The 110,912-nt window shown below is 68.6% G+C and carries 105 protein-coding genes, 1 tRNA gene and 2 pseudogenes (2 of these 108 cut by a window edge); 49 read left to right on the forward strand and 59 right to left on the reverse strand.

Annotated features, from left to right (window positions below):
* Positions 1-754, reverse strand: the 5' portion of a protein-coding gene (locus tag AC1Q87_RS15850; RefSeq protein WP_492609879.1) for a TonB-dependent receptor. It extends 1,562 nt beyond the left edge of the window; only the first 754 of its 2,316 coding nucleotides appear in the window; the start codon lies at positions 752-754; the stop codon falls past the left edge of the window.
* Between the two features lie 252 nt (positions 755-1,006).
* On the opposite strand from AC1Q87_RS15850, the gene AC1Q87_RS15855 reads away from it, so the two are divergent.
* Complete coding sequence (locus AC1Q87_RS15855; RefSeq protein WP_492609880.1) at positions 1,007-1,822, forward strand: hypothetical protein; 816 nt, start codon at positions 1,007-1,009, stop codon at positions 1,820-1,822.
* A gap of 6 nt (positions 1,823-1,828) precedes the next feature.
* Here the strand turns inward: AC1Q87_RS15855 and AC1Q87_RS15860 are convergent, their stop codons facing one another.
* Positions 1,829-3,010 (reverse strand): hypothetical protein, encoded by a 1,182-nt coding sequence (locus AC1Q87_RS15860; protein WP_492609881.1) that lies wholly within the window; start codon positions 3,008-3,010, stop codon positions 1,829-1,831.
* Positions 3,011-3,173: 163 nt separating this feature from the next.
* Between AC1Q87_RS15860 and AC1Q87_RS15865 the strand changes: the two genes are divergently transcribed.
* Positions 3,174-3,650, forward strand: a complete 477-nt coding sequence (locus tag AC1Q87_RS15865; protein ID WP_492609882.1) for a VOC family protein — start codon at positions 3,174-3,176, stop codon at positions 3,648-3,650.
* Here the strand turns inward: AC1Q87_RS15865 and AC1Q87_RS15870 are convergent.
* Entirely contained in the window at positions 3,647-4,480 is an 834-nt protein-coding gene (locus tag AC1Q87_RS15870; protein ID WP_492609883.1) for an acid phosphatase, read from the reverse strand. The genes AC1Q87_RS15865 and AC1Q87_RS15870 overlap by 4 nt on opposite strands.
* 83 nt (positions 4,481-4,563) lie before the next feature.
* On the opposite strand from AC1Q87_RS15870, the gene AC1Q87_RS15875 reads away from it, so the two are divergent.
* Positions 4,564-4,875, forward strand: coding sequence for an acylphosphatase (locus AC1Q87_RS15875; protein WP_492609884.1), 312 nt, complete (start codon positions 4,564-4,566; stop codon positions 4,873-4,875).
* A 90-nt stretch (positions 4,876-4,965) separates the two neighbouring features.
* Positions 4,966-5,559, forward strand: a complete 594-nt coding sequence (locus AC1Q87_RS15880) for a murein L,D-transpeptidase catalytic domain family protein (RefSeq protein ID WP_492609885.1) — start codon at positions 4,966-4,968, stop codon at positions 5,557-5,559.
* A 3-nt stretch (positions 5,560-5,562) separates the two neighbouring features.
* On the opposite strand, the gene AC1Q87_RS15885 is transcribed toward AC1Q87_RS15880, so the two are convergent.
* From AC1Q87_RS15885 to AC1Q87_RS15905, 5 genes are all read right to left on the reverse strand, one after another.
* Positions 5,563-6,387 carry an enoyl-CoA hydratase/isomerase family protein gene (locus AC1Q87_RS15885; protein WP_492609886.1) on the reverse strand — a complete coding sequence of 275 codons (825 nt, stop codon included), beginning with the start codon at positions 6,385-6,387 and terminating at the stop codon, positions 5,563-5,565.
* A 68-nt stretch (positions 6,388-6,455) separates the two neighbouring features.
* Entirely contained in the window at positions 6,456-6,644 is a 189-nt protein-coding gene (locus AC1Q87_RS15890; protein ID WP_492609887.1) for a hypothetical protein, read from the reverse strand.
* Between the two features lie 193 nt (positions 6,645-6,837).
* Entirely contained in the window at positions 6,838-7,281 is a 444-nt protein-coding gene (locus AC1Q87_RS15895) for a GNAT family N-acetyltransferase (protein ID WP_492609888.1), read from the reverse strand.
* 55 nt (positions 7,282-7,336) lie between these two features.
* Positions 7,337-8,626 (reverse strand): hypothetical protein, encoded by a 1,290-nt coding sequence (locus tag AC1Q87_RS15900; RefSeq protein ID WP_492609889.1) that lies wholly within the window; start codon positions 8,624-8,626, stop codon positions 7,337-7,339.
* 11 nt (positions 8,627-8,637) lie between these two features.
* Positions 8,638-10,185, reverse strand: coding sequence for a S8 family serine peptidase (locus AC1Q87_RS15905; protein ID WP_492609890.1), 1,548 nt, complete (start codon positions 10,183-10,185; stop codon positions 8,638-8,640).
* A 214-nt stretch (positions 10,186-10,399) separates the two neighbouring features.
* Between AC1Q87_RS15905 and AC1Q87_RS15910 the strand changes: the two genes are divergently transcribed.
* Positions 10,400-11,389, forward strand: coding sequence for a class 1 fructose-bisphosphatase (locus tag AC1Q87_RS15910; RefSeq protein WP_492609891.1), 990 nt, complete (start codon positions 10,400-10,402; stop codon positions 11,387-11,389).
* A gap of 9 nt (positions 11,390-11,398) precedes the next feature.
* On the opposite strand, the gene AC1Q87_RS15915 is transcribed toward AC1Q87_RS15910, so the two are convergent.
* On the reverse strand, positions 11,399-12,544 hold the full coding sequence (locus AC1Q87_RS15915) for a pyridoxal phosphate-dependent aminotransferase (RefSeq protein WP_492609892.1): 1,146 nt from the start codon (positions 12,542-12,544) through the stop codon (positions 11,399-11,401).
* 127 nt (positions 12,545-12,671) lie between these two features.
* Here AC1Q87_RS15915 and AC1Q87_RS15920 point away from each other — a divergent pair, with 127 nt between their 5' ends.
* The 3 genes from AC1Q87_RS15920 to AC1Q87_RS15930 all read left to right on the forward strand — a co-directional run bounded on the left by AC1Q87_RS15920 (position 12,672) and on the right by AC1Q87_RS15930 (position 16,574).
* Positions 12,672-14,381 (forward strand): amidohydrolase, encoded by a 1,710-nt coding sequence (locus AC1Q87_RS15920; RefSeq protein ID WP_492609893.1) that lies wholly within the window; start codon positions 12,672-12,674, stop codon positions 14,379-14,381.
* 2 nt (positions 14,382-14,383) lie between these two features.
* A complete protein-coding gene (locus AC1Q87_RS15925) occupies positions 14,384-14,932 on the forward strand; it encodes a sugar O-acetyltransferase (protein WP_492609894.1) in 549 nt (182 codons plus the stop codon).
* Between the two features lie 121 nt (positions 14,933-15,053).
* Positions 15,054-16,574, forward strand: coding sequence for a hypothetical protein (locus tag AC1Q87_RS15930; protein WP_492609895.1), 1,521 nt, complete (start codon positions 15,054-15,056; stop codon positions 16,572-16,574).
* Positions 16,575-16,645: 71 nt separating this feature from the next.
* On the opposite strand, the gene AC1Q87_RS15935 is transcribed toward AC1Q87_RS15930, so the two are convergent.
* Positions 16,646-17,152, reverse strand: a complete 507-nt coding sequence (locus AC1Q87_RS15935; protein ID WP_492609896.1) for a response regulator — start codon at positions 17,150-17,152, stop codon at positions 16,646-16,648.
* A gap of 142 nt (positions 17,153-17,294) precedes the next feature.
* Here AC1Q87_RS15935 and AC1Q87_RS15940 point away from each other — a divergent pair, with 142 nt between their 5' ends.
* Positions 17,295-18,563 (forward strand): MFS transporter, encoded by a 1,269-nt coding sequence (locus AC1Q87_RS15940; protein WP_492609897.1) that lies wholly within the window; start codon positions 17,295-17,297, stop codon positions 18,561-18,563.
* A 4-nt stretch (positions 18,564-18,567) separates the two neighbouring features.
* Here the strand turns inward: AC1Q87_RS15940 and AC1Q87_RS15945 are convergent, their stop codons facing one another.
* Positions 18,568-19,593, reverse strand: a complete 1,026-nt coding sequence (locus AC1Q87_RS15945) for a DUF2804 domain-containing protein (protein ID WP_492609898.1) — start codon at positions 19,591-19,593, stop codon at positions 18,568-18,570.
* Between the two features lie 140 nt (positions 19,594-19,733).
* On the opposite strand from AC1Q87_RS15945, the gene AC1Q87_RS15950 reads away from it, so the two are divergent.
* From AC1Q87_RS15950 to AC1Q87_RS15960, 3 genes are all read left to right on the forward strand, one after another.
* Positions 19,734-20,123, forward strand: coding sequence for an SRPBCC family protein (locus AC1Q87_RS15950; RefSeq protein ID WP_492609899.1), 390 nt, complete (start codon positions 19,734-19,736; stop codon positions 20,121-20,123).
* Positions 20,124-20,190: 67 nt separating this feature from the next.
* Complete coding sequence (locus AC1Q87_RS15955; protein WP_492609900.1) at positions 20,191-20,661, forward strand: hypothetical protein; 471 nt, start codon at positions 20,191-20,193, stop codon at positions 20,659-20,661.
* Positions 20,662-20,702: 41 nt separating this feature from the next.
* A complete protein-coding gene (locus tag AC1Q87_RS15960) occupies positions 20,703-21,116 on the forward strand; it encodes a hypothetical protein (RefSeq protein ID WP_492609901.1) in 414 nt (137 codons plus the stop codon).
* Here AC1Q87_RS15960 and purQ read toward each other — a convergent pair.
* From purQ to purC, 5 genes are read right to left on the reverse strand one after another with little or no spacing between them, the layout of a single operon-like run.
* A complete protein-coding gene (purQ, locus tag AC1Q87_RS15965) occupies positions 21,113-21,775 on the reverse strand; it encodes a phosphoribosylformylglycinamidine synthase subunit PurQ (protein WP_492609902.1) in 663 nt (220 codons plus the stop codon). The two genes, AC1Q87_RS15960 and purQ, sit on opposite strands and share 4 nt — an antisense overlap.
* Before the next feature lie 10 nt (positions 21,776-21,785).
* Positions 21,786-22,271, reverse strand: coding sequence for a DUF3291 domain-containing protein (locus AC1Q87_RS15970; RefSeq protein WP_492609903.1), 486 nt, complete (start codon positions 22,269-22,271; stop codon positions 21,786-21,788).
* Positions 22,272-22,284: 13 nt separating this feature from the next.
* The gene (locus AC1Q87_RS15975) at positions 22,285-22,665 is read right to left on the reverse strand and encodes a hypothetical protein (RefSeq protein WP_492609904.1); all 381 of its coding nucleotides are present in this window, start codon (positions 22,663-22,665) and stop codon (positions 22,285-22,287) included.
* A complete protein-coding gene (gene purS / locus AC1Q87_RS15980) occupies positions 22,662-22,904 on the reverse strand; it encodes a phosphoribosylformylglycinamidine synthase subunit PurS (protein ID WP_183773609.1) in 243 nt (80 codons plus the stop codon). The genes AC1Q87_RS15975 and purS overlap by 4 nt, the downstream gene beginning before the upstream one ends.
* Positions 22,904-23,662, reverse strand: coding sequence for a phosphoribosylaminoimidazolesuccinocarboxamide synthase (gene purC / locus AC1Q87_RS15985; RefSeq protein WP_183773857.1), 759 nt, complete (start codon positions 23,660-23,662; stop codon positions 22,904-22,906). The genes purS and purC overlap by 1 nt, the downstream gene beginning before the upstream one ends.
* Positions 23,663-23,907: 245 nt before the next feature.
* Here purC and AC1Q87_RS15990 point away from each other — a divergent pair, with 245 nt between their 5' ends.
* Positions 23,908-24,231 carry a DUF1476 domain-containing protein gene (locus AC1Q87_RS15990; protein WP_492609905.1) on the forward strand — a complete coding sequence of 108 codons (324 nt, stop codon included), beginning with the start codon at positions 23,908-23,910 and terminating at the stop codon, positions 24,229-24,231.
* 373 nt (positions 24,232-24,604) lie between these two features.
* Here the strand turns inward: AC1Q87_RS15990 and AC1Q87_RS15995 are convergent, their stop codons facing one another.
* The gene (locus AC1Q87_RS15995) at positions 24,605-26,053 is read right to left on the reverse strand and encodes a coniferyl aldehyde dehydrogenase (protein WP_492609906.1); all 1,449 of its coding nucleotides are present in this window, start codon (positions 26,051-26,053) and stop codon (positions 24,605-24,607) included.
* A 76-nt stretch (positions 26,054-26,129) separates the two neighbouring features.
* Positions 26,130-27,671, reverse strand: a complete 1,542-nt coding sequence (locus tag AC1Q87_RS16000) for an arylsulfatase (protein ID WP_492609907.1) — start codon at positions 27,669-27,671, stop codon at positions 26,130-26,132.
* Positions 27,672-27,894: 223 nt separating this feature from the next.
* Here AC1Q87_RS16000 and AC1Q87_RS16005 point away from each other — a divergent pair, with 223 nt between their 5' ends.
* A complete protein-coding gene (locus AC1Q87_RS16005; RefSeq protein ID WP_492609908.1) occupies positions 27,895-28,905 on the forward strand; it encodes a calcium-binding protein in 1,011 nt (336 codons plus the stop codon).
* A gap of 100 nt (positions 28,906-29,005) precedes the next feature.
* Positions 29,006-30,244, forward strand: coding sequence for an acetyl-CoA C-acetyltransferase (locus tag AC1Q87_RS16010; protein ID WP_492609909.1), 1,239 nt, complete (start codon positions 29,006-29,008; stop codon positions 30,242-30,244).
* A gap of 32 nt (positions 30,245-30,276) precedes the next feature.
* On the opposite strand, the gene AC1Q87_RS16015 is transcribed toward AC1Q87_RS16010, so the two are convergent.
* The 6 genes from AC1Q87_RS16015 to AC1Q87_RS16040 all read right to left on the reverse strand — a co-directional run bounded on the left by AC1Q87_RS16015 (position 30,277) and on the right by AC1Q87_RS16040 (position 38,213).
* A complete protein-coding gene (locus AC1Q87_RS16015; RefSeq protein WP_492609910.1) occupies positions 30,277-32,187 on the reverse strand; it encodes a BCCT family transporter in 1,911 nt (636 codons plus the stop codon).
* A 57-nt stretch (positions 32,188-32,244) separates the two neighbouring features.
* Positions 32,245-33,387, reverse strand: a complete 1,143-nt coding sequence (locus tag AC1Q87_RS16020; RefSeq protein WP_492609911.1) for an MFS transporter — start codon at positions 33,385-33,387, stop codon at positions 32,245-32,247.
* Positions 33,384-34,646 (reverse strand): HdeD family acid-resistance protein, encoded by a 1,263-nt coding sequence (locus AC1Q87_RS16025; RefSeq protein WP_492609912.1) that lies wholly within the window; start codon positions 34,644-34,646, stop codon positions 33,384-33,386. The genes AC1Q87_RS16020 and AC1Q87_RS16025 overlap by 4 nt, the downstream gene beginning before the upstream one ends.
* Before the next feature lie 68 nt (positions 34,647-34,714).
* Positions 34,715-35,941 (reverse strand): aminotransferase-like domain-containing protein, encoded by a 1,227-nt coding sequence (locus AC1Q87_RS16030; protein ID WP_492609913.1) that lies wholly within the window; start codon positions 35,939-35,941, stop codon positions 34,715-34,717.
* A 194-nt stretch (positions 35,942-36,135) separates the two neighbouring features.
* On the reverse strand, positions 36,136-37,458 hold the full coding sequence (gene purB, locus AC1Q87_RS16035; protein ID WP_436060570.1) for an adenylosuccinate lyase: 1,323 nt from the start codon (positions 37,456-37,458) through the stop codon (positions 36,136-36,138).
* Between the two features lie 62 nt (positions 37,459-37,520).
* A complete protein-coding gene (locus AC1Q87_RS16040) occupies positions 37,521-38,213 on the reverse strand; it encodes a MarC family protein (RefSeq protein ID WP_492609914.1) in 693 nt (230 codons plus the stop codon).
* 79 nt (positions 38,214-38,292) lie between these two features.
* On the opposite strand from AC1Q87_RS16040, the gene AC1Q87_RS16045 reads away from it, so the two are divergent.
* On the forward strand, positions 38,293-39,726 hold the full coding sequence (locus AC1Q87_RS16045) for a sulfatase-like hydrolase/transferase (RefSeq protein ID WP_492609915.1): 1,434 nt from the start codon (positions 38,293-38,295) through the stop codon (positions 39,724-39,726).
* On the opposite strand, the gene AC1Q87_RS16050 is transcribed toward AC1Q87_RS16045, so the two are convergent.
* Positions 39,693-40,292 (reverse strand): GNAT family N-acetyltransferase, encoded by a 600-nt coding sequence (locus AC1Q87_RS16050; RefSeq protein ID WP_492609916.1) that lies wholly within the window; start codon positions 40,290-40,292, stop codon positions 39,693-39,695. The two genes, AC1Q87_RS16045 and AC1Q87_RS16050, sit on opposite strands and share 34 nt — an antisense overlap.
* Entirely contained in the window at positions 40,292-41,779 is a 1,488-nt protein-coding gene (locus AC1Q87_RS16055; protein ID WP_492609917.1) for a spinster family MFS transporter, read from the reverse strand. Before AC1Q87_RS16055 ends, AC1Q87_RS16050 begins: the two co-directional genes overlap by 1 nt.
* 263 nt (positions 41,780-42,042) lie before the next feature.
* Between AC1Q87_RS16055 and AC1Q87_RS16060 the strand changes: the two genes are divergently transcribed.
* Positions 42,043-43,524 (forward strand): methyl-accepting chemotaxis protein, encoded by a 1,482-nt coding sequence (locus tag AC1Q87_RS16060; protein ID WP_492609918.1) that lies wholly within the window; start codon positions 42,043-42,045, stop codon positions 43,522-43,524.
* 95 nt (positions 43,525-43,619) lie between these two features.
* Here the strand turns inward: AC1Q87_RS16060 and AC1Q87_RS16065 are convergent, their stop codons facing one another.
* From AC1Q87_RS16065 to AC1Q87_RS16090, 6 genes are all read right to left on the reverse strand, one after another.
* Entirely contained in the window at positions 43,620-43,991 is a 372-nt protein-coding gene (locus AC1Q87_RS16065; RefSeq protein WP_492609919.1) for a DUF1801 domain-containing protein, read from the reverse strand.
* A 14-nt stretch (positions 43,992-44,005) separates the two neighbouring features.
* Positions 44,006-44,428, reverse strand: a complete 423-nt coding sequence (locus tag AC1Q87_RS16070; RefSeq protein ID WP_492609920.1) for a DoxX family protein — start codon at positions 44,426-44,428, stop codon at positions 44,006-44,008.
* 23 nt (positions 44,429-44,451) lie between these two features.
* Complete coding sequence (locus tag AC1Q87_RS16075; RefSeq protein WP_492609921.1) at positions 44,452-44,979, reverse strand: SRPBCC family protein; 528 nt, start codon at positions 44,977-44,979, stop codon at positions 44,452-44,454.
* Between the two features lie 11 nt (positions 44,980-44,990).
* Positions 44,991-45,440: a VOC family protein gene (locus AC1Q87_RS16080; RefSeq protein ID WP_492609922.1), complete on the reverse strand. Its 450-nt coding sequence runs from the start codon at positions 45,438-45,440 to the stop codon at positions 44,991-44,993.
* 96 nt (positions 45,441-45,536) lie between these two features.
* The gene (locus AC1Q87_RS16085) at positions 45,537-46,787 is read right to left on the reverse strand and encodes an RNA polymerase sigma factor (RefSeq protein WP_492609923.1); all 1,251 of its coding nucleotides are present in this window, start codon (positions 46,785-46,787) and stop codon (positions 45,537-45,539) included.
* Complete coding sequence (locus AC1Q87_RS16090; RefSeq protein WP_492609924.1) at positions 46,784-47,149, reverse strand: YciI family protein; 366 nt, start codon at positions 47,147-47,149, stop codon at positions 46,784-46,786. The genes AC1Q87_RS16085 and AC1Q87_RS16090 overlap by 4 nt, the downstream gene beginning before the upstream one ends.
* A 785-nt stretch (positions 47,150-47,934) precedes the next feature.
* Here AC1Q87_RS16090 and AC1Q87_RS16095 point away from each other — a divergent pair.
* Positions 47,935-48,039: pseudogene (locus AC1Q87_RS16095) on the forward strand (PEPxxWA-CTERM sorting domain-containing protein); the annotation flags it as partial.
* Between the two features lie 66 nt (positions 48,040-48,105).
* Here the strand turns inward: AC1Q87_RS16095 and AC1Q87_RS16100 are convergent.
* Both AC1Q87_RS16100 and AC1Q87_RS16105 read right to left on the reverse strand, forming a co-directional pair.
* Positions 48,106-48,855, reverse strand: coding sequence for a LytR/AlgR family response regulator transcription factor (locus AC1Q87_RS16100; RefSeq protein WP_492609925.1), 750 nt, complete (start codon positions 48,853-48,855; stop codon positions 48,106-48,108).
* Complete coding sequence (locus tag AC1Q87_RS16105) at positions 48,855-49,970, reverse strand: sensor histidine kinase (protein WP_492609926.1); 1,116 nt, start codon at positions 49,968-49,970, stop codon at positions 48,855-48,857. Before AC1Q87_RS16105 ends, AC1Q87_RS16100 begins: the two co-directional genes overlap by 1 nt.
* 207 nt (positions 49,971-50,177) lie before the next feature.
* Between AC1Q87_RS16105 and AC1Q87_RS16110 the strand changes: the two genes are divergently transcribed.
* The gene (locus AC1Q87_RS16110; protein ID WP_492609927.1) at positions 50,178-51,926 is read left to right on the forward strand and encodes an adenylate/guanylate cyclase domain-containing protein; all 1,749 of its coding nucleotides are present in this window, start codon (positions 50,178-50,180) and stop codon (positions 51,924-51,926) included.
* A 3-nt stretch (positions 51,927-51,929) separates the two neighbouring features.
* Here AC1Q87_RS16110 and AC1Q87_RS16115 read toward each other — a convergent pair whose 3' ends face one another.
* The 4 genes from AC1Q87_RS16115 to AC1Q87_RS16130 all read right to left on the reverse strand — a co-directional run bounded on the left by AC1Q87_RS16115 (position 51,930) and on the right by AC1Q87_RS16130 (position 53,965).
* Complete coding sequence (locus AC1Q87_RS16115; RefSeq protein WP_492609928.1) at positions 51,930-52,316, reverse strand: hypothetical protein; 387 nt, start codon at positions 52,314-52,316, stop codon at positions 51,930-51,932.
* 96 nt (positions 52,317-52,412) lie between these two features.
* Entirely contained in the window at positions 52,413-53,105 is a 693-nt protein-coding gene (locus AC1Q87_RS16120; protein ID WP_492609929.1) for a Crp/Fnr family transcriptional regulator, read from the reverse strand.
* Positions 53,106-53,168: 63 nt separating this feature from the next.
* Positions 53,169-53,489, reverse strand: a complete 321-nt coding sequence (locus AC1Q87_RS16125; RefSeq protein WP_492609930.1) for a UrcA family protein — start codon at positions 53,487-53,489, stop codon at positions 53,169-53,171.
* A 110-nt stretch (positions 53,490-53,599) separates the two neighbouring features.
* Positions 53,600-53,965, reverse strand: a complete 366-nt coding sequence (locus AC1Q87_RS16130) for a DUF4180 domain-containing protein (RefSeq protein ID WP_492609931.1) — start codon at positions 53,963-53,965, stop codon at positions 53,600-53,602.
* Positions 53,966-54,118: 153 nt separating this feature from the next.
* On the opposite strand from AC1Q87_RS16130, the gene AC1Q87_RS16135 reads away from it, so the two are divergent.
* The 4 genes from AC1Q87_RS16135 (at position 54,119) to AC1Q87_RS16150 (ending at position 58,100) form a co-directional block, all read left to right on the forward strand.
* On the forward strand, positions 54,119-54,325 hold the full coding sequence (locus tag AC1Q87_RS16135) for a hypothetical protein (protein WP_492609932.1): 207 nt from the start codon (positions 54,119-54,121) through the stop codon (positions 54,323-54,325).
* Between the two features lie 62 nt (positions 54,326-54,387).
* Positions 54,388-55,293, forward strand: a complete 906-nt coding sequence (locus AC1Q87_RS16140; protein WP_492609933.1) for a LysR substrate-binding domain-containing protein — start codon at positions 54,388-54,390, stop codon at positions 55,291-55,293.
* A gap of 157 nt (positions 55,294-55,450) precedes the next feature.
* Positions 55,451-56,422: a hypothetical protein gene (locus AC1Q87_RS16145; protein ID WP_492609934.1), complete on the forward strand. Its 972-nt coding sequence runs from the start codon at positions 55,451-55,453 to the stop codon at positions 56,420-56,422.
* A 64-nt stretch (positions 56,423-56,486) separates the two neighbouring features.
* The gene (locus AC1Q87_RS16150) at positions 56,487-58,100 is read left to right on the forward strand and encodes a ShlB/FhaC/HecB family hemolysin secretion/activation protein (protein ID WP_492609935.1); all 1,614 of its coding nucleotides are present in this window, start codon (positions 56,487-56,489) and stop codon (positions 58,098-58,100) included.
* Positions 58,101-58,102: 2 nt separating this feature from the next.
* Here AC1Q87_RS16150 and AC1Q87_RS16155 read toward each other — a convergent pair whose 3' ends face one another.
* From AC1Q87_RS16155 to AC1Q87_RS16170, 4 genes are all read right to left on the reverse strand, one after another.
* Complete coding sequence (locus AC1Q87_RS16155; RefSeq protein ID WP_492609936.1) at positions 58,103-59,023, reverse strand: isopenicillin N synthase family dioxygenase; 921 nt, start codon at positions 59,021-59,023, stop codon at positions 58,103-58,105.
* Positions 59,020-59,874, reverse strand: a complete 855-nt coding sequence (locus AC1Q87_RS16160; RefSeq protein WP_492609937.1) for a ribokinase — start codon at positions 59,872-59,874, stop codon at positions 59,020-59,022. Before AC1Q87_RS16160 ends, AC1Q87_RS16155 begins: the two co-directional genes overlap by 4 nt.
* Positions 59,871-60,803, reverse strand: a complete 933-nt coding sequence (locus AC1Q87_RS16165) for a nucleoside hydrolase (RefSeq protein WP_492609938.1) — start codon at positions 60,801-60,803, stop codon at positions 59,871-59,873. Before AC1Q87_RS16165 ends, AC1Q87_RS16160 begins: the two co-directional genes overlap by 4 nt.
* A gap of 90 nt (positions 60,804-60,893) precedes the next feature.
* Positions 60,894-63,854: a TonB-dependent receptor domain-containing protein gene (locus AC1Q87_RS16170; protein ID WP_492609939.1), complete on the reverse strand. Its 2,961-nt coding sequence runs from the start codon at positions 63,852-63,854 to the stop codon at positions 60,894-60,896.
* A gap of 205 nt (positions 63,855-64,059) precedes the next feature.
* Here AC1Q87_RS16170 and AC1Q87_RS16175 point away from each other — a divergent pair, with 205 nt between their 5' ends.
* Both AC1Q87_RS16175 and mgtE read left to right on the forward strand, forming a co-directional pair.
* On the forward strand, positions 64,060-64,326 hold the full coding sequence (locus AC1Q87_RS16175) for a hypothetical protein (RefSeq protein ID WP_492609940.1): 267 nt from the start codon (positions 64,060-64,062) through the stop codon (positions 64,324-64,326).
* A 190-nt stretch (positions 64,327-64,516) separates the two neighbouring features.
* Entirely contained in the window at positions 64,517-65,884 is a 1,368-nt protein-coding gene (gene mgtE / locus AC1Q87_RS16180) for a magnesium transporter (RefSeq protein ID WP_492609941.1), read from the forward strand.
* A 43-nt stretch (positions 65,885-65,927) separates the two neighbouring features.
* Here the strand turns inward: mgtE and AC1Q87_RS16185 are convergent, their stop codons facing one another.
* Positions 65,928-67,196, reverse strand: coding sequence for a spinster family MFS transporter (locus tag AC1Q87_RS16185; protein WP_492609942.1), 1,269 nt, complete (start codon positions 67,194-67,196; stop codon positions 65,928-65,930).
* A gap of 210 nt (positions 67,197-67,406) precedes the next feature.
* Here AC1Q87_RS16185 and AC1Q87_RS16190 point away from each other — a divergent pair, with 210 nt between their 5' ends.
* On the forward strand, positions 67,407-68,042 hold the full coding sequence (locus AC1Q87_RS16190) for a glutathione S-transferase family protein (protein WP_492609943.1): 636 nt from the start codon (positions 67,407-67,409) through the stop codon (positions 68,040-68,042).
* Positions 68,039-68,848 (forward strand): M48 family metallopeptidase, encoded by an 810-nt coding sequence (locus tag AC1Q87_RS16195; protein ID WP_492609944.1) that lies wholly within the window; start codon positions 68,039-68,041, stop codon positions 68,846-68,848. The genes AC1Q87_RS16190 and AC1Q87_RS16195 overlap by 4 nt, the downstream gene beginning before the upstream one ends.
* A gap of 2 nt (positions 68,849-68,850) precedes the next feature.
* On the opposite strand, the gene AC1Q87_RS16200 is transcribed toward AC1Q87_RS16195, so the two are convergent.
* Positions 68,851-69,021, reverse strand: coding sequence for a hypothetical protein (locus tag AC1Q87_RS16200; RefSeq protein WP_436060601.1), 171 nt, complete (start codon positions 69,019-69,021; stop codon positions 68,851-68,853).
* A 125-nt stretch (positions 69,022-69,146) separates the two neighbouring features.
* On the opposite strand from AC1Q87_RS16200, the gene AC1Q87_RS16205 reads away from it, so the two are divergent.
* Positions 69,147-69,230: transfer RNA gene (locus tag AC1Q87_RS16205), tRNA-Leu, on the forward strand.
* Between the two features lie 4 nt (positions 69,231-69,234).
* Here AC1Q87_RS16205 and AC1Q87_RS16210 read toward each other — a convergent pair.
* The 3 genes from AC1Q87_RS16210 to map all read right to left on the reverse strand — a co-directional run bounded on the left by AC1Q87_RS16210 (position 69,235) and on the right by map (position 72,383).
* Entirely contained in the window at positions 69,235-70,686 is a 1,452-nt protein-coding gene (locus AC1Q87_RS16210; RefSeq protein ID WP_492609945.1) for a tetratricopeptide repeat protein, read from the reverse strand.
* A 48-nt stretch (positions 70,687-70,734) separates the two neighbouring features.
* Positions 70,735-71,484, reverse strand: coding sequence for a RadC family protein (radC, locus tag AC1Q87_RS16215; RefSeq protein WP_492609946.1), 750 nt, complete (start codon positions 71,482-71,484; stop codon positions 70,735-70,737).
* An 80-nt stretch (positions 71,485-71,564) separates the two neighbouring features.
* A complete protein-coding gene (map, locus tag AC1Q87_RS16220; protein WP_492609947.1) occupies positions 71,565-72,383 on the reverse strand; it encodes a type I methionyl aminopeptidase in 819 nt (272 codons plus the stop codon).
* 238 nt (positions 72,384-72,621) lie between these two features.
* Between map and AC1Q87_RS16225 the strand changes: the two genes are divergently transcribed.
* Entirely contained in the window at positions 72,622-73,536 is a 915-nt protein-coding gene (locus AC1Q87_RS16225; RefSeq protein WP_492609948.1) for a glycosyltransferase family 2 protein, read from the forward strand.
* A 6-nt stretch (positions 73,537-73,542) separates the two neighbouring features.
* Here the strand turns inward: AC1Q87_RS16225 and sfsA are convergent, their stop codons facing one another.
* The 3 genes and pseudogenes from sfsA to AC1Q87_RS16240 form a co-directional block, all read right to left on the reverse strand.
* Positions 73,543-74,253 (reverse strand): DNA/RNA nuclease SfsA, encoded by a 711-nt coding sequence (gene sfsA, locus AC1Q87_RS16230; RefSeq protein WP_492609949.1) that lies wholly within the window; start codon positions 74,251-74,253, stop codon positions 73,543-73,545.
* A gap of 30 nt (positions 74,254-74,283) precedes the next feature.
* On the reverse strand, positions 74,284-74,670 hold the full coding sequence (locus AC1Q87_RS16235; protein WP_492609950.1) for a hypothetical protein: 387 nt from the start codon (positions 74,668-74,670) through the stop codon (positions 74,284-74,286).
* 70 nt (positions 74,671-74,740) lie between these two features.
* Positions 74,741-74,986 (reverse strand): annotated as a pseudogene (locus AC1Q87_RS16240) (DNA/RNA nuclease SfsA); the annotation flags it as partial.
* A gap of 141 nt (positions 74,987-75,127) precedes the next feature.
* On the opposite strand from AC1Q87_RS16240, the gene AC1Q87_RS16245 reads away from it, so the two are divergent.
* Complete coding sequence (locus AC1Q87_RS16245; RefSeq protein WP_492609951.1) at positions 75,128-75,895, forward strand: competence/damage-inducible protein A; 768 nt, start codon at positions 75,128-75,130, stop codon at positions 75,893-75,895.
* Here the strand turns inward: AC1Q87_RS16245 and AC1Q87_RS16250 are convergent.
* The 4 genes from AC1Q87_RS16250 to AC1Q87_RS16265 all read right to left on the reverse strand — a co-directional run bounded on the left by AC1Q87_RS16250 (position 75,892) and on the right by AC1Q87_RS16265 (position 80,081).
* Entirely contained in the window at positions 75,892-77,448 is a 1,557-nt protein-coding gene (locus AC1Q87_RS16250) for a hypothetical protein (RefSeq protein ID WP_492609952.1), read from the reverse strand. The two genes, AC1Q87_RS16245 and AC1Q87_RS16250, sit on opposite strands and share 4 nt — an antisense overlap.
* Before the next feature lie 82 nt (positions 77,449-77,530).
* On the reverse strand, positions 77,531-77,917 hold the full coding sequence (locus AC1Q87_RS16255; protein ID WP_492609953.1) for a GtrA family protein: 387 nt from the start codon (positions 77,915-77,917) through the stop codon (positions 77,531-77,533).
* 48 nt (positions 77,918-77,965) lie between these two features.
* Complete coding sequence (locus AC1Q87_RS16260; protein WP_492609954.1) at positions 77,966-78,952, reverse strand: glycosyltransferase family 2 protein; 987 nt, start codon at positions 78,950-78,952, stop codon at positions 77,966-77,968.
* A 193-nt stretch (positions 78,953-79,145) separates the two neighbouring features.
* Positions 79,146-80,081, reverse strand: coding sequence for a WecB/TagA/CpsF family glycosyltransferase (locus AC1Q87_RS16265; RefSeq protein WP_492609955.1), 936 nt, complete (start codon positions 80,079-80,081; stop codon positions 79,146-79,148).
* A 247-nt stretch (positions 80,082-80,328) separates the two neighbouring features.
* Between AC1Q87_RS16265 and AC1Q87_RS16270 the strand changes: the two genes are divergently transcribed.
* The 6 genes from AC1Q87_RS16270 (at position 80,329) to rfbA (ending at position 87,906) form a co-directional block, all read left to right on the forward strand.
* Positions 80,329-80,574, forward strand: coding sequence for an XrtV sorting system accessory protein (locus AC1Q87_RS16270; protein ID WP_492609956.1), 246 nt, complete (start codon positions 80,329-80,331; stop codon positions 80,572-80,574).
* Positions 80,575-80,752: 178 nt separating this feature from the next.
* Positions 80,753-83,287, forward strand: coding sequence for an AMP-binding protein (locus AC1Q87_RS16275; RefSeq protein WP_492609957.1), 2,535 nt, complete (start codon positions 80,753-80,755; stop codon positions 83,285-83,287).
* A gap of 155 nt (positions 83,288-83,442) precedes the next feature.
* Positions 83,443-84,942 (forward strand): ATP-binding protein, encoded by a 1,500-nt coding sequence (locus AC1Q87_RS16280; RefSeq protein ID WP_492609958.1) that lies wholly within the window; start codon positions 83,443-83,445, stop codon positions 84,940-84,942.
* A 94-nt stretch (positions 84,943-85,036) separates the two neighbouring features.
* Complete coding sequence (rfbB, locus tag AC1Q87_RS16285; RefSeq protein WP_492609959.1) at positions 85,037-86,101, forward strand: dTDP-glucose 4,6-dehydratase; 1,065 nt, start codon at positions 85,037-85,039, stop codon at positions 86,099-86,101.
* Positions 86,098-87,012, forward strand: coding sequence for a dTDP-4-dehydrorhamnose reductase (gene rfbD / locus AC1Q87_RS16290; RefSeq protein WP_492609960.1), 915 nt, complete (start codon positions 86,098-86,100; stop codon positions 87,010-87,012). The genes rfbB and rfbD overlap by 4 nt, the downstream gene beginning before the upstream one ends.
* Entirely contained in the window at positions 87,013-87,906 is an 894-nt protein-coding gene (rfbA, locus tag AC1Q87_RS16295; RefSeq protein WP_492609961.1) for a glucose-1-phosphate thymidylyltransferase RfbA, read from the forward strand.
* Here the strand turns inward: rfbA and AC1Q87_RS16300 are convergent.
* On the reverse strand, positions 87,903-88,925 hold the full coding sequence (locus AC1Q87_RS16300; RefSeq protein ID WP_492609962.1) for a right-handed parallel beta-helix repeat-containing protein: 1,023 nt from the start codon (positions 88,923-88,925) through the stop codon (positions 87,903-87,905). The two genes, rfbA and AC1Q87_RS16300, sit on opposite strands and share 4 nt — an antisense overlap.
* 57 nt (positions 88,926-88,982) lie before the next feature.
* Complete coding sequence (locus tag AC1Q87_RS16305) at positions 88,983-90,599, reverse strand: right-handed parallel beta-helix repeat-containing protein (RefSeq protein WP_492609963.1); 1,617 nt, start codon at positions 90,597-90,599, stop codon at positions 88,983-88,985.
* A gap of 334 nt (positions 90,600-90,933) precedes the next feature.
* Between AC1Q87_RS16305 and AC1Q87_RS16310 the strand changes: the two genes are divergently transcribed.
* On the forward strand, positions 90,934-92,520 hold the full coding sequence (locus AC1Q87_RS16310; RefSeq protein WP_492609964.1) for an O-antigen ligase family protein: 1,587 nt from the start codon (positions 90,934-90,936) through the stop codon (positions 92,518-92,520).
* Here AC1Q87_RS16310 and AC1Q87_RS16315 read toward each other — a convergent pair.
* Positions 92,513-93,436 (reverse strand): glycosyltransferase family 2 protein, encoded by a 924-nt coding sequence (locus tag AC1Q87_RS16315; RefSeq protein ID WP_492609965.1) that lies wholly within the window; start codon positions 93,434-93,436, stop codon positions 92,513-92,515. The two genes, AC1Q87_RS16310 and AC1Q87_RS16315, sit on opposite strands and share 8 nt — an antisense overlap.
* A 3-nt stretch (positions 93,437-93,439) precedes the next feature.
* A complete protein-coding gene (locus tag AC1Q87_RS16320; protein WP_492609966.1) occupies positions 93,440-94,345 on the reverse strand; it encodes a glycosyltransferase family 2 protein in 906 nt (301 codons plus the stop codon).
* Between the two features lie 227 nt (positions 94,346-94,572).
* Here AC1Q87_RS16320 and AC1Q87_RS16325 point away from each other — a divergent pair, with 227 nt between their 5' ends.
* The 3 genes from AC1Q87_RS16325 (at position 94,573) to AC1Q87_RS16335 (ending at position 100,299) form a co-directional block, all read left to right on the forward strand.
* A complete protein-coding gene (locus AC1Q87_RS16325) occupies positions 94,573-95,661 on the forward strand; it encodes an acyltransferase family protein (RefSeq protein ID WP_492609967.1) in 1,089 nt (362 codons plus the stop codon).
* Positions 95,662-95,891: 230 nt separating this feature from the next.
* Positions 95,892-97,925: a right-handed parallel beta-helix repeat-containing protein gene (locus AC1Q87_RS16330; protein WP_492609968.1), complete on the forward strand. Its 2,034-nt coding sequence runs from the start codon at positions 95,892-95,894 to the stop codon at positions 97,923-97,925.
* 496 nt (positions 97,926-98,421) lie between these two features.
* On the forward strand, positions 98,422-100,299 hold the full coding sequence (locus AC1Q87_RS16335; protein WP_492609969.1) for a calcium-binding protein: 1,878 nt from the start codon (positions 98,422-98,424) through the stop codon (positions 100,297-100,299).
* Positions 100,300-100,393: 94 nt separating this feature from the next.
* Here the strand turns inward: AC1Q87_RS16335 and welK are convergent, their stop codons facing one another.
* Complete coding sequence (gene welK / locus AC1Q87_RS16340; protein ID WP_492609970.1) at positions 100,394-101,500, reverse strand: beta-1,4-glucuronosyltransferase WelK; 1,107 nt, start codon at positions 101,498-101,500, stop codon at positions 100,394-100,396.
* A 246-nt stretch (positions 101,501-101,746) separates the two neighbouring features.
* Between welK and AC1Q87_RS16345 the strand changes: the two genes are divergently transcribed.
* The 9 genes from AC1Q87_RS16345 to AC1Q87_RS16385 all read left to right on the forward strand — a co-directional run.
* Positions 101,747-102,868 carry a Coenzyme F420 hydrogenase/dehydrogenase, beta subunit C-terminal domain gene (locus AC1Q87_RS16345; protein WP_492609971.1) on the forward strand — a complete coding sequence of 374 codons (1,122 nt, stop codon included), beginning with the start codon at positions 101,747-101,749 and terminating at the stop codon, positions 102,866-102,868.
* Between the two features lie 134 nt (positions 102,869-103,002).
* Positions 103,003-104,190, forward strand: coding sequence for an outer membrane beta-barrel protein (locus AC1Q87_RS16350; protein WP_492609972.1), 1,188 nt, complete (start codon positions 103,003-103,005; stop codon positions 104,188-104,190).
* 17 nt (positions 104,191-104,207) lie between these two features.
* Entirely contained in the window at positions 104,208-105,065 is an 858-nt protein-coding gene (locus tag AC1Q87_RS16355; RefSeq protein WP_492609973.1) for an SLBB domain-containing protein, read from the forward strand.
* 27 nt (positions 105,066-105,092) lie between these two features.
* A complete protein-coding gene (locus tag AC1Q87_RS16360) occupies positions 105,093-106,433 on the forward strand; it encodes a Wzz/FepE/Etk N-terminal domain-containing protein (protein WP_492609974.1) in 1,341 nt (446 codons plus the stop codon).
* Positions 106,430-107,161, forward strand: a complete 732-nt coding sequence (locus AC1Q87_RS16365; RefSeq protein ID WP_492609975.1) for a CpsD/CapB family tyrosine-protein kinase — start codon at positions 106,430-106,432, stop codon at positions 107,159-107,161. The genes AC1Q87_RS16360 and AC1Q87_RS16365 overlap by 4 nt, the downstream gene beginning before the upstream one ends.
* A 3-nt stretch (positions 107,162-107,164) precedes the next feature.
* Positions 107,165-108,040, forward strand: a complete 876-nt coding sequence (gene xrtV / locus AC1Q87_RS16370; protein WP_492609976.1) for an exosortase V — start codon at positions 107,165-107,167, stop codon at positions 108,038-108,040.
* Positions 108,037-108,732, forward strand: coding sequence for an exosortase-associated protein EpsI, V-type (gene epsI / locus AC1Q87_RS16375; protein WP_492609977.1), 696 nt, complete (start codon positions 108,037-108,039; stop codon positions 108,730-108,732). Before xrtV ends, epsI begins: the two co-directional genes overlap by 4 nt.
* Positions 108,733-108,845: 113 nt before the next feature.
* On the forward strand, positions 108,846-110,021 hold the full coding sequence (locus tag AC1Q87_RS16380; RefSeq protein WP_492609978.1) for a polysaccharide pyruvyl transferase family protein: 1,176 nt from the start codon (positions 108,846-108,848) through the stop codon (positions 110,019-110,021).
* Positions 110,022-110,084: 63 nt separating this feature from the next.
* Positions 110,085-110,912, forward strand: partial view of an oligosaccharide flippase family protein gene (locus AC1Q87_RS16385; protein WP_492609979.1) — the 5' portion only. It continues 627 nt past the right edge of the window; only the first 828 of its 1,455 coding nucleotides appear in the window; it begins with the start codon at positions 110,085-110,087; its stop codon lies beyond the right edge, outside the window.

Consider the following 110,912-nt stretch of genomic DNA (forward strand, 5'->3'; position numbering starts at 1 on the left):
GGTCGAAGCTGTCGTCCGGGCTCCAGACCAGCTTGCCCCGCAGGCCGTAGGAGTTCAGGCCGTTGTACTTCTTGCCGTCGAACTTGTTGGTGATGATGCCCTCGGATTCATTGTAGAATCCGGAGATCCGGGCGGCCAGTTCGCCGCTCTTGATCGGGATCGAGACCGAGCCCTTGGCCCGCACTTCGTCGAAGGTGGCGTAGCTGAGCGAGGCGTCGGCCTCGAACTCGCTGAGGTTCGGGCGGGCGGTCACGATGTTGATCACGCCGGCGGCCGCGTTCTTGCCGAACAGCATGCCTTGCGGGCCGCGCAGCACCTCGATGCGCTCGACGTCGTTGAAGTCGAAGAACGAGCCGGCGCTGCGGCCGATGACGACGCCGTCCAGCACCACCGAGACGGTCGGCTCGACGCCGTCCGAGAAGTTGAGCGTGCCGAGGCCGCGCACCGACAGGCCCTGGCCGCGGGTATTGGCCGACGGGGTGAAGGTCAGCGACGGAGAGAGCTGCTGCAGCTGCTGCAGGCCCGAGACATGGCTGTCGGCCAGCGCCTGGGCGGAGACGACGTTCACCGACACCGGCACGTCCTGCAGGCGCTCGGTGCGCTTCTGGGCGGTGACCACCAGCTCGCCGAGGGTGTAGTCGGCGTCTTGGGCCAGGGCGCTCGAGGCCGATCCCAGCGCGGCGGCCGCCGCGACGCCGGCCAGCAGCGCGTGCCGGGTGAGCGCGGAAGACCGCGTGAAGGCAGTGTGGAACATGCTTCCCCCAATTTGTTGCGCGCCAACCGTGGCGGCGTGACTTCGCGACCGCGGCGCACTCGGCGCCAGCGTCAACGCGGCGGAGGTTTCTTCGCCCGGCTCAATTATGTCAACGCGAAAGTATCGTAATTGAGCGGGCGGGGATGTTTTGCGGCGGGACCCTGGCGCCGCTAACACAGTCGCGACGGCGCGAGTCGCCGCATTCTCGACAACCTTCGCCGCTTCCTTCGCCGGCTCATGTGGATTTCCCCGATGCGTCAGCCCTTCGCCGCGGTCGTCGCCGTGGCGGTGCTCGCCGCCGGCGCCGCGCAGGCCCAGAACTCTCCCGCCGCCCAGCGGGTGCTCGACAAGGCGCGCGCCGCCTCGGGCGGCTCGGCCGGCTGGAACATGCTGCGCGGCGTGCACGAGGTCAGCGAGGAGGCCGGCAAGCCGGTCGAGCGCTGGTTCGACCCGCTACGCTACGGCCTGCGCGAGGAGACCCAGACCGACAGCGGGACCAAGCTGATCCAGGGCTACAACGGCGCGGCCGAGTGGCGGATTCTGGCCAGCGGCGCGGCCACCGGATCGGACCGCGGTCCGTACCTGGCCAAGGTGCGCGGCGAGGCGTTTTTCGCCGCCTACGGCTACTTCTATCCGAGCCGCTTCGACCTGCGCAGCACGCACGAAGGCGTGCGCCAGCACCAGGGCCGCAGCTACGAGGTGCTGCGCGTGCAGCCGGCCGGCGGGGCGCCGCGCGACCTGTGGTTCGACGCCCGCAGCGGCATGCTCGGCCGCATGGTCGAGCACGACGGTCAGGGCGCGCCGACGACGTACGAAATCTCCGACTATCGCCGGGTCGGGGCGGTGATGATCGCGCACCGGGTGACGATCAGCGGCGGGGCCCTGGCCGCGCCGCGCGAGCGGCTCGTCAAGCGGGTCGACTTCCTTCCGGCCGACCGGGGGATGTTCAGCCTGCCGCCGCCCGCGCCGCCCAAGCCCGAGCCGGTCGCCCAGCCCGTCGCGGCGCCCGAGCCGCCGCCGGCCAAACCCAAGCCCAAGCCCGCCTGGCGGCGTTGGCTCGACCGCTGAGGTCGATCAGAACAGCAGCGCCTTAAGCTCGCCGATGACCATTTGCGCCGGCATCGACAGGAACATCGCTGGCACGAACGGGGCGAGGGTGGCCGCCACCAGCATCAGCATGCTGCGCGGGTCCACCGGAATGAAGCGCATGGCGTAGACGTTCGAGACCACCTGGTAGAGGTCGGTGGCGGCTGAGAAGTCCGGCTCGGACAGCATCGGCCGCGTCGAACCGCCGAACCAACTGCGCTCGAACTGCACGCCCATGTCGCTGGCCAGCACGCCGTACTCCAGGGCCCCCTGACGCCAGGCCTGCATCAGCGGCCGCATGAAGAACAGCAGCGGCCCCACCGCCAGGGTCAGCGCCAGCACCGCCACGCCGCCGACCAGCAGCAAGTTGGTGAAGGGCGTGGCCAGATCGTGCCGGTAGATGTAGCCGAAGCGGCCGGCGACGATGGCGCCCAAGCCCATGCCGACGATGCAGAAGGCGCGCACCGACTGCGCCAGGAAACCGAGCCCGCCGGCCTGGTCGGGATGGGCCGAGACCAGCCGCAGGTTCAGCTGCGAGACCGTGCGCAGGAACCAGGCCCAGTTGCCGATCCGCCATAGCCAGCCGAGCAGCAGGGACAGCAGCAGGGGGACGCTGACCACGCCATGCCACCACCCGGCCGGCGACAGCCCGACCCCGTCCGGGGCGACCTGCCAGGCGGCTTGGCGAAGGATGTGAGGTTCGAGGGTCACGATGAGGGCGACCTGGGAATAGACGAACAGGACGACGGCGGCCTCGGCCCAGAGCGAGTGGACCCGGCGGCGCGTGGCCTCCAGCGCCTCGCGCACCCGCCGCTGGTCGTCTTCGTCCAGCAGTCCCGAGACCTGGAAATGATAGGCGATGCGTCCCAGCCGCCGCGCACAAACGACGTGGCCCAGCACCAGCAGCGGCGCGGCGATCGCATAGCGGGCGTGGACGCCGATGTCCTCGACGAAGCTGTAGAGGATGCTCGGCCGTCCCAGCACGATGTCGATGGCGACCAGCACCGCCAGCGGGATCCACGCGATCCCGAAGGTCAGCACCGCCCGGACCGTGGCGTTCGGGGCGATCGGCGAAGGCAGGCGCGCCAACGCCGTCAGCCGCCGGGGCGGTCCGCCTTCGAAGATCGACTCGACGCCGAACATCGGCGGGATGGCTGCCTGGTGGACCACGGTCGGCGTCCTTTCGCCCCGCAAGCTTGGGCGAGCGGGTGCAGGCCCGGCAATCGGGTCTTCTACCGATGTCGGAAGACGGGGCGCTCGTTCGTCCTTGGCCCATGACCCGCTTGTGGGCTCAATCGCGGGCGCGGCGCGCCGCCCCGCCGAGGAGGACGACATGCACAAGATCCACCCGTTCCTGTGGTTCGACGGCCAGGCCCACCAGGCGGCCGAGCTCTATGTCTCGCTGTTCCCGAACTCGAAGATCAGCTCGACGACGCGCTACCCGCCGGGATCGCCAGGCGGCATGGACGGCCAGGTGATGACGGTGGAGTTCGAACTGGACGGCCAGCGGTTCACGGCGCTGAACGGCGGACCGCACTTCAAGTTCACCGAGGCGGTCTCGTTCGTGATCGGCTGCGAGGACCAGGCCGAGGTCGACCGCTATTGGGACGGGCTGATCGCCGGGGGCGGTTCCCCCAGCCAGTGCGCCTGGCTGAAGGACCGCTTCGGGGTGTCATGGCAGGTGGTGCCGAAGGCGCTGCCGCGGCTGATGAGCGACCCGGACCCGGCCAAGGCCGGGCGGGTGGTCCAGGCCATGCTGAAGATGAGCAAGATCATCGTCGCCGACCTGGAAGCCGCCCACGCAGGCTAGCCGTTCGCCAGGGCCGCGGTCTCGGCGGCGCAGTCGCGGGTCGGCAGCTGGCCGGCGGCGCGGGCGGCGAGGATCTCGGCCTTGGCCGCCTCCATGTCGGCCTTGAAGTCGGCATTGTCGTGCAGCTTGGCGACCGTCGCCGCGCCCATCATCCGGCCTTCCTCGGTGTCGCTCAGCCAGTGGACGTTGCAGACCACGCGGCTCTGGGTGAAGGCGCGGCCGCGATGCAGCACCTCGGTGGCGCGGTCGGGCGCGGCCTCGGCCAGGATCAGCGCCCAGCCCCAGCCAATGGCGCTGTGGCCGGAGGGATAGGAGCCGTCCTTGCGCAGCTCGGCGTCGTCCTGTGGCGTGCACATCGGGGTGTTGTTGACCATGAACGGGCGCTGGCGCTGGTACTTGGTCTTGGTCGGATAGGTCGACAGGCCGGTGTCGACCAGGGTCCGGCGCAGCATGGTGTAGAGCCGCGGCGTGGTTTCAGGGCTGACCTTGACGCCGAGCGCGCAGGAGAAGGTCTCCGCGGCGGCCGGGAACTTCAGTTCGGCGTCCTGCACCGCCACCGACCAGCGCGCGCTGCCGTTCAGCGCCACGGCCGCCTTGGCCGAGGCGTCGTCGCGGGCCTGGCTCGGCGATCCCGCAGCCGGCGGGCCGGGAATGATGGCCAGGCTGTTGGGCGCGCTGCCCATCTGCATGTAGCCGGCCAGGTAGCCGGGACGGATCTCGGGGATCGGCTTCGGCTCGGCCTTGGCCTGGACCTGCGGCGCCTGTCCGCCCGGGGCCGCGCAACTCGCCGCCATCGCCGCAATCGCCGCCACCCATGCCTGCCTGATCATCGCCGTCTCCCTCACTGTCGATTCCGCACAGCCTAAGCGAGTGACCATACGTCAGCATATCGGGCAGGCCCCTGATCCCGACATTGAACCGCCGCGCCGCGCGGCGCATGCTGGTGGTCATGGAGCGCCGCGCGGTCAGATTGCGCATCACCGGTCGGGTGCAGGGCGTCGGCTATCGCTGGTGGGCCGAGCGTCAGGCCCGCGGGCTGGCCCTGGACGGCTGGGTGCGCAACTGCCCCGACGGTTCGGTCGAACTGCTGGCGATCGGCGACGAGGTCGCGCTGGAGCGGCTGACCGAAGCCTGCCGCGGCGGGCCGCCGGCGGCGTCGGTGGCGGGCGTTCAGCCCCTGGCCGCGGACGACGACGGCAGCATCGGGTTCAGCGCGCGCAGCTAGGCCCTGCGACAGGTCGGCGCATTTTCGCCGCGGGCGGGTGTCATCGGCGGCGTACGACCCTAGATTTGCGGCCTAGCCAGGGAGCCGGACGTGGACGGACAGTTTCATCGCCGCCGACTGATGCAGACGGCGCTCGCGACCTTCGCCGCCGGCGCGGCCTCGCCGGCCCTGGCCTCGACCACGCCGGCGCTCGTCTCGGTGGCTCGACGCGGCTTGGAACGCGCCGGCGGCAGCGTGCGCTATCGCGATATCGTCGGGATCGCCGACTTCACCGCGGCGTCCAAGACCCCGCGCTTCCACCTCGTCGACCTGCGCAACGGAACGACGACCAGCCTCCTGGTCTCGCACGGGCGCGGCTCCGATCCCGGTCACAGCGGCTGGCTGCGCTCGTTCTCCAACGATGTCGGATCGGCGGCGACGTCGCAGGGCGCCTACGCCACCGGCGACTACTACGTCGGCAAGCACGGCCGCTCGATGCGGCTGCACGGCCTTGAGGGCAGCAACAGCAACGCCGAGCCGCGCGCCATCGTCGTGCACGGCGCCTGGTACGTCAGCCCCAAGATGGTCGCCCAGCACGGCATGCTCGGCCGCAGCGAAGGCTGCTTCGCCTTCGACGAGGCCGACCTGCCCCAGGTGCTGGCCCGGCTGGGGCCGGGCCGGCTGCTGCTGGCCGGGAAGTACTAGCCCCTAGCGGCCCTGGAAGTCGGCCGGGCGCTTCTCGAGGAAGGAGGTCATGCCCTCCTTGAAGTCCTGGGTGCGGATCAGCTGCAGGAACTGCAGATAGACGTGGTGGACGTGGTCGTTGAACGTCTCCGACAGGCCCATCCGCATCAGCCGCTTGGCCGACTGCACCGCCAGCGGCGCATTGGCCGCCATCTCCAGGGCGATCTCGCGGGTCTTGGCGGCCAGTTCGGCGTCGGGGACCACGTGGTTGACCAGGCCAAGCTCCAGGCTCTCCTTGGCCGAGAGCGTCCGGCCGGTGAAGATCAGCTCGGCCGCCTTGGCCCAGCCCAGCAGCCGCGGCAGGATCCAGGTGCCGCCGCTTTCCGGCACCACCCCGCGCTTGACGAAGGCGGCCGCCATCTTGGCGCTCTCGCCGGCGATGCGGATGTCGCAGCCCATGGCGGTGTCCATGCCGTAGCCGGCGGCCGAGCCGTTGAGCGCGCAGATGGTCGGCTTGTCCATGGCGAACAGCACCGTCGGCGGCGTGTTGCGCAGGTCGAGGTTCACCGAAATCGTCGAGACCTGCTTGTCCGAGCCGATGCCCGAGCCTTGCGTCGCGTCGACCAGGTCGAGCCCGGCGCAGAAGGCGCGGCCGGTTCCGGTCAGCACGATGACCCGCACCGCGGGGTCTTCGTTGGCCTTGATCAGGAGCTGGGTCAGGCGGGCCAGCATCGGCCCGGAAATGGTGTTCAGCCGCTCGGGCCGATTGAGGGTGAGGGTGGCGATGCCGTCGGCCACCTCGTAGAGCACTTCTTCCGACTTGGGGGTCGTTTCCACCGCCGCGCTCATCGTCGCTTCCCTTTATGGCGTAAATTAATGTGGTCAGCCTATGCGCGGCGCCAGGGAGCGGCAAGGGCCTAGGAGTCGCGGCGGCGCGAACTGGCCAGCAGCCATAGCCCGATGATGACCGCCAGTTGGCAGAGCGCGGCCAACGCTGCGCCCATGGCCAGGCCGAGGGTCATCATCACGCGGTCGCAGGCCTGCGAGCCGCAGTTGAAGACGACGATCTGGGCGATGAGGCCGGCGGCGCCGATCAGGGTGAGCAAAGCGCCCGCCGCCGCTCGTCCTGGCGACAGACGAAGCGGCGGAGGAGCGCCGGGCGGCGGATCGAGGGAGGACCGCCGCGGACCGAGCCATCGCTGCGGCGTCTTCAGAGGGTGGGACAGAAGCGCCATAGCGACCTCCTGGTCACTGCAACGTCTGAGTAGGGGCCTTGGATGCAGGCCGCCTTGATCGTCGTCAAAGCGGCGCGGCGCGGTCCTTGCGCATGCGCCAGACCTCGTGCTCGCCGCCGGCGAACGCGATGGTCTTGGTCCCCTCGACCACGAAGCCGAGCCGCTCGTAGAAGCGCCGGGCGTTGGGATTGACGGTGAACACCGAGAGGGTCAGCGGCCCGTCGGCATGAGCTTCGGCCCAGGCCATCATCAGCCCGCCGACGCCTTTTCCCTGCGCCGCCGGGCCGACGAAGACGTTGGAGACGTGGGCGCCGACCAGTTCGATGAAGCCGACGATCTCGCCGCCCACGAGCGCCACCGCGCGCTGGTCGGCCGGCTCGAGCGGCTCGTGCGGACCGAATGACTGCGGCGGCATGTGCGCGCCGTACGACGTCAGGGCGGCGGCCGCGGCGATGGCCTGGCAGGCCGGGCGGTCGGCTTCGGCGAAGGGACGGATCTGGACGCTCATGGGGCTGTGACTGTGGGCCAGACGTCAGGGCCGACGCTAGCTAATTCCACCCGCTCTACGCCCTGATCGCAGCGGCCAGCAGCTTGCCGACGGTGGCGTTGGTCACGTCGTTGTGCTCGCTGACGTAGCTGTCGGCGAGGAAGTTGGTGATCGCCCTGCGGGCGGGCGCGAAGTTGGTGTCGGTGACGTGCGTCGCACCCGTTTCGCCCCCGTCGAACTGAGCGCCGTTGGCGCCCATAGCCCCGAATTTGTCGTTCTTGTCGCCCACCCCGAGCGTCGCGTCACGGACTAGGCGCGAGGCCAGGGCGTAGGCCAAGGTGCAGGCCTCGTCATTGTGGGTGTGGGAGATCGCGATCGGGCCGCTGGGCTTGTCGCGGACGGCGGCGAACCCGCCGCGACGGGCCGCCGACAAGCCGTTGTGCGAGAAGGCGCCCTGCAGCAGGGTGAGGCTGAAGAAGTCCAGTGATCCGCCCGCCGGCAAGGCTTGGCCCGCGGCCGTCACCAGCCGCGCGCCGAAGCTGTGGCCTGCCAGGTGCAGTTTGACGCCGTGCGTGGGCGTGAGGCCGCCCAGCGCCGCGCCGAGCTTGGCCCCCACCACACCGGCGCGGGTCTTCATCTCGTAGTAGCTGAACTGTTCGGCCAGCCGCAGGACCGCGGCCTTCGGTCCGCGCAGCAGGTCCGAGATTCCGTCGCCCAGCCCGCCCTGCACTGCGCCGACGCCGGCCTTGGTGGTGTACTTCGGCGGCAGCGCCAGGTTGCTCATCCGCGCCCCGGGACTGGCGGCCACCGCGGCCAGGGTGTCGGCTTCCTCGCCCATGTGCTTCGGCGCGGTGCGGGCGTCGATGAAGGCGGCGACCAGATCGGCGGCCGTCTGTTCGGACGGCGCGGCGACATAGGCCGCGCTTGCGGCGCGGATCCTCGCGGCGGCCTTGGGACTGACCCCGCCCAGTTCGGCGGCGAGGCGCGTCTTGAGTTGCGCGGCGGTTAGGTCGGGAACGCCAGGCGCGCTAGCCGCGGCCGACAGCGCCCCGCCGCCGTCGCTGGCGGCCGCCGCGAGGGCCCGCGCGTCCACCGGCAGGGCGTAGCGCCGCGAGGGCCAGGCGACACCGGCCACCAAAACCTTGGCCGGGTCGATCGCGCCCAGGTGCGGCGCGACGTTGGGCCAAAGGCTCGAATAGAGCTTCCAGGCAGAGGTCTCGTCGTTCTTCCAGCCGTGCGACAGCACCACCAGGTGGCCGATGTCCGGGGTCAGCGCGGCCTTGAGCGCCGCGGCGCCGCCTTCGAGCAGCCGCCCGGTCTTGTCGAACTTCAGCCAGACGAACGGGGAGGGACCGATCTTGCTCATGGGCGTCCTTCCTAGACGGCCTGCAGGGTGCGCATCACGTCGACCAGGCCGCGGCCTTCGAACGTCGCCTGGCGGCCGAGGCTGGTGGCGTTGTCGAGGAACAGCCGCTTGACCTGCAGCGGCTCGCCGCGGAACTCGCGCCGCACCGACAGGAAGGCGGCGATCGCGCCGGAGACGTGCGGCGCGGCCATGCTGGTGCCGGTGTCTTCCTTGAAACTCGGCGCCGCGCCCGCCTTGGCCGGCAGTTCGCACGAGATGATCCGCTCGCCGGGCGCGACCAGGTCGGGCTTCAGCCGTCCGTCCGCGGTCGGCCCCTTGGCCGAGAAGTGCGAGACGCCGTAGCGATGCGGCATGTCGCGGTGCGTCGAGCCGACGGTGATCGCCAGCTCGGCGTTGCCGGGGTCGGCGATCGTCGAGGCGTGGGCGGCGGGCGCAAAGCCGCCGGTGACCGACACCTCGCCATAGCCGCTGTTGCCGGCGGCGACGACCACCACGACCCCGCTCGCGACCAGCTTGTCGACGGCCCGGCAGAGCGGGCTCTGGCCGGCTCCGAAGGTGGTCGGGTCGAACGGGTAGCCGAGACTGATGTTGAGCCCGTGGATCTTCGGCTCCGGGCTCTGGCCGTTGAGCAGCCGGATGTAGCCGATGGCGGCGATCAGCCGGCTGGCGTGGCCGTCGTCCTTGGCGGTCATCACCTTCAGGCTGAGGATCTTGCAGCGCGGGGCGACGCCGGAGATCTCGCTCACTGCGCCCTTGGTGGTGGTCGTCGCGACCTTGGCCTCGTCCTTGCGGATCAGCTGCTTGACCGCGATCTGCCCGACGTTGGCGTGCGCCTCGCCTGTGATCGTCTCGCCGGCGATGATCCCGGCGACGTGGGTGCCGTGGCCGGCATGGTCCTCCAGCGCCCCGGCCTCGGCGTCGCCGGCCGCGGCGTAGTTGCGGGTGAAGTCCCGGTGACGCAGGCCGTCCTTGAGCTTGAGGTTCTGGTGCAGATCGAAGTGCGCGTGCGGATGGACGCCGGTGTCGGCCACCGCCCAGACGATGTCCTGTCCGGCGGCGCTGAAGGCGGCGCGCGCGGCATCGGCCTTGATGGTCCGGCGCGAGACATAGACCTGCGGGCGGAGCACCGGATCGGCCCAGATCCGGTAGACGAAGCCGAACTCCTCCTCGATGTCGTGGAACCTCGCGGCGAGCTGGGCCAGGGCCAGGACCCGCTTCTTGTCCAGGCAGGCGAACAGATAGCTCTCGGTGAGCAGCGAGTTGTAGAGCTCCAGCTCCTCGCGGCCGATGTCCGGCAGGTCGCCGACGGGGCGCGCCTCGCCCAGCATCGGCGCGGCGACCGCCCAGCCCGGCCGCAGGATGTCGTCGAACTCGAAGGTCTTGAGGTCGAGCAGCCACGTCAGCAACAGGGTGCGCGCCGCGGCCTGGCCGCCCGGGAAGTTGGCGTTGAACTCGATGATCACGCGCCGTGGGTCGTCGCCCAGCACCGCCAGCAGATCGAGGGCGATGCGGGTCTTGGCGAAGGTCTCACGGATGGCGTCGGGCGTTGAGTCAGCCATGCCGGCGGCCCTCTTCAGCGAACGCCGTTAGGTTGCTGGCCGCCCACGCACGAGTCAACTTAAGGGAAGAATTGTCACAATTTCTTGCCTCGATTGAATATCGCGGCGACGGGATCGCAATTTCCCAGCCGCCGGATCGTCCTGAGCTGCAAAGGCGGGTCGTCCCCGGCCGCGCAAACGGCTATCGAGGGGCCGGTTTGAAGGAACAACACGCATGACGACGACGCTCACCGATTGGCTCGCCCAGCAAGACCTGCCCGCCGAAGGGCTGCTGGCCGGATTGGAACGCGTCGCCGAGGCCTGTCGCGTGATCTCCGGGCTGGTGGAGCGCGCGCCGCTCGAAGGCCGGCTGGGCGCGCTGGCCACGACCAATGTCCAGGACGAAGTCCAGAAGGCGCTCGACGTCGTCTCCAACGACGTCTTCCTCGACCTCTGCGGCCAGGAGCCGGCGTTCGCCGGCTTCGCGTCAGAGGAACTGGACGAGGTGAAGCCGGGCGCGCTGGGCGGCGGCCTGCTGCTGGCGTTCGATCCGCTGGACGGGTCGAGCAACATCGAAGTCTCGATGTGCGTCGGGTCGATCTTCTCGGTGCTGCCGGCGGTGGACGCCTCGCGGCCGGTGCAGGAGGCGGACTTCCTGCAGCCGGGCCGCAATCAGATCGCGGCCGGTTATGCGATGTACGGGCCGCAGACCGTGTTCGTGCTGAGCGTCGGCGGCGAGGTGACCGGGTTCACGCTCGACAGCGAGCGCGGCGCCTGGCTGCTCAGCCATCCAGACATGAAGGTCCCCGAGCAGAGCGGCGAGTACGGCATCAACTCCTCGAACGAGCGTCACTGGAAGCCGGGCCTGCGCCGCTACATGGTCGACGTCCTGGCCGGCCGCGAGGGTCCGCTGAAGCAGGACTTCAACATGCGCTGGACCGCGGCGATGGTCGCCGACGTGCACCGCATCCTGGTCCGCGGCGGGATCTTCCTCTACCCGGGCGACACCCGGCCCAAGGTCGTGAACGGCAAGCTGCGGATCCTCTACGAATGCGCGCCGATGGGTTGGCTCATCGAGAAGGCGGGCGGCGTCGCCTACGGCGGCGATGGCCCCGTGCTGGACATCCGCCCCTCGACGCTGCACCAGCGCTCGCCGATCGCGCTGGGCTCGCGCCAGGTGCTGGAGCACGCCTGGACCGAGTACCTCGCCCAGGACGCCGGCTGAGGATCGGGCCTAGGTCGCCGTCGAGGCGGCCTGGGCCGCGAACCACGGCTCCAGGCGGGCGATCGCCTCCTCGATCTCGGGCGTCGAGACCGCGAACGACATGCGGATGAAGTGGTGGCCCTCGACCGGGTCGAAGTCGACGCCGGGCGCGGTGGCGACGCCGGTGTCCTGCAACAGCCGCTGGCAGAAGCTGAGGCTGTCGTCGGTCAGATGGGCGACGTCGGCATAGATGTAGAAGGCGCCGTCGGGCGGGGCGATCGCCGACAGGCCTAGCTGCGGCAGCGCCTCCAGCAGCAGGGCGCGGTTGGCGCGGTAGACCTCGATGTGGCCTTCCAGCTCGTCATCGCTGTCCATCGCCGCCAGCGCCGCGTGCTGGGCGAGCGAGGGCGGGGTCAGGAACAGCGCGCCCATATAGGCGATGGCGGCCTTCACGTGCTCGGGCGGCGACAGCAGCCAGCCCAGCCGCCAGCCGGCCATGCTGAAGTACTTCGAGAACGAGTTGACCACGAGGGCGTTCGGCTCGAACTCCAGCATCGAGCGGGCCGGCTCGACGTAGCTGAGGCCGTGGTAGATCTCGTCCGAGACGATCTTGATGCCGCGCTCGCGGCAGACCTTGGCGATGGCCTCCAGCTCGGCGGCCGGGATGATCGTGCCGGTCGGGTTGGCGGGGCTGGCGATGATCACGCCGGCCGGGGCCGGGTCGAGGGCGGCGATGCGCTCGGCGCTGAGCTGGTAGCGCTCGTTCGCGCCGCAGGCCAGTTCCACCGGCTCGATGTGCAGGGCCTTCAGCGTGTTGCGATAGGCGACGTAGCCGGGGCGGGCCAGGGCGACGCGGTCGCCGGGATTGAACGACGAGGCCAGCGCCAGCACCAGGGCCGGCGAGGCGCCGCAGGTCAGGGTGATGCGGTTCGGCGCGACCTCGACGCCGTACTTGTCCTTGTAGTGCCGCGCGATCCGGGCCTTCAGCGCCGGGCTCTCCCAGTAGCCCATCGGGTCGCTGTCCAGCACGCGGTGCGCGGCCTCGATCGCGGCCTTCGGCGCCCCGGTCGAGGGCTGGCCGAACTCCATGTGGATCACCGAGCGGCCCTCGGCCTTCAGCCGATGGGCCAGGCCGCTGACGGAAATGGCGTGGAACGGGTCGATGCGCAGGGACATGCCGCTGCTGTGACCCAGGGGGCCGGCCAAATCAAGGAGGCGGCGCCTGACAGCCTGGACGGAACGGGCGATGGTGGCTCCGGGCCCAGGCGGCGATCAGACCGCCGGCCTCTTGGGAGGACGTTTCATGGTCGGCACGCGCCGCAACTTCATCGTCACCGCCGCGGCCGCCGCGGCCTATGGCGGACATGCCGCCGCCGCGGCGTCGGAGACCGCGGTCTATTCCGGCGGAACGATCCTGACCATGGACGACGCCCTCCCGCGAGCCGAGGCGCTCGCGGTGCGCGGTGGGCGCATCCTGGCGCTCGGCGGACGCGACGAGGTGCTGGCCAGGGCCGGCCGCGGCGCGCGGCTGGTCGACCTGGACGGCCGGGCGCTGCTGCCCGGCTTCGTCGACCCGCACGGCCACGTCTCGTTCGTCGGCCTGCAGGCGATCTCGGCCAACCTGCTGCCGGCGCCGGACGGGCAGGGCAATTCGATCCCCGACCTCCAGCGCGTGACCCGCGCCTGGATCGAGGCCAACCGCCCGTTCATCGACCGCTACAAGCTGGTCATCGGCTTCGGCTACGACGACTCCCAACTGCGCGAGCAGCGCCACCCGACCCGCAAGGACCTGGACGAGATCTCCGCCGAGGTCCCGGTGCTGTTCATCCACCAGTCCGGCCACCTGGGCGTGGCCAACTCCAAGGCGCTGGAAGCGGCGGGCGTCAGCGCCGACACCCCTGATCCGCAGGGCGGCGTCTTCCGCCGCGAGGCCGGCGGCAAGGAGCCCAACGGGGTGATGGAGGAGCACGCCTTCATGGGCGTGATGGGCACGCTGCTGAGCCGGCTCGACCTCGACGCCAACCTCAAGATGATCGCCGAGGGCGTGAAGCTCTACACCTCGTACGGCTACACCACCTGCCAGGACGGCAAGTCGTCGAGCGGCGGCGTGAAGGCGCTGCAGCTGGCGGCCGGCAAGGGCATGCTCACCGCCGACGTCGTCGCCTATCCGGACGTCCTCACCGCGACCGACGTCGTCGTGCCGCCGCTGCTGAGCCGGACCTATACGAACCGCCTGCGCGTCGGCGGCGTGAAGCTGTCGATCGACGGCTCGCCGCAGGGCAAGACCGCCTGGCTGTCGCAGCCGTACTTCGTGCCGCCGGAGGGGCAGAGCGCCGCCTATGCCGGCTATCCGGCCGTGCCGGTCGACCAGTGCCTCGCCGCCATCGACAAGGCCTTCGCTAACGGCTGGCAGATCCTGGTCCACGCCAACGGCGACGCCGCCATCGACGTGCTGATCGCCGGCGTGCGCGAGGCGACCAAGAAGTACGGCCCCGGCGACCGCCGCCCGGTGCTGATCCACGGCCAGACCGCCCGCGAGGACCAGGTCGACGCCTGCAAGGCGCTGGGGATCATCCCGTCGTTCTTCCCGATGCACACCTTCTACTGGGGCGACTGGCATCGCGACTCCGTGCTCGGGCCGGTGCGGGCCGAGAACATCTCGCCGACCGGCTGGGCGCTGCGGCGCGGGATGATGTTCACCACCCACCACGACGCGCCGGTGGCCAAACCCGACTCGATCCGCGTGCTCTCGGCGACGGTCACCCGCCGCACCCGCACGGGCGACATATTGGGGCCGCATCAGCGGGTTCCTGTGGACGTCGCGCTGAAGGCGATGACCATCTGGCCCGCCTATCAGCACTTCGAGGAGGCGACGAAAGGCTCGCTCGTCGCCGGCAAGCTGGCCGACTTCGCGCTGCTGTCCCAGGACCCGACGGCCATGGATCCCGAGAAGCTGGCCTCGCTGAAGGTGGTCGAGACGATCAAGGAGGGCGTCAGCATCTGGCGCGGATAGGCATGGCCCTGACCCAGAAGCAGAAGATGCTGGCCGGCGAGCTCTATGACGCGAGCGACTCCGAGATCCAGGCCGACCACGCCGCGGCGGTCGCCTGGATGGCCCGCTTCAACGCCCTCGACCTGCCGATGGACCAGCGCCACGCCCTGCTGGCCGAGCGGCTCGCCTTCGCCGGCAAAGGGGCGATGATCCGCCCGCCGTTCCATTGCGACTACGGCTTCAACATCAGCCTCGGCGACGGGGCGTTCCTGAACTTCAACTGCGTGATCCTCGACGTCGTGGCGGTGACCATCGGGGCCAAGACCCAGATCGGCCCGGGCGTGCAGATCCTGGCCGCCGACCATCCGCGCGACGCGGCCGAGCGCGCCGGCGGGCTGGAGTTCGGCCGGCCGATCAGCATCGGCGCCAATGTCTGGATCGGCGGCGGCGCGATCATCCTGCCGGGCGTGCGGATCGGCGACGACGCCCTGGTCGGCGCCGGGGCGGTGGTGACCCGCGACGTCCCGCCGGGCGCGACCGTGGTCGGCAATCCGGCCAGGGTGCGCGCATAGCCGTTTCGCCCCTTCGCTCTGCTCGCGCATGGGCCTGCTCGTCGATCAGCGCCGCATGTTCGACTTTGCATAGAAAAGCCTCCGCCGGCGCATAGCATTTGTCGCAAGCAGGAGGGGCGACATGCGCATCGGTTCGAAGTCTGGAACTTGGCTGCTGGCGACGGCGGCGAGCGTGTTCGCCTTGGGCGCGCAGGCCGCGCCGCGGCTGGACACGGTGCTGAAGCCGGTCCGTGACGGCGGAACCGAAGTCACCGCCATCGACGTGAAGACCGAGCTCGCAGGCGGGCAGGGCGATGGCCTCGTGCTGTCGGCGCCGGTTGTCTACGCCGGCGTGCGCGGCGTCGCCGACCGGGTGCAGAACCTGATCGTCACCGATGCGAAGGGCGTCGTGCCGCTGACGTCGCTCGACGATCCGGCCGCGCCGGGCGGCTTCCCCTATTTCCGGCATTGGACCGCCCAGCGCGCCGTCTCCTATCCGGTGAAGATCAGCTACCGCGCCTTGGTGCAGCCGGCAGGCGCGCCGCAGGGCCCGCCGTTCGGCATCCGGCCCTCTGGCGGCGGCGTCAGCGGCGCCGGGGCCGGCTTCCTGGTCCTGCCTGAAAAGGTCGGCGAGGCGGAGCTGAAGCTGCGCTGGGATCTCAGCGGCCTGGCCAAGGGCTCGAGCGCGGTCGCCTCCTTCGGCGACGGCGATGTGAGCCTGACCGGCGATCCGGAGAAGCTGCGCCAGGCCTGGTACATGGCCGGGCCGATGGGCCGCTTCCCCGAGAGCGGCGACATCGACGGCTTCAGCGGGACCTGGCTTGGCCAGTCGCCGTTCGACCCGGCGGCCGAGCTCGAATGGTCCGGCAAGCTCTACCAGCAGCTCGACAACGACTTCGGCTATCTGAAGCCGGCCCCGCGCTATCGGGTGTTCATGCGCTTCCTCGACACCCCGCCGGTCGGGGGCGGGACGGCGCTGGCCAACTCGTTCATGCTCTCGCGCGGCTCGGCGCCGCGCGACCCGGCCGCCGAAGGGCCACGCACGACCTTCGCCCACGAGATGATCCACCAGTGGGTCGGCGGCGTCGAGTCGCCGGGCGCGGTCGGGATCAGCAGCTGGTTCAGCGAGGGCCTGACCACCCACTACACGGCGCTCGCCCCCCTGCGCGCCGGGTTCTCGACGGTCGAGGAGTACGGCGAGCAGATTAACGCCATGACCCGCGGCTACTGGGGCAGCGAGGCGCGCGACTGGTCGGCCGAGAAGATCGCCAAGGCCGGGTTCGGCTCGGAGAGCATCCGCCACGTGCCCTACAACCGCGGGGCGCTCTATTTCGCCGACCTCGACGCCAAGATCCGCGCCAAGTCCGGCGGCAAGCGCAAGCTCGACGACCTGCTGGCGCCGATGTTCGTCAGCCGCGAGCAGGGCGCGACCTTCGACCACGAGGCCTGGAAGGCGATGGTCGGCGGCGAGCTGGGACCCGAAGCGGTGGCGACCTTCGAAAAGGTCGTGCTGGGCGGCGAGATGTTCGTGCCCGACGCCGGCGCGTTCGGCCCGTGCTTCACCCGCGAGCCGGCGACCTACGACGTCGGCGGCGCTGAGGTGCAGGGCTATCGCTGGGTGCGGGTGGCTTCGGTCGCTGAGGCGAGCTGCCGCGCTTGGTAGTTAAGGGGTAGGGCGGGACGGGGCCCTATCCTCTCATCCCGGCTTTCGCCGGGATGAGCGGTGTGCGGACGCTAGAGCTCGAGCACCCCGGCCTGATCGACGGCGCGGCGCATCGGACCGGTGTAGCCGGTGGGCGAGCGCCGACGCCGGTCCGGTCCGAAGAAGTCGCTGGCCGCGACGTAGGGGCGGGGGCGCAGGATCACCGACTCCAGCCGCTTGAGAATGTCGCGGGCGGTGACCGGCTTGGCGAGGAATTCGTTCACCCCCCGGTCGCGCGCCGCATTCAGGCGCGGCAGGTCCGAGTGTCCGGTCAGCATGATGATCGGCAGATAGCGGGCCTCGCCCGGCAGCGCCCGGACCCGCGAGATGAAGTCGAGGCCGTTCATCGTCGGCATCTCGTAATCGACATAGGCCACGTCGACCGGTGCGGCCATCAACTGGTCCAGGCCTTGTCGCCCGTCGGTCGCATAGAAGAGGCGTCCGACCCCGGCGGCGGCGAGCACCGTGCCGATAATCGTGCGCATCTGCTCGTTGTCGTCGACGACCAGTATTCGCAGAGCTCCAAGTCCTTGCGTCACTTTCCCGTCCTCGGCGAATCTATGTCCTGATAGACGCCAATCAGGCGAACTGTCGCAACCCCTTCCGCGCAGTTTTCGCGTCCCGCGCCTTGACCTGACAGGCGTCTGGCGCGAAGCCGGACGCCAATCATTGGGGGTGTGGATGTCGAAGACTGTTGAGGCGCCGTCGACGCGGCGGGTCCTGGGCGCGAGCCTGGTCGGCACCGCCGTCGAATTCTACGACTTCTATATCTACGCGACTGCCGCCTCGCTGGTGTTCGGGCCGCTGTTCTTCCCGGCCGCCTCGCCCTCGATGCAACTCCTCTCGTCCTACGCCAGCATGGCCGTGGCGTTCTTCGCGCGCCCGGTCGGGGCGATCGTGTTCGGCCACTACGGCGACCGCATCGGGCGCAAGTCGACCCTGGTCGCCTCGCTGCTGCTGATGGGCGCCTCGACGGTGCTGATCGCCTTCCTGCCGACCTATCAGCAGGCCGGCTGGCTGGCGCCGGTCGCGCTCTGCATCCTGCGCTTCGGCCAGGGCTTCGGCCTGGGCGGCGAGTGGGGCGGAGCCGCGCTGCTGGCGGTCGAGAACGCGCCGCCCGGCTGGCGCGCGCGCTATGGCATGTTCCCGCAGCTGGGCGCGCCGGTCGGCTTCATCGCCGCCAACGGCCTGTTCCTGATCCTCGGCATGCTGCTGACGCCCGAGCAATTCCAGGCCTGGGGCTGGCGCATCCCGTTCCTGGGCAGCGCCCTGCTGGTCGGGGTCGGCCTTTGGGTGCGCCTGAAGCTCACCGAGACCCCGGCCTTCTCCAAGGCCCTGGCCGAGGAGAAGCCGTCCGACGTGCCGCTGGCCGAGCTGTTCAAGCGGCACCTGGGCCCGACGCTGGCCGGCACCTTCGCGGTGGTGGCCTGCTTCGCGACCTTCTACCTGGCGACCGCGTTCGCGCTCGGTTACGGCACCCAGACCCTGGGCTACAGCCGCGAGACCTTCCTCGGCGTGCAACTGGGCGCCATCGGCTTCATGGCGCTGGGCATCATCCTGGCCGGCTACTGGTCGGACGCCAGCAACCCGCGCCGGGTGCTGATGGCCGGCTGCTTCATGGCCATCGCCGTCGGGGCGCTGATGGCGCCGATGATGGGCGGCGGCTCGCTGCTGGGCTGCTGGGCGTTCCTGTCGCTGGCGCTGCTGACCATGGGCTTCGTCTACGGCCCGCTGGGCGCGTTCCTGCCGGGCCTGTTCCCGGCCCGCGTGCGCTACACCGGCGCCTCGATGGCCTTCAACGTCGGCGGCATCATCGGCGGCGGCCTGACCCCGATGGTCGCCCAGGCGCTGTCGACCAAGGGCGGCCTGGTCCCGGTCGGGATCTACCTGGCCGTCGCGGCGCTGATCAGCCTGGTGGCCCTGCTGCCGCTGAAGCACCAGCAGGCCTGATCGGTCACCAGTGGTTCTCGACCTCTTCGGCGAAGCCGATCAGGTCGCGGACCTGCAGCCGCGTTCCGTCGTCCAGCACCGCGACGCCTGAGAATTTGCCGAACACCTGGTGCTGTCGGCTGCTGACCGTTCCCATGGCGAAGTCGGCGTGGCGGTCGACGATCGGGTCGAAGGTCATCTCGAAGCGGCCGTCGCTGGAGGTGAAGCGCCAGGGGCCGCTGTCGTGGGCGCCGGCCGGCAGATGGAACTCCAGCTCGGTCAGCTTGTGCGCCTTGCCGTCGTAGAAGAGGATGTTCTCGGAGGCGGCCGAGGTGTCGCCGAAGCCGTAGCCGATGTTGAAGCCGAACGGCTTGCCGTCGACCAGGCCCGAGGCCGAGCCCCAGTACCAGGTGTTGTCGTAGGTCCAGACCCCGCGGCCCCAGTCGAGCACGGCGAACGCGCTCGCCGGCTCGAACGCGTAGCGCCGGCCGGCGTAGACCACATGGCCGCTGGCCGGCATGCAGTTGATCTTCTGATTGTAATAGAAAGCGCTGGCCTGCTCGGCGAAGGGCGTGGCGATGACCATGCGGTCCATCGGCGGCTGGGCCAGGACGATTTCGCCGGAGATGCCGGCGCCCTTGTCGAAGCTCGGCGCATCGAAGGTCAGCACCCGGCCGCCGGGCGTGAAGCGGAAGGCGATCTCCATCTTGGGATGGGCGTGGACGATGTCGCCGACGTCGGCGCTGGGCGGCAGGTCCATGGCGCCGTGCGGGGCCGGCAGGCCGACGCCGCCGTTGACGAAGCTGCGCGCCTGGAAGTCCATCCACGAGACGCCGAGGAAGCCCATGTGGCCGTTGTCGGCGACGGTCAGCGCCAGGCCGAAGTCGGGCGAGAGGATGGCGTAGTAGTCCCACTCCTTGATCGCCGGATCGTCGGCGGCGACGCCGATGGCGGCGCGATCGTAGCGGCGAACCTCGCTGGCGGCCCAGCCGTGCTCGACCAGGTGTCCGTCCGCGTCGAGCAACTCGCCCGATCCCATCAGCTTCTGCATGTCGCCTCCGCAGGTTGCCCGGCCGTGCTTACGGCATGACGCAACGGCAGCGCAAAGACTGCCGATAGCGTCCGATAGCCGCCAGAAGCCGGCGGCCCGGAGGGCTACAATCCCTGAAAATCGGTCAGCGGAGGCCTCCTATGGTCACGATCCTGCGAGACGTGTCGGTAAACCTGCCGATGGAGAGCGTCTGGGAGCGCTTGCGGCAGGTCGGCAGGGCGCACGAACTGTTCGCCGGCGTGCTGGTCGACGGCCGCCTCGATGGCGACCTGCGCACCGTGACCTTCGCAAACGGCATGGTCGTGACCGAGCAGATCCTGGGCGTCGACGAGCCCTCGATGCGCGTCGCCTACAGCGTCGTCGACGGCCCGTTCACGCGGCACGCGGCTTCGATGCAGGTGTTCGCGGAGGGCGGCGGCAGCCGGATCGTGTGGTTCAGCGACATCAAGCCCGACGCCTTGGCCGAGATGGTGACGCCGCTGATGGAGGCTGGTCTGGCGGCGCTGAAACGCAACCTCGAAGGGGCTTAGCCCGATTGACCGGCAGGCCGCGTGGGCGTATCGATATTGCGAGTCATTCGCAATAAGGAGCGCTCCCATGGCCATCGCACCTCTCGCCGCGGCCTCCCTGCGCGTCGGCCCCCAGGGCCTGGCGGTGTCCGAGCAGTTGGTGCTCGCCTCGCTGCGCGCCTGGGCCAGGGCCCGCATGGCCGGCGATGATCCGCGCGAACTGGTGCAGCCGGGCCTGACCCACGTGAGCTCCAAGCCCGTGGCCAGCGTGTTCGTGGCGCTGATGGAGCACATCGAGCGCAACGCGCGCCGGGCCATGGAGGTGCATTGCATCGCCTGTGGCGGATATTCCCAGGACGAGCAGCGGGTGGTGCTGGCCTGCGGCGTCGCCCGGACCGCGCCGGGCGTGGCGTTGCAGCTGCTGCGGCCCCTGGTCGGCGCGCCCGAGGCGCCGGTGCTGCTCGCCCGGACCCTGAACGTGGCGCTCTGCAACGCCGGCTTCCCGATGCCGGTGCGGATGTGGGACGACGAGGCCAGCGTCTCGGCCACCGTGCACTGAGGGCGCTGGAAACGCGCGGCCATCGGGTCTAGGCAGGCCCGATGAGCGAGTTTGACGACGAACCGATCTTCGATGGCGGCGGCTATGACGTCGACGACTGGGCGCGCCTGAAGACCTTCACCGGCGCGCTTGCGACCCTCGAGGACGTGCAGAACCGGGTGGCGATCTTCGCGCTGGGCGACACGGCCGGCGGGCGGCCCATCGACATGGAGCTGCCGCAGCCGGTGATCTGGTGGGAAGACGACGGCGAGGTCGCGGCGGTCGCCGTGCAGGCCGAGGCCCACGACTCCGAGGACGGCGAGACCATGGAAGTGCTGGGCCTGGTGCTGCCGGATGGCGGCGGGGCCGTAGCGCTGCTGGAGGACGTCGATCTGGTCGACGACAGCGACCCGGTCTGGCGCCGGCTGGTCACCGAAGCGATCGGCGACGAGACCGGCGAAGACGACAAGGACTAGGCGCTGGCGAGCGCGCTCTGGAAGAGGATCGCGCCGTCGGCCGAGCCGAGCTCGGCCTCGAAGGCGCGGTCGGGGTGCGGCATCAGGCCGATGACGTTGCCGCGCTTGTTGACGATGCCGGCGATGTCGCGCGACGAGCCGTTGGGATTGTCGAGATAGCGGAAGACCACCTGGCCTTCGCCCTCCAGCCGGTCCAGCGTCTCTTCGTCGGCGAAGTAGTTGCCCTCGCCGTTGCCGACCGTCATCTCGACCTCGCGGCGGCCGGCGTAGCCGGCGGTGAAGCGGGTCTGGGCGTTGGTGACTTCCAGCGCCACCGGCTTGCAGACGTATTTGAGCTTCTCGTTCCGCAGCAGCGCGCCGGGCAGCATCTTCGACTCGGTCAGCACCTGGAAGCCGTTGCAGATCCCGACGACGGCGACGCCGCGGTCGGCCGCGGCGCGGACCTCGGTCATCACCGGGGCCAGCGCGGCCATGGCCGCGCAGCGCAGGTAGTCGCCATAGGAGAAGCCGCCGGGCAGCACGATCAGATCCAGGCCCTGGGGCAGCTGGGTCTCGGCGTGCCAGACCATGTCGACCTTGGCGCCGGTGGAGCGTTCGACGGCGACCTTGCAGTCGCGATCGCAGTTGGAACCCGGGAATACGATGACGGCGGCTTTCATGGGCGGCCCTTTACGCGCATTTGTCGAGAATGGGGAGGGGGGAGGTGGTCGCATCCGGCGCCGGATGCGGCTCGCGGAAGGTGAAGGCCTCCGGACCTGGGCCGTTCGCTCGCAACAGTTCGAGCCGCGCGACCGCCTCGGCGAGGGTCGGCTTGTGGCCGGCGGGAACCCACCAGAGCGCCATGTAGGTCTCGATCTCGTGAAACCACTCGGCGCGGCGGCGCATGATCTCGACGTGTCCCGGGCGATAGACGAAGGCGCCCAGCGCGGCCGGGCTCTCCCAGACCGAAAGGTTGGTGATGATCAGCGGGTCGTCGAAGGCGACCAGGTCGGTGGCGTCGTCGCCCTCGCCGGTCAGCCGCCAGACAAAGCCCGGCGAGGCCTCGGCCAGGGCGTTTACGCGGTCGAGGTTGTTCTTGAAGTCCGCGGTCTCCGGCGCGTCGATCGGCGCCTTCAGCCGGGCCACGTTGATCTGGGCGAGGTGATAGCCGTTCAACTATAGTGCCCCCTCATCTGGCGCCCAGGCTCTCCAGATAGGTCATCACCTGGTCGAATCCAGCCTTGTCGCCATAGGCGCAGCCGGTGTTCCTCATGACCTTGCGGCCGCCTTCCTGGACGGCTTCCTGCTTGAAGACCGCCGGATGGCCGGGCGCGCCGACCTGCGTCAGGACGAAGGCCTCGCCGCCGCCCGGCACGTTGTAGAAGCGATAGGGCTCGCCACGCTCCTGCGGCGCCGGGATCAGCCCTGGCTGCGCCAGGACCTTGGCCGACAAGGCCTCGTAGGAGAGCGAGCAGTCGAGCGCCAGGCGCGGCCGGGGCGCTTCAGGCTCCGGCGCGCAGGCGGTCAGGATCAGTGGGAGGATGGGGGAAAGGGCGACAAGCCCTCTCACGCCACCTCGATCCGGTAGCTTTCGATGACGGTGTTGGCGAGCAGCTTCTCGCACATGTCCTTCACCTGGGCTTCGGCGGCGGCCTTGTCGGTGGCGTCCTTCAGGTCGAATTCGATGGTCTTGCCGACGCGCACGCCGTCGACCTGCGGCCATCCCAGGCCGTGCAGAGCGCTTTCGACGGCCTTGCCCTGAACGTCCAGCACGCCGGGCTTCAGGAACACATGAACTTTCGCGCGCACTAGTGCAGGCCTCCTTGGATGACGGTGGGCATCTCTTTCATGATGCCAAGACGACGGGCCACCTCGGTGTACCCTTCGATGACGTCGCCCATGTCGCGGCGGAAGCGGTCCTTGTCCAGCTTCTCGTTCGTCTGGCTGTCCCAGAGGCGACATGAATCGGGGCTGATCTCGTCGGCCAGGATCACCCGCGAGAAGTCGTTCTCGTAGATCCGGCCGAACTCGACCTTGAAGTCGACCAGGGTGATGCCGACGCCGGCGAACAGCCCGGTGAGGAAGTCGTTCACCCGCAGGGTCAGGGCCATCATGTCGTCGATCTCCTGGGTCGAGGCCCAGTTGAACGCGGTGATGTGCTCCTCGGCGACCATCGGGTCGCTGAGCTTGTCGTCCTTCAGGTAGAATTCGATGATCGAACGGGGCAGGGCCTGGCCTTCGGGCAGGCCGAAGCGCTGCGACAGGCTGCCGGCTGCGACGTTGCGGCAGACGACCTCCAGCGGAATGATCTCGACTTCGCGGATCAGCTGCTCACGCAGGTTCAGCCGGCGAATGAGGTGGTTCTGAACCCCGATGGAGTTCAGCTTGGTCATCACGTACTCGCTGATGCGGTTGTTGATGACGCCCTTGCCTTCGAGGATCGCCTTCTTCTGCGCGTTGAACGCGGTGGCGTCGTCCTTGAAGTACTGGATCAGGGTTCCGGGCTCGGGGCCCTCGTAGAGGATCTTGGCCTTGCCTTCGTAGATCTTCTTGCGGCGGGTAGTCATGTGCGCCTTCTCCCAGAGCGAGGGCTTGGCCGCCAGCGGAAAAACGAAAAACGCGCGCAGTTGCATGCAAACGCGCGCGGCTCCGACCGTATGGCCCTCTCACTCATATGAGGCCTGAAAAAACTAACGGATTGGCCCCCGCGGCGCAAACGGCGCAAGAGCCGCATCGCCTCATCGTGCGTTTACGTTGCTACGGCGCGGTTCACGGGATATGCAACGCCGACCGACCGCCTACTGGGGAACACATGACGACCTTCGACGATCGCGAGCGTGGCTTTGAAAAGAAGTTCGAGCTCGACCAGGAGCAGGAATTCAAGGCTGGTGCTCGTCGCAACCGCATGCTGGGCGAATGGGCCGCTGGTCTGATGGGCCTGTCCGCCGACAGCGTCGCCGAGTACGCCAAGGCCGTGGTGAAGTCCGACTTCGAACTGCCGGGCGACGAAGACGTCCTGCGCAAGGTGTTCGAGGACCTGAAGGGCTCGGGCGTCGCCGTCAGCGAAGGCGAAGTGCGCATGAAGATGGACGAACTGCTGGCCCAGGCCCGCGAGCAGCTGCGCTCGGGCGAGTAAGACTTTCCGGCACCGCGAAAAGAGCGCCGTCCTTCGGGGCGGCGTTTTTTGTTGCGCGCCAGGTGATCGAAGAACGCTGGTCGCCGAATGCATCGCGGCGCCGCAAATTGCAACCGGTGGCGCCGGGTTGCACCGGCGCACACGCGCTCCGGTGCAACTGCGCGCAACGCATGAAGCGCTGCAAGAACGACCCAACGAGCGGCCTCAAGACCGCCGGATGGGAGCGCCGCCATGCCACGACCGATCGCCGTCGCCGTCTGGGGCCTGGTCTGCGCGTTCACGCCGGCCGAAGCCCAGGAGCCGTCGCCGTCGTCGTATGGAGCGGCCGGCGCGGACGCCGGCCTCTCGACCGATTCGGAGCTGGCGCTGTTCGTCAGCGCTTCAACTGGCCGTCCAGGTACTTGCGAATGGCCGGGCCGTACGGCGGACGCATCTGCTGCAGCGGCTTGTCGGCCTTGATCTGGCGATAGATCGACTTGGCGTGGCTGAACTCGCGGAAGCCATCGACGCCGTGATAGCTGCCCATGCCTGACGGCCCGACGCCGCCGAAGGGGAGGTTCTCCTGGGCGACGTGGAAGATGACGTCGTTGACCGTCACCCCGCCCGAGGTCGTGCTGCTGAGCACCTTCTCGCGTTCCGTGTCGTCGGAGCCGAAGTAGTAGAGGCCCAGCGGCCGCTCGCCCTTGTTCACATAGGCGATGGCCTCGTCGATCCCCGAGTATGTCTTCACCGGGAGCACTGGGCCGAAGATCTCCTCCTGCATGACCTTCAGGTCGTCGCTCGGGTCGATGATCAAGGTCGGGGCGATCTTGCGATGCTCCTGCTGCGACAGGTCCTCGCCGTCGGGCTTCAGCTCGATCACCCGCGCGCCCTTGGCCTTGGTCTCGTCGATGTAGCCCTTGATCCGCTCATAGTGCCGCTGGGCGATGATGGCCGTGTAGTCGGGGTTGTCCTTCAGGGTCGGGAACATCTTCGCCACCGAGGCCTGGGCCCCGGCGATGAACGGCTCCAGGCTCTCCTTCGGCGTTAGGACGTAGTCGGGCGCCAGGCAGATCTGGCCGGCGTTCAGCGTCTTGCCGTTCATGATCCGCGCCGAGGCGACGTCGAGATCAGCTGACTTGCCGAGGATCACCGGGCTCTTGCCGCCCAATTCGAGGGTCAGCGGGACAAGGTTATCGGCGGCGGCGCGCATCACGTGCCGCGCGATCGAGGTCGCCCCGGTGAAGATCAGGTGGTCGAAGGCCAGCGACGAGAACGCCTGGCCGACCTCAGGTCCGCCGGTGACCACCGCGATCTCTTCTTCGGAAAAGGCGCCGGCGAACATCTTGGCCATCAGTTCGGAGGTCGCCGGCGTGAACTCCGACGGCTTGATCATCGCCCGGTTGCCGGCCGCCAGCACCCCGGCCAGCGGGCCGAAGGTCAGGTTCACCGGGAAGTTCCACGGGCTGATGATCCCGACCACGCCCTTCGGCTGGAAGCGGATCTCGGCCTTGGCGCCGAACAGGCCGAGGATCGCCGGGGTCGGCTTGCGCTTCTCCGGCCGCATCCACTTGGCCAGGTTGTCCTTGGCGTGCCTGAGCGGACCGATGGAGGCGGCGATGTCGGTGAAGGTCGTGGCCTCGCGCGAGCGCGAGCCGAAGTCCTCGTTGATCGCGTTTTCGATGGCCGCGCGATTGTCGATCAGCAGGGCGATGGCGCGTTCGATACGATCGATGCGGGTCTGGGCGGAGGGCTCTCCGTCCCGCAGGTGAGCGGCCTTCTGCCTGGCCAGCAGGGCGTTCATAGCAGCAGCGTCCATGTCGTTCGTCTCCTCCCCGAGCATCCGGCTGATGTTCGGATAGTGACGTTACGGAATGGAAGCGGCGGGACGGCGGCGGCTGGCCACCGTCCCTCAGCCGTCAGCTGGCGCCGGCGGTGGCGTCGCTCATCTTCGCCATCGCGTCGTCGATGGTGAAGCTGCCCGGCCTTTGAACCGGTGGGAACTCCTTGAAGGTTTCCACGAACTTCGCCGCCACGGCCTGGGCCGCGAAGATGAAGTAGTCGTTGTGCAGCAGCCAGTCATAGTAGGTGTTCGAGGTCACGTCCGCGAACTCGTACGGGTCGGTCCGCAGGTTGTAGATCTTGGGCAACCGCAGCCGCGTGAACGGCTCGGCCCAGACCTGGAGCGTGCCCTGGCAGCGCTGCTCCATGAACAGGATCTTCCAGTTGTCGAAGCGAATGCCCAGGACGTCGCCATCGTCGCTGAGATAGAAGAAGAGCTGACGCGGGCTCTCCTTGGTCTTGCCGGTGAGATAGTCCAACAAGCTGAACCCATCGATGTGGTTCTTGAAGGTTGTGCCACCGACGTCATAACCCTTCTTCAGCTTGTCGACGATGTCGGGCGCGCCGGCCATTTCAAGGAATGTCGGCAGCCAGTCGTGATGCTGGACGATGCCGTTGGCGACTGATCCCGCCTCGATCTTGCCCGGCCAGCGCACCAGCATCGGAACGCGGAACGCGCCCTCCCAGTTGGTGTTCTTCTCGCTGCGGAACGGCGTCATACCGGCATCCGGCCAGCTGTTGCGGTGCGGGCCGTTGTCGGTCGAGTACATGACGAAGGTGTCGTCAGCGATGCCGAGCTCATCGAGCAGATCGAGCATCTCGCCGACGTTTTTGTCATGGTCGATCATGGTGTCGTGATAGGGCGACTGCCAGCGGCCCGCCTGACCCAGGCTCGACTTTTTGGTGTGCGTGAACAGGTGCATGTGCGTCGTGTTCAGCCAGACGAAGAACGGCTTGTCGTCCGCGTGCTGGCGCTTGATGAAGTCGGTGGCCGCGGCGACGAAGTCGTCATCGCAGGTCTCCATCCGCGCCTTGGTCAGCGGGCCGGTGTCCTCGATCTTCTGCTTGCCGACCTTGCCCCAACGCTCTTCAACGGTCGTGTCGTCCTTGTCGGTCGCCCAGGAGTGGATCACTCCGCGCGGGCCGAACTGCTTGCGGAAATTGGGGAAGTCCGTCGCGCTCGGATAGTTGGCCATCTCCGGCTCTTCTTCGGCGTTGAGATGGTAGAGGTTGCCGAAGAACTCGTCGAAGCCGTGATTGGTCGGCAGCATGTGGTTCAGGTCGCCCAGGTGGTTTTTCCCGAACTGCCCGGTCGCATAGCCTTGGTTCTTGAGTAGGTTGGCGATGGTCACCACGCCTTCGGGCATTCCCACCGGCGAGGCCGGGATGCCGACCTTCGACAGTCCGGTCCGCAGCACGCTCTGGCCGGTGATGAAGGAGGAGCGGCCGGCGGTGCAGGACTGCTCGCCGTAGCTGTCGGTGAACAGCATGCCTTCCTTGGCGATCCGGTCGATGTTGGGCGTGCGGTAGCCCATCAGTCCGTGGGTGTAGCAACTGAGGTTCGACTGACCGATGTCGTCGCCCCAGATGACGAGGATGTTCGGTTGCTTGGCGGCCATGGCTGCGCTCCAATTGCTGCGAGCCGCCAGAGAAGACGCCGTGGGCTGGGCAAGGGATCGGGTGAAACCCCCGGACGCTACGCGCGATACCCTGGCCTCGTCGGCAGTCGGCTGCGCGGGCCGATTTCCTAATTCGTCTTAATACTGCGCCACCGAAGCGTGTTGACCATTGACGCCCGTCTGGGGCGAGCCCGTCATGTCGGCGAACCGACGGGAGCATGCGATGGCGTTTCTGAAGGCCGGCGCCAGGTTCGGCGTCAATATGGACACCATTGATCTCAATATTCTTTTCGGCGGCGTGATCACCCTGGCCAACACCGGGCGGATCTATTCGGACGGCGCCTTCGGCGACCGCGTCGCGCTCTTCGGGAACTTCAGCTTCGACGGGGCCGGGCGACTGGCCGGCGGCGAACTGAATCACATCCAGGAGAATCTCTCGGGATACCTGCACTTCGATGTGTCGGGATTTTCCGCCTCGGCGACGCGGATTGTCGGCCTGGCCGCGGACGGCGACATGCCAGCCGCCTTCCGGATCATCCTGAGCGGCGATGACAGCCTCCTCGGCGCATCGTTCGACGACGTCCTGCGCGGACACGACGGCGACGACACGATGGACGGCGGCGGCGGCTACGACAGCCTCTACGGCGGGGCCGGCGACGACGTCATTGTCAGCGGGACCAACCACGGGCCTGGCGACAGCTATCTGCGCGGTGACGGCGGCGACGACTCGATCGTCGCCGGGATCCGGTTCGACGACATCAACGGCAATGTCGGCCGCGACACCATCCGTGGGCGCGAGGGCGACGACTGGGTCGTGGGCGGCCAGGACGGCGACCTGCTCTATGGCGACGAGGGCGCCGACCAAGTCTACGGCAACATGGGCGACGACACCGGCTTCGGCGGCGATGGGAATGACACTCTGCGCGGCGGCCAGGGCGCCGACGTCTTGTATGGCGCGGCCGGCGACGACTTCATCAGCGGCGACCGCGGCAACGACACCATCGCCGGCGGAAGCGGCGCGGACCTCTTCAACACTTTCGCCGGGGCGGCCATCGACCGGGTGCTGGACTTCAACGCCGGCGAGGGCGACCGGGTGCGGGTCGAGGGCGGCGCCGCCTATTCGGTCAGCCAGGTCGGCAGCGACGTGCTGGTCAATCTTGGCGGTCCGGACGTGCTGATCCTCGTCGGCGTGCAGCTGTCGTCGCTGCCGGGCGGGTGGATATTCTCGGCCTGAACCCTGCGGCGGATTTGCGCTGGACTGACGTGGCGGCGGGTGGGCGACTGTCCTCCAAACGATCCGGCGCGCGCCGGAGGCACCAGGAAGGAACACGACAATGCCCGAGGCCCTGATCATCGACGCCTGCCGCACCCCGCGCGGCATCGGCAAGGTCGGCAAAGGCGCGCTGGCCGACTTTCACCCGCAGCATCTGGCGGCGACGGTGCTGAAGGCGCTGGCCGAGCGCAACAACCTGAAGACCGGCGAAGTCGACGACATCATCTGGGGCACCTCCAGCCAACGCGGCAAGCAGGGCGGCGACCTCGGCCGGATGGCCGCGCTCGACGCCGGCTATGACGTGAAGGCCAGCGGCATGACGCTCGACCGGTTCTGCGGCTCGGGCATCACCACGGTGAACCTGGCCGCGGCGCAGATCATGTCGGGCATGGAAGACCTGGTGATCGCCGGCGGCACCGAAATGATGTCCTACACCTCCTCGACCGGCGATCCCTCAACGCCGCCGATGATGGACGGCGGCAACCTGCGCCTGCGCGCGCGGCATCCGCAGAGCCAGCAGGGCGTCTGCGCCGACGCCATCGCCACGCTGGAAGGCATCAACCGCCTGGCGCTGGACGAACTGGCCCTGCTCAGCCAGCAGCGCGCCGACGTCGCGATCAAGGAAGGCCGCTTCGACAAGTCGCTGGTGCCGGTCTATCGCGAGGACGGCTCGCTGGCCCTGGACCGCGAGGAGTTCCCGCGTCCGCAGACCACGCTCGAGGGGCTGTCGGGCCTGAAGGCCTCGTTCGAAATGATCGCCAACGTGCCGGTCGACGACAAGGGCACCACCTATGGCGACCTGATCCGTCAGGTCTATCCGGACCTCAAGATCACCCACGTGCACCACGCCGGCAACTCGTCGGGCGTCGTCGACGGCGCGGCCGCGGTGCTGCTGGCCTCGCCGGCCTATGCCGCCAAGAACGGCCTGAAGGCCCGCGGCCGCGTGGTGGCCATGGCCAACATGGGCGACAGCCCGACCCTGATGCTCAACGCCCCGGTGCCGGCGGCGCAGAAGGTGCTGGCCAAGGCCGGGCTGACCGTCGACGACATCGACCTGTTCGAGATCAACGAAGCCTTCGCGGTGGTGGCCGAGAAGTTCATCCGCGATCTGAAGCTGGACCGCGAGAAGGTCAACGTGAACGGCGGCGCCATGGCGCTGGGCCATCCGATCGGCGCCACCGGCTCGATCCTGATCGGCACCGTCCTCGACGAACTGGAGCGCCGCGACCTCAAGCGCGGGCTGATCACCATGTGCGCCGCCGGCGGCATGGCTCCGGCGATCATCGTCGAGCGCGTCTAGCACGGAGCCGGCTCCCCAGCGGGGGAGCCGGCCTACCGGCCGTCGGCGTGGCGCCAGGTCTCTAGCTCGGCCAGGATGTCGGACACGATCTGCTCGCGCGTGAAGCCGGTGACGTCGCGCCGCCGCGCCGCGCCGGTCTGCGCGGTCAGCCGCCACTCCTGGGCGCGGCGCCCCTCTGGCGCTTCCAGTGCCGAGAACGCCGGCAGCGGCCGCGACACGGCGGCGAGGCGATAGTCGAAGTCACGACCGCCGTCCTGCCGAACCTGGAGCGTCGCGCCGGTCGGGTCGACGACGACCTCGACGGACCGGAGCCCTTCGGCCGAGAGGGCTTGGCGAACCTCCTCCAACGCCGGAAACCCGTGCCGCTCAAGCTCCTGGTCGATATCGCGGCGGCGGGCCGGCGATAGGATGCGCTTAACCCGCTCGGACAGCGGCGGCGCTTCGGTGCTGACGCTCACCCCGGCGAGGTCGGCGTTCATCTGGCGGACGAGGCCTGCGGCCAACAGGATCATGATGAGCGCGAAGGGCAGGGCGGCGACCAGCGTCGCGGCCTGCAGGGCGCCGAGGCCGCCGGCCAGCAGCAGCAGAGCCGCGGCCAGACCCTCCAGCGAGCACCAGTAGACGCGCTGCCAGCGCGGGGTGTCGTCGGCGCCTCCTGCGGCGATGGTGTCGATCGCCAGCGAACCGGAGTCGGCGGAGGTCACGAAGAACACCGCCACCAGGGCGACCGCCAGCGCCGAGGTGAAACCCGCCCCCGGCAGGTGCTCCAGGAAGTGGAAGATGGCCGTCGAGAGATCCTCGTTCACGGCGCGCGAGATGGCGCCGCCCGCCTCGCCCATGTCGAGGCTGATCGCGGTGTTCCCGAAGATGGTCATCCAGAGGAAGGTGAACGCCGTCGGGACCAGCAGCACGCCGACGATGAACTCCTTGACGGTGCGGCCCCTGGAGATCCGGGCGATGAACATGCCGACGAACGGCGACCACGCGATCCACCAGGCCCAGTAGAACAGCGTCCAATCCGCCATCCAGGCTCGCGGCTCGTAGGCGTAGAGCGTGAAGGTGCGGACGAAGAAGTGGTCGAGGTAGAGGCCGAAGTTCTGCACCAGCGCCTTGGCGAGGAACCCCGTCGGCCCGGCGATCAGCACGAAGAGCATGAGGCCGACCGCCAGGATCAGGTTGAGCTCCGAGAGGCGGCGGACGCCCTTGTCGACGCCGGTCAGCACAGAGATCGTCGCGGCGGCCATGACCAGGACGATCAGGCCCACCTGGACGGTCGGGCTGGACGTCATGCCGGTCAGGTAGCTCAGGCCGCTGTTGATCTGGGCGACGCCGAGCCCGAGGGATGTGGCGATCCCGAACAGGGTGCCGCAGATCGCGAAGATGTCGACGGCGTCGCCCAGCGGCCCGTCGATCCGCTTGCCCAGCAGGGGGTAGAGCCCTGAGCGCAGGGTGAGCGGCAGACCCTTGCGGTGGGAGAAGTAGGCGAGGCTGAGCCCGACCACGGCGTAGATCGCCCAGGCGTGGACGCCCCAATGGGTGAAGGTGATGACCATCGCTTCGCGCGCGGCGTCGACCGTCATGGGCGCGGCCTCCGGCGGCGCGGAGTAGTGCTGGATCGGCTCTGCGACCGCGAAGTACATCAGCCCGATGCCCATGCCGGCGGCGAACAGCATGGCGAGCCAGGAGAGGTAGGGAAATTCCGGTTCGGAGTCCTGGGGGCCGAGCTTCAGTTTTCCGGTCGGCCCGAAGGCGAGCACCAGCACCAGGAACAGGAAGCCGGCGACCGCGGCGACATAGAACCAGCCGAAGTTGTCGATCACCCAGCTCTGCGCGGCCTGGAACACATAGTCGGACGCGCCGGGCGCCAGCGTCGCGAGCGCCAGCAAGACGCCGACGATCGCGCTCGAGCCCCAGAACACGCGGGGGTTCATCTTGGTCTGCATGCGTGACTCTAGCGCCGAGGTCCCTTGCGGCCAAATGACGGCCTTGCGAGGCGCCGCTTAGGCGCCCTTTCGCAGGCGCCAGGCCAGCACCGCGAAACCGAAGCAGGCGGCGGCGGCGAAGAGCGGCAGGCCTTGCGGGGTCGCCTCCATGGCCAGGCCCGCCATGGCCGGGCCGAGCAAGGCGCCGAGGCCCCAGGCGAGCGACATCACCGCATAGATCCCGACTAGGTCGCCGCCGCTGAAGCGGCCGCCGACGTGGGCCAGGGCGATGGTGTAGACGCCGACGAACACTCCGCCCCACAGGAAGATGGCCGGATAGGCCAGGTAGGGGTTTCCCAGGATCCATGGCCAGACCAGCGCGCCGGCGCCCGCCGCCAGCGCCAGGCCGATCAGCAATTGGCGGCGGTCGATGCGGTCGGCCAGCCAGCCGATCGGCAGTTGCAGCACCACCGCCCCGACCAGCAGGGTCGACAGCAGCCGCGCCGCGCCGGGCTCGCTCCAGCCTGAGTGCATGGCGTAGATCGCAAAGAAGCTGAGGCCGGCGGTCTCGATGGCGGCGTTGAGCGCCGTACTCGCGATGCCGACCGGCGCGAGCTTCAAATAGGCCAGCGGCCGGACGGTCGGCGGCTCGTCGAAGCTCGGTGCGTGCACGCGCGAGAGCGCCATCACGGCGAAGGCCGCCAGGGTGATGCCGGCCCCGATCAGATAGGCCGTGGCCCCTTCGGTCCCGACCACGGACAGGATCATCGGCCCGACCGCGTAGCCGAGCGACAGGGTGGCGGTGTAGGCGGCCATGGTCCGCCCGCGGCTCTCCTCGCTGGCCATGCCGTTGAGCCACGCCTCGGAACTCACGAACAGCAGCTCGGACGCCAGGCCCAGACAGAAGCGCAGCGGGAACCACAGCCAGATCCACGGCGAAGCGGGGAACAGCGCCAGCACCACCGCGGCGGCGGCCAGCGCCGTCAGGCTGAGGCGGCGTAGGCCAAAGCGCGACGCCAGCCGCGGCAGGAAGATCGCCACCAGCAGCACGCCGAGCGCGTACATCGCCGCATTGAGACCGATGGCGCCTTCGCCGAGGCCGCGCTTGACCAGATTCAGCGAGATCAGCGGCGAGACCAGTCCATAGGTCAGGCCGAAGATCGCCGCGGTGGCGATGACCACGCCGATCGCCAGCGGCCGGGGCGCGGTCGGGGCGCTCAAGCGGGATGCGCCTTGGGCTGGGTGACGGCCTGCAGGCGGGTGGCGTAGTCGAGCACCAGCCCCGGCGTCCAGGTCATGCTCTCGGCCCGGCCGCGCAGCAGGGCCAGCAGATACATGTTCGGATCAAGGAACAGCCGCAGCAGGCGCGGCAGCGGCCGCTCGTGCCCGAAGACGCCCTCGATCGCCGAGTCCAGCGCCATGACCACGGTCGAGGAGCAGTTGCGGCGGGTCAGATTGTAGGTGTCGTCCTGGCTGTAGCCGCGCCAGAACTGGGCCAGCGCCTTGCGATTGTAGCGGTGAAAATTGATGTGCCGGTCGGGCGGGCACCAGTCGGCGACCTCGGCGGCGTGCGAGGGCAGGAAGCGGCCTTGGATGTCGTTCTCCGAGGTCGCCCGCAGCATGTGCGAGAAGTCGGTCGGCGAGTGGTCGATCTCCACGCCCGGATAATGGCTGACATAGAGCTCAGGCGGGCAGTCGAGCGCCGAGTGGCCGGTGGATATGACGCCTTTGCGATCCACGGCGGCGACATAGCGGTCGACCACTGGGCGGCGGCGCGGATCCAGCGCCGAGCCCATCGGGGTCCAGACGTAGACGGTCATCGGGGCGGGGTGCGCCCAGGACGCTTCGGCGTCGGGATCCGGCAGCGGCGTGCGCGCGTGCCAGTTCCAGTGCGCAAACAGCGGCAGGGCGGTGACCGAGGCTCCGGGCGGCAGCAGCCGGAGCTGGCGGCCCAGCCGGAAGAAGGCCAGTCCAGTCATCGCCAGCGCCAATCCCAGGCAGAACGGCGCGGTCAGGTGATGATGGAACGGCCAGTCCGCGAAGATCATCGCCGAGAGCGCGAGCTCGCCCAGCGCGCCCGCCACCGCCCAGCGCCAGGCCTGGAACCGCACTGTCGCCGCGGTCACGATCCGCAAGGCGCCGTCGAGCGCGAAGGCGGTCCCCAGGATCACGGTCGCCCCGACGTTGCGGTCGGAGGGGAAGTTGTAGGCGAGGAAGCCGCAGACCATGAACACCAGGCCGCGCAGCACCGCCGGGCGGCTGCGGCGCGCGCCGATGAACAGCGCCGCTGCGAAGTCGATCAGGCCGTAGACGAACAGCACCGCCCCGACCACGTCGATGGTGAAGACGTCGACGCCGTTCCAGACGTCGGCGACCAGCACCGCTCCGAACGCGATGCAGACCAGCCCCAGCGCCACAAGGGTGCGCCAGTGGGGCTGGAGCGCCTTTGCGCCGATCAGAAGCAGGGCGAGATGAACCATCGAGGCCGCCATAGAAGCATCGATCGGCGCATCGTGGGAGTGGGCGAACGCAGGTCGTCCAACGACTTCTAGCTTTGGCGGGCGATCAGCCGGGCCAGGCGCGCCACGCCGTCGTCGATTTCCCCCGGGGTCGGCAGCGAGTAGCTGAGCCGGATGGTGTTGTCGGCTGCGGACTCGGCGAAGAACGGCGCGCCCGGCACGAAGGCCACACGCTCCTCGGCGATGGCGCGGGCCAGCAGGTCCTTGCCGTCGATCCCCTCCGGCAGCCGCAGCCAGACGAACATGCCGCCCTCCGGCTTCGACCAGGTCACGCCCTGGGGCATGTGGCGGTCCAGGGCGTCCAGGGTCGCCTGGGCCTTGGCGCCGTAGGCGTTGCGCAGGCGCGAGAGGTGCTGCTCGTAGTCCTCGGTGACGGTGCGCCAGCCGACCATCTGGTTGATCGTCGAGACGTGCAGGTCGCTGCCCTGCTTGAGCAGCACCAGTTTCTCGATGACCGCCTTGGGTCCGCAGACCCAGCCCAGCCGCAGGGCCGGCGAGATGGTCTTGGAGAAGGTGCCGCAATAGAGCGTGCGCGCTTGTTCGATTGAGCCCGAGCGGGCGATGTCGAGGGCGAGCAGGCTGGGCAGGGCCTCGCCGGCGAAGCGCAGCTCGCGATAGGCGGCGTCCTCGATCAGCGTCATGTCGGCGGCGTCGGCCAGGTCCAGCAGCGCCTCGCGCTGGGTGGTGGTCAGGCTCTCGCCGGTGGGATTGGCGTAGTCGGGGACGAAGTAGCCGAGCGGCCGGGCCGCGCGGCCGGCCGTCAGCGCCTGGGCGTCGAAGCCGCCGTCCAGGGCCCCGTCAGGCAGGTCGAGGTAACTCGGCTCGTAGGCGGTGAAAGCCTGCAGCGCGCCCAGATAGGTCGGGCGCGCGACGACGACGGTGTCGCCGCGGGTCAGGAACAGCTTGCCGAGCAGGTCGAGCGCCTGCTGCGAGCCGGCGGTCAGCATGATGTTGTCGGGACCGCAGGCGACGCCATGCGCGGCCATACGTTCGGCCAGCCATTCGCGCAGCGGCAGATAGCCCTCGCTGACCGAGTACTGCAGGGCTTGCTGGGACAGCTGCGGGTCGCTCAGCACGGCCTGGTAGCTGGCCTGGATGCGCTCGGCGGGGAACAGGCCCGGGTCGGGAATGCCGCCGGCGAAGGAGAGGATGTCGGGTTGGTCGAGCAGCTTGAGCAGCTCGCGGATCTCGTTGGCGCGGACGCGGGACATGCGCTCGCTGAAGCGCTGCGCCCAGGCGGAGGTGTGATCGGTCATTGAGGGATCTCGTATGTGTCGCTGGCGGCGCAGGCCGCCCCAAGACGCCGCGCGGCTGCGCGGCGTCGCCTGATCAGCTCAGGGGCGTCATACGATGCAGGTCGGGCCCTGCGTGCGGCGGAGCCAGAAGCGCCGCCGGCCACGTGAGGTGGTGATCATGACCGATCTCTAGCCTGACTTGGCGCGCGACGGAACTACTCCGCCGCGGCCTTCATGGCGTCTTCGCCGAACACGCGGGCGAAGACAGCGTCGACGTTCTTGAAGTGATAGCCGTTGTCGAACAGCTCGGAGAGCTCTTCGTCCGACAGGATCACTTCCGGGTCGGCCTTAAGGAAGTCGAGGAAGTTCCCTTCGCCGCGCCAGACCTTCATGGCGTTGCGCTGAACGGCGGCGTAGGCGCCCTCGCGGCTGATGTCCTTCTGGGTCAGGGCCAGCAGCACGCGCTGCGAGTGGACCAGGCCGCCGAGGCGGTCGAGGTTCTTCAGCATGTTCTGCGGGTAGATCAGCAGGCGGTCGACCACGTTGGCCAGGCGGCGCAGGGCGAAGTCGAGGTGGATGGTGGTGTCCGGGGCGATGCCGCGCTCGACCGACGAGTGACTGATGTCGCGCTCGTGCCAGAGTGCGACGTTCTCCATGGCCGGGACCACGGCCGAGCGGACCAGGCGGGCCAAGCCCGTCAGGTTCTCGGTGAGGATCGGGTTGCGCTTGTGCGGCATGGCCGACGAGCCCTTTTGGCCGACGTCGAAAAATTCTTCGGCTTCAAGCACTTCGGTGCGTTGCAGGTGGCGGATCTCGACGGCGAGGCGCTCGACCGAGGAGGCGACGACGCCGAGCGCCGCGAAGTAGGCGGCGTGACGGTCGCGCGGGATCACCTGGGTGGAGACCGGCTCGACGGCCAGGCCCATCTTCTCGGCCACGTGGGCTTCGACCTCGGGCGAGACGTTGGCGAAGGTGCCGACGGCGCCGGAGATCGCGCAGGTGGCGATCTCGAACTTGGCCATCGCCAGGCGTTCCTTGGCGCGGACGAATTCGGCGTAGTGGCCGGCGAGCTTGAGGCCGAAGGTGGTCGGCTCGGCGTGGATGCCATGGCTGCGGCCGACGGTCGGGGTCAGCTTGTGCTCAAAGGCGCGCTTCTGCAGCGCGGCCAGGACCAGGTCGACGTCCTCGATCAGCAGGTCGGTGGCGCGGCTGAGCTGGACGGCGAGCGCGGTGTCGTTGACGTCCGAGGAGGTCATGCCCTGGTGCAGGAAGCGGGCTTCCGGGCCGACGATCTCGGTGACGTGGGTCAGGAAGGCGATGACGTCGTGCTTCACTTCACGCTCGATGGCGTCGATGCGCTCGACGTCGAAGATCGCGTCGCGGCCCTTTTCCCAGATGGTCTCGGCGGCCTGCTTCGGGATCACGCCCAGCTCGGCCATCTTGTCGGCGGCGTGGGCCTCGATCTCGAACATGATCTTGAACCGCGTCTGCGGGTCCCAGATGGCGGCGGCTTCCGGGCGGGCGTAACGGGGGATCATGGCGGGGCTCCTTCGCGGCGGGTGTTAGCCCCACCGAGCCGGAATCGCAATGTTCGGGGGCCTCAGACCGCAGCCTTGAGGTACGAGGTGACCAGGCTTTCGAGGCCGCTGGAGATGATCTGCACGCCGACGCAGAGCAGCAGGAAGGCCACCAGCCGCGACATCACCCGCGCGCCGGACGCGCCCAGCAGCGACAGGACCTTGCTGGACCAGCGGTAGGAGACGCCGACCAGCAGGGCGACCAGCACCGCCGCGATGCTGACACCGGCGAAGAACGAGAGCACGCCGTGGCCGTCGGCGGGCCGCTGCGAGGCGAGCGCGATGGCCACCGAGATCGCGCCGGGCCCGGTGGTGAAGGGCATGGTGAGCGGGAAGAAGGCGACGTCTTCCTGCACGTGCTGCTCGGCCGAGGCGGCGGCGTTGGCCTTGCGGTTCTCCTGGGCCTCGGGCTGCATCAAGAGCTGCCAGGCGCGGATGGCGACGACCAGGCCGCCGGCGACCCGCAGGGCGCCCAGGCTGACCCCGAAGAAGTTCAGGATGTAGCCGCCCAGCAGCAGCGACCCCAGCAGGATCAGCAAGGCGTTGAAGGCGATGCGCCAGGCCAGCTCGTGGCGGTCGGTGCGCCCCTCGGTGACCTGGTGAAAGGTGATCGCCGCCCCGACCGGATTGACGATCGAGAACAGCGCCGGGAACGCCAGAAGGAAGGCGCCGACGACGGTGGTCAGGGGCAGCGGGCTGAGGTCGGAGAGAGTCATGCGGGGCGAAGGTAAGCGCAACCCTGGGCGTCAGGCTAGGCCGCTTCCCCTGAACGCGTGCAGCGTTCAGTGTGGCGGCGTGAACATCCTCTTCATCACCCTCGACCAGTTCCGCGCCGACTGCCTGTCGTGCGCGGGGCATCCGATCGTGCGCACGCCGAACCTGGACCGCCTGGCGCGGCAAGGGGTTCGCCTGGCCCGGCACTACAGCCAGGCCGCGCCCTGTGCGCCGGGGCGCGCCAGCCTCTACACCGGGACCTACCAGCTCAATCACCGGGTGGTCGCCAACGGGACGCCATTGGATCGCAGGCTCGACAACGTGGCGAAAGCCGCCGCTCGCGCCGGATACGTTCCGACGCTTTTCGGCTACACCGACCAGGCCGTAGACCCCCGCGACGTCAATGACCGCAAGGATCCGCGGCTGTTCACCTATGAGGGCGTGCTGCCCGGTTTCGAGGTCGGGCTCGACTTCACGACACATGATCCGAGCGCCTGGATCGGCAGGTTAAGGGCCCTAGGCCACCAGGTACCTGACGATAGCGACGGGGCGCTGGCCGGAGAGCCCGATCGGCCGGCCGAACACAGCCTGTCGGCGTTCCACACCGACGTCTTCCTTGACTGGCTGGGACGTCAGGACGGGCCGTGGTTCGCGCATCTCTCGCAACTGCGACCGCACCCGCCGTACGCGGCGGCGGGCGAGTTCTCCCGGATGTACGACCCGGCCGACGTGCCGGCGCCGGTCCCGCCCGGCGAGGCGCGGCATCGGCTGCACGAGGGGCTGCTCAAATCCGGCCTGGCGGCCCCGAGCGATCCGGCCGAGATGGCCAGGCTGCGCGCGCAGTACTTCGGCATGGTCAGCGAGGTCGACCATCAGCTCGGACGGGTCTGGGCGGCGCTGGAGGCGGCCGGCCAGTGGGACGACACCTTCATCGTGGTGACGGCCGACCACGGCGAGCAGCTGGGCGACCAGGGGCTGATCCAGAAGGCCGGCTACTTCGAGGCCAGCTATCATGTGCTGGGGATCGTGCGCGACCCGCGCCGGCGCGAGGCGCACGGCTCGGTGGTCGAGCGGTTCACCGAGAACGTCGACGTGCTGCCGACGCTATGCGAGGCGATGGGCGTTGCGGTCCCGGCCCAGTGCGACGGGCTGCCGTTGACGCCGTTCCTTGAGGGCGGCGATCCGCCGTGGTGGCGCGAGGCGGCGCACTGGGAGTTCGACTGGCGGTTCGGGAACATTCCGCGCGGGCCGCACGCCTGGCCGTGGGATCGGCGGCTGGAGCGCCAGAGCCTGGCGGTGCGGCGCGACAAGGACGGCGCCTATGTTCAGTTCGCCGACGGCGACTGGCTCTGTTTCGACCTGGCGGCCGATCCGAGCTGGCGCACCCTGACGACCGAGCCGGCGCAGGTGCTGGCCCAGGCGCAGGCGATGCTGGCTTGGCGCGCCCAGCACGCCGACCGCACCCTGACCGGGCTGCTCGTTCAGGACGGCGGCGTCGGCCGCTGGCCGGAGTAGCGGCTGAGCTCGGGCCGGAGCGCCAGGGTGTAGAGCACGCGGCGCGTTGTCCCGCCCGAGGCGGCCGGGTCGTGAACGCTTCCGGTCTCGACGAAGCCGGCGCGCTCGGCGGCGCGGCGCGAGGCGAGGTTGTCGGCGTCGATGTGCGCCTCGGCCCAGCAGACGTCGTCCAGCCCGGCGGCGGCCTGGCAGAGCAGGGTCAGCGCCCGGCGGGCGTAGCCCTGGCCGCGGAAGGCCGGGAACACCCAGTAGGAGACGTCGGCGCTATCGGGGGCGGCGAGGCGCAACTCGCAGCCGCCGACCAGTTCGCCCGCGGCGTTGCGCACGGCGTAGGCGAACATCGGCCCGCCGGCTGCACGGGCCTCCCGCCAGCGCTCGATGGCTGCACGGGTCTGATCGAGGGTGGAAGCGTGCGGCGCCTCGAAGCGCAGCAGGATCTCGGCGTCTTCGCCGGCCAAGTGGGCCTCGGCGTCGGCGACGACGTGGCCGTCGAGCAGGACCACGTCGTCGGTCAGGCGTTCGGGAAGGCCGATCAGGCGGCCGACGTGTCCCGCCTGACCGTCCATCAGGCGCCGGCCGCGGCTTCCGCCTCGGTCTTGGCGAGGGCGTCGGCCATGTCCTTGGGCAGGGTGATCGCGGCGAGCAGGTAGTGCAGGCCGGCCCAGCCGTAGATCAGCAGGTTCCAGACAATACCGTCACGGGTGCCTTGCGCGACCGCCGCCTTGCAGGCCGCGTCGATCATCGCGCCGGCGCCTTCCTTGCCGACGCCGCCGGGGCACAGGTCGAAGAACGGGCCGAGATCCTTGGCGGCGAAGTGGGCCTGGCTGAGCGTGTCGATCACCCAACCGCAGAAGGGCGGGCCGAATCCCAGGGCGATCAGGTTCAGCACGAAGAACAGAAGCGCCGTAGCGGTGGCGCGCATGCGCAGGCTGACGGCGTTCTGGATGACCCCGAAGGTCGGGCCGAGATAGGTGTAGTGGAAGATGCCCGGGATCAGCAGCAGGCCGGCGGCCAGCTTCCAGTCGTCGCGGGTGTAGACGAGGATGTAGAGCGGGCAGGCGATCAGCAGGCCGATGGCCGGGACCAGCGCGTACCAGCGGCCGGACTTGCGGGCGGCGTAGTCGGTGAGGAAGCCGCCGAGCAGGGTGCCGATGCCGGCGGCGACGCCGCCGATGACCCCGAAGATCAGACCGACGGTGGCCAGATCGAGGCCGAACATGCGGATGAAGTAGGGGGCCGAGTACTGGCCGGTGCCGTAGCCCGCGAAGGAGGCCAGCGTGATGCCGGCCACCATGTGGAAGAAGCCCCACTTGCCGAAGATGCGCTTGGCGACCGCGAGGATCGAGGGCGGCTTGGCGTGGACGGCGGGCGCGGTCTCGTCGCCCTCGAGCGCCGGGGCGTCGGCGGCCTGCTGGGCGATCAAGCGGTCGGAGTAGCCGCGTGGCGGCTCCTTGACGAAGACCTTCAGCAGGATGGCGACGATGATCCCGGGCAGGCCGACCATCATGAAGGCCATGCGCCAGTCGAGGTTCTGGGCGATCCAGCCGCCGGCGACGGCGCCGAACATGGTGCCGAGCGGGATCCCGAACGAATAGATCGACAGGGCCGAGGCGCGCTTCTTGGGCTCGAAGTAGTCGGAGATCAGCGAGTGGGCGGGCGGCGAGAGGCCAGCTTCGCCGACGCCGACGCCGACCCGGAACAGCAGCAGCTGCAGGAAGCTGGTGGCCATGCCGCAGAGCGCGGTGAAGGCCGACCAGACGACGATGGCGATGGTGATGATGTTGACCCGGCTGTGGCGCTCGGCCAGGCGGGCGATCGGAATGCCGAGGGTCGTGTAGAGCAGGGCGAAGGCGAGGCCGCCGAGCAGACCGAGCTGGGTGTCGGTCAGCTTCAGGTCGACTTTGATCGCCTGGCCGATCGTCGAAATGATCGTCCGATCGATGAAGTTGAAGGTGTAGGCCAGGACCAGCAGCCATAGGACCGACTGCTTGTATCCCTCGGAGAACAACGGCTGGCGGGGCGGCGCGGCGGCGCCCGCATCTGTGGCGGCCATGAGTGTCGTTCTCTCCCCCGACTTGTTCGTTGAGGCGAGCATGGCCGCAGCCGGGCCGGAGGGAAAGGGCTCTTGCGTCGCAGGCCTGAACAAGCTGAGCCGTAGAGTCGTCCAGCGGCTCCCTTCCGTCGCAACTCATCGGTCATAAGTTGCGGAAAATACGTATAATTTTGTCAATCAGCCTTACGGTTTCGTTTACCCTGTCGGCGCCACCTTCATAGGGTGAGGCGGGTCGTGCCGCCGCGCTGCGGGGGAGCAGAGACATGATGTTCAAGAGAAGGACGCCCGCCGACGAGGCGGCGACCAGTGCGGTCGCCGAGCTCGAGGCGATCATGGGCGCAGTGCATAAGTCTCAGGCCGTCATCGAGTTCGAACTCGACGGCACGATCATCAAGGCCAACGACAACTTCTACAATGCGATGGGCTACACCCCCGCCGAGGTGGTGGGGCGCAAGCACAGCCTGTTCGTCACGCCCGACTACGGGGCCAGCGAGGCTTATCGCGAGTTCTGGCGCGGCCTGAACCGTGGCGAGTTCCTCTCGGACAAGTTTCTTCGCGTCGCCAAGGGCGGCCGCCAGATCTGGCTGCAGGCCACCTACAACCCGATGTTCGACAAGACGGGCCGCCTCTACAAGGTGATCAAGTTCGCCACCGACATCACCGCGACCGAGCTCGAGCACCAGAAGCGCGACGCCGAACGTGCGGCGGCGCGCGAGCAGCAGGTGTTCGCGGTCGAGGCCACGGCCAAGGCCCTGTCGCGGCTGGCCAAGGGCGACCTGACCTATCGCATCGACGGGGAGTTCCCCGACGAATACCTGCGCCTGCAGGCCGACTTCAACGCGGCCATCGGCCGGCTGCACGAGGTGATGGACAGCGTCTCCTCCGCCGCGGGCGCGATCCAGTCGGGGACCGGCGAGATCACCTCGGCCGCCGACGACCTGTCGCGCCGGACCGAGCGACAGGCCGCCAATCTCGAGGAGACCGCCGCGGCGCTCGACGAGATCACCGCGACGGTCAAGAAGACCGCCGAGGGCGCCAAGGAAGCGCAGAGCGTCGTCAACGCCGCGCGCGGCGACGCCGAGGCGTCGGGCGAAGTGGTCTCCAGCGCCATCTCGGCGATGGAGAAGATCGAGTCCTCGGCCACCCAGATCAGCCAGATCGTCGGGGTCATCGACGAGATCGCCTTCCAGACCAATCTGCTGGCCCTGAACGCCGGGGTCGAAGCGGCCCGGGCCGGGGAAGCCGGACGTGGCTTTGCGGTCGTCGCCTCGGAAGTGCGGGCCCTGGCCCAGCGCTCGGCGGAGGCGGCGAAAGAGATCAAGGCGCTGATCACCGCCTCGACCGCCCAGGTGAGCTCGGGCGTCGAACTGGTCGGCAAGACCGGCGAGGCGCTCCGGCGGATCGTCGGCGAGGTCGCCAAAATCACCGACCTGGTGACGGAGATCGCGGCGTCGGCGCAGGAGCAGGCCGTCGGCCTGGGCCAGGTCAACACCGCCATCAACGACATGGACCAGATGACCCAGCAGAACGCGGCGATGGTCGAACAGTCCACGGCCGCCAGCCATGCGCTGGCGCAGCAGGCGTCCGAACTGGGCCATTCGATGGCGCAGTTCGACCTGGGCGGCGCGGCCCCGGCGGTCCAGACGCCGACGCGGCGCGTGGCGGCGCCGGTGCGGATCGCCGCCTCCGGCGCCGCGACGGCCCGCAAGCTGGAGCCGGCGGCCGACACCTGGGAAGAGTTCTAGGACGTTCGTCTCGGCGGCGGCCTGGCCGCCGCCGAGCAACGAAGGGCCAAGATCGCCAAGCCCAAGGACGTGCAGACCGTGCTGTCGAACGCCGACTAGGCCTTGGCCTTCATCGGGTCGCCGTGCTGGGCGTTGAGCGCTGCGCCCGCCTCGATCAGGCCGCGGAGTTGGCCGGAGGTCAGCTCGACCGGATCGGTCAGCTTGATCGTCGCCATCTGAAAGCCGCCGCTGGGCGCGAGCCGGGCGTCGAGTCCGGTCATCTGGGCGCCGCGCCAGAAGGCGAGGTTCATGTGCGTCTTGAAGCCTTTGACCAGGCACACCGCGCCGTCGGCGGACGACCACATGGGATGTCCCCACTTGAAGTCTTCCGAGAGCCCGGCGGCCTGCGCCTCGGCGCGGACGGTCCTGGCGGCGGCGGCCTGCCAGTCGGGCAGCGTAGCGAGATAGGCGTCGACCTTGTCGGACATGTCAGGGCTCCTGGTCAGAGACGGACGGGGAAGATGGCGCGCAGGCGGGCGTCGCGCAGCCACAGGCCGCCCCACAGCGCCGCGCCGAGATAGACGCCGAACAGGACGTGGCTGAGCAGCGGGTCGCCGACCCGCAGGTGAGTGGCGATCGCCCCGCCCATGACGCCGGTGAACAGCACCGCGCCGAGCACTGCGGTGCGTGGGTTGAGGTAGAGCGCCAGGCAGATCAGCTCGATCACCCCGATCGTGCGGCCAAGCTGCGGCGGGTAGCCGAGCTGGACCAGGGTGTCGCGGACGATCTGGAGATCGACCAGCTTGATGGCGATGTCGAAGGTCATGAACAGGGTGGCGAGGCCCGTGAGGCCCCAGCCCGCCCAGGTCAGGGCCTTGGAATTGGCGGGCGCAGGGGCGCGCGCCGCCGGGTCGAGGGAAGTCATGGCGGTGATCCTTTGAGCGGCGTTCAGCCTTGCTCGGCGAGCGCCTTGAGCTTGGCGAGCCCCTGCTCGAACTGCGGTCCGACCATCTTCTCCATCGGAATGAAGACGTCGATCAGCTTGGCGAAGAAGCCGCTATGGCCCGACATCGCCCAGGTGACCTTGGTCGCATCGCCGTCCGGTTCGAGGGTGAACTCGGCCTTGTTGTGCGCGTGGAACGGCTTGACGAAGATGAGGTCGATCAGCACCCGCGAGGACGCGATCGCCTCGGTGATCGCCATGCTGCCGACGCCGGTCTTCCTGCCTTCCCATCCGTAGGTCGCCCCGACGCCGCGCTCGGCCCCGCCGTAGGTGCGCTTGAGGTCGGCGTCGATGCCTTCGAACGGCGACCAGGCGGTCCAGCGGTGGAAGTCCGAGATCAGGTCGTACAACGCTTCCGGCGCGGCGCGGACGGTGGTCGAGCGCTCCAGCCGGAAGTCGGAGGGATGGTTCGCGACGTAGGCGATAAGGCCCAGCAACGCGAGGATCAGGGCGCCGATGAGCGCGGCGAGCATGGCGGTTCCTTTTAGCTGCTTTTTGTTTGGCCGAGGGCCCAGTGGACGCCGTAGGGATCCAGCAGGCGCGCGTAGCGGTCGCCCCAGAACATGTCCTCGATCGGCTGCAGCACCTGGGCGCCGGCGTCGACCGCGCGCTGGAACCAGGTGTCGATGTCATCGACCTGCAGGTGCATGGTGAAGGAGCTGGACGGCTGGTGTTCGAAGCCGTGGCCCATCTCCGGGAAACAGTCGCAGATCATCAGATTGCCGCCGTTGATCACCAGCGCGCAGTGCATCAGCCGCTTGCCGTCGTCGGCCGGCAGCCGGAAGGTTTCGCGGGCTCCGAAGGCCTTCTGATAGAACGCCGAGGCCTCGCTCGCGCCGATGACGTTGAGGTGGGGGGTGACGCCGGTCATCGGCGGCATATCGATCGCGGCGAGTTCGCCGGCGGTGGTTTCCATGGTCGCGGTGACGGACATGGCGGCTTCCTTCCTGGCTGACCCCTGCGAGGGGCGTCTGATCCAAGGACGAACGAGGTTAGCCCGATCCGACAGCGGGTCTCGCAAAAAAAGCGCTCAGCCGGTCTCGCCGGCCAGGCTGTCGAGGTGCTGGCGGATATGGGCGGCTTCCGGGGCGCTGTTGGCGAGCGCGATGGCGCGGTCGAAGGCGACGCGCGCCTCTTCTTTGCGACCGAGCTGCTTGAGGAAGCTGCCTCGGGCGCCGTGGAAGTAGAAGTAGCCCCCGAGCTGATCGGCGAGCGGGTCGATCATCGCCAGCGCCGCCTCAGGCCCCTCAGTCTTGGAGACCGCGACCGCGCGGTTAAGGGTGACGACCGGCGAGGGGGTCATGTGCTCCAGGGTCGCGTAGAGCCGGTCGATCTGGGGCCAGTCGGTGTCGGACGCCTGGACGGCGCGGGCGTGCAGGGCGGCGATGGCGGCCTGGACCTGATAGGGACCGGGAGCGGCGTGGCGCATGGCCTTGTCGATCAGGGCCAGGCCTTCGGCGATCAGGGTCTTGTTCCAGAGGCCGCGGTCCTGGTCGTCGAGCAGCACGATCTGGCCGTCGGCATCGAAGCGGGCGGCGGCGCGCGAGTGCTGCAGCAGCATCAGCGCGGCCAGGCCCATGATCTCCGGTTCGGTCTGGAACAGGCGCAGCAGCAGGCGGGCGAGGCGGATGGCCTCTTCGGCGAACGGCGCGCGGGCGTCGGCCTCGGCGACGGTCGAGGAATATCCCTCGTTGAAGATCAGGTAGATCACGGCGGCGACGGCGGCGAGGCGCTCGGCCCTTTCGACGGGACCGGGGGCCTCGAAGGCGACATTGGCCTGGCCGATCTTGGCCTTGGCGCGGGTGATGCGCTGTTCCATCGCCGCCTCGCTGACCAGGAAGGCGCGGGCGATCTGCCGGACCGACAGGCCGCTGACGATGCGCAGGGCGACGGCCACCTGCTGCACGGCCGGCAGGTCCGGATGGCAACAGATGAACAGCAGCCGCAGGATGTCGTCGCGATAGTCCGATCCGTCGAGGCGCTCGGCGAGCGGCGCCTCGACGTCGTCGAGATCGGAGAGGGTTTCCTCGGAGGGCAGGGCCTGGAGCCGGGCGCGCTTGCGGGTGGCGTCGATGCCGCTGTTGCGCCCGACCAGGATGAGCCAGGCGGCCGGATCGCGGGGCGGGCCCTTCTCCGGCCAGGACTTCAGCGCACGCAGGCAGGCGTCCTGGAACGCCTCCTCGGCCAGGTCGAGGTCGCGGAAGTAGCGCAGCAGGGCGCTGACCGCCTGCGGGCGGGCGGAGGTCAGGGCGGCGTCGATCCAGGCGGGGTCGGTGGTCACGTCATCTCGATTCCGGGCAGGAAGAGGGCGATCGGGCGCAGCTCGTAGGCGCCGCCGGGATTGGCCACGGCGAGGTCGCGGGCGATCTGCAGACCGTCCTCCAGGTTTTCAACGTCGACGATGTAGAAGCCGAGCAGCTGTTCCTTGGTCTCGGCGAACGGACCGTCCACGACCAGGTTCTGGGCCTTGCGCAGGGTGGTGGCCGAGGTGGTCGGCAGCAGGCGGATGGCCGGGCCGAGCTTGCCTTCCTGGCGCAGGCGCTCCTGGACCACTTCCAGCCGTTCCATCACCGCGTCGTCCTCCTCCTTGCTCCAGGCGGAGGTCACGGTCTCGTCGTTGTAGCAAAGGATGGCGTAGCGCATGGGTCTGTCTCGTTCTCCCTAAGGACGGGGCAGGGCGCCCGTTCCCGACATCAGCCAGATATAAAACTAGAGGTGAACATCGCCCAGGACCGGTCGACCGTGCGTCGTGTTTCGTCGCGCGGAGCGCCGGTCGGTCGGGTTTGGGCGCAGCCCCGCTGACGCCTGCACGCGCGGTCCCCAAGAGCAGTCCCTGGAAAAGCCGCCGCGGACGTCGCGGCGCTCAACGAGGGCTTCTGATGAAGACAAGCATACTGCTGGCGGCGGCAGCCGCGAGCGCCCTGATGACGGGGGCGGCCGAAGCGGCGACGATTTTCTCGCAGAACTTCAGCACCGGGCTGGGCGCGAGCGAGAGTGTCGGCGGAAAATTCACCCAGGGCGGCGGCACGATCGGCCACCAGTCGTCGGCCTACACCAACAACGAGTACTCGTTCTACCAGGTGCGGCTCGACCTGACGCAGGCGACCGACGCGCTGCTGGCCTTCGACTACGACATCGTCAGCGAGTACGGCTACGACGCGTTCAACCTCGCATTCTCGACCACCGGCGTGTTCGGGCCGGGCGCGATGCTGACCCCGACCGCGACCGATCAATTCTACAACCTGTCGGGGCGGGCCGGGACGCTGCTGGGCGGCAAGGGCTATTCCGGCACGCAGTCGGGGCGGGCGGTCTACGATCTGAGCGCGCTGGCCGGCCAGGTGGTCGACATCCGCTTCCAGTTCGCCAGCGACTACGCCGCGATCGGGCGTGGGGTGAAGTTCGACAACCTGCTGGTCACCGGCACGATGCCGAGCGCAGTCCCCGAGCCGGCGACCTGGGCGATGATGATCATGGGCTTCGGCCTGGCCGGGACCGCGCTCCGCAGCCGCCGGCGAAGCCTGGCCTACGGCTGACGCCGAACGTCTGTCCTGCCGCGAGCGCCGCCCTTCCCTCAAGGGCGGCGTTTTCGTTTGCGGGCTTCAGTCCTGATAGAGGGCGAGGCGCTCGGTGACGGCATTGACGTAAGACGGGCCGACGGCGACGTTCACGCCGTCCTCCAGCACCAGCGAGATCAGCCCCTTGCCCAGGCGCTTGACCTCCTTGACCTTGGCCGGCCGCACGAAGGCCGAGCGGTGCACGCGGATCATCTCGGCCGGCGGCATCTTGCGCTCCAGCGCGGTCATGGTGGCCCGGTGGATGTGGCTGCGGGTGGCGGTGTGCAGCAGCACGTAGTCCTTGGCCGCCTCGATCCAGTCTATCTCGCCGAGCGGGACGCGCACGTAGCCGGTGCGGACCTGGACCCAGAAGCCGTCGGGATCGTCGTCGGCGGGATTGGCGGCGGCGTCCTCGGCGCGGGCGGCGGCCGCGCGCAGCGCGCGGCGGCGGCGGGCGCGCTCGATCGCCTGGCGCAGGCGGTCGAAACGGACGGGCTTGAGCAGATAGTCGGCGGCCTCGACCTCGAAGGCGTCGGCGGCGTAGAGCTCGAAGGCGGTGACGAAGACGATCTCCGGCCGTTCCTCGAGCGCCAGGCCGGCGGCGACGTCCAGGCCGCTGCGTTCGGGCATCTGGATGTCGAGCAGCACCAGGTCGGGCTTGAGGGCCTCGACCGCCTCGGCGGCCTCGCGGCCGTTGCGGGCCTGACCCACGATCTCGACGTCGCTGACCTGGGTCAGCAGGGCCGACAGCCGCTCGAGGGCGGCGGGTTCGTCGTCGACGAGCAGGAGACGCATCAGGCGGCGGCTTTCGATCGGATGGGGGTGACGGAGGCCGCACGCTGCAAAGGCAAGCGGACCATGGCGAGGAAGCCGCGGGCCAGCGGCGCGGCCTGCAACACGCCGCGCGGGCCGTAGAGCGCCTCCAGCCGCTGGCGCACGTTGCTGAGCCCGACCCCGGCGCCGGGGCGCACCTCGCCGCCGTGCGAGCCATCGCCGTCGTCCTGGACCAGGACCACGAGGTCCTCGCCGTCGCGGGTGGCTTCCAGGCGGATGGTGACCGTGGCGCTGGTCGGCGAGACGCCGTGCTTGATGGCGTTCTCGATCAGCGGCTGCAGCAGGAAGGACGGGACCAGCGCGGTGCGCAGGTCGTCGGGGCAGACGAACTCCAGGGCCAGGCGCTCGCGGAACCGGACGCTCTCGATCTCCAGATAGGCCTGAAGCGTGGCCATCTCGTCATCGAGCGAGATCATCGCCTCGGGATCGGCGACCAGGGTGACGCGCAGGAAGTCGGCCAGCTTCGACAGCATGCTTTCCGCCTCGTCGTTGCGGCCGGTGATGACGGCCGACGAGACGGCGTTGAGCGTGTTGAAGAGGAAGTGCGGGTTGAGCTGGTAGCGCAGCGCGGCCAGGCGCGCGGCGCTGGCCGCGGCGTTGGCTTCGCTGGCGGCGGTGCGGGCGTCGGCCAGCTGGCGTTCGCGCTCGCGCACCATGTGGTTGGCCTGAAGGGTCGTGTAGATTGCGCCCAGGGCCCCGAGTATCCAGAAGAAGCCGCCGGCGTTGTTGGCGAAGCGCATCCACAGGGTGCGGTTGGGGGACCACTGCTTGGCGGTGTCCGAGAGGTCCATGATCAGCATGTCCGAGCCGGACAGAACGGCCGCCAGGAAAATCACGGCGGCGGCCATCAAGACGATGCGCTGAAAGGCGTTCTTATCGCGGACGTGCACGGAAACCCGGTAGAGCAACACCGAGCAGAGGATCCCGACCAGGTTGATGGCGATCGCGGTGCCGGCCAGGGCGGGCGTCATCCGCACGCCGACGATGGTGGCGATGGTCGAGGCCAGCGAGCCGGACAGCAGCCATATGCCGAGCGTCAGCCACGCGGCCTGTCGCGATACGTCGGTCTTGAACATCGCAGCCCTCGGGTTTGTTCGCGGGAGGTTAGCAGCAAAGCCGCATATGCGGCTCCCTGCTGGTCGACCCGGCGGCCGGATTGGTCGCATTTGCGGCTAAGCCGATGAATCTGCACCGCGATCGCCGATGAGGACGTTTGGCCGGCGCTGGGTTTGCTATAGTCGCCGCGGCGTCGGGGCGGGCCAGAAGGAGATTTGGCCGGTCCCATGGAGCGTCGGCTGACAGCGATCCTCGCCGCCGACGTCGTCGGCTATAGCCGTCTGGTCCAGGCCGACGAGGAGGCGACGCTGGCGCGCTTCGCCGATCACCTGCACGGGTTGATCGAGCCCAGCATCGCTGCGCGCCGCGGGCGGATCATCAAGACGGCGGGCGACGGGCTGCTGGCGGCGTTCGACAGCGTCGTCGAGGCGCTGAACTGCGCCATCGAGATCCAGCGCGGCATGGCCGGCCTCAACGACGGCGTGGCCGAGGACGAACAGATCCGCTTCCGGGTAGGGGTGAACGCCGCCGACGTGGTGATCGACGGCGACGACATCCTCGGCGACGGGGTCAATGTCGCCGCCCGGCTGGAGGGCCTGGCCGAGCCCGGCGGCATCTGGGTGTCGGCGCGGGTGCAGGAGGACGCGCAGGGCCGGGTCGACGTCGGGTTCGACGACGTCGGCGAGCAGAGCCTGAAGAACATGGCGAGGCCGGTACGGGTCTATCGGGTGCTGCTGGACGGGTCGGCCGAGAGCGCGCGACGGACGGGGCTGGCCCTGCCGGACAAGCCGTCGATGGTGGTGCTGCCGTTCCAGTGCTTCGGCGCGGAAGCCGAGAACGACTACTTCGCCGACGCGGTCACCGACGACGTGGTCACCGCCCTCTCCCGCTGGCGCTGGTTCTTCGTCATCGATCGCAACACCAGCTTCACCTACAAAGGGCGCAGCGTCGATGCGCGCCAGGTGGGCCGCGACCTGGGCGTCCGCTACGTGCTGGAGGGCAGCGTCAGGCGGGCCGGCGAGCGCGTGCGGGTCAATGTCCGGCTGATCGAGGCGGCCAGCGCCCAGCAGATCTGGGCCGACGCCCTGGACCGCAGCATGGCCGACCTGTTCGCGCTGCAGGACGAGATCACCGAACATGTGGTGGCGGCCATCGAGCCGGCGATGCTGGACACCGAAGCCGCTCGCATCGCCCGCAAGAGCCTGGCCGACCTCAGCGCGCTCGACTGCTTCCAGCGCGGCATGTGGCACTTCAACCGGATGAGCGAGAGCGACTACCACCAGGCGCTGGAGCTGTTCCGCCAGGCCATCGCCCGCGATCCGACCCTGGCGCTCGGCTTCGTCGGCCTGGCGCGGATGCTCTACGGCGGGGCGATCTACGGCTGGTCGGAGCAGCCGCTCGCCGACCTGGAGGAGGCGCGCGCGGCGTCGCGGCGGGCGGTGGCGCTCGATCCGCGCGACGCTTACGGCTATTTCGCGGGAGCCGGGGCGGCGCTCTATCTGGGCCGTCACGAGGAGGCGTTGGAGCAGGCGCAGCGGGCGCTGTCGCTGAACCCCAACTTCGCCTTCGGGCACTTCCGGCTGGGCCAGGTGCTGATCTATTCCGGGCAGCCGGCGCAGGCGGTCGAACCGATCGAGCGCAGCCTGCGGCTCAGCCCCTACGACCCGCAGATCGCCCCGATGCTGCAGCTGCTGGCCCTGGCCCACTACCAGGCGCGCAATTACGGCGAGGCCGTGCGCCATGCACAGTCGGCGGTGCGGCTGAACGACTCCCGCGCGGCGTCGATCCTGGCGGCCGGACTGGCGCGGCTGGGCCGGTTCGAGGACGCCCGCGCGGCCTATCCGCTGGACGTGCGCGAGCGCGCCCGGGCCGAGGCGCCGCGGCTGGTGACCTACGCCAACCCGGAGGACGAGCGGCACCTGCGCGAGGGCGTGCGCCTGGCGTTCCGCGGCGACGAGGGCGAGCGCGCCTACTGACCGCTAGCGGTGCAGCGGGTGCTTGTCGGCCGGATAGCGGCTCTTGATCAGCACTGTGATCCCGCCGCGGGTTTCGGGGGCGTCGGGCGCCTGCCAGATGTTGAGCTCGAAGTCGTAGCCCGGGGCCCAGGCGAAGGTGACCGGGATCGGGGGCTCTGCGCTCAGCGCGTAGTGCAGGATGCCGCGCAGCGTCTCGTGGAACGCGCCGGGCAAGGTGTCGAGATAGGTCCCGAGCGCACGGTGCAGGACCGAACCGGGCGGCGTCAGCAGGTCCGCCGCGATCTTGCCGCCCGGGGCGAACGACTTGGCGTTGGCGGCGGCGAACTTGCCGATCTCGTCCGGTCCGAACGAGGCGTTGAGCTTGGTCATCGCGGTTTGGAGCGCAGGCATGCAGACGTCCCTCGTAGCTTGGGAACGGCGCCGCGCGAGCGCCGTCGGCGACGCCAGGTTGGCGCCACCATACCGCAGCGCCGAGCCGGCCGGGATTCAGGTCCCCAACCGATGTCCGATCAGGGCTTGCAGCTGTCCCGCGGTCAGGACGCGGACTCCAGCGGGCGGCAGGTCGACCCACCCTTCGCGGACCCACTCGTGCAGTTTGCGGTTCACCTTCTCCCGCGAGTGGCCGAGGCGACGGCCGATTTCGGTCTGGGTGAGGGGCACGATCCCGCCGGCGCCTTGCTCGGCCAGCAGGAGACGGGCGAGGCGGCCCCCGAGGTCGAGCACGGACTTGTCGCTGATCGCCGCGTCGGCGGCGCGCAGGCGGGCGCTGAGCTCGACCACCAGCGCCACGGCCGCCTTGGGTTCAGCCTCGAGGGCGGCGAGCATGGCGTCGCGCGAAATCCGCCACAGCCGCGAGCGGCGCAGGGCGGCCACGTCCGCCGAACGCGGGCCGCCGTCGAGGGCGGCCATCTCGCCGACCAGCTCGCCCGGGCCCAGCGAGATCAGCCGTACGTCGCGCCCGCCGCCGGTGGTGGTGCGGACCTCGACCTCGCCCTCGACCACCACATAGACCGCGTCGCCCGGATCACCGGCCTGGAACAAGATCTCGCCGGCGGCGAGCGGCCGCCAGCCGCCGGACCTGGCTAGGCGTTCAAGGCCCGGGGCCGAGAAACGGGCAAGTACGGAACTGCGGCCCAGCCCGGCCAAGACCGCTTCGACGCCGTCGATCCGATCGGACACAGCGATAGCCTCCGCTCCTGAGGGCGGAGGCTATCACAGCGGTGCGAACCGTGGGCTGTCGGTTCAGCGCCGCGCCAGCTGGGTCGTCGCCGGCGGCGTGTGGAGCGCGGTGACCAGCGGCGCATCGAGCTTCGCGACCGCCTTGTCGACCATCTCCTTGCGACAGGCGCGGACCTGGGCTGGGTAGCCGGCCGAGTAGCCTTGCAGCGGGCCGCAGAAGTCGCGGGCTGCATTGTTGATGCGCTTGAACGCGCTGCGGGCGCCGGCGTCCGAGTGGACGTTCAAGTCGCCGACCTTGACCCGCATGACGCCTTCTTCAGCATGGGCGCCGCCCGCCATGGACAGGGCGAAAACGGCGAGGGTCGGGAGAACCAAGCGATGCATGACTGCCTCCAGGGGAGTGAAGGACCGCGGGATGCGGCCGTCTTGTGAGGCAGATTGATAGGCCCGCCGGGGCACGGCGGCTGTGACCGGGGTCACGTCGCAGAACGTCGTTAGGCGAGTGCGGCGGCCTTGGCTTCAAGCGCGGCGAGGTTGGGCAGGAACCACACCTGGCGGCCCCGATTGGATTCGCCGATGAAGTCGCGCAGCGGGGCGCTGGCGGCGGCGGCGGCCGAGACGTCGCCGAGGATCACCGCGCGCAGGCCATAGTTGACGAACTTCTGCAGCACCTCGCCCGCCAGACCGGTTGAGAGCCGCAGGAAGTCCGGCGACAGCCGGGCGGTCGGGATCACCACCACCTGCGCCTGGACGGAGAGGGCGTCGCCGATGATGTCGCTGGCGTCGCGGCCGGACGCCAGGGGCGGCCCGTCCGCGGGCCAGAGCAGGACCCGAAGGCCGGCGATCTCGGTGGTTTCCATGCCGAAAAGGTGGGCCGGGCGGCCGCGCTGTCAACTGGCGCGGCCTAGTGAGCTCAGCTCACTGACGCCCGGCCAACTAGTCGTTTGCAGCCGGATGCGGCGCCCCGCATCCTCCGGCTGCAGATCGAGGGCTGACCGATGCTGGTTGAGCGGATGACGATGGCGCCAGGCGAGGAACGCGGGATTTTCCGCTGGCTCCTCGACCGGTCGGTCTATGAACTGCACGGGCTCTGGACCTGCTACTGGTGGGTGCTCAGGGCTCATGTCGCGGCCCGTCACGGGATCCCGCGCGACTGCCTGGAGGAGCCCCCGCACGCCTGGATGAAGGTGATGCAGGGCCCAGGCGAGAAGGATCAGTAAGGCCCGCTGTCGCGGGCCCGGGCGTAGCGTATAACCACGATATGTCTGTGATCTGAGGTCACATGCCCAAGCGAAACCTGCCGCCGCTCACCGCCCTGCGCGCCTTCGAGGCGTTCGCGCGCCTGGGGCGCATGAACCTGGCCGCGGATGAACTCTGCGTCACTCACGGGGCGATCAGCCGACAGGTGCGAAGCCTGGAGCGCCTGTGCGGCGTGCGGCTGACCCAGGGGCCGCGCAACAGCCTGAGGCTGACCGAGGCGGGATTGAACCTGGCCGAGAGCCTAGGCGCGGCGTTCGACGGCATCGAGCGGTCGTTCACGGCGCTGCGCTCGGCGGCCGAGCGGGAGCTGCATGTCTCGTGCGTCGGGACGCTGGCCATGCGCTGGCTGATCCCGCGGCTGCCGGCCTTCCATGCCCGCCATCCGGGCCTGAGCATACGGGTGACCGAGGCCTACGGGCCGGTCGACTTCGGGCGCGACCCGTTCGATGCGGCGATCCGGCTGGCCGAGACCGTCAGCGGGGAGGGTCTGGAAGCGACGCCGTTCCTCGACAACTACCACGGCCTGGTGATGGCGCCGGCGCTGGAGCCCCTCGACTTGGCGATCGCGCCGCGGCTGCACACGCGGCCGCACCGTCAGGCCTGGCGCGAGTGGGCCGAACACTCGGGCGTGCCGGTCGGCGCCGGCGGCGATCACCGCGAGTACGAGCACCTATTCTACATGCTGGAGGCGGCGGTCGCCGGCCTGGGGGTCGGGGTCTCGCCGTGGATCTATGTGGCCGGCGACATCGCCTCGGGCCGGTTGGTCGCGCCCTACGGTTTCGTCAGAACGCCGGCGCGGTTCCAGTTCGTGACGCCCCGAACGGCCGGCCGGCCAGTGACCGCGGCTTTCCGCGACTGGCTGCTGGAAGAGGCCGCGGCCGCCCCGCCGCCGCCGGGCGTCGAGGCGCCCGTGGCGTTGTCGACCTAGGGTTAACCCGCCCTCGTAAAGCGGAGCAATTCAACCCGTGATCAGCCAACGGGTTTGACGCTATCTCATTAAAAACGTTTGGTTAATTCAACGATTTTCCGGAACTCCCGCCTGTGCGATTCAATTTTGCAACCAGGGGCTTTGGGAGGAAACGCGTATGCGATCGATCAAGCATCCATCCTGGGCGGCGGCCACGTCGGCGATCGCCCTGCTCGCCCTGACCGCGTGTTCGGGCGGCGTGTCCGGCGGCGCCGGGTTCAATCTCACCGATGGCGGCCAGACCGGCGGTGGTGGTGACGGCGGCGGCGGCGGCGGAACTGGCGGCGGTGGAACCGGTGGAGGTGGAACCGGTGGAGGTGGAACCGGCGGCGGGACTGGCGGAGGTTCCGGCGGCGGGACCCAAGGCGGCGGAAGCGGCGGCGGCGGTTCGGGCGGCGGAGCCGGCTCGGCGTCGGCCGGCGGCGCGCTGGAACGCACCACGGACGGCGTCGGCGGCCTGTCCGGCGGTGTTCTGGCAACGGCCGGCAATGCGCCGCTGCTGAACCAGACCGGCCTCGGCGCGGGGCTGCAGGCTGTCGGCGGCGGACTGCAGAGCGACGGCCTCGCCGGGCTTCCGGTGGTCGGCCCGACCGTCGGCGGCGTGGTGCGGACCGGCGACAACACGCTCAATCCGGCCGCCAAGGTCGTCGTCCTCGACCAGCCGTTGCTGGGCTCCGGCGCCGGCGACTCCACGCAGCTGGTCGGCGTCAGCGCGCTCTCGCCCACCCAGACCCAGGGGCAACTGGCCACCGTCGGCGTGCTGTCGGGCGGTGAAGGTCTCCATGCTGGCGTGACCAAGGTCGCCTCGACCGGCGACCTGCTGAACGTCAGCCTCGGCGAGCACAAGCTGGTCGGCGGCGATGGTCCGGCGCTGATCGGGGCGAGCGTGCTCTCGCCCACACAGTCGCAGGGCACGCTGGCGAGCGCCGGGGTGCTGTCCGGCGGCGGCGCACCGGGGACCGCTCCGGCCTCGCCCGGCGCGGCAGGGGCGTTGGCTCCGGTGACCGGCGTCCTCGGCGGCGTCACAGGCACGGTCGGCGGCGTCGTCCACGGCGTCACCGGACTGCTGGGCGGACTGACGAACAACTGACGCAACGGCGCGCCGGCTGGGTCAGGAGCCTGGCCGGCGCGACCAGCGGCGGGGGAGACGTTCCATGAGACTGCGACTTCTGCTCGTGCTGGCCTTGGCCGGCGCGCCGGCGGGCGCTTGGGCCCAGCCGGGCCCGGTGCTCGATCAGGGCCGGGCCGACCGCGATCCGCCCGGCGCCGAGCCGCCCGCTCCGGCCGCGAGCCGGCCTGCGGCCCCTGTCGCGGTGGACGTGCAGGCCCAGCCGTCGACGGCGCTGCGACGGGTGGTCGTCGAGGGATCGAGCCTGCCGCGCGCCGACCTCGACCGGGCCCTCGCGCCGCTGGTCGGCCGGCCGCTCGGCCAGCAGACTATCGAGGCGGCCGCCGCTGCGGCGGCGGCGCTGTACAAGCGCAGCGACGTGGCGCTCTACACCATCGCCGCGCCGCGCCAGGACCTGACGAGCGGAGTGTTGAGATTGCAGGCGGTGGAGGGGCGGATCGCCCAGATCGCCCTGCAAGGCGACGTGAAGGGGCGAGACCTGAAGCTGGTCACGGCGCAGGCCCAACGCCTGACCGCCGAGACGCCGCTGCGGCGGCGGACTCTGGAGCGGCAGCTGTCGCTGATCCGCGACATCCCGGGACTGACCGCCGAGGCGAGGCTGCTGCCGGGCAAGGCGCCGGGCGCCGTCGTGCTGGTGCTGGACGTGAAGGCGAGCGGGCCGAAGCTGAACCTGTCGGTGAACAACCGCGGCTCCAGCCTGCTCGGACGCACGCAGCTGCAGGCCGACCTCGACCTCTATTCGAGGTTCCGACAGGGCGACCAGACGCGGCTGACCCTGGGTCTGCCGACGCAGATCGACCGCTTCCAGTATTATGCGGTCGTGCACAGCCAACCGCTGGGGGCCGACGGCCTGCGGGTGCAGGTCAACGGCGGCTATTTCCGCACCCGGCCAGACAACGGATCCAAGGGCGAGGCGACGTTCGGCGGGGTGCAGTTCAGCTATCCGTGGATCCGCAGCTACGAGCAGAACCTCTATCTGACCGGGTCGCTGGACGGCCTCGACTCCGAGAACGCGGTGTTCGGCCAGGGCACGGCGACGGAGCGGACCCGGGTGGGGCGGGCCGCGGCGGCCTGGAGCCTCGCCAAGCCGAAGACCCAGGCCTCGGCCAGCGTCACCGCCAGTCTCGGGATCGACGGGCTGGGCGCGCGAACGACCGCCGGGATCGCCGACGCCGACTTCCGCAAGCTGAACCTGCGCGGCGGCTACGACCGCGCGCTGGGCGAGCGCTGGGTCCTACGCCTCAAGGCGGCGGGGCAGTTCACCTCCGATCTGTTGCCCAGCTCGGAGCAGTTCTCGGTCGGCGGGACCGAGTTCGGACGCGCGTTCGAGCAGTCGCTGGTGATCGGCGATCAGGGCGCGGCCGGATCGGTGGAGCTGGCCTGGCGTCCGCCGGGTCTGCCCAAGCCGGCGGCCGGCAGCGAGATCTACGGCTTCGCCGACAGCGCGCGGGTCAGCCAGAGCGGGCGGTTCGGCGCTGCGGACCAGGACTACGACCTGAGCTCGGCGGGCGCCGGGGTACGCCTGGCGCTTGGCCGCAAGGTCGGGCTCGGGCTGGAAGGCGCCTATGCGCTGGAGGACCCGCGGCCGGGCCGTGACGGCGGCTGGCGGCTGGGCGTCAACTTCGCGGTGCGGCGTTAAGGTTACTTGGCCATGCCGATCTCACGCAGGCGTTCGGCGAGGAATTCCCCAGCCGTGATCTCCGGCCACTTCGCGCCGTCGCCCTCGCAGGAGGGCAGGCACTTCAGCGAGACGTCCGAGGCCGGGTGCATGAAGAACGGCATCGAGTAGCGACTGACATTGGGGCCGACCGGATTGACCACGCGGTGGGTGGTCGACGGGATCACGCCGTTGGTCAGCCGCTGCAGCATGTCGCCGCTGTCGACGATCAGGTTGTTCGGCGCGGTTTCCACCGGCAGCCAGCTGCCGTCGCGGTCGAGCAGTTGCAGGCCCGCGCCCTTGGCGGCGACCAGCAGGGTGATGAAGTTGATGTCCTCGTGGGCGGCGGAGCGGACGGCGCCTTCCGGCGCGTCTTCCGGCACCGGCGGATAGTGCAGCACGCGCAGGATCGAGGTTCCGTCCGCCACCTTGGCGTCGAAGTAGTCGCCCGGCAGGCCGAGCTTGGGCGCGAGCGCCGAGAGCAGGACACGGCCGGTTTTGTCGAGGGCGGCGAAGAGGTCGCTGAAGGTCTTCTCGAAGGCCGGGAACTCGGCCGGCCAGACGTTGGGCGGGAAGTCCTCGGGCGGCAGGCCGGGCGCAGGATCGCGGCCGATCTGCCAGAACTCCTTGAGGTCGGGCAGGCTGGAGTCGCGGGCGTGCTCGGTCCCGAACGGCGTGTAGCCGCGCATGCCGGCCGCGTAGTGACGCTTGACCGTGTAGGGCAGGGCGAAGACTTCCTGCGCGTGCTCGTAGGCGTGCTCGAGCAGGTCCTCGGCGACGCCGTGGTCGGCCAGGATGATGAAGCCGTACTGCTGCAGCGCCTGCATCAGCGCGTCGGAGAAGGCGGCGCGCTCGGCGGGCGAGCCTTGGCTGAAGGCCTTGAGGCTGAGGGTGGGAACGCTCATGGCGCGGTCTCCAGGCGGGCCTCGACCTCGGCCCTGGTCGGCAGCGAGGGCTGGGCGCCGGGGCGGGTGGCGGCCAGGGCTCCGGCGGCGCAGGCGAAGGCGAGAGCGGCCTCGTGCGGGCGGCGCTCCAGCAGGGCGACCGTCAGGGCGGCGACGAAGGCGTCGCCGGCGCCGGTGGCGTCGATCGCCTCGACCGGTGGCGGCGCGGCGGCTGCCAGCTGGCGGCCGCCCTGGAACAGGCCCGCACCCTTCGCGCCCCAGGTCACGGCGACGAGGCCGGGTTGGTCGTGCAGCGCCGGGCCGTAGAACGCCGCCTCGGTCTCGTTGACGACGATGAGGTCGGCGCGGGCCAGGGTTTGCGGCGGCAGCGGCGCGGCGGGGGCGAGATTCAGGCAGACGAAGCCGCTCGCCTGGGCGACGGCGGCGGCGACGGTCTCCAGCGGCAGTTCGAGCTGGCAGATCAGGGCGTCGTGGGTGGCCGTGGTCAGGTGATCGGGCGTGAAGGCGGCGTTGGCGCCGGGGGCGACGATGATCTGGTTCTCGCCGCCGGCGGCGACCGCGATCAGGGCGACGCCGGTGGCGGCGCCGGCGTCGGTGTCGCATTGATCGAGATCGACGCCCTCGGCGGCCAGCAGGGCGAGGGCCTCATCGGCGAGGGCGTCGGCGCCGACCCGGGCGATCAGGGTCACGTCGGCGCCAAGGCGGCGCGCGGCCAGCGCCTGGTTGGCGCCCTTGCCGCCGGGATGGCGGGCCAGGCTCGCGCCGGTCACGGTCTCGCCAGGCGCGGGCAGGCTCGCGGCGGTGGCCACGAAGTCCAGGTTGACCGAGCCTATGACGGTGATCGCGGTCATCGGGCGAGCAGGTCGTTGAGCAGGGCGAAGACGCCGTCGGCGTCCGCATGGGTAGCCCAGAGGATCCGCGCCGCCGCCCGATCGCGCAAGCGGAACTCGACCGCCGTGTGGCCGACCGTGAGAGGGGAGGCGGTCTCGACCTGCAGCGCGCAGGGCCGCAGGGTGAAGAGGTGCGGCGCCAGCAGATAGGCGATCACGCAGGGGTCGTGGATCGGCGCGCCGGTCCCGCCGACGATGTCGCGCTCCAGGGCGTTGGAGAACTCCAGCAGGTTGTGGGTCGCCCGTGCGGCCGCGGTGTCGATGGCGGCGATGGCGGCGGTGCGGGCCGGGTCCGAGCGGACCTGGTGGGTGACGTCAAGGCCCATGACCACGCACTGCGCGCCGGACGAGAACACGATCTCGGCGGCGTGCGGGTCGGCCCAGATGTTGTACTCGGCCGAGGCGGTGATGTTGCCGCCCTCGCGCCGCGCGCCGCCCATGACCACGACGGGGCCGAGGCGGTCGATGATCGCCGGCTCCAGCCGCATGGCCAGGGCCAGGTTGGTGAAGGGGCCGGTGACGGCCAGGGTGATCTCGCCCGGCGCGTGCGACATCACCAGTTGGACGATCACGTCGGCGGCGTGGCCGTCGGCGAGGCCCTTGTCCGGTTCGAACAGCGGCAGGGTTCCCAGACCGCTTTCGCCGTGGAAGGCGCCGGCGTCGAAGGGCGGCCTGTACAGCGGCCCGCGAGCCCCGGAGTAGATCGGCACGTCCTCGCGGCCGGCGATCTGGCGGATGAGCGCGGCGTTGCGGGCGGTCAGCTCGGCGCCGACATTGCCGGCGACCGTGGTGATGGCGAGAAGCTCCAGGTCCTGCGGCGCGGCGAAGGCCATGAAGAGGGCGACGGCGTCGTCGACGCCCGGGTCGCAATCGAAAATCAGCTTGGTCACCGCGGCATTCTCCGGAGGAACGGCAAGCTCGGCAAGCGGGCATGAAAAAGCCCCGCCCAGGCGGGCGGGGCTCGCATCATGTCGTCTGGATTAGAAGCGGGCGGTGAGGCCCACGAAGAACCGGCGGCCCAGGACGTCGTAGGTCGAGGGGTCGGTGTTGGAGTTGGAGTACGACGTGTAGAACGGCGGATCCTCGTCGCCGATGTTGTTGACGCCGGCGCGCATGGTGATGCGCTCGTCGAACGTCCAGGTCCCGGTCAGGTCGAACAGGTCGTAGTCCGGCGTGTTGACCGCGGTCGGCGAGAACACCGGCACGTTGCGGAAGTCGGTCATGGCGTCGAGGTGCCGCCAGCGCAGGGTGACCTTGGCCGGGCCGACGGAATAGGTCGCCGACATCGCCGACTTCCATTCCGGATAGGCGCCGCCCGACAGGTCGCCGCCGATGGTGCCGGCGCTCTGCAGGAAGGGCGCGCCGGGCCGCGCCTGCTTCTCGAAGTTTTCCAGCTTGGAGACCACCAGGTTGAAGTCGAGCGCGCCGGCGCCGTCCGGCAGGCCGAGGTCGGCCAGGTCGAAGCCCCAGTCGATCTGGGCGTCGTAGCCCGAGGTCTTCCAGGCGGCGAGGTTGACCTGGGTGGTCAGCACGCCGGTGATGTTGCCGTTGGCGATGCGGCTGAACTGCTGGCAGTAGAAGTTGGAATTGTCGAAGGTCGGGTTGGCGCCGCCGGTGTTGAAGCACTCGCCGACGATGGTCTGCACCGAGAGGTTCCCGATCACGTCCTCCAGCTCGATCTTGTAGTAATCGAGGCTGACGCTGAAGCGGCGCAGCAGCGGCGCGTCGAGCTTCGGCGTCCAGACCGCGCCGAAGGTGAAGCTGTCGGACTTCTCCTCCGAGAGGTCCGGATTGCCGCCGGCGAGGATCTCGACCTGGGTCGAGGCCTGCTGGAAGGTGTCGACGATGCCGGTCGATACGCCTTGGGCGACGCAGAGCGCGCGGACCGCGGCGGCGTTGCCGCCGTTGCGGAACGACGAGCGCGTGTCGCAGGGGTCGCCGGCCGTGGTGGCCAGGCCCGGCGTGCCGATCCCCGAGAAGCCCAGCGACTGCGGGGAGTAGAGCTCGGCGACGTTGGGCGCGCGGACGGCGCGCTGGTAGCCGCCGCGGACCATCAGGCTCTCGACCGGGCGCCAGGTGAAGTCGGCCTTGTAGGCGTTGATCGTGCCGGTGGTGTTGTAGTCGGCGATGCGGCCGCCGAGCGAGACGTCGAGGCTGTAGGCGAAGGGCGCCTGCGACAGTATCGGGACCAGCAGTTCGGCGTAGGCCTCGGTCGAGGAGATGTCGCCGCTGATCGGCACCGCCGGGTTGAAGCCGACGATGTCGGGGCCCTGCAGCAGCAGGTCGGGCGAGTAGCCGACCTCGTCCGTGCGGTACTGGGCGCCGGCCGAGAACTTCACCGCGCCCGCCGGAAGCTCGAACACCGAGCCGGTGACGAAGCCTTCCAGCACGGTCTGCTGGATCTTGGTGTCGTTGGTGACCTCGCGCGCGATGTAGGCCGCGCAGCCGGGGCTGACCTTGCCGGCCCCGAAGATGTTGAAGCCGCCGCAGATGGCCACGCCGCCGTCCGGGGCGAAGGTCAGCTCGCGCATGGCCGCGCGGCTGACGTTCCCGTGCTGGTTCTCGGTGTGGTTCATCTCGCCGTAGGCGGCGTAGGCGTCCCACTTCCAGTCCTTGAAGCCGACGTCGCCGCGCAGGCCGGCGACGATCTGGAAGGTTTCGTAGGTGTTGTTCGACAGCCGGCCGCCGACCTCGGTGAAGGCGCGGCGCGGATAGAAGGCGGCGGTCGGGTTGGCGCGCGAGGCGAGCAGCGTGCGCAGGTCGGCGGGGATGAACGGGTTGGTGGTCGGCACCACGATGTCCGGGCCGGGGAAGGCGCCGTCCGAGGCCGAGGCCGGGCCAAGCTGCCGCGAGACGTCGTAGGTGGTGTAGCTGACCGTGCCGTAGGCCTCGATGCTGTCGGTCAGGTCGTAGCGGCCGGCGGCGTAGAGCGACCAGCGGTCCAGCGGCAGGTTCAGGTAGCGATAGTCGGCGCTGTTGAAGGTGTAGCTGCTGGGATCGAAGCCCGGCATCTGATCGCCGCGGTAGTTGCGCACCGGCGAGGTCGAGAACAGCGTGCCGTCGGCGTTGAAGGAGAGATTGGCGCCGCGGGCGACGCTGCCGGGTGCCAGGCCGTACTTGGCGAACACCGCGTCCATCGCCGCCTGGGTCGGCAGGTTGGCCGCGCCGCCGGCGTTGGAGGACGGATCGAAGCGGCCGTCGGGAATGGTCGCGGCGCCCGACGGGACGAGGCCGGTGGTCAGCACCGAGTAGCCGATCGCCGACCAGTCGCGGTCGGAGGCCACGAGACCCTCGCGGCGGTCGTAGCTGACGCCGGCCGAGATGTTGCCGCGGCCCTCGGCGAAGTTATGGCCGTAGCCGACGGAGAAGCTCTGCTGGCCGGCGTCGTTGCGGGTCGTCGAGCCGAGCTGGGCGTCGATGACCAGGCCCTCGAAGTCCTTCTTGAGCTTGAAGTTCACAACCCCGGCGATGGCGTCCGAACCATAGACAGCCGAGGCGCCGCCGGTGATGGTCTCGACGCTGTCGATCAGGAAGGTCGGGATGGTGTTCAGGTCGACGACGGCGTTGGGGTTGCCGGCGACCATCCGGCGGCCGTCGACCAGCACGAGAGTGCGGGTCGGCCCGAGGCCGCGCAGGTTGGCGTAGGCCTGGCCGGGGGTCGAGACGAAGTTGGTGGTGTTGGTGCCTGCGCCGTTCGACGGCACGAACTGCGGCAGCTGGTTGAGAGTGTTCTCGACCGTGACCATGCCGGCCTGGGTGATGCGGTCCTGGCCTAGGGTGACGATCGGGCTCTCGGAGACATAGTCCTGGCGGGCGATGCGCGAGCCGGTGATCACGACCTCGGACACCTCGGTGTCCTGCGCGGCGGCGGGCGCAGCGTAGATGGCCATGACGCTGGCCAGGGCGCTTGCGCAGAGCAAGCCGGAACGCTTGGAGATCATTTCCCCCCTCGGGATTTGGCGACTCCACCCTCGCGGGTGTTTCGTCAGGATTCTACGGGATCGCCAGGGGGCGCGCCATGGCGCCGAAGCCACAGATGACGTTTCGACGACATCTGAGCATCGGACGGTTTACGGCGTCGCCTTGCACTTTGCCGCCGCTTGCGCGCGTGGCAAACCGAGGGGGCAGTTGGCGAGTGAGGACCCGATGGCGGCGGACGGCGGCAAGAGCGGCAGGCGAGTGGCCCCCGAACTGATCGGGCGGGCCGTGGCGCTGGCGATGGTGGCGGCGGCGATCTTCGTCGCGCCGCCGGCGAAGTTCTGGCTGGCGGGGGCCGGCTGCGCCCTGGCGGCGGCGGTGTTCCTGATCCAGGCGGCGACCGGACGGCCGGTGCGGCGGGCACGGTGGCTGAACCTGGTCTTCGGGGTGATCTTCGCGATGACCGCGGTCTGGCTGGTGTTTCTGCAGCCCTGAACGCGCTTGACGCCCCGCCGGGAGGGGCGCATGGGGGCCCGGCGCCGGCCGAGTAGTCCGGCGCGACCCAAAGGACCTGAACCCATGCCCAGCGACAGTAGTCGATTGATCGCGCCGTCCCGGCCGCTCGTGGTCTGACCTTTGGTCTGCTCACCGCGATGCGCCGTGGCGGCGTGTCGAAAGGTGAGCCATGCAAGAACACTACACCGCCGCGCGCGCGGCCGACCCCATCCTGCTTGCGACGCTTTGCGGCGAGCATGTCGGCGACAACGTCGCGCGTCTGAACCAGCTCCCGCCTGACGAGGCCGCCGTCCTGCTGGAGCGGCTGCCGCTCGAGCGCGTCATCCAGATTTTCGACCGGCCCGAACTGGAGGCCGGCGGCGAGCTGTTGCAGGCGCTGCCCGATCTACGCAGCGCCCAGGTGCTGGCCGGGATGGCGAGCGACCGCGCCGCGCACCTGCTGCGCGGCTTCGACGACGCCGAGCGCACCCAGCTGTTGGCGCGACTGGACTTTGAAACCGCCGCGACGCTGAAGGGCCTGCTGGTCTATGCGCCCGACACCGCCGGGGCGCTGATGACCACCGAGCTCGTCGCCGTCCTGGCCGGCGCCACGGTGGGCGAGACCCTGCGCCATCTGCGTGAGGTCGAGCGCAGCCGCGAGACGATCTATGCAATCTATGTGCTGGATCCGCAGACCCGCGCGCTGGTCCGCAGCGTCAGCCTGCGGCGGCTGATCGGCGGCGAGCCGGACCAGCCGATCATCGACGTCGCGCTGCCGATCGAGCCGGTCAGCGTGCATCCGGACACCGACCGCGAGGAGGTGGCGCGGCTGATCACGCTGCACGACCTGCTGGCCGTGCCGGTGCTGAACGAGCGCGGCCGGGTGCTGGGGATCGTCACCGTCGACGATGTGATCGACGCGATCATGGCCGAGAGCGCCGAGGACGTGCAGCGCTTCGGCGGCGTCGAGGCGTTCGCCAAGCCTTACCTGCAGATCGGCTATCGCGAGATGATCCGCAAACGGGCCGGGTGGCTGTGCGCGCTGTTCCTGGGCGAGATGCTGACCGCCAGCGCCATGCAGCACTTCGAGCACGAGCTGGAGAAGGCGATCGTGCTGACGCTGTTCATCCCGCTGATCATGAGTTCGGGCGGCAATTCGGGGTCGCAGGCCACGTCGCTGCTGATCCGGGCGCTGGCGCTGGGGCAGCTACGGCTGGGCGACTGGTGGAAGGTGGCGGTGCGCGAGCTGCCGACCGGGCTGACGCTGGGGGCGATCCTGGGCCTGATCGGCATGGCGCGGATCGCGGCATGGCAGGGACTGGGGATCTACGACTACGGCGAGCACTGGCGACTGATCGCGTTGACCGTCGGGACCGGGCTGGTGGGGATCGTGACCTTCGGGTCGATGACCGGCTCGATGCTGCCGTTCGTCCTGAAGCGGCTGGGGTTCGATCCGGCGAGCGCCTCGGCGCCGTTCGTGGCCACGCTCGTCGATGTGAGCGGGCTGGTCATCTACTTCAGCGTCGCGCTGGTGATCCTCAACGGCACGCTGTTGTGAGACGGAAAGAGGCGGGGGCGTCCGTGGACGCCCCCGTCGAGACCTAGCTGACCAGTTCTTCGCGGATGGTCTTGCGGGCCATCCAGAACAGCCCGAAGGCGACGAAGCCGAAGCAGGTCGAGAGCATCAGCGCCCAGCGCACGCCCTGGGCCGAACCCAGACCGACGCCGTTGCTCATCACGTCGGACAGGATGCCGACGGCGAGCGGGCCGAGGCCCAGGCCGATCAGGTTGATCGTGAACAGCAGGATGGCCGAGGTGGTGGCGCGCATGTGCGGCGGCACGATCGACTGGCCGATGGCGTAGACCGGGCCGTACCACAGCGAGCCGAGCAGGCCGTTGATGACCAGGATCCACAGCGCGACCGAAGCCGACGGGACGCTGACGGCGATGATGTAGATCGGCACGGCCAGCAGCGAGGCGATGGCCGGAACCGACACGTAGCCGCGCAGGTCCTTCTTGGCGTAGCGGTCGGCGATCTGGCCGCCGAGATAGGCCGAGATGGCGCCGGCGGTGCCGCCCATCAGGCCCAGCGCCAGGCCCAGGAAGCCGATGGACTGGAGGTTGAACATCGAGGCCAGGCTCGAGACTTCCTCGCCGTGGACGCGCAGGAAGAACGAGGCGGTGAACGGGGCGTGGCCGTAGCCGATGAACGCCTTGATCGCCGCGCCGAGCGCGATGAGCCAGAAGGTCTTCTTGGTGCCCAGGTATTTCAGCGTCTCGCCGAAGGTCGCCTGGGTCGCCTGGATGGCGGCCGAGTGCTGGGCGATCTGCTTGCGGGGTTCCTTCAGGGTGAACCAGCAGAGCAGGGCGAAGAGGATGCCCGGGGCGCCGGCGACGAAGAAGGCCACGCGCCAGCCGTAGGCGTCGGCGATCAGGCCGCCCATCACCAGGCCGAGCAGGCCGCCGAGCGGGGTGCCCATCGAGTAGAAGGCCAGGGCCGAGGCGCGCTTTTCCTTCGGCACGTAGTCGGCGATCAGCGAGTGGGCCGGCGGGGTGCAGCCGGCTTCGCCGACGCCCACGCCGATCCGGAACAGAACCAGCTGCGCGAAGTTCTGAGCCATGCCGGACAGGGCGGTGAAGCCAGACCAGACGGCGACGGCGGTGCCGATGATGATCGGGCGGTTCTTGCGTTCGGCCATGCGGGCGATCGGGATGCCCAGGACGGTGTAGAAGATGGCGAAGGCCAGGCCGCTCATCAGGCCGAGCTGCCAGTCGGCGAGGCCGAGGTCGTTCTTGATCGGCTCGGCCAGAATGTTGACCACGGCGCGATCGAGGAAGTTGACGATGTAGATCCCCAGCAGGAGGAACATCGCATACCGGGTATAAGAGGCGGAGTAGGGCTGAGCGCTGGCCGCGGGCGCGGCCGGCGGAGCGGTCGAGTCAACCGACGGCGCTACGGTCTCGGTCATGAATGGCGTTTCCTGCAAAAAATTGGGAACTGAATTCTTATTGTTGGGGCCACTCTAGACGAGTAGCCCGGGGCTTGGGCAATAGGCTGACGTAACGAAATGGAGCGGCCTATGGAACTGGTTATCGGAACAAAACGCTGGTCGACCTGGTCGCTGCGGCCCTGGCTTGTGCTCAAGCACACCGGCGCGCCCTTCACCGAGACCCTGGTCGGCCTGCGGCAGGACGAGGGGCGGACCGAGGCGGCGATCCTGCCCCACTCGCCTTCGGGTTTGGTGCCGGCGCTGAAGGACGGCGGCCTTACGGTCTGGGATTCGTTGGCGATCTGCGAATACCTGGCCGAAAAATTTCCCGCGGCGAAGCTGTGGCCGGACGACCCGGCGTTGCGCGCCCTGGCCCGCGCGGCGGCCGCTGAGATGCACTCCGGGTTCCAGTCGTTGCGCGGCGAATGCCCGATGGCGCTGGAGGCCGAGCCGAAGGTGACGACCCTGTCGGAAGCCACCCAGAAGAACGTGCGCCGGATCGTCGCGCTGTGGTCCGACCTGCTGGGCCGCTCGGGCGGGCCGTTCCTGGCCGGCGAGTGGTCGATCGCCGACGCGTTCTACACGCCGGTGGCCAGCCGGTTCCGGACCTATGGCGTGCATCTGTCGGACTATGGCGACGACGGGACCTGCGGCGCCTATGCGACCCGGCTGCTGGCCACGCCCCAGTTCCGCGAGTGGGAAGCGGCGGCGCGGGCCGAGGCGTGAGCGTGACCTGCGGCTGCGGCCGGGAAGGCCGGGCCGAGCCGGTGTCGCGCCGCAATCTGCTGGGCCTGCTGGCGGCCGGCGCGCTGCTGGTCGGCTGCTCGCAGAACAACGAGACCGGCCGCAGCCAGTTCGCCGTGGTTCCGGACGAGGCCCTGACCCAGATGGCCGACCAGGCCTGGGCCGACCTGCGCGCCCAGACCCCGGCCGCCGCCGACCCGGCGGCGCAGGCGCGGCTGGAGCAGATCGGCTGGAAGATCGTCGAGGCCAGCGGCCGCACAGATCTGGCCTGGGAGTTCGTCGTCTTCGACCGGCCGGAGATCAACGCCTTCGTACTGCCGAACGGCAAGGTCGGGGCGTTCAAGGGCCTCATGGACTTCGTGCAGGACGACGACGAACTGGCCGGGGTGCTGGGACACGAGGTGGGCCACGTGCTGGCGCGCCATCCGTCCGAGCGGGTCAGCCAGCAGATGGCGGTCGAGCTGGGCGTCAACGTGCTGCAGGCGATCCTGGCCAATGGCGAGTACGCCGAGCACGCCGGCGAGATCGCCGGGGCGCTGGGGATGGGGGCGATGTACGGGGTGATCCTGCCCTATTCGCGCAACCACGAGCTGGAGGCCGACCAGGTCGGGGTCGAGCTAGCGCAGCGGGCGGGCATGGATCCGGCCGGCGCAGTGCGCTTCTTCGAGCGGATGGCGGCCGAGGGCGAGAAGCGGCCGCAGCCGCCGGAGGTGCTGTCGACCCACCCGGCCGACGGGCCGCGGCTGGCGGCGCTGCGCGAGGCGGTGGCCGCCCTGCCGAAGGGCTAGGGCTAGATGGCGGAGGCGGCGCTGACGCCGTCGTGGAACAGCGCGACGGCGGCGGATTCCGCCTCGGCCTGACTGGGCTCGACGCCGCCGGCGACCAGCTCGCCTTCGAAGTCGAACACTCGCCAGCGCCAGCCGTTGTCGGCCGGATCGATCGCGTAAGCCAGTTCGCCCATCTGCTCCTCCTGGCGTCCCGGATCGGGACCGCAGGGAGGAGTTAAGCAAGTCGGACGCCAAAGGTTCCGCATGCCGCGCGGCGCGCTTGCGGGCCCGGCGCGATCACGTGTACCGAGCAATCGGCGCCCCCTTGGCGGAATGGTAGACGCAGAGGACTTAAAATCCTTTGCCGTAAGGCGTCCCGGTTCGAGTCCGGGAGGGGGCACCAACCGCTACAGCAGCAGGCCGTAGCTGGCGTACTGCTCCTCGATCTTCGGATCCAGCTTCCGCGCCGCGGCCAGATCGACCTCGGCCTCCTGCTTCTGGCCGAGATGCCGCCGGATCGCGCCGCGGAGGTAGAGCGTCTCGGCCGACTTGGGATGGAGGGCGAGGGCGGCGTCGGCGTCGGCCAGCGCATTCTGAAGATCCCCGCGCCGCAGATGGACGAAGGCGCGGCTGTCGAGCGGTGCGAAGTCGTTGGGCGCGACCTTGACCGCCTTGGTGCAGATGGCCAGCGCCCGGTCGAGATCGCGCTTGGCTTCACCTCTGATCCAGCAGGCGGCGTTCAGGGCCTCGAGGTTGTCGGGTTCCAGCTTCACCGCGCGATCAGCCTCAGCGATCGCTCTCGCCCAGTCCTGCTGAGCGGCGAAGACACCAGCACGCACGACAACGGGGATGGCCGATTTCGGCTCCATCTTTTCGGCGCGGGCGATGTCCGCCAGCGCGAGATCGTACTGTTTCAGCTCCGAGAGCAGCATGGCGCGATTGAGCACGGCGACCTCGTCGAGTTCGACCGCCCTGTCGATGTCGCTGCGTGCGCCCACGGCGTCGCCCAGGCGATATCGCGCCCAGGCGCGGGCCTGGAAGGCGTCGGCGTCGTCGGAGTTCACGGCGAGCGCGCGATCGAGCTCAGCCTTGGCGGCGGCGTAGTCGCCCTGTTCCTCGAAGACGCGTGCGAGGCCGGTGAAGGCTTCGGCATAGTCCGGCTGTTTGGCGATGGCCTGCTTGTAGCCGGCCTTGGCCTCGTCGTAGCGGCCGGCGTAGAGCAGGAATTCGGCCCGGATCACCAGGGCGGCCGGATCATCCTTGGACAGCTTTACCGCCTGGTCGAGGTCCGCAAGGGCTCCAGCTTGGTCCTGGCCGTCCTCACGCAGCTGAGCGCGCAGCACCAGATACAGCCACGCGGTCGGCTCGAGTTCGATGGCGCGGGTGGAGTCGGCCAGCGCCCCGGGGCGGTCACCGGTCTTCTCGCGCAGGCGCGACCGCAGCGAGAGGTAGAGGGCTTCCTTCGGATCGAGCTTCACGGCGCGCTCGACGTCGGCGAGGCCGAGCTTGTAGTCGCCGGTGTCGGTCAGGATGTCGGCCCGGGTGTAGTAGCCGTACGCGTCGCCGGGGGCCAAACGGATCGCCTTGCTGGCGTCGGCGAGCGCGCGGTCGGAGAGGCCCATGCTGTGCTGGATATGCGCGCGCGTCTGGAGGCCCCAGGCCCTGTCCGCCGGGGACTCGAAGGTGTCGGCGATCTCGGTGCAGGCGGCCAGGCGGGCCTCGGCGGCTTCTCCGCCCTTTCCGAGGCACGCGACCGCGAGCGGATCGACCTCGGATTCGGCCGCCGGCTCCTGCGCCGCCGCGGCGCCGGTGAGGGCCAGCGCCATGACGCCGGCGAGAAGAAGAGACTTACGGATCATGGCGGCCCCCCAAGGCGGTGTTCTTTAGAGCTTAGCTGTAGAGGATTTTCAAAAGAGGCCCAGGGCCCGGAAGCTGGCGACGCCGTCGCGGCCGACGACGAGGTGATCGTGGACGGCGATGCGCAGGGCGCGGGCGGCCTCGACGACTTCCCGGGTCATGGCGATGTCGGCCTGGGACGGCGTCGGGTCGCCGGACGGATGATTGTGGATGAGGATCACCGCGCTGGCCGACAGCTCCAGAGCCCGGCGCACGACCTCGCGCGGATAGACCGGGGCGTGGTCGACGGTGCCGTGGTTCATCACCTCGTCGGCGATGAGCTGGTTCTTCTTGTCGAGGAAGAGCACGCGGAACTGCTCGCGCGGGGCGTGGGCGAGGCCGAGCTTCACATAGTCGAGGAGCTGGCTCCACGAGCTGATGAGCGGGCGCTTGCCGACCGCCTCGCGCCCGACCCGCAGGCCGATCTCGCCGAGCAGCTTGAGATCGAAGGCCACGCTCTCGCCGACGCCGGGAACGCTGCGCAGTTCGGCCGACGAGGCGGCGAGCACGCCGGCGAGCGAGCCGAACCGGGTCAGCAGCGCCTTGGCGAGCGGCTTGACGTCGCCGCGCGGGATCGAGCGGAACAGCTGCAGTTCCAGCAGCTCGTACTCGGGAAGGGCGGCGAGGTCGCGGCCGGCGCGGTCGCGCAGTCGTTCGCGATGGCCATGGAAGTGCGGGCGCGGCGCCTTGGCCGGACGCGCGGGCGCCGCCGACCAGAAGTCAGGCTGCGGGCCCTCGGCGAGGTGGCGCGTACCGTCCATGCCGAACAGTGTTCGTCATTTGTTCGGGATTGGCAAGTGGGCGTGCAACAGCGGGGCCTCGCAACCCTGCCGCGCGAAGATCAGTCGGCCTGAACGGGCGGCTGGAAGAGGCCGGCGGGGGAGGCGGTGAAGATCTCGTAGCCGTCCGCGGTGACGCCGATCGAGTGCTCGCACTGGGCCGACAGCGATTTGTCGCGGGTGACCGCCGTCCAGCCGTCAGAGAGCAGCTTCACCTGGTACTTGCCAAGGTTCACCATCGGCTCGATCGTGAAGAACATTCCGGGGGCGAGGACCTCGCCCGTGCCCTTCTGGCCGAAGTGCAGGATGTTCGGGGCGTCGTGGAACACCTTGCCCAGTCCGTGGCCGCAGAAGTCGCGGACCACCGAGCAGCGCATCGATTCCACATACTGCTGGATGGCGTGGCCGATGTCGCCGGTGCGGGCGCCCGGCTTGACCTCGTCCAGGCCGCGCTGCAGCGCCTCGTAGGTGATGTCGATCAGGCGCTTGGAGCGCGGGGCGATCGGCCCGACGCCGTACATGCGGCTGGTGTCGCCGTGCCAGCCGTCGACGATGACGGTGACGTCGATGTTGACGATGTCGCCCTCGCGCAGCACCCGGTCGCCGGGGATGCCGTGGCAGACGATGTGGTTGGGCGAGATGCAGGTGGTCTTGCCGTAGCCGCGATAGAACAGGCAGGCCGGAATGGCGCCGTGGTCGAGGATGAACTCGCGGGCCAGGTCGTCGAGCTTTTCCGTCACCGCGCCGGGCACGACGTGGGGCGTCAGCATGTCGAGGCACTCGGCGGCCAGCTTGCCGGCGGCGCGCATGCCTTCGAAGCCCTCGGCTCCGTGGATGCGGATCTGGCCGGTGCGGTGCTCAGCTTCGAGGACGTCGGTCATGGCGGTACTCTTTCGGCTTCCGTAAGCGCCGCGTCGCGCCAGGGAACCGGGCGGGCGCTGCGGATGGCGCTGGGGCTTATATCACAATCCTAGCACAGGACTTCCACCCCGGCCTGCTCCGCGTCGATCAAACCGGCGGGACGACGCGGCGCAGGCGCGCCGCCGTGGAGCCAAAATCAGACGACGCCGTTGTGCTTGGGACGACCTGAAACATGGTTAACGGCGCTGGGGTAAGGCCATGGCGATCCACGCGATCTGCCTCGTCAAGAACGAGCTGGATATCATCGCGCAGACGTTGGCGACGGCTTCGGAGTGGGCCGACAGCATCTATGTGCTGGACAACGGCAGCGACGACGGGACCTGGGAGTTCGTCAACGAGGCGGCGACGACGAACCCGACGATCGTGCCGTATCGCCAGGACCTGAGCCCGTTCTGCGACAGCATGCGCGACCGAGTGTTCGAGCGCTATCGCGACCGCGTCCGGCAAGGCGACTGGTGGTGCAAGCTCGACGCCGACGAGGCCTATGTCGACGATCCGCGGGCGTTCCTCGCAAGGGTGCCGCGCCACTACAATGCGGTGTGGGTCAGCAGCTACAACTACCTGTTCACCGAGCAGGACCACGCCGCCTATCTGAAGGAACCTGGACGCTTCGACGGCAGCCGCGCGTGGCGCGAGGTGCTTCACCACTATGTGCCGTCCGGCTACAGCGAGGCCCGCTTCGTCCGGCATTGGTGGGGCCTGGACCGCCTGCCGCCCGAGAACTGGGGGCCGATCTACCCGGAGCCGATCCGAATTCGCCAGTTCATGTACCGCTCGCCCGAGCAGATCACGCGCCGGATGACGACCCGCGCGGAATCGATGGAGCGGGGCGAGTTCGCGCACGAACGGCGCGAGCGGTGGCGGCCCGACATTCCGGGCGATCAGCCGTTCCACTGGTCCGAGCGGCTGTCGATGACCAGCGAGTGCTACGAAGACCTCGGCGACGACACGCTGGTCCCGCAGCCGATCTCGAATCTGCCGGAGTCGATCGTCGGCCCGAACGCCGGCGACGTGCTGTGGCGAAAGGTGAAGCGGCGGCTCGGCGCCTCGGCGCACTGGCCCGCGCCCCCGAGGCCGGAGCAGCCGGGCGGGATCTCGCTGCCGCCGCACTAAGCCCCGCTAGGCGATCCGCCTGGTCAGGGCGATCCGCTCGGGGGACATGTCGCAGGCATAGGCGTAGACCTCGACGCCGGCGGCGGTGACGCGGTCGAGCGCCTTGGCGAAAGCGGGATCGAGCTCGGCGCAGGCGGCGAAAGCCTCGCAGTCGGTGCGCTGGACGACGAAGAGCACGACGGCGCGGTCTCCCTGGCGAACCATCTCCTCCAGCTCGCCCAGATGCTTGGTGGATCGCGCCGCGACGCAATCGGGGAACTCGGCCAGCCCGGGCGAGCGCATCAGGTGGACGTTCTTGATCTCCAGCCAGCAGGGCGCGCGGCCGTCCTGCTCAAGCAAGAAGTCGACGCGCGAGGCGGCGCCGTACTTCACTTCGCGCCGGTGGACGGCGTAGCCGGCGACCTCGGGGATCGCGTCGGCGGCCAGGGCTTCGGCGACCAGGCGATTGGGATGCATGGTGTTGATTCCAGCTATGGTTAACTCGCCGGAAATCCCGCCGGGCGCCTCGACCAATTCCCACGTGTAGGGCAGCTTGCGCTTCGGATCGGGAGACGCGGAAAGCCAGACCGTCAGGCCCGGCATGTTCAGCCCCAGCATCGCGCCGGGGTTTGGACAGTGAGCGGTGATCTCAGTGCCATCGTCGAGCACAATGTCCGCGAGGAACCGCTTATAGCGTTTGACGAGGCGGCCCCGGACCAGCGGCGTTGAAAATTCCACGTGAGCTTGGCCTGTCAGTTATCGACGAGATCAGGTGGGCGTATCGCTGAACGGGTACGCGGTCACCTGATGCTCGTCTTCATACAGGACATATCCCGGCCTCCTCGTGCGGATCGCCTCGGCCACGACGCCGTAGTCGGCGAGGATGTCGGAAATTTCCCTCATCCGCCTGACGTGCTCGGTGGCGGACGCCTTAAGCCAACTGATTGCCTGCCCCTTTGCGTGAGCCTTGGTTGAGATCGCAAAGGTGGTGGGGCGCTCCAAGTTATCGTTGAACCAGTCTGCCAGTGCTCGAAGACGAAGATGGTCCTGTTCGCTGACGTGGCTGGACTCGCGAAGTTCGGCAGCGGCATGGAGCACCCCGCGTCGCCGACCTGAGCCCTCATCAATCGTATGAATTACAAAGCGGATCAGCATCAGGTGACGACGATAGTTGCTCGTTGGCGGTCACCATAGATTGTAGTTCGGAGTTCTTAACGTGGGACTTGACCGTGTTGACCCCGACCAGACCGCCGCCCGCCTCGACCAGTTCCAGGGTGTGGGCGAGCTTGCGCTTGGGATCGTCGGACTTCGACAGCCACACCGGCAGGCCCGGGATGTTCAGGCCCAGCATCGCGCCAGGGTTGGGGCAGTGGGCGGTCACCGGCGTGCCGTCATCGAGCAGCACGTCGGCGAAGAAGCGCTTGTAGCGGCTGACAAGCTGGCCGCGGACGAGGGGGCGGGCGAATTCCAATGGACGTTCCTTGAACCGGTCGGAGCCGGCCGTGGCTAGCATCCGAACGGCGTGCTGCGCAAAGCGGCGGATGACAGGTTGTGTGCGCCTGCGCAGGCCTCTAGTCAGGTGCGACACAAAGGCGGCGTTGCGGAGGTGCGTATGGCGGGTTCGACGGACGGCCGGGTGACCGCCGCAGTGCTGATCATCGGCGACGAGATCCTCTCGGGGCGCACGCAGGACACCAATCTGCGCGACATCGCCAAGTACCTCGGCGTGCTGGGCGTGGATCTGGCCGAGGCGCGGACGGTGTCGGACGTGCAGGACGAGATCGTCGCGGCGCTGAACGCCCTGCGCGAGCGCTACGACTATGTGGTGACCACCGGCGGCATCGGCCCGACCCACGACGACATCACCGCCGACGCGGTGGCGGCGGCCTTCGGCGTCGAACTGATCGAGCATCCTGAGATCATCGCCATGATGACCGCCCGCTGGGGCGTGGAGCTGAACGCCGCGCGTCGGCGCATGGCGCGGGTGCCGGTCGGCGGCGAGCTGGTCAAGAACCCGGTGCAAGGCCCGCCCGGCTTCACCATCGGCAACGTCTTCGTGCTGGCCGGGGTGCCCACGATCATGCGCGGCATGCTCGAGGATGTGGGCTGGCGCCTGCGCGGCGGCGCGGTGACGGTGGCGCGCACGGTGCGGGTCGAGGGCTCAGGCGAGGGCGTGATCGCCGCGCCGCTGGAGGCCGTGGCTAAGGCCCACCCGGACATGTCGCTGGGCAGCTATCCGTTCTTCGGCGACGGCGGCTACGGCTCGAACCTGGTGTTACGCAGCCGCGACCCCGAAGAGCTGGCGCGGGCGCTGGACGAGCTGGTGGCGGCGTTGAAGGACGCCGGCGTCGACAACGTCCGCGAGGTCGAGAACGCCTAGGGCGAACCGAACTTCACGACGGTGAAGTTCGGCGACTGGGCGACGACCGACACGCCGTTCGGCAGCGGCCGCTCGGGCTTCGCCGCGCCGCAGATCATCACATAGTCGAAGCCGCGCTGGTCGCGGCCGTGCTCGATGACGTCGCTGACGTAGCCGGCGGCCTCTTCCGCTCGCCGCCCCGAGGGTTTGGGCGCGGCGTCGACGGCGTGCTTCAACTGACCGGCCAGCTTGATCGGCTGTTGGGTGGCGTTGGCGAACAGCGGCGTGGCCTGGCCGTGCCGAAGGGTGAGCAGCGGGCCGTACATCTCGCATCGGGGCGTCGCAGCGAGGCGGCGGTTCAGCGCGACCTCCAGACCGCGGACGACCTGGTTCGGCGGGATGCTGGCGGCGGCGGCTTCGAACTCGCGGAAGCGCGCGTCGTAGCTGCGCCACTCAAGGCTGATCACGCCCAGGCGCACCACCACCAGGGCGACGAGGATCCCCAGGCAGGCCATGTCCGCAGGCGTGCGCTTCCAGTCGACCTGCAGCGCTCCAACGAAGATGAGCGCGGCGAACAGCGGCATGCGGTCGGCGACGTAGCCTACCCCGAACACGGTGGGCGGGGTGACGAGGATCAGCAGTACGGCGATCGCCAGGGCGGGCCAGATCAGCTTCGGCGCCTTGATCTGCTTGCGCAGCAGCAGCCAGCCGACGACGGCGCAGACCACGAGGAAGCAGGCCAGGTCGAACCCGAAGCTGGGCCCCTCTGACACCCGGATGATGGTCTGCAGCCGATAGAGCAGCAGCTCCTGCAGGCGGTCGAGCAGCCGTCCGGCCCCCGCGAGCCGGTCGATGCTCTCCTCGGCGTTGGTGAACCCGCCCTCGGCCTTCGAGGTCGTGGCGTTGGCGAACAGGATCACCGGGACGAGCGCCTGCACCGCCAGGCTGGCCGTGCTCTTGACGATGCGCGAGAGGCTGAAGTCGCGCCGGGTCAGCATGACCCCGAGTTCGATCGCGCCGAGCAGAAGCCCATACAGCGCGAAGGTCAGTCCGTGGGCGAGGAAGATCAGGACCGCGAGCAGGCATGCGACCGGGATCGCGATGCGAGGGCGCTCGCGCATGGCCAGCCACCAGCTCGCGCCCCAGAACGTCAGGCCGAGGCCGAACAGGAAGTTCGCAAAGCCCCAGATGAAGATGAAGCTGTAGAGAAGCGGCGCCAGCAGCAGCGCGACCAGAACTGACGGGCGACCGTTCAGCCGGGCGTTGAATGAGAGCACGCCGAAGTAAAGGGTCGCGACGATGGCGACGGCGATCACGTGCGGCGCGACCGTCGGCGGCAGGATGCGGAACAGGGCCGTGCCGATGACGTCCATTCCGATGTTCGGCAGCAGCGACCAGTTGGACGCGTAGTTCGCGGCGAGAAAGGCGGACTGGTCCAGTTGCGCCAGGACGAAGTAGCGGGCCATGTGGTTGTAGAAGTCGATCAACGGCAGGATCGGCGTCGACAGGATCGGAACCAGCGAGACGAGGAAGATCCCGGCGCATGCCAGGTAGTTTTTAGACGCTGCGTTCACGGACTGGCTCGGCTCTGTCTGAAGGGTCTTGCGTGCTGTGCAAGCACTGCGGGGGCGCCGGCGAGGCGGCGCGGGGCGGGCGCTATTCGACGAACACCCACAGCTTGGAAATGATGAAGCTGATCACCGGGGCCGAGACGATGGTGATCGCCAAGGCGTAGTCGAACGGGATCGCCAGCAGGTTCGCGCAGGCGAACATCACCGCCTGGTTCAGGACCAGCACGGCGAGCGACGCGACGACGAACCGAAGGAACTGCGGTCCGCTGAAGGCGTCGGTTCCGAAGGTGAACGTCGAGTGCCCCAGATACGAGATCATCACCGCCGACAGGTAGCCGGCCATGTTCGAGACGAGCGGCGAGGCGTGCCCGACCCGGTGGGCGGCCATGGCGACGATCGCATGGGTGGCGGTGGCGGCCACGCCGACGAGGGCGAAGACGCCGACCTGACGAAGGCGTGCGGCGGTGATCATGCCCCCGGTCCCCTCGGCGGCAGGGCGCGTGTCCTGCAGCTCAACGCCCTAGCCCCCGAACCGCGTCTTGTGCCGGATGATGTAGACCGGCCGGCCCTTGGTCTCCTGATAGAGCCGCCCGACATATTCGCCCATCACGCCGAAGGCGATCATCTGAACGGCGAAGCAGAACAGGATGACGACCATCAGCGACGCGTAGCCGGGGACGTCGCGCCCGAACAGCAGGACCCTGGCGATCAGCATGGCGCCGGCCAGCATGGCGGCGCCGGCGCCGAGAAAGCCGATGAAGCTCCAGATCCGCAGCGGCACCGTCGAGAAGGCGGTGATCCCGTCCACGGCGAGCTTCCACAGGGCCGGCGAGGCCCAGGAGGTCGTTCCCGCCGCCCGCGAGGGCCGCACATAGGACACGCCGATCTGGCGGAAGCCGACCCAGGCGAACAGGCCCTTGTTGAAGCGATTGCGCTCGGGCAGCTGCTGGAGGGCGGTGATGACCTGTCGGTCCATCAGCCGGAAGTCGCCGGTGCTTTCCGGGATGCGGTAGTCGGCGAGCTTGTTGAAGATGCGATAGAAAAGATTGGCGGTGACACGCTTGGAGAGCGTGTCGCTGGCCCGGTCGCCGCGCACCCCGTAGACCACGTCGTAGCCTTGCTCCCAGAGGTCCAGGAACTCGGCGATCAGTTCGGGCGGGTCCTGCAGGTCCGCATCCAGCGGGACGACCACGTCGCCGCGCGCCTCGTCGAGACCGGCGGTGAGGGCGGCTTCCTTGCCGAAGTTGCGGGCCAGGGCCACGACGGTGATGCGCGAATCCGACTTCGCCCGCTCTTCCAGCAGGGCCAGCGTGTTGTCGCGGCTGCCGTCGTCGACACAGATGAACTCGACCGAAATTCCGAGCGTGGCGACAACCTCGTCCAGGCGCTGGAACAGGATGTCGAGCATCTCACGCTCGTTGTGCATCGGAATGACAATGGAGAGCAGGCCCCCCGTACGCGTACGCTTTGCACTTGCACGCGACTTGTCCTGAACCAGGACATCCATAAAGCAACTGGCCTTTCTCTCGAACTTGCCGCGCAGCAGCAAGTTTCGGTCCAATGCGCCGCCGCGCCGTTGCCGGGCGCGGTCGGGAGCGGACTATGCACTTATGCGCCGTCGCCGCTAGCAGGAGTTGATCAACATCTTGCAGCTGCGGGTCTGGGTAGAGTTCGCAGGGCCGGCGCGGCGGCGGGGCAGGTCAGGTCGAGCGCGTTTCGTAGGGCTCGAAATCCTGGGCGTGGGCCGGGGGGGCGGCGCTGGTCGCGGCCGGGGCGCGCCGCCGGCGCGGCGCCTTGAACAGGCGGCCCTGGCGGGCCGCGGCGGCGACGTCGCTCAGCGCGGGAAGGACGAGCCACCACGGCTCGATGCAGTAGCGTGCGAACAGCCGCTTCGGGTCGCCGACCAGGCGGAACAGCCACTCGATCCCCAGCGGGCCCATCCAGCGCGGCGCGGGACACTGCACGCCGGCCTCGTAGTCGAAGGCGGCGCCGACGGAGAGCGTGACCGTCGGAGGCAGCAGGTGCTGGTTGCGATGGATCCAGATTTCCTGGCGCGGCATGCCCATGCCGACGAACAGGATGTGGGGATCGGCCGCTGCGATCTTGGCCAGAACCTCGGCGTTCTCGGCAGATCCCTCCGCTATGTCGAAGAAGCCGTCGCGGGTCTGGAGCTCTACGCCGGGGTAGCGCTCGGAGAGCCGACGGGCCGCCTCCTGGGCCACGCCGGGCGCGCCGCCGAGATAGAACACGCGCCAGCCGTTGCGGGCGGCGACGCTCCAGAAATGGTCGCGCCAGTCGAGATAGGTGCAGCGGTGGAAGCGCCGGCTGTGCAAGCCAAGCACGCGCGTGAAGAAGATGAGCGGGGTGGAGTCGACCTCGATCAGGTCGGCCTGCTCGAAGAAGGCGGCGAACTCAGGGTTCTTCTTCGTCAGATAGATGCTGTGGGCGTTGTGATTGGCGATGCGCGCAGGCGTGCGCGCCACGACCGCCTGGCTGATGTGGTGCATGACCTCTTCGGGGCGCACCAGATCGACCTCGACGCCGAGCGCCGCGACGCGCTCACCCGCGCGGCGCGAGCGGCGAAACGGAGTGCGGCTCTGGCGACGCCGCTCAGTCTCTGGAGGTGATGGGCTCAATGACGATACGCCGGATCATTGCAGTCGAGCCCGCAAACTAGACCGTGCCGGTTAAGATTCATTTCCCGCGGCTCGATCGCCTTGGGGCTGGATCGAGGCTTCGTCCGGGTTCATCATCGGTACGTTATTTTCGCGTAGCGTCGTTCGGGAATTCGGCTATCACGGCCGGCGGCGACCTCCGGACTGGCCCGATTTGTGCAGGGGCGCAGCTGCTCGGATTTAACAGTATTGCTTAGGGGCTGGTGTCTTGCAGACTATCTACGATTGGGTCACGGTCGCGATCTTCGGAGCTTTGATCGTCCTATTCCTGCACAGGTCGACGGCCCAGGAAGAGCCGAAGGACAACATCTATCAGTACCTGCCTGCGTGCCTCGGGTGTGCGCTGGCCAATTACGTGGGAAATGAAGGTTATGGCGCGGCGGCCTTCGGGATTATCGTCGCGGTTCTGGCCTACGTTGCTTATGTTCTGAAGCCGTTCAACTTGAAGTTCTGACCGGACCTCGCGGTCCGGGAGTATCCCCTTCGGTCGCGCAAGGCATGGGGCTGACGACGCGGCCGGACCCAAAGAGGCGGGGGCCGAACCGTTGAGTGCGTCTGATATCGCCGCCCCATCCGTCCCGCTCACGACTACGTTTGCAGGGCGCCTCGAGGAGCATGGTCACGCGTTGGCCGTGGCCACCGACGCGGGTGAGCGCCTCAGTTACCTAGAGCTTGCCGCTCGCGCCGACGAGTTCGCCAAGGGCCTGCCGCCCGGGCGGCATCTGCTGCTGATCGAGGCGACCAACGAACTGGCTCCGCTGGTCGCCTATGTCGCGGCCCTGCGTCATGGGCATCCCGTGATCATGGCTGGCGGCGACGGTGGCCAGTTGCGACGGACCATCGAGACCTATCGGCCCAGCATCCGCTTTCACAAGACCGGCGCGCGCTGGATCGTCGAGGCCGGCCCGCCCGGCCCGCGGGACCTGCACCCGGATCTGGCGGTGCTGCTGTCGACGTCCGGCTCGACCGGCGCGGCCAAGCTGGTGCGTCTCGAGCGCGCGGCGGTCGAGGCCAATGCTCAGTCGATCGGCGAGTATCTGGGCCTGGGGCCGCAGGACAGGGCGATCACCACCCTGCCGATCCACTACAGCTATGGTCTGTCGGTCGTGAATTCGCACCTGGCGTCGGGCGGCGCGATCCTGCTGACCGACCGCTCGGTGGTCGATGACGCATTTTGGGACTTCTTCGCGGCCGAGGAAGCGACGTCCCTCGCCGGGGTCCCCTACACCTACGAGCTCTTCGAACGGATCGGCCTGCGGCGGCGGCGGCTGCCGTCGCTGCGCACGATGACCCAGGCCGGAGGCCGCCTGCCGGCCGAGACGGCCGGCGTCTACGCCGAATGGGCGCAGGGCGCGGGCGTGCGCTTCTTCGTCATGTACGGCCAGACCGAGGCGACGGCGCGGATGGCGTACGTGCCGCCGGAACGGTTGCTCGACAATCCGGGCTGCATCGGGGTGGCCATCCCGGGGGGCGCGTTTCATCTGATCGACGAGAACGGCCGGGTCGTCGACGGGGCGGAGACCCAAGGGGAGCTCGTCTATCGCGGTCCCAACGTGATGTCCGGCTATGCGCTGGTCGAGGCCGATCTCGCCAAGGGGCGGGAGGTTACCGAGTTGCGGACCGGCGACCTGGCGATGCGCGATGCGCGAGGCCTCTACCGGATCGTGGGCCGCAAGAACCGCTTCTCCAAGCTGTTTGGGCTTCGCATCAGCTTCGACGAGGTCGAGGCGCATCTGCGGCGCGAGGGCGTGAACGCGATCGCGACCGGCGACGACGAGGTGCTGGCGGTCGGCGTGGCGTCGGCCGATCCGCAAGTCGTGGCCGACGGGCTGGCGCAGGCGTTCTCGTTGCCGGCCTCGGTCATCGAGGTGGTCGGCTATGACGAACTGCCGACCCTGAGTTCGGGCAAGATGGACTACCAGGCGACGCTGGCCGCCGCGCGCGCCGCACGCACCCATCGCGCGCCGGCGCGCAGCGGGGGAGGGTGCGCCATCGAGGCGGCGTTCCGACATGCCTTCCCGCGCGCGAACATCACGCCGGCCGACAGTTTCGTCAGTCTCGGCGGCGACTCGCTTGGCTATGTGGGCCTGTCGCTCGACATCGAAGGGAAGCTCGGCTTCCTGCCGGAGCGCTGGGAGGAGACCAGCATCGCCGAACTGCAGGCGCTGGCCGATAAGGCGACCACCCGCAGCCGCGGCGTCTTCAGCCTGCGTGGGATCGAATCCGAGGTCGCGATCCGTGCGGCGGCGATCATCAGCGTGGTGATCGCGCACGCTTCGGCCTGGCCGGTCGGTGGCAGCGCGCACGTGCTGCTGCTGCTATCCGGCTACAATTTCTCGCGCTACCAGGGCTCGCGCCTCAACGAGGGGGGCGGTCTCCCGATGCTGGTGACGTTCGTCCAGCGGATCATCGCGCCCTATTATGTGATCCTCTGCCTCTATCTGATCTCGGAAAAGTCGTTCGACCTGCCGTCGTTGTTGTTGGTGAGCAACGTGTTCGGCCGGTTCGGCACGTTCCTGGAGCCGTATTGGTTCCTGGAGGTGCTCTTCCAATGCATGGTGATCTTCGCGCTGCTGTTCGCGATCAGGCCGGTGCGCCGGTTCGCGGTGCAAAGACCCTGGGAGTTCGGCCTGACGCTGCTGGCCGGGGCGCTGGCGGTGCGGGTAATCGCCTCGCTGATCCTGCCGCACGAGTACCTGCTGGAACGAACGCCGGACAGCATCTTCTACCTGCTGGCGTTCGGCTGGTGTCTGCACCGAGCCACGACGATCCCGCGGAAGCTGGGACTGACCCTGGCTTGTCTTGCGATCGCCGCCTTGCAGGTGGCGGGCCCACAAGAGATCTGGGAACACTTCAGCTATCCGGCCAACGTCACGCACGCGCTCTGGTTCGCGACGGCGGCCTGCCTGATCATGTGGGCGCCGCGGATATTCCTGCCGAACGTCCTGCACGGGCTTGTCGGCCTGATCGCGGCGGCGAGCTTCTACATCTACCTGACGCATGGTCTGCCGGTGCACGCCTTCCTGCACACCCTGCACATCGAGAATGTCCCGCTGATCCTGGCGGTTTCTTTGGCGCTCGGCGTGGCGGCTTACAAGGTTTCGGAGAAGGTGTCGGAGCGGTTGGCGCGCGGACACGCAGGGCAGCGAAGGGAAGTTATTCCATAGAGATTGCCGAGCAGAGGCGGCGATTAACGTTGACTCAACTCGGGCCGGTTTAAGATTTCGCCACAATCGACGTGTTTACGGGTGGCGGGTTCAGACCTGCGGTCGTAGACCGTCGATATCGCAGATGCACCGCAGCATGCGTGCTTGGAGGCGCCGTGAGTTGGATCAATAACCTGATGGCGCGCTCTTTCGGGCGTAAGCCGAAAGGCGCCACGAACCCCCAGCCGAACCTTGTCTTCGCGGCGCCGCCGACGGCGCGCGACGGCGCGACGGCCAAGAAGCCGGCCGACACGGCGTTTCCGCGTTTCCAATCGATGGCCGGCGATCAGCTGAGCCCGCGACTGAACGACCGCTTCGCGAGCGCTCGGATCAAGCTGCGCAGCGCGTTCACCCCCTCGCAGCCGATCACCGACCGTCGGATGTTCGCCGGCCGCCTCGACGTGTTGACGACGTTGATCCGCTCGATCGAGGACCAGCGCGTCCACGTGATCATGTATGGCGAGCGCGGCATCGGTAAGACCTCGCTCGTGCACGTGCTGACCCGGGCGGCCGAAGAGGCCCGCTACATCGTGGTCTACTGCTCGTGCGGCGCCGGCTCGACCTTCGACGAGATCTTCCGCGCCGTCGCCGGCGACATTCCGCTGCTGTTCCACAGCGGCTTTGCGCCGACCACCAACGAGGCTGAGCGCGGCGGCACCCTGGCCGACCTGCTGCCCGCCACCACCCTGACGCCGCGTCTGGTCGCCGACCTGTTCGCCAAGCTGACCGGCACCCGCGTGCTGGTGGTGCTGGACGAATTCGACGTCTGCGACTCTCCGGAATTCCGCCGCAACATCGCCGAGCTGATCAAGAACCTGTCGGACCGCTCGATCCGCACACAGCTGGTGATCGCCGGCGTGGCCGCGGACTTGACCGAGCTGGTCGAGCACATCCCTTCGATCCGCCGCAACATCTTCGCCCTGCAGGTGCCGAAGATGAGCGCCTCGGAGGTCAATCACCTGGTCGAGAACGGCGAGGAACTGAGCGGCCTGACCTACGACAAGCCCGCCACCGACTTCATCGTCTTCGTCGCCAACGGGTCGCCCTATTTCGCCAGCCTGCTGAGCCATCACTCGGGCCTGGCCGCTATCGATAAGGGCCGCACGAACGTTGCGGTCGAGGACGTGTCGCAGGCCGTCGATCAGGCGCTTACCGAATTCCGCGGTCGGATTTCCAAGCACTCGCTGGTGCAGATCGATCAAGCCGCCAAGAGCGGCGTGCGCCACGTGCTGGGCGTCATGGCCGGCGCCGCGATCTTCAACAACGGCCGCTTCGACGACCGCGACGTGGACGCGCTCTATCCGAGCACGGCCAACGCCGCGAGCCTCAAGGCGACGCTCGAGGAGCTGGCGGCCAAGCACGTGCTGCTGGACGCTCACGACGACGAGTTCGGCCGCGGCTACCGGTTCTCGGAAGAGGCTGTGCTGCCCTATCTGTGGATCCTGGCGGCGCAACAGCGCTTCCTGGAAGGCCGCAAGGCGGCGAGCGCGGCGGCCGACAGACCCGTTGTGCCGACCTCCGACAAGGCGCCGGTCGCGCCTGCCGCCGCTGAGAAGCCGGCCGAGAAGGCGGCTTCGGCCACTGTCGTCACCCCCAGGGCCGCCGGTCGGCCCTGATCGGGAACCGAAAGGGCCGCTGGCCCTTTCGCCAAGGGCGGTGCAGGCGGTATGGAGTAGCCTTCGACGCCAGCGATCTCTGGGGGAGTAGGTTTTGCGCATTCTTGTCACCGGCGGCGCCGGCTTCATCGGCTCGGCTCTGATCCGGCACCTGATCGCCGAAACCGAGCATGAGGTGCTGAACCTCGACAAGCTGACCTATGCCGGGGACGAGCGCTCGCTGGACGGCGTGGCGGGCGACAATCGCTACAGCTTCCGTAAGGCCGATGTCGCCGACGCCGGCGCGGTGCGCGCGGCCCTGCGCGACTTCCGCCCGCATGTCGTGACCCACCTGGCTGCGGAGTCGCATGTCGATCGCTCGATCGACGGCCCGGCCGAGTTCATCCAGACCAACGTCATCGGCACCTTCGTCATGCTGTCGGAAGTCCTCGCCTATTGGCGCGGCCTGGACGAGGCGGCCAAGGCCGATTTCCGCTTCCACCACATCTCGACCGACGAGGTGTTCGGTTCGCTGGGCGACACCGGCTTCTTCACCGAGACGACCGCCTACGATCCGCGCTCGCCCTATTCGGCCTCCAAGGCGTCGTCCGACCACCTAGTCCGCGCCTGGCACCACACCTACGGCCTGCCGGTGCTGGTCACCAACTGCTCGAACAACTACGGGCCGTTCCACTTCCCCGAGAAGTTGATCCCGCTGATGATCGTCAAGTGCCTGGCCGGCGAGCCGCTGCCGGTCTATGGCGCGGGCGCCAACGTCCGTGACTGGCTCTATGTCGATGACCACGCCCGCGCGCTGACGCGGGTGTTCGAAGCCGGCGCCCCGGGCGAGAGCTACATCATCGGCGGACGCGCCGAGCGCACCAACCTGCAGGTCGTGCACGCGATCTGCGAGACGCTGGACCGCCTGCGCCCCCGCGCGGACGGCAAGTCCTACAAGGAACAGATCACCTACGTCGCCGATCGCCCGGGTCACGATCACCGCTATGCGATCGATCCGACCAAGCTGGATCGCGAGCTGGGCTGGCGCGCGGCGGAGAGCTTCGACACCGGCATCGAGAAGACCGTGCGCTGGTACCTCGACAACGACGCGTGGTGGGCCCCGATCCTGGCGCGCAGCGACGTCGGCCAGCGGCTGGGCCTGAAGACCGTCAGCGCATGACTTCGACCGTCACGGCGGACGTGCTGCTGACCGGCGGCAGCGGTCAGGTCGGAACCGAAATTCGTCGTCAGGCTCCGGCGACGATGAACATCGTCGCGCCGTCGAGCGCGGAGATGAGCCTGGGCGATCCCGACGCGATCCTGGCGATGGTCGCCTCCCGGCCCTGGGCCGCGATCATCAACTGCGGCGCCTTCACCGCCGTCGACCGCGCCGAGACCGAGATGGTCGAGGCCTGGCGCGCCAACGCCCTTGGCCCTGCGGCCCTGGCGCAGGCGAGCGCCGCGGCGCAGATCCCGCTGATCCACGTCTCCACCGACTATGTGTTCGATGGCTCCAAGTCCGGGTTCTACCTCGAGACCGATCCGGTCGCGCCGCTGGGCGTCTATGGCGGGTCGAAAGAAGCCGGGGAGCAGGCGGTTAGAACGGGCAATCGCCGCCATGTCATCCTGCGCACGGCCTGGGTGGTGAGCCCGCATGGCTCCAACTTCATCAAGACGATGCTGCGGCTGGCGCAGACGCGGCCCGAGGTGCGGGTGGTCGACGATCAGCGCGGCTGCCCGACCAGCGCGGTCGATATCGCCGCGACCCTGCTCAAGATCACCAGTCGGATGATCGCCGATCCGCAAGCGGCGCCGAGCGGCACCTATCAGTTCGTCAACGCCGGAGAGGCGACCTGGTGCGAGCTGGCGCGGGCCGTCTTCGAGATGGCCGCGGCGCGCGGCGCGACGTCGCCGCGGCTCGAAGCCATCACCACGGCCGAGTTTCCGACGCCGGCCCGCCGGCCGGCCAATTCACGCCTGGATACGGCCAAGTTGCAGGCCGACTACGGGATCGAACCGCGCCCTTGGCGGGCGGCGGTGGAAGACATTGTCGAGGCGCTGCTTCCCGCCACGCAGGAACAAGGACTTTAGATGAAGGGCATCATCCTGGCCGGTGGCTCGGGCACCCGGCTGCACCCGGCGACCCTGGCGGTGAACAAGCAACTGCTGCCGATCTACGACAAGCCGATGATCTATTACCCGCTGTCCGTGCTCATGCTGGCCGGCATCCGGGACATCCTGATCATTTCGTCGCCGGAGTATATCGAGAACTACCGCCGCCTGTTCGAGGACGGCTCGAACTTCGGGCTCAACATCGAGTACGCGATCCAGCCGAAGCCGGAGGGCCTGGCGCAGGCCTTCCTCATCGGCGAGGACTTCGTCGGCGACGAGCGCGCGGCCCTGGTGCTGGGCGACAACATCTTCTTCGGCGCGGGCATGAGCCGGCTGCTGAAGAACGCCGCCGACCGCGAGCACGGCGCGACGATCTTCTCCTACGAGGTGGACCAGCCGCAGGCCTATGGCGTGGTCGAGCTGGACGACACGGGACGGGCCGTGAGCCTGGAGGAGAAGCCGGTCGAGCCGAAGTCCCGCCAGGCGGTCACCGGCCTCTATTTCTACGACAATCGCGTGGTCGAGTTCGCCAGGCAGGTGCGCCCGTCGGCGCGGGGCGAACTGGAGATCACCGACCTCAACCGCATGTACATGGAAGCCGGCGACCTGTTCGTCGAGCAGCTGTCGCGGGGCTACGCCTGGCTCGACACCGGCACGCATGAGAGCCTGGTCGAGGCGTCGGAGTTCGTCCGCGCCGTGCAGAAGCGCCAGGGCGTGCACATCGCCTGCCTGGAAGAGATCGCCTACATCAACGGCTTCATCGACCGCGACCAACTGCGGGCGCGCGGCAAGCTGTTCGAGAAGACCGCCTATGGCAAATACCTGCTCGACATCGCCGAGCAGGCGGCCCCGCCGAGCCGGCGCCTGATCTAAGGCGCGGCCGGCGGCCGGATCGGATTGAGGCTCGGCCGATCCTTGACGACGATGTCCTTGTTGTCGCTCTGCAGCAGCTTCCAGTAGCGGTTGTTGAAGACCTGGGCGCGGGTGACGCCGGAGAGGTTGATGCGCGCGTTCATTCCCGCATAGGGCTGGACGGTGTTGCCGGACACCTCGACGTCCTCGGCGTGCATCAGCGCGATGCCGTTGTACATCGAGCCTTCGATGATGTTGTCGCGGATCACCACCCGGCGGTAGGGCAGGGTGCCGACCTGGTCGGTGATGAAGATCCCCTGCATGATGCCGCCCGATCCGCGGCGGATCCGATTGCCCACGATGGTGATGTCTTCGGCCGAAGCCGTGGCGTTGCGGGTGAACAGCTGGACGGCGTCGGGGTGCGAGCCCGGGGTCGGGGCGAAGTCGGCGAAGTCGTTGCCCTTGATCAGCAGCCGCGAGGTGCCGTTGCTGGTGACGCCGTCGGCGCCTAGCCGCCGGAAGGTGCTGCCCTCGATCGCGACGTCGTAGCTGTTGCTGAGGACGATGCCGTTCCGAAAGCCGGAGAAGGACGACTTTTCCACCCGGATATTGCGGGACCTGGTGAAGAAGAGCCCTTGGCCGGTCGGCAGCCCGCGCGCGGTCAGGCCGCTGAACTGGATGTTCTGGCTGTCGTTGACGGCGAGCCGCCCGGCCCCCGGCTGATCGAGCACCACGTTCAGCCCGACGACCCGCAGCCCGGTGACGTTCTTCAGCACGAAGCCGGTGGTCTGCGCGTCCTTGGCGACCAGGGTGACGGGGGTGTCGAAGTTCAGGTCGCTCAGCGCAATCTGGCCGTAGTCGCCGGGCGCCAGCACGACGGTCGCGCCGGGGCTGGCGGTCTTCATCGCCAACGTCAGGGTGAGGGCGTTGCGGACCGTGACCGGCCCGCGTTGGGCGACGCGCTCAACGGCCGGCGCGAACGATTGCGCCTGTTGAGGCGCGGCGTCCGCGGCCAGGGCCAAGAGCAGGATTTCCAGCATGGTGCGCTCCGTTAGCTTCGGCGGAGCGACACCCTATCAGACGTTGCGGCCCCGTCGTCAGGCCGAGACGATCCATCCGTCGGAAAGCGACGAGAGCTGGACGTTGGCCAGGACCATGCGCGCGCCGCCCACCAGATCGACGACCACGTCGGCGCCGACCTGGGTCACGGTGTAGCGCGAGCCGTCGCCGATGAAGACGCGATCGCCTTCGGCGCGGTTGAAGTCGGTGACCAGGTCGAGGCCGGACTGGGCGAAGATGTGGAACGTATCGGCCCCGGCGCCGCCGGTGATGGTGTCGTCGCCGAGATCGCCCGAGATCCAGTCGGCGCCGTCGCCGCCGAAGATGATGTCGTTGTGTTGGCCGCCGCGCAGGGTGTCGTTGCCGGTGTCGCCATAGATCGTGTCGTTGCCGAGATTGCCGAGTACGAGGTCGTTGCCGGCGCCGCCGAGCAGCAGATCGTTGTTCTGGCCGCCCGACACCCAGTCGTCGCCGGCGCCGCCGTTGATGGTGTCGTCGCCGGTGTTGCCGTTGATGTCGTCGTTTCCGCCGCCGCCCAGGATGCTGTCGTTGCCGTCGCCGCCGCGGAGATAGTCGGCGAAGTCGCGGCCGGTGATGACGTCGTTGCCGGCGCCGCCCTCGATGCGGCTGCCGCCGTCGATGCGGGCGCTGAGATGGTCGTCGCCGTCGCCGCCCTTGACCCAGTGTGCCAGCGCGTTCGCGCCGTTGTCCTGCAGCGCCGCGACGATCGAATTGCCCGACTGGGTCAGGTTCGTCGTGCCCTGGAGGTTAAAGGTCATCGCCTGGTTGTTGGTGACCTGGGCGTTGGTCGAGTCGTTGATGCGGATCCACGAGGTCATGTCGCCATAGCCAACGACCAGGTTGCCATCGACCACCAGGCCGTTGGTCTTGGTGACCATGATGCCGTTGTACATGCCGCCGACCACGACATTGTCGGTGACGGTGACCCGGTCGTAGCCGAGGCCGATCTGGTCGGTGATGAACACCCCCTGGATCACGCCGCCGGAGCCGCGGGTGATCAGGTTGCCGCTGACCACGATGTCGGTCGCCCGCGCCGTGGCGCCGCGAGTCAGGAACTGGATCGCGTCGGGGTGGTCGCCGCTCACCGGATAGAAGTCGGTGAAGGAGTTGCCGATGATCTGAACCCGAGATGTGCCGACCGCGACGATGCCGTCGGCGCGCAGGTCGTGCATGCGGTTGTTGTCGACCCGAACGTCGCTGCTGTCGGTCAGGCTGATGCCGTGATCGAGCTGCTGGAACTCCGACCCGGTGACGCGCACGCCGCTGCTGCTGCGGATCAGGATCCCGGACTGATCGTCGGCCGGATTGCCGTTCAAAGAACCGTGAATGCCGAGATTGGCGAGCGTAATGTCCTTCGAACTGAGGACCTGGGCGTTCCAGACCGTCCACGGCGCGCTGAAATCGAGGTTCAGGTTGCTGATCACCAGCCCCTGGCTGTTGCTCACGGTCAGCCCGGTCAGGGTCGCCGGATTGCCGGGGTCGGCCGAGGTGATGGTAACGGCGCTGTCGAAAACAAGATTCTTCAGTTGGACGTTAGAATAGTTGCCGGCTTGCAGGAGTATCCTGTCCCCAGACTTGGCCGCCCCAAGTGCAGCGGTAAGATCGGCGGCGCTGGCGCACAGGATATCAGCCATGAGGATCGCGTCTTCTCTATTCTGGTCGCAGCCCCCGCTGTCTCACCGACCATAGCGGGTGAAGCTCAACGGTCACCGGGGCTAAATTGACGCAGGAGGTCTGGCGCCCTCCGTCGGGCCGATCGGGCCCGAGTACACCTAACAAATGCTTAAATTCGAGGCCCTACTCGCCCTTGTCGCACCTGGCTGCGGGTCCTGAACTCTCCCACAACAGTGCGGCCTCGCGACTTAGCGAGCGCTGAGAGGAATGTTAATTCATGGACGTCAGGTTGTGAACGCCTAGCTTCGGCGCGCCTGCGAGCCGGCGGATTGAAAACGACTGGGAGAAGCCCTGATGTGGGCGCGCAGCGACAGTGACGGACGCAGTTCGCGGCCGATTATCCTGAGACCCTATACCCGGCCCGGCCCCGGCCGCCTGGTCCAGGCCGCCTTCCTGCTCGCGTTCATGGGCTTCTGCCTGTTCTTCGGTTTCTTCTACGGCCTGACCACGCCGTACCTGATCAAGCAGCTGGTCATCCCGGTCATCCTCCTGGCGTTGCTGACCGTCTGGGCGCTGCCCGACACTCGCACGGCGCCGACCGGCACGCTCTACGGGCTCAGCTTCGCCTTCATCATCGTGCTGTTCCTATGGCCGAACTATCTGGCCGTGGCGTTGCCGGGCTTGCCGTGGATCACGCTGATGCGCCTGGTCGGCGCGCCGCTCGCCCTGGTCCTGGCCATCAGCTACTCGATGTCGCCGGACTTCAGAGCGCAGATGAAGGAGGCGCTGAACGCCACGCCGCTGGTCTACAAGCTGCTGGCCGGCTTCGTGCTGATCCAGGTCGTCACGATCGCCTTCTCCGACGACAAGGACCAGTCCATCCAGCGGGTGATCAACGCCCAGCTGACCTGGACGTCGATCTACTTCGCCAGCGCCTTCGTCTTCCTGAAGCCTGGGCGGGTCCACCGCTGGGCGGTGATCCTCTGGATCGTGACCGTCGTGGTCTGCCTGATGGGGCTCTTCGAGTTCAAGATCAGCCGGCCGTCGTGGGGCGCCTTCGTGCCGAGCTTCCTGAAGGTCGAGGACGAGAGCGTGATCCGCACGCTCACCGGCAGCATGCGCTCGGCGACCGGCCAGTATCGCGTGCAGAGCACCTTCACCACGCCGCTCGGTCTGGCCGAATTCCTGGCGCTGACGGCGCCCTTCGTCCTGCACTTCGTGATGTTCGGAAAGAACCTGGCGACCCGCATCGCCGCCGGGGTGACCATGCCGATGATGCTCTATGTGGTGATCGTCACCGACTCCCGTCTGGGCATGGTCGGCTTCCTGCTGTCGTTCATGCTCTACCTGTTGCTGTGGAGCTGGCTGCGCTGGCGCGCCGACAAGACCAGCCTGCTGGCCCCGGCCATCGTGCTGGCCTATCCGGTCATCTTCGCCCTGTTCATCGCCGCGACCATGTTCGTGGGACGGCTTCGCAACATGGTCTGGGGCGGCGGCGACACCGCGGCCAGCACGGCCTCGCGCGGCGCCCAGTACGACATGGGCATCCCGATGATCCTGAAGGCGCCGTGGGGACACGGGGCGGGCACCGGCGGCAGCACGCTCGGCTTCGTCAGTCCGGCGGGCATCACGACCATCGACACCTACTATCTGGCGGTCGGCCTCGAGTACGGCGTGATCGGCTTCTTCGTCTATTACGGCATGCTGGTCGTCTCGACCTACTATGCGGCCAAGTACGCGGTGCGCTCGCCCACGGGCGAGCTCAGCTATTTCATGCCCGCGGCCATCGCCCTGGTGAACTTCATCGTCATCAAGTCGGTGTTCAGCCAGCAGGACAATCACCCGCTGATCTTCATGCTGATGGGAATCGTGACGGCGATGGTCTACCGCGCCACCCATGAGAAGTCCGAGCCGGGCGCGTCGGCGGCCAGCGTCACCTGACGTCGAGCCAGGGCGGCGGCCCGCGCTCGCCGCGCAGGCCCGCGCTCCAACCCGACAGCGCATAGCCGAGCTGGCGCCAGGCGCGCGCGCGACCGAACCGCAGACCCAGCAGGGCGAGCGCCGCGACGGCCGCGACCGGCAGGCGCATCGGATAGCGGTCGCGAGTGGTCAGCAGCTTGTTGCGTTCGCCCAGATAGACCGGCGTGCGCGGGCGGCTGCGGATGGCGGTGTAGGAGCCGGTGGTGGTGCCGGCCTCATGCAGGACGTCGGCGCCGGGCGCGTAGCCCAGGCGCATGCCGAGCTGGAGCCCTCGCAGGCACCATTCGACCTCCTCGCAATAGAGGAAGTAGTCCTCGCGCATCGGACCGACGGTTTCGAGGAAGCGGCGGCCGATCATCATCGATGCGCCGTTGAGATAGTTCTGCTCGCGTTCGACCTGCGCCTGATCGGGCGACGCGCCGTGCGGCGAGCCGTGGCCGATCGAGACGGCCCGCGCCAGCCATGGCCGCCAGCGGCCGCCATGCGACTGCACTCGGCCGTCCGGCAGGTAGACCGTGTCGCCGACGGCTTCGCAGTCGCCGGCCTGAAGCCGCGCCACCAGGCGTTCGAGCGACTGGGGCTGTGGCAGGGTGTCAGGGTTCAGCACCCACCAGGCGTCGGCGTGCGGCGTTTCCTGCAGGCCGACGTTCACGCCGCCGGCGTAGCCGAGATTGCGCGGCGCGCGCACGGCGCGGACGACCTGGCCGCCCGGCAGGGCCTGGGGCAGCTGGGCGACAAGCGCATCATAGGCGGCCTGGCCGCCGTTCTCGCAGATCAAGACCTCGAAGGCGCGGTGGCTGGATCTCCCCAGCGCCTCGAGGCAGGCGACGATGTCGGGAACGTTGCGGAAGGCGACGATGCAGACGGCGACGTGCATGGGTCAGCGCTCCGCGCGGGCCAGCAGGCCCACCGCGTCCAAGGCGCGCCAGAGGCGCAGCCGGTAGAGCATGGCCACGGCGTCGAGTTTCTGGCGCGGCGAGCGCAGGCGCGGGCTGGTCAGCACGCGGGGCGTGTGCGCCACGGCCGAGAGCGGCAGCAGCAAGCTGCGGGCCAGCCAGCGCCCGCGGCCCTGCGGCCGGCCGGCGACGATGCCGAAGGTCTCCGCATTCAGCCTCCGCCACTTCGCCGACAGTTCGTTCCAGTCGCGTCGGGCTGGGTGGGCGACGAGCGCGCTCGGCGCGTAGCCGATCTTGAACCCGGCGTCGCGGGCGCGGTGCGACCACTCCAGGTCCTCGGACACCCCGACCCGGAAGCCGCCGACCTGGGCGAACAGCGCGGCGGGGCAGAAGAGGTTGGCGGTGACCGTGAAGCCCTTGCGTTCCACATAGGCTTGGTTGTCGAAGGCGAAGACCAGTTCGAACGCTTCGGCGCCGGTGACGTGGGCTTCGTCGCCGACCAGCACGCGCATGCCGCCGCCGACGAAGTCGCTGCGCTCCAGAGCTGCGACGCCTTCGGCCAGCCACTCGGGAACCGGAATGCAGTCGGAGTCGGTGAAGGCGAGGATCTCGCCGCGCGCCACGGCGACGCCGCCGTTGCGGGCTGGCCCGGCGCCGCGCTCGGGTACGCTGACGAGGCTCGCGCGGCCGGCGATGGTCTGCTTCACGGCGTCGGCCCCGACCGGGGACATATTGTCGGCGACGATCACCTCGAAGCGATCGGCCGCGTAGGTTTGGGCCTGGAGCGCCGACAGGCAGCGATCCAGCGCTGCGAGGTCGTTGTAGTGGGGCACGATCACGCTGACGTGAGGCTGCGCGCCAGCGGGCAGGGCGTCTCCGGTCAATTCCATCGGCGGGGCGAACTCGCACATGAACAACGGGCGGCCGCGACGGCGGGCCCGGTCGCACATATGCCCCTGCGATGTTGACGTTTCATCAATATTGGCGCGACCTTGGGCCAGTATGAGTTGACGGAGTGGTCGGGTGCGGTTCGCGTAAGGTTTACGTATCAGCTTTGCTGTACTAGTCGCTGCTTGCCGGTCGGATAGTGCGAAGCGGCGTGGTTGAGGGACGGGCGATGCGGATCAGCGACGAGCGACTGGACGCCGACGCCAACAACTTCACCGCGGTGAGATTGTTGCTCGCCAGTTCGGTGATCTACACGCACTGCTACTTCATGACCACCGGCGTGCGGAACGCCGACGACCTCAGCGGGTTTCTGGGCGCGCCGATCTCGGCCTATGCGGTCGACGGCTTCTTCTTCCTCAGCGGATTTCTCGTCTATCCCAGCCTGCTGCGGCTGAAGAGTTCGGTGCGCTTCCTGACGGCGCGGTTCGTGCGCCTGTGGCCGGGGCTGGCGCTGTGCGTGCTGCTGACGGTCCTGGCCGGCGGCTTCTTCACCACGGCGGCGCCGGGCGCCTATCTCGGCGGCGAGACGTCGAAGTTCGTACTGACCAACCTGACCTTCACGGTGGCGTCCTACCGTCTGACTGGCGTGGAGTGCGGCGGCGAGCCGTGCGTGATTAACGGTTCGCTCTGGACGCTGCCCTGGGAGGTCAGGTGCTACGCCGTGCTGGCGATCCTTGGCGGGCTGGGTCTGGCCAAGCCGACGATCATGAAGCGGCTGGTGCTGCCGCTGAGCCTGATCGGCGTGCTGGTCTGGGACGTTCCCCAGGTCCAGGAACTGGCCCGCAGCCTCGTGGGTGGTGGCGCGGTCTATCTGATCGAGACCTTCGATCGCCTGTGGGCGGCCTTCGCCCTGGGCATCGCCGCCTACCTGTTCCGCGAGCGCATTCCGCTTTCGTGGATGTGGCTGGGCGTGTTGTTCCTCGTGACTCTGGCGGCCCACGCCGTCGGGCTCGGCCTGCACATGCGCGCCCTGCTGATCGGTTATGCGGTGCTGTGCTGGGGGCTGCTTACGGCGCAGCGCAGCGTCTTCTCGGCCAAGTGGCCGGACTACAGCTACGGCATGTACATCTACGGCTATCCGGTGATGGTGCTGATCTACGCCTTCTGGCCGACGTCGTCGCATCTGGCCCTGACGCTGGTCACCATGGCCGCGACGGTCCCGCTGGCGGCGCTGTCCTGGCACCTCGTCGAGCGTCCGGCGCTTGACGCCTATCGCCGCCGTCGGCGCGCTGGCCGGCTGGCGGCCCAGCAGACCTAGTCCGATCCCTCCGACAGCGATCGACCGCCCTGGCGTACGCCGGGGCGGCGCCTTTTGCGCGTCTGCAAGGCGTCGGAGGGCATGGTTTCCAGATGTTTATGTTATCGCGCAATTAACCTAGCTGATTAAGGCCGGTTCAAGCGGCTGGTTGCTACTCATAAGTCCACAACGGGGCATCCCGTACTCGGCAATACACGGCGCGAGTGCGGATCTGGTGGCGGAGAGATATCGTGATACTCACGGCGAATAGCGCTCAATCCCTGACCGCGGCGCTCAATGCCGCCAAGTCTGGCGATACGATCCTTCTTGAGGCTGGCAACTACTCGAACGTCCAGATCAAGAACCTCGTGTTCGACGGCACGGTGACCATCGCCTCGAAGGATCCCGGTAATCCGGCGACCTTCACCGGTCTGGTGGTGACGGGCAGCGAGAACCTGACCTTCCAGAACCTCCACATGGACTTCAGCTCGCCGTGGACGGTCTGGAACGCCCAGATCGTCAGCTCGAAGAACATCGAGCTGAACAACCTCGACTTCCATGGGTCGATGAACGGCAACCCGGCCGACGACCAGAACGCGCTGCTGATCCGCAGCAGCGAGGGCGTCAAGGTAATCGGGTCGGAGTTCCAAGAATTTTCCCACGCCGTCAGCATGATGAACAGCGACGGCGTCCGGATCGAAGCCAACAGCTTCCACGACCTGCGTTCCGACGGGGTCATGGGGGCCGGCACCTCGAACGTGCAGATCGTCGGCAACGTCTTCACGGACTTCTATCCGGCCGACGGCGACCACCCCGATGCGATCCAGTTCCTGACCCGCGGCACGACCGAGAAGGCTCACGACATCCTGGTGAGCGGCAACCTGATCACGCGCGGCGACGGCGGCATCATCCAGGGCGTGTTCATCACCGACCAGATCGGGCTCGGCTATGACCGGGTGACGGTGACCGACAACGTCGTGACCGGCGGCATGTACAACGGCATCATGGTGGCGATGGCCAACGGCGTCGTCATCGATGGCAACGTCGTGGCGTCCTACAGCGACCAGAAGTCGTGGATCCGGGTCGGCGACTCGACCAACGTCCAGATGAGCAACAACCAGGCGGGCGCCTACATCCTGCAGGGCAACACCGCTCTGATGCAGACCGGCGACGTCGTCCTGCAGCCGCTCACGTCGGCGCAGATCGCCAGCCTGAAGACCTGGCTGGCCACGAACACCGAAGTTTCGAGCGGCCTGGTGGGCATGCTGGACGGTGCGGCCCCGACCACGCCGACGACCCCGACCACGCCGACCACCCCGACGACTCCCACCACGCCGACCACTCCGACGGCGCCGACCACGCCCACGACGCCGACGGCGCCGGTCATCAAGGATCCGGCTCCGGTGGAGACCGCGGTGATCGTGCTCGCCGGCACGGCGGGCGACGACCGCCTGACCGTCACGGGCAAGGCCAACATGCAGCTGGAAGGCGGCGCGGGTAACGACGTGCTGACCGGCGGCGCGGGCGCCAACACGCTGATCGGCGGGGCCGGCGACGACACCTACATCATCCGCGACAGCGACGACGTGATCGTCGAGGGCGCGAATGGCGGGACCGACCTCGTCTACGCCTACGTCAACCACACGCTCAGCGCCAACGTCGAGAACCTGAAGCTGCAGGAAGGCGCGACCGTCGGCGTCGGCAACGACCTGGCCAACATCATCACCGGCACGACCCAGGCCGACAATCTGTCGGGCCTGGGCGGCGACGACACCGTGCGGGGGCGTGAAGGCAACGACACGATCAGCGGCGGCGACGGCGCGGACCAACTGTATGGCGACGCCGGCGACGACCGCCTGGACGGCGGGGCTGGCAATGACAGCCTGTATGGCGGCGAGGGCAACGACATCCTGATCGGCGGGGCTGGCGACAACCGTCTCGAAGGCGGCCCCGGCGCCGACACGCTGGTCGGCGGCTCCGGCGCGGACAGCTTTGTCTACCGCCCGGGCGACCTCGTCGGCGTGGATCGGATCGAGGGCTTCTCCTCGGCCCAGGGCGACCGGATCCTGCTCGCCGAGCTGGACGCCAACACCAACACCGCCGCGAACGACAAATTCACGTTCATCGGCAGCAGCGCTTTTAGCGGCAAGGCGGGCGAGTTGCGGTTCCAGGTCATTAACGGGGACGCACACGTCTACGGCGACATGAACGGCGACCGCATCGCCGACTTCGAGATAAACGTGGTGGGTGTCAGCAAGCTCACAGCCGCCGACTTCATGCTCTGAGTGAGCTGAAAACCGGGTTCGAACACCATCCCGCCGCTGCGTCCCCCGCAGCGGCGGGTTTTCTTTTGGTCGTTCGAAAGGAGAACTGAAGATTAGTCGCTGTTCGCCTGGATTCTGCCCGATTCATGACATGTCTTGGACGCGAATCAACCGTCACTATCCAGGTATATGACAGTCTAAGTTCGCGACATTGCAGGATTGTTGCGACGTTCCGTCACCTGGATGGGCGCAATCTGAGTATGTAGATAGACGCTCACATTCAGTGGCTTTGGTGCACGCAAGTGTATCGGACTTTGGCCACCAATAGTGAGGGTCTCCCTACGTGACTAATATTACTGTTAATAGTGCAGATTCGCTGCGTGCCGCTCTTACGACTGCTAAGGCGGGCGATACCATTCTTCTTTCGGCCGGCAACTACGGCAATGTCAATCTGAAGGGCATTGTCTTCGACGGTACGGTGACGATCACCTCGAAGGATGCGGGTAATCCAGCGACCTTGACCGGTCTGACCGTGGCCAACAGCCAGGGGCTCTCCTTCGAGAACCTGCACATGGATTACAGCAATCCGTCCACGGTTTGGAACACCCAGGTCAACAGCTCTAAGAACATCTCGTTCGACAACATCAACTTCCACGGCTCGCTGAACAACAACCCCGGCGATGACCAGTCGGCGATGCTGATCCGTGAAAGCTCGAACGTGAAGGTGACGAACTCGGAGTTCCACGAGCTCGCCCACGGCGTCAGCATGATGAACAGCAACGGCGTCCGCGTCGAAGGCAACAACATGCATGACATGCGTGCTGACGGCGTGATCGCCGTGGGTACGTCCAACGTGCAGGTGCTCAACAACTCCTTCCACGACTTCGCCCCGGCCACCGGCGACCACCCGGACGCCGTTCAGTTCCTGACCCGCGGCGCCACTTCGGCGGCGCAAAACATCGTGGTCAGCGGCAACGTGGTCGCGCGCGGTGAAGGCGGCATCATCCAGGGCATCTTCATCACCGACCAGGCCGGCATCGGCTACAAGAACGTGACCGTGACCGACAACGTGGTCGTGGGCGGCATGTACAACGGCATCATGGTGTCCAACACCAACGGCCTGACCGTCGACGGCAACACTGTCGCGCCCTATGGCGACATGACGTCGTGGATCCGCATCGCCAACTCGACCAACGCCAAGATCACCAACAACGAAGCCGCCAGCTTCAACCTGAGCGGCACGACCACGACGGCGAACAGCGGCAACGTCACCATCAAGGCCCTGACCTCTGCTGAGATCGCCAAGATCGACGCCTGGGTGAAGGCGCACGAAGGTGAAGCCGGCGCCATCTCGACCTTCCCGCTGCCGGGCGGCGCTCCGACGCCGACCCCGACTCCGGACCCGGATCCGACCCCGACTCCGGAACCGACCCCGGATCCGACGCCCAATCCCGATCCGGGTACGGGCTCCGGCTCGGACGGCGGCTCTGGCTCTGACGGCGGTTCGGGTTCGGACGGTGGTTCGCTGACCGTGCTGAAGGGCACCTCCGGCGCCGACCGTCTGACGGTCAGCGGCAAGGTGAACATGCAGCTGGAAGGCGGCGCCGGTGACGACGTGCTGACCGGCGGCAAGGGCGCCAACGTCCTGATCGGCGGGGCCGGCAATGACACCTATGTGATCTCGGACGCTGACGACAAGATCGTGGAGTCCGCGAATGGCGGCACCGATACGGTCTTCGCCTACGCCAATCACACGCTGGCCGACAACGTCGAGAACCTGAAGCTGCAGGAAGGCGCTACGTCGGGCACCGGCAATGCGCTGGCCAACGACATTTCCGGCACCACCAAGGCCGACAATCTGTCGGGCCTGGGCGGCGATGACATCCTGCGCGGTCGTGAAGGCAACGACACCCTGTCGGGCGGCGACGGCAACGACCGTCTGCTGGGCGACGCCGGCGCCGACCGTCTCGACGGCGGTAACGGCAACGACACGCTCACCGGCGGCGACGGCAACGACGTCCTGCTGGGCGGGGCCGGCAACGACCGCCTGGAAGGCGGCCCGGGCGCCGACACCCTGACCGGCGGCGCTGGCGCTGACAACTTCGTGTTCCGTCCGGCCGACCTCGGGTCGACCGACGTGATCACGGACTTCTCGAAGGCGCAGGGCGACAAGATCCTGCTCAGCGAGCTGGACGCCAACACCAAGACGGCGGCGAACGACAAGTTCGCCTTCATCGGGGCCAAGGCGTTCAGCGGCCAGGCCGGCCAACTCCGCTACGAAGTCACCAATGGCGAAACTCACGTCTATGGCGACATGAACGGCGACAAGGTGGCTGACCTGCACATCAAGCTGACGGGCGTTCACAGCCTGGATGGCTCGGAGTTCGCGCTCTAAGCGGCGCCCTCGGACTTCCCCGGACCTGGCCGCCATGCCCAGGTTCGGGGCATCCGATCTACGCTACCGAAAAGCGTGACGGCCCCAGCGGTCGTCACGCTTTTTGCGTTTTTGACCTGCGCTTGCGGCGCTCCTCGTCGAGGACGCCGTCGAGATAGTCGATCAGTTCGCTCGGATCGGTGGTCGCCAGCACCGGCGGCCGAGCTTTGATGCGCGCGATCGCGGCGGCCAGTTCGTCGGCGTCGTTGGCGACTTCGATCAGGCCGCGCGCGGCGAAGGCGCTCGTGATCTCGGCCTGGTGATTGTCGTAGTGCTCGCCCTTTTCCAGCAGTCGAGGGAAGGCGATCACCCGGCAGCCCTGGCGCAGCGCCGTGATCAGCGAGCCGGTGCCGCCGTGGCAGACGACGATGTCGGCGTGGGTCAGCAGGTCCTGGATCCTGTCGAAGGGCAGGGTCTCGACGGACTCCACGCCTTCCGGCTGCGGGGCCCCGACGCCGGTCTGGATGATCACCTCTTCGGCCAGCTCGCCCCGCGCCTTCAGTTCGGCGACGGAGGAGACTAGGCGCTCGAAGGGCAGGGTGGCGCCGACGGTCGCGAATAGCAGCGGCTTCTTGGGCGGCGGCGGCTCGTCCAGCAGTCGGAACGGGTCGAACACCTTGGCTTTGGGGAAGTAGGACGAGAGCGCCTTGGACTGCACGACCATGTCGTCGGCGAGCGGGCCGGCGATGCGCGCGAACAACGACGGGCGGTCGAACCGCGCGAACGAGTCGATCACCACCGTCCGCGCGCCGCGCAGCCGCGCCCATGCGACAGCGAAGAACACCGCGCCCGCGCCCGTCGAGATGACGACGTCCGGACGTTCGCGGGCGATGATCGCGGCCGACCGGAAGAAATTGCTGATCCCGGCGCGGACCATGCGCCACGGCGCGCCCAACCGGGCCTGGCCGATCGCCACGTGCGGGACGAAGTGCGTGCGATGCGTTTGGGCGAGGGTGGCGCCGAGCGCGGTGTCCTCGGTGACGAAGAAGTAGTCGTGCTTCGACCAGATGCTCTCCAGGTCGAGCAGCTGGCGGACGTGACCGCCGCCGGAGGCTGCCAGGCACAGCCGCAGGCGACGGCCGGCCGGCTTCGCGCCGCTGGCGGGCGCCGCTTCCGCAGCTACGACGTCTGAAACCGCCACCGTCTCGCCATCACTGTTCACGCGGGAAATCTCTCGTTACCACTCAGACATCTAAAGACGGGTTACTACGTGGCTTGATATTCGTCGGCCAGTCGCCGCTAAACCGCCGCGAAACCTTTTTTTGTTGTAGCGAGGTCGCGCGCGCTCGGCGCGGTCAGGGAAACGAGTATGGCCTTGCCGGCGTCACCAACGGTCGAACGCGTGCTTCGTGGGCAGCTCTGCACGGGCTGCGGGCTTTGCGCGTCCGTGTCCGAGGGCGCGATCACGATGAAGATGACGCCGCCCGGCTATAGCCGGCCGGTGCAGACCACGCCGATTTCCGCCGAGGCCGAGCGAGTTATCGCCGGTTCCTGCCCTGGGGCGGTCGTCGCCGGCTGGGATCGCGAGGCGAACGTGCATCCCTATTGGGGGCCGTGGCGCGGGGTCTGGACTGGCTTCGCCGCCGACGAGGCCGTGCGCTTCGAAGGCTCGTCCGGCGGCGCCATTTCGGCGATCCTGATCCACGCCCTCGCCAGCGGCTTCGTCGACCGCGTGGTTCATATCAAGGCCGATCCGGAAAACCCGACCGGCAATGTTACGGTCTGTTCGACGACGCCGCAGGAGATCCTGGCTGGCGCCGGCTCGCGCTACACGGCCTCGTCGCCGCTGAGCGGCATCGACGAGGCGCTGGCCGCCGGCGGGCGCATGGCCTTCGTAGGTAAGCCGTGCGACGTCTCGGCGTTGCGCCGGCTGGCCTTGCACGATCCGCGGGTCGATCAGCACGTGCCGCTGATGCTGTCGTTCTTCTGCGGCGGCATGCCGAGCCACGATGGCGTGCACCGGATCCTGAAGGCGATGGAGGTGTCGTTCGAGGACGTGGCGGCGTTTCGCTTCCGCGGCCAGGGCTGGCCCGGAACCGCGGCCGCGACCACGCACGACGGCCGGGTCGCGAAGATGTCCTATGCCGACAGTTGGGGTGGCCACCTTTCGAAGGAAGTGCAATTCCGCTGCAAGATCTGCCCTGACGCGGTCGGCGGGGCGGCGGACATCGCCTGCGCCGATGCCTGGTATGGCGGTGAAAGCGGCTATCCGAGCTTCGAAGAGCAGGACGGTCGCAGCCTGATCGTGGTGCGCTCGCCGGTGGGCGCGGAGATGTTCCAGCGCGCGGTCGATGACGGCGTCCTGAGCGTCGAGCCGCTCGATATCGGCGAAATCGACCTGATGCAGCCGTCCCAAGCGCGCCGAAAGCGCCTGGTGCGTGCGCGGATGGGCGCGCTCAGCGCCACCCTGCAGCCGAAGCCGGACATGCGGGGGACAGAGGTCGCGACCGCGGCGCGGCTCGCGCCGCCGGCAGAGGCCGCGCGCAATCTGGTCGGAACGATGCGCCGGGTACTTCTTGGAAAGCGCTAGTTAACCGAACTGCTCATCAGCAGATTGTTCACAAACTTCAGCCTACTTTGTTAGTGCACGCGCAAATCGCGGGCGCTATCTCTCTGAAAGGCTTCGGGCCTGTCAGAAGGCGTTACGAATTGGGGGGCACGCGCATGCATTACGGAAAGATCGTCTGCGGTAGTTTGCTTGGCGTTGTGGCGTTGGCCACGCCTGCGCTCGCGCAAGAGACGCGAAGCGTCAAGTTCGGCGTCCAGGCGACGGTCGTGCAGGACAGCAACGTCTCCCGCTCGGACGCGGCGACCGCGGCGCTCCGCGGCATCCAGCGCGAGGACACCATCTTCAGCCCCGCGGTGACGGCCGACGTGCTGCTGCCGGTCAGCCGCCAGTCGCTCTATCTGCGCGGCAGCGTCGGTTACGACTTCCACGACAAGAACACCCAGCTCGACACCGAGAACCTGGACTTCGAAGGCGGGGCCAACCTGCGTTTCGGTCCCTGCGAGGGCCAGCTCGGCGGATCGTTCCACCACGGCCAGGCGAACATTCAGACCGTCACCCTGGTGGACTCGGAAAACGCCATCGACAGCAGCTCGGTCGGCGCGACCGTCGCCTGCACCCGTGGCACCGGCCTCGGCGTCACGGCGGCGGCGCACAAGACCTGGTCCGAGAACAGCAACGCCGTCGTGTTCCAAAATGATTCAGAGACGTGGGACGGCACCGTCGGCGTGACCTATTCGCGTCCCGCCCTGGGAACGCTCACCGTCTATGCGGGCTATTCCGACACCGACTATCCGAACCGCATCCTGCCGACCTCGGCCAGCGGCTATGAGACGACGACCCTCGGCGTGTCGTTCGAGCGTCGGATCAGCAGCCGCCTGCAGGGCGTCATCAACTACGGCTACACCACTGTCGAGACCGACAGCCTGGTGTCCAACAGCGATTTCGAAGGCTCGACCTGGAGCGTCGACCTGATCTATCGCCCGACGACGCGCCTGCGGACGGAGTTCAGCATGGGCCGTGCGGTCGTGCCCGCCAGCAGCATCGGCGGCCTCTATTCGATCGCCACCAACTACCGCCTCACGGCCGACTACGAACTTGGCTCGCGAATTGCACTGTCGGCCGGGACGGAGTTCGTGGACAGCGAAACAGACGGCTCATTCGCCTCCCTGTTCCCGGTGCTGACGGACTCCCAGAGCTACGCCGTGTTCGGGGGCGTCACGTTTACGCAGAGCGAGCGGATCCGTTGGACCCTGAATGCGCGTTACGAGGATCGGGACGCCAACGCCCCGCAGTACACCTATGATCGGACTGTCGTCGCGCTGGCGGCGGGGGTCGCGTTTTAATCGGACTGAGGCCTGACATGCGCAATAGCCTGCTCAAACTGATCGTCGTCATCGGGACTGCTCTCGCCGTGCCGCTGAGCGCGCAGGCGCAGGCTACCAGCCCTGCGGCAGGTCCGGCCATGGCTCCGGCCGTTGGGCCGTCGATGGCGGCGCCCGATGCGCAGCCGGCGCCGTCGCCCGACTATATTCTCGGCCCGGACGACGTCGTCGACGTCGAGGTGCTGGGCCGGGCGGACTTCAAGACCCGGGCGCGGATCGGGGCCGACGGCACCATTCAGCTGCCGCTGATCGGCCGCATCGCCGCCGGCGAGCGCACGGCCCGCGCGCTCAGCGAACAGGTGCGCGCGGCGCTGCAGGCGGGCGGCTACTTCGCCAGCCCGATCGTCAACGTGGAAGTGGTCTCTTACTCGAGCCGCTATGTCACCGTCCTGGGCGCGGTCACTTCGCCGGGCCTGGTCACGGTCAACCGCTCCTACCGGCTGTCGGAAATCCTGGCGCGGGTCGGCGGCGTCAACGCCGCTGGCGCCGACTACATCGTCCTGCGTCCCGCGGACGGCAGCGCCGAGAAGCGCCTGCTGATCAAGGATCTGGCCACGGGCGACCTGTCGCAGGATCCGGTGGTCGGGGCCGGCGACAAGATCTTCGCCCCGCAAGCCGAGCTCTTCTACATCAGCGGCCAGGTCAACTCGCCTGGATCGTACCCGGTGGCGACGGGTCTGACCTATCGCCTGGCGATCGCCAAGGCCGGCGGGCTCGGCCCGGCCGGTTCGGACCGCCGTCTGCAGGTCACCCGTGCGGGAACGAAATTGAAGGTCAATCTCGACGATAAGGTCGAGCCGGGCGACGTGATCGTCATCGGCGAGCGTTTGTTCTAAGGCGGCTTTGGGGGCCGGAGACAGGCAATGAGCATTATCCAGTTCCTCAGGATCCTTTGGGCCCGGCGGTGGGTGACCATCGCGGCGACGGTCAGCTGCGTGCTGGGCGCGTTCATCGTCACCCTGATCGTGCCGCCCCGGTACTCGGCCTATTCGCGGGTCATGATGGATCTCGTGAAGCCGGACCCGGTGACCGGTCAGGTCACCGCTGCGCCCAGCTTCGCGCGGGCCTACACCAAGACCCAGATCGAGCTGATCAAGGACTACCGGGTCGCCGGCCAGGTGGTCGAAGACCTCGGCTGGCTGCAGGATCCCAACCTGATCACCCAGTACGACATGCGCGGACCGGGCGATGACCGCGACTTCCGTCGCTGGGCCGCTCAGCGCGTCATCGACGGAACCGGCGCCTCGTTGATCGAAGGCAGCAACATCCTCGAGATCAGCTATACCTCGAACTCGCCGGAATCCGCGCGCACCGTCGCCGACGCTCTGCGCAAGGCCTACATCGACACCAGTCTGGCCTTCCGCCGCGAGTCTGCGCGCCGGACCGCCGAGTGGTATGACGCCCAGACCGTGAAGGCCAAGTCGGTCCTGGTCTCGGCCGAAGCGAGCAAGACCGCCTACGAAAAGCAAACCGGCATCGTGCTGCAGGACGGCGGCCCCGATATCGAAAGCGCCAAGCTGAGCGCGTTGGCGGCGGCTTCGGCGGCCTCCGCGGCGCCGGTGATCGCCGGCCCGTCGGCCTCGGCCATGCAACTGGCCCAGATCGACGCTTCGATCGCCCAGGCCTCGCGGGTGCTGGGTCCGAACCACCCCGATCTGATCGCAATGCGCCAGCAACGCGCCGTGATGGCCCAGCAGGTCGCCCAGGAGCGATCCGCCGTCGGCGCCATGGCCGGGGCCAACGCGGTCAGCGCCGGCGCGCTGGAGCGTCAGAAGAACAAGGTCATCGGCCAGCGCGATCAGGTCGAGCGCCTGCGCCAACTGCAGGCCGAAGTCGATCTGCGCCGCTCACAGTTCGAGAAGGCTGCGGCGCGCACCGCCGAACTGCGTCAGGAAGCCGAGGTCGGCGAAACCAACCTGGTGCCGCTCGGCAGCGCGGTGACCCCGCAGAACCCCAGCTTCCCCAACATTCCGCTGATCATGTTCGGCGCCCTGGGCTTCGGCCTCGGCTTCGGCGTGCTGGTGTCGCTGCTCATCGAACTGTTCGGCCGCCGCGTCCGCGGAGCCGAGGATGTCACCTCGGTTATCGATGCGCCGCTGCTGGCTGTGATCGCCGGGCCGCGCAAGCCGCCCAGCTTCCTGGGGATCTCGCTGCCGACCGGCGGCGCCCGGGGGCCGACGCGTCGTAAATTTGCGAACGCATGAGCAAGGAAACGCAAGTGCCTCGGACAAGTGAAGCCACCCCCCTCGGCGGCGCCTCCATCGGCGAGGCCGGGTCGCCCAGGGGGGGCGAGGGCGCCTACTCCTTCGCGCCCTCGGTCGTCAGCCTGTCCGCGCCGCATGGCGAGCAGGCCGAGGCCATCCGCACCCTGCGCACGCACATCATGGCCCAGCATGTCGACGACGGTCGGCGCGGCCTGGCGATCTGCGGACCGAGCATCGGCGTCGGCTGCACGTTCACGGCGGTCAATCTCGCCGTGGCGCTCTCGCAGATCGGCGTCAACACGCTGCTGATCGATGGCGACCTGCGCCGCCCGACTGTTCAGGAACTCATTCGTCCGACCAAGCCGGTGATCGGCCTGCTCCAGGCGCTGAGCTCGGACGAGTCGCTGGACGGCGTCATCCAATCGTCGGTGGCGCCGAACCTGTCGGTGATGTTCTCGGGCGGCGCCGCTCCGGACGCCCAGGAACTGCTCGCGAGCGATCGGTTCAAGGATCTGGTCGACCAGCAGCTGCGCGACTTCGACATGACGATCATCGACACGCCGGCGGCCAACAGCTGCGCCGATGCGCGCCGCATCAGCACGGTCGTCGGCTACAGCCTGATCGTGGTGCGGCGCAACCGAAGCTTCGTCGGCGACATGCAGGCCCTGGCCGCTCAACTGAATGAAGACCGCGCCCGCATCGTCGGCACGGTGATGAACGAAGGCTGATCAGTGGCCTCCGCAGTATCAGAAAACGCGCCGCGTTCCCGGTTCGCGATCACCCCGGCTTGGGTGGTGGCGCTGGGTATGGCGCTGCTGGCGATCCCGACGATCGCGACGCTGGGCGAGCAGGTCTGGTCCAAGGAATCCGGGGCGCACGGCCCGATCGTCCTGGTCACCGGCCTCTGGCTTCTGTGGCGCAAGCGCGACGAGATGCTCGCCGCGGCGGTCCCCGGCAGCGACTGGCTGACCATTCCGGCCATGACCGCGTCGCTGGCGCTCTACATCTTCGGCCGAGCCTATGACTTCATCAGCCTCGAGGTGATCGGGCTCTATGGCGTCGGGGTGTCGCTGCTCTATGCCTGCTTCGGCCTGCGGGTGCTGCTGACCAACTGGTTTCCCCTGTTCTATCTGGGCTTCCTGGTCCCGCCGCCGGGCTGGTTCATGGACGGCATCACCGCGCCGCTGAAGCTGTTCGTGTCGTTCGCGGCCACCGAAGGGCTGCAGGCCGTCGGCATCCCCGTCTTCCGCGAAGGCGTGACGCTGATGATCGGCCATTACCAGCTGCTGGTGGAGGACGCCTGTTCGGGCATGAACTCGATCACCGGCCTGGTGGCGATCAGCCTGTTCTACATCTACCTGCTGCGCAACGCGTCGTGGCGCTACTCGCTGTTCCTGGTGGCGCTGGTGATCCCGATCGCCATTGTCGCCAACATCATCCGGATCGTGACGCTGGTGTTGCTGACCTACTTCTTCGGCGACGCCGTGGCCCAGGGCTTCCTGCACATGGCGGCCGGCATCTTCCTGTTCGTGACCGCGCTGCTCCTGGTCTTCGCGGTCGACAACCTGATGTCGCGCCTGCTGAAGCGGACGGGAGCGGCGGAATGATCGGGCGTCGCGAACTGTTGTTCCTCGGCGCCTGTGCGGGCGCCGCAGGCGTCTCCTACGGGCTCAAGCCGCGCCGCCGCCTCAGCCTGGTCAAGTCGGGCGACAAGATCGACGCGATCGTGCCGGTGCGCTTTGGCCAATGGTCCTCGGAAGAGAGCGACGGCCTGGTCCAGCCCAACACGGAAGGCCTGGCCGCGACGCTTTACAGCGAGATGGTCAGCCGCATCTATCGCGACCTCGAAACCGACGAGCAGATCATGATGCTGATCGCCTATGGGGACACCCAGAGCGATCTGCTGCAATTGCACCGGCCGGAGTCCTGCTACCCGGCCCTGGGGTTCGAGCTGCAGTCGGTGCGAGCCGGGGAAATGGCGCTGCCGGGCGGCGCGGAGCTGCCGGTTCGCCGGATCGTCGCCAAGGGCGCGGATCGGGTCGAGTACGTCACCTACTGGACGCGGATGGGCGAGTACCTGCCCAAGAGCGCCGGCGACCAACGCTCTGTGCGTCTGAAGACGGCGATGGAAGGCTACGTGCCGGACGGCGTGCTGGTGCGCTTCTCGGCGCTGGGTTCGGACACCAAGGGCGCGTTCGGCCTGATCGACCGGTTCGTGCCGGCTCTGCTGGCCGCGACCCCGGCCTCGCGCCGCAACGCGCTGATCGGGACGCAGCTGGCGAACGCCATCAAGGCCTGACGCCGACGACGGCGTTTGGCCGGCGGGACGACGATATCGAGGTGCGGGCGGAGACGCTCGGATGCGCCGCGCCAGCTGACGCTGCGGCAGTACTGGAGTTGAGAGTGAACGCGATGGCGGACAAGGCGATCAAGATCGGCCTGCTGTGGCACTCGCCGAACTCCGGCAACCTCGGCGTCGGGGCGTTGACGGTGGCCAATATGGCGATCGTGCGCGCAGTGGCGACGGAGATGGGCCTCACGCCGCGTTTCACCATCATCGGCATGCGGGATGATGGGGCGGTGTACGTGTCGCCGACCGAGGCGGATCTGTTCGTGGTCAACACCCGCACCCTGCTGGATCCCAGCGGGGCGCTGCGTGTCATCGCTGATCAGGACTGCATCCTGGACATCGGCGCCGGCGACAGCTTCGCCGACATCTACGGTCTGCGCCGCTTCATGTTCCTGTGGCTGACCAAGATGCAGGCGCTGGCCGCGCGCACGCCGCTGGTCCTGTCGCCGCAGACGATCGGCCCGTTCACCAGATCGCCCTATCGCCAGATGGCGTCGGTGGCCCTGAAGCGGGCCGACAGCGTGCTGGCCCGCGACCAGGCCTCGCTCGACGCGCTTCGCGGATTGGCCCCGGCCGCCAAAGGCGCCCTGTCGGTCGATGTCGCGTTCGCCTTGCCCTATGTCGATCGCAGCGCCGAACGGGGCGGCGCGCGACTGCGGCTCGGCGTGAACGTGTCCGGCCTGCTGTTCAACGAGGCCGAGAGCGGCCGCAACCGCTTCGGCCTCAGCGTCGACTACGCCGACCTGATGCGGCGGTTCGTCGGCCGCGCCGCGGCCCGCGACGACATCGAGGTCCACCTCCTCCCGCACGCCACCGCCGAGGCCTACGCCTGGGATGACGATGGCCGGATCGCGGACAAACTTGCGACTGAATTCCCCGCCACGGTGAGGGTTGGGAACTTCACAAATCCTTCCGACGCTAAGTCTTATATCTCCAGCCTGGACTTCCTGGTGGCTGGCCGGATGCATGCTTGTATCGGAGCGTTTTCATCGGGCACGCCCGTCGTGCCGGTCGCCTACAGTCGAAAGTTCAGCGGGTTGTTCGGATTGCTGGCGTACAAGTGGATGATCCCCACCTCGGGCGTCGATGTCGAGGGGGCGCTGGGGTACCTTGAGGACTGTCTTGATCGGCGGCAGGAGTTGGCGGCCGATATCGTCGCCGGAATGCGTGAGGTGGATGACCTGCTCGGCGTCTATCGGGCTGAGCTTCGCCGAACCTTCGAAGCGGCTGCGGCCTGAGTAAGCCTGTCCTCCAACGTCGGTGAGCGCCGACAACGGGGCAGGTGAGGTGCCAGCTGCGGGGTGCGGCTGGGTAGATGCAAGATTGAGGGCGCCGTCATTCGCCAAGGCACGAGAGCATATGTCGCCGCGTCCGTCGTCGCGCAGGTGTGCTCGCTGGCGCGCTACACGATCATGGCGCGGCTGTTAGGGCCAGAGCAGCTCGGTCTCGCGGCGCTGCTGATCCTTACGTCGTCGTTCTTCGAGTCCGTCAGCGACAACGGCAGCGACCGGTTCCTGATCCAGGATCCCGACGGCGACAAGCCGGCGGTCCAGAAGCTCGTTCAACTGGTCTTTGTCGGGCGGGGCATATTCATCGCGCTTGGCCTGCTCATCGCGGCCTACCCGATGGCGAGCCTCTACGACGAGCCGGCGCTCGCCACGGGACTGATGGTTTTGGCGGCCGCGCCGCTGATCGGCGGCTGGGTCCATCTCGATTTCCGGCGGGCGCAACGGGCGCACGACTTCCGGCCGGAAGCCCTGGGGATCGCCGTCGCCGAACTGGTCAGCACCGCGGCGATCATCATCGCCGCCTACTACACGCGTGACTTCACGGCCATTCTCTACGGCCTGATCGCCCGGCCGGTCGCGCAGGTGATCGTCTCTCATCTGACCGCCAAGCGCCCCTATGCGATCGGCTATTCCCGCGAGTACGCCGGAAGGCTGGCGCTGTTCGCCGGCCCCCTGGTGGTCAATGGCCTGTTGCTGTTCGTGGGCTCGCAGGGCGACCGCGTGCTGATCGGTCATCAGCTGGGCGTGACAGAGCTTGGCCACTACACGGCGGTGCTGCTGCTGGTTAGTTCGCCCGCAGCCATGGTGAGCCGTGTGCTGGGGGCCACGAACCTGCCGGTC

The organism is Phenylobacterium sp. GW823-FHT02A09 (assembly GCF_058797775.1).

What these genes read in the sequence shown, in the direction of transcription:
- AC1Q87_RS16140 (WP_492609933.1), top strand. Translation starts at nt 54,388, where the DNA reads ATGCCCAAGCGAAACCTGCCGCCGCTCACCGCCCTGCGCGCCTTCGAG.
- mgtE (WP_492609941.1), top strand. Translation starts at nt 64,517, where the DNA reads ATGCAAGAACACTACACCGCCGCGCGCGCGGCCGACCCCATCCTGCTT.
- AC1Q87_RS16260 (WP_492609954.1), bottom strand. Translation starts at nt 78,952, where the DNA reads ATGGATGTCCTGGTTCAGGACAAGTCGCGTGCAAGTGCAAAGCGTACG.
- AC1Q87_RS16130 (WP_492609931.1), bottom strand. Translation starts at nt 53,965, where the DNA reads ATGGAAACCACCGAGATCGCCGGCCTTCGGGTCCTGCTCTGGCCCGCG.
- rfbD (WP_492609960.1), top strand. Translation starts at nt 86,098, where the DNA reads ATGACTTCGACCGTCACGGCGGACGTGCTGCTGACCGGCGGCAGCGGT.
- AC1Q87_RS16105 (WP_492609926.1), bottom strand. Translation starts at nt 49,970, where the DNA reads ATGTTCAAGACCGACGTATCGCGACAGGCCGCGTGGCTGACGCTCGGC.
- AC1Q87_RS16360 (WP_492609974.1), top strand. Translation starts at nt 105,093, where the DNA reads ATGAGCATTATCCAGTTCCTCAGGATCCTTTGGGCCCGGCGGTGGGTG.
- rfbA (WP_492609961.1), top strand. Translation starts at nt 87,013, where the DNA reads ATGAAGGGCATCATCCTGGCCGGTGGCTCGGGCACCCGGCTGCACCCG.
- AC1Q87_RS16170 (WP_492609939.1), bottom strand. Translation starts at nt 63,854, where the DNA reads ATGATCTCCAAGCGTTCCGGCTTGCTCTGCGCAAGCGCCCTGGCCAGC.
- AC1Q87_RS16090 (WP_492609924.1), bottom strand. Translation starts at nt 47,149, where the DNA reads ATGCGCTACGCCATCCTTTGCTACAACGACGAGACCGTGACCTCCGCC.
- AC1Q87_RS16030 (WP_492609913.1), bottom strand. Translation starts at nt 35,941, where the DNA reads ATGACCGATCACACCTCCGCCTGGGCGCAGCGCTTCAGCGAGCGCATG.
- AC1Q87_RS16325 (WP_492609967.1), top strand. Translation starts at nt 94,573, where the DNA reads ATGCGGATCAGCGACGAGCGACTGGACGCCGACGCCAACAACTTCACC.
- AC1Q87_RS15905 (WP_492609890.1), bottom strand. Translation starts at nt 10,185, where the DNA reads ATGGCTGACTCAACGCCCGACGCCATCCGTGAGACCTTCGCCAAGACC.
- AC1Q87_RS16010 (WP_492609909.1), top strand. Translation starts at nt 29,006, where the DNA reads ATGCCCGAGGCCCTGATCATCGACGCCTGCCGCACCCCGCGCGGCATC.
- AC1Q87_RS16355 (WP_492609973.1), top strand. Translation starts at nt 104,208, where the DNA reads ATGCGCAATAGCCTGCTCAAACTGATCGTCGTCATCGGGACTGCTCTC.
- AC1Q87_RS16300 (WP_492609962.1), bottom strand. Translation starts at nt 88,925, where the DNA reads ATGCTGGAAATCCTGCTCTTGGCCCTGGCCGCGGACGCCGCGCCTCAA.
- AC1Q87_RS16380 (WP_492609978.1), top strand. Translation starts at nt 108,846, where the DNA reads ATGGCGGACAAGGCGATCAAGATCGGCCTGCTGTGGCACTCGCCGAAC.
- AC1Q87_RS15885 (WP_492609886.1), bottom strand. Translation starts at nt 6,387, where the DNA reads ATGAGCGCGGCGGTGGAAACGACCCCCAAGTCGGAAGAAGTGCTCTAC.
- AC1Q87_RS16255 (WP_492609953.1), bottom strand. Translation starts at nt 77,917, where the DNA reads ATGATCACCGCCGCACGCCTTCGTCAGGTCGGCGTCTTCGCCCTCGTC.
- AC1Q87_RS16115 (WP_492609928.1), bottom strand. Translation starts at nt 52,316, where the DNA reads ATGCCTGCGCTCCAAACCGCGATGACCAAGCTCAACGCCTCGTTCGGA.
- AC1Q87_RS16110 (WP_492609927.1), top strand. Translation starts at nt 50,178, where the DNA reads ATGGAGCGTCGGCTGACAGCGATCCTCGCCGCCGACGTCGTCGGCTAT.
- AC1Q87_RS15950 (WP_492609899.1), top strand. Translation starts at nt 19,734, where the DNA reads ATGGTCACGATCCTGCGAGACGTGTCGGTAAACCTGCCGATGGAGAGC.
- AC1Q87_RS15990 (WP_492609905.1), top strand. Translation starts at nt 23,908, where the DNA reads ATGACGACCTTCGACGATCGCGAGCGTGGCTTTGAAAAGAAGTTCGAG.
- AC1Q87_RS15925 (WP_492609894.1), top strand. Translation starts at nt 14,384, where the DNA reads ATGGCCCTGACCCAGAAGCAGAAGATGCTGGCCGGCGAGCTCTATGAC.
- AC1Q87_RS15940 (WP_492609897.1), top strand. Translation starts at nt 17,295, where the DNA reads ATGTCGAAGACTGTTGAGGCGCCGTCGACGCGGCGGGTCCTGGGCGCG.
- AC1Q87_RS15930 (WP_492609895.1), top strand. Translation starts at nt 15,054, where the DNA reads ATGCGCATCGGTTCGAAGTCTGGAACTTGGCTGCTGGCGACGGCGGCG.
- AC1Q87_RS16100 (WP_492609925.1), bottom strand. Translation starts at nt 48,855, where the DNA reads ATGCGTCTCCTGCTCGTCGACGACGAACCCGCCGCCCTCGAGCGGCTG.
- AC1Q87_RS16350 (WP_492609972.1), top strand. Translation starts at nt 103,003, where the DNA reads ATGCATTACGGAAAGATCGTCTGCGGTAGTTTGCTTGGCGTTGTGGCG.
- AC1Q87_RS16210 (WP_492609945.1), bottom strand. Translation starts at nt 70,686, where the DNA reads ATGATCCGTAAGTCTCTTCTTCTCGCCGGCGTCATGGCGCTGGCCCTC.
- AC1Q87_RS16310 (WP_492609964.1), top strand. Translation starts at nt 90,934, where the DNA reads ATGTGGGCGCGCAGCGACAGTGACGGACGCAGTTCGCGGCCGATTATC.
- AC1Q87_RS16015 (WP_492609910.1), bottom strand. Translation starts at nt 32,187, where the DNA reads ATGCAGACCAAGATGAACCCCCGCGTGTTCTGGGGCTCGAGCGCGATC.
- AC1Q87_RS15855 (WP_492609880.1), top strand. Translation starts at nt 1,007, where the DNA reads ATGCGTCAGCCCTTCGCCGCGGTCGTCGCCGTGGCGGTGCTCGCCGCC.
- AC1Q87_RS16125 (WP_492609930.1), bottom strand. Translation starts at nt 53,489, where the DNA reads ATGCATCGCTTGGTTCTCCCGACCCTCGCCGTTTTCGCCCTGTCCATG.
- AC1Q87_RS15900 (WP_492609889.1), bottom strand. Translation starts at nt 8,626, where the DNA reads ATGAGCAAGATCGGTCCCTCCCCGTTCGTCTGGCTGAAGTTCGACAAG.
- AC1Q87_RS16185 (WP_492609942.1), bottom strand. Translation starts at nt 67,196, where the DNA reads ATGTTCCTCCTGCTGGGGATCTACATCGTCAACTTCCTCGATCGCGCC.
- AC1Q87_RS15865 (WP_492609882.1), top strand. Translation starts at nt 3,174, where the DNA reads ATGCACAAGATCCACCCGTTCCTGTGGTTCGACGGCCAGGCCCACCAG.
- epsI (WP_492609977.1), top strand. Translation starts at nt 108,037, where the DNA reads ATGATCGGGCGTCGCGAACTGTTGTTCCTCGGCGCCTGTGCGGGCGCC.
- AC1Q87_RS16320 (WP_492609966.1), bottom strand. Translation starts at nt 94,345, where the DNA reads ATGGAATTGACCGGAGACGCCCTGCCCGCTGGCGCGCAGCCTCACGTC.
- purC (WP_183773857.1), bottom strand. Translation starts at nt 23,662, where the DNA reads ATGACTACCCGCCGCAAGAAGATCTACGAAGGCAAGGCCAAGATCCTC.
- AC1Q87_RS16175 (WP_492609940.1), top strand. Translation starts at nt 64,060, where the DNA reads ATGGCGGCGGACGGCGGCAAGAGCGGCAGGCGAGTGGCCCCCGAACTG.
- AC1Q87_RS16135 (WP_492609932.1), top strand. Translation starts at nt 54,119, where the DNA reads ATGACGATGGCGCCAGGCGAGGAACGCGGGATTTTCCGCTGGCTCCTC.
- AC1Q87_RS16315 (WP_492609965.1), bottom strand. Translation starts at nt 93,436, where the DNA reads ATGCACGTCGCCGTCTGCATCGTCGCCTTCCGCAACGTTCCCGACATC.
- AC1Q87_RS16245 (WP_492609951.1), top strand. Translation starts at nt 75,128, where the DNA reads ATGGCGGGTTCGACGGACGGCCGGGTGACCGCCGCAGTGCTGATCATC.
- purB (WP_436060570.1), bottom strand. Translation starts at nt 37,458, where the DNA reads ATGATCCCCCGTTACGCCCGCCCGGAAGCCGCCGCCATCTGGGACCCG.
- AC1Q87_RS16075 (WP_492609921.1), bottom strand. Translation starts at nt 44,979, where the DNA reads ATGCTCGCCGCGCTCATCGGCGCCCTGATCCTCGCGTTGCTGGGCCTT.
- AC1Q87_RS15895 (WP_492609888.1), bottom strand. Translation starts at nt 7,281, where the DNA reads ATGAGCGTCCAGATCCGTCCCTTCGCCGAAGCCGACCGCCCGGCCTGC.
- AC1Q87_RS15915 (WP_492609892.1), bottom strand. Translation starts at nt 12,544, where the DNA reads ATGTCCCTGCGCATCGACCCGTTCCACGCCATTTCCGTCAGCGGCCTG.
- AC1Q87_RS16155 (WP_492609936.1), bottom strand. Translation starts at nt 59,023, where the DNA reads ATGAGCGTTCCCACCCTCAGCCTCAAGGCCTTCAGCCAAGGCTCGCCC.
- AC1Q87_RS15920 (WP_492609893.1), top strand. Translation starts at nt 12,672, where the DNA reads ATGGTCGGCACGCGCCGCAACTTCATCGTCACCGCCGCGGCCGCCGCG.
- AC1Q87_RS16050 (WP_492609916.1), bottom strand. Translation starts at nt 40,292, where the DNA reads ATGGACGGTCAGGCGGGACACGTCGGCCGCCTGATCGGCCTTCCCGAA.
- AC1Q87_RS15960 (WP_492609901.1), top strand. Translation starts at nt 20,703, where the DNA reads ATGAGCGAGTTTGACGACGAACCGATCTTCGATGGCGGCGGCTATGAC.
- AC1Q87_RS16365 (WP_492609975.1), top strand. Translation starts at nt 106,430, where the DNA reads ATGAGCAAGGAAACGCAAGTGCCTCGGACAAGTGAAGCCACCCCCCTC.
- AC1Q87_RS16145 (WP_492609934.1), top strand. Translation starts at nt 55,451, where the DNA reads ATGCGATCGATCAAGCATCCATCCTGGGCGGCGGCCACGTCGGCGATC.
- AC1Q87_RS16000 (WP_492609907.1), bottom strand. Translation starts at nt 27,671, where the DNA reads ATGGCCGCCAAGCAACCGAACATCCTCGTCATCTGGGGCGACGACATC.
- radC (WP_492609946.1), bottom strand. Translation starts at nt 71,484, where the DNA reads ATGGACGGTACGCGCCACCTCGCCGAGGGCCCGCAGCCTGACTTCTGG.
- AC1Q87_RS16305 (WP_492609963.1), bottom strand. Translation starts at nt 90,599, where the DNA reads ATGGCTGATATCCTGTGCGCCAGCGCCGCCGATCTTACCGCTGCACTT.
- AC1Q87_RS16345 (WP_492609971.1), top strand. Translation starts at nt 101,747, where the DNA reads ATGAAGATGACGCCGCCCGGCTATAGCCGGCCGGTGCAGACCACGCCG.
- AC1Q87_RS15870 (WP_492609883.1), bottom strand. Translation starts at nt 4,480, where the DNA reads ATGATCAGGCAGGCATGGGTGGCGGCGATTGCGGCGATGGCGGCGAGT.
- AC1Q87_RS15945 (WP_492609898.1), bottom strand. Translation starts at nt 19,593, where the DNA reads ATGCAGAAGCTGATGGGATCGGGCGAGTTGCTCGACGCGGACGGACAC.
- AC1Q87_RS16235 (WP_492609950.1), bottom strand. Translation starts at nt 74,670, where the DNA reads ATGCTGATCCGCTTTGTAATTCATACGATTGATGAGGGCTCAGGTCGG.
- AC1Q87_RS16065 (WP_492609919.1), bottom strand. Translation starts at nt 43,991, where the DNA reads ATGTCCGACAAGGTCGACGCCTATCTCGCTACGCTGCCCGACTGGCAG.
- AC1Q87_RS15995 (WP_492609906.1), bottom strand. Translation starts at nt 26,053, where the DNA reads ATGCTCGGGGAGGAGACGAACGACATGGACGCTGCTGCTATGAACGCC.
- AC1Q87_RS16005 (WP_492609908.1), top strand. Translation starts at nt 27,895, where the DNA reads ATGGCGTTTCTGAAGGCCGGCGCCAGGTTCGGCGTCAATATGGACACC.
- AC1Q87_RS16025 (WP_492609912.1), bottom strand. Translation starts at nt 34,646, where the DNA reads ATGGTTCATCTCGCCCTGCTTCTGATCGGCGCAAAGGCGCTCCAGCCC.
- AC1Q87_RS16060 (WP_492609918.1), top strand. Translation starts at nt 42,043, where the DNA reads ATGATGTTCAAGAGAAGGACGCCCGCCGACGAGGCGGCGACCAGTGCG.
- map (WP_492609947.1), bottom strand. Translation starts at nt 72,383, where the DNA reads ATGACCGACGTCCTCGAAGCTGAGCACCGCACCGGCCAGATCCGCATC.
- AC1Q87_RS16080 (WP_492609922.1), bottom strand. Translation starts at nt 45,440, where the DNA reads ATGTCCGTCACCGCGACCATGGAAACCACCGCCGGCGAACTCGCCGCG.
- AC1Q87_RS16040 (WP_492609914.1), bottom strand. Translation starts at nt 38,213, where the DNA reads ATGACTCTCTCCGACCTCAGCCCGCTGCCCCTGACCACCGTCGTCGGC.
- AC1Q87_RS16200 (WP_436060601.1), bottom strand. Translation starts at nt 69,021, where the DNA reads ATGGGCGAACTGGCTTACGCGATCGATCCGGCCGACAACGGCTGGCGC.
- purQ (WP_492609902.1), bottom strand. Translation starts at nt 21,775, where the DNA reads ATGAAAGCCGCCGTCATCGTATTCCCGGGTTCCAACTGCGATCGCGAC.
- AC1Q87_RS16070 (WP_492609920.1), bottom strand. Translation starts at nt 44,428, where the DNA reads ATGACTTCCCTCGACCCGGCGGCGCGCGCCCCTGCGCCCGCCAATTCC.
- AC1Q87_RS16160 (WP_492609937.1), bottom strand. Translation starts at nt 59,874, where the DNA reads ATGACCGCGATCACCGTCATAGGCTCGGTCAACCTGGACTTCGTGGCC.
- AC1Q87_RS15955 (WP_492609900.1), top strand. Translation starts at nt 20,191, where the DNA reads ATGGCCATCGCACCTCTCGCCGCGGCCTCCCTGCGCGTCGGCCCCCAG.
- AC1Q87_RS16055 (WP_492609917.1), bottom strand. Translation starts at nt 41,779, where the DNA reads ATGGCCGCCACAGATGCGGGCGCCGCCGCGCCGCCCCGCCAGCCGTTG.
- AC1Q87_RS16190 (WP_492609943.1), top strand. Translation starts at nt 67,407, where the DNA reads ATGGAACTGGTTATCGGAACAAAACGCTGGTCGACCTGGTCGCTGCGG.
- AC1Q87_RS15910 (WP_492609891.1), top strand. Translation starts at nt 10,400, where the DNA reads ATGACGACGACGCTCACCGATTGGCTCGCCCAGCAAGACCTGCCCGCC.
- AC1Q87_RS16225 (WP_492609948.1), top strand. Translation starts at nt 72,622, where the DNA reads ATGGCGATCCACGCGATCTGCCTCGTCAAGAACGAGCTGGATATCATC.
- AC1Q87_RS16150 (WP_492609935.1), top strand. Translation starts at nt 56,487, where the DNA reads ATGAGACTGCGACTTCTGCTCGTGCTGGCCTTGGCCGGCGCGCCGGCG.